The following is a 115,343-nucleotide window of genomic DNA, read 5'->3' as shown; positions in this document are numbered from 1 at the left end:
GCACACTATTCAGCTCCGTTTTGAGCTCGGTACCGATTGCCGCGGTGGCCTGGACGGCTGGTATGTCGATAACGTCCGCGTTTATACCTGCGCCGTCACACCCGCAGTACACTTTGCAATGGAGAATTCAGTCCTTAACGAAGGGGAAGGAACCACACCGGCAGGCTGCCTAGACTACGTCGATAAAATCGTGACCATTCAGATAGATAAAGCTCCCTCCCAGCCCGTAACGGTGACATTTAACGAACCAGGCGGCACAGCCAAGAACGGTGCTACGGGAGACTATACGATCTTCCCGACTTTTGTGAACCTGTCATCCGGCTCATTGACCCAAGATGTCACATTGCGGATTTACAATGATGCTTATGTCGAAGGCCCGGAAACCATTGATCTTTCCTATAACATCAACGCGAACGGCGGGAATGGATATGCGGCTTCCAGTTTCCAGAATTATCAACTGACCATTATCGACGACGATCTGACGCCCGGCAATTATACCGAAGAATTGTTGAGCTCGACATTCAGTAACGGCCAGGAAGGCTGGAAAGTGATCAATGGCGGTAACAGCTTCCACGGCTGGGCTGTTTCGCAGTTCAGCAATGCTGGACTAGACGCATCGAAATCACCTTTCTTTTTTGTTCAGAGCAATATCACCAATGGTAATTTCTATTTCTTCGATGACATCGTTGAGTCGCCTCCGATCAATACGGAAGGGAAAAAGAATTTAAAGTTAATCTTCTCCCAGGCGTGGTGGCCGCAAATTGGTAGCAACCCCGAGGTAGGATATGTCGATGTATGGACCGGCACTTCATGGCAAAACCTGCTGACACAAAACGAAGCGACCGGAAAGCTCGGAGACCTGCTTACATTTACTCCCGACATCCAGGAATTGACTATCCCTGACGCATACGCAAATGTCAATATGAAAGTGCGCTTCCGTTATGTGGCCAATTCGGAGATCTGGTGGGGGATAGATGCCATCAAAGTGACTGCGACCAACTCTACTCAAATCGAGAGCGTGGTCAACACGGGGAATGCTGCCCAGGAATATCTCGGCCCCAATGAAACCGCCGTATTCTATGACCCGGCCAGCGGAAACCTGATGGCCAAAATCAAGAACTTGACACCGCACGATTACGGATGCACTACTGTGGAAGTAGACCGGGCCGGTACCAATGGGACGCCATGGATGGGTGGTTATCAAATAACCAACAAAACCTTCAAGGTAACCCCAACAAACAATAATCCAACTGGTCAGTTCGAGATTACAATTTATTATAAAGCCACAGAGCTCAATACTTTCACGCCAGAGATCATCAATTCGATGGGTAAAAGCCTTGGAAGCATCCCTACCGGTAACGCGGCTACTACTTCCCTGGTGACTGTCGACGTGAGCCCCGCATTCAATGGGGACTACGCGTTTACGTCAACATTCAGCACAGGTTTTTCTGGATTCGGGTTATCCGATGCCCCCGCAGGAAGCGCTTTGCCTGTGACGCTGGTGAAATTTGACGGAAAACATACTGCCGAAGGTAATCAGTTGACATGGACGACGACCACTGAGGACAATAATGCTTACTACGCCGTGGAGGAAAGTCTAAATGGCAGGAATTTTACAGAAACCGGGCGCGTACAGGGAATGGGCACCTCATCTGTCACCAACGAGTACAGCTTTACAGATAGTGATTTCAACAAAGGCATCACTTATTATCGCCTCAAACAAGTTGATACCGATGGCAAGTTTGCTTATAGCCGGATCGTCTCGATTGACGCAGTGCCAGCCGGCAGTGCCAAATTCTACCCCAATCCTACCCAGTCTACCCTCAACATAGAGCTGCCCGAGGTGGCAGCCCCTTGGGTCAGTGCCAGGATTATCAATGTAACGGGACAGGAAGTGATGAGCAGGGAAAAGCTTTCTATTCGCAACGGCAAACTGAATATGTCCATTGGAAAGCTGCCATCCGGGGTGTACCAGGTACTCATATCGGACGACAAAACCACCTACCGTCTCTCTGTGGTAAAATTATAGATTACTAAACAAAGAGCAAGCGGCCGCACCCAACGAGCGCACAACAACACCTATAACTACCTAATAATTAAGTAAGTTACATTCGAAAATTTTCACAACTCTCGATTTACTCACCTGGAAATTTTAGAACTGCAAATCCTTACACAAAAATAGCTTTAGGGACGCATTTCCGCAAGTTGACAACTAAAAACTTTATGTTATTGAAGCATCACTCTACACCCCATGGGTGGAAACCCTTGGGTATCCGAATATCATTTCATCATCTCAAAAATTCAATTCAATATAAGTTGAGACATTGATTTTTGAGACAACATTTTAAGACTGATGTACATAAAAGTTCATGCATTGGCATTGATCTCATTATGTCTCGCTGAAATCCGACGTTATGTGAGATGGAAAATTGATGATATCGTTAGAAGTACATCATTATCCTTTATTTATCTTTCTCACACGCGCCCACAGTGAAGATATTGATACCGTATGCGCGCGCTTCGCAGTCGTTACTATATGTTTTCCCATTACACCCACAAACGGGGTCATAGTTCGTATAGCAGCCAGAAGTATCTCTGGCACCCTCAATGCATTGCAAATCGGGGGTCTTTTCACGACATCCAAGCATGAATAAGAGTGGAAAAAATCGTGATATAAGTCTCATAAGTTGACAGGCATTTTAGTTTATGACACTAAAAATAAGGTTTTGGTTGTCTCACAAAATCCTCAAACGTGAGACGGCCTACTCCACGTCATAGGAGACGCCTCAAGGTAAAGAAAATGGACGTTTTGTGTGACTTGTTTGCCAACTTCTTCTCGCTGCTTAAATGTAGCTACCACGTGTCATTCTTTAAAGATTATATAAGTTACACCCACATAAAGGGTTATTATAATATTAGGATTGCAAAGCTGGATGAAAGCGCTACCTTTGCGCCCCGCTTCCAAAAGACATCCGCCATGACCGCCACGAATCAGTTAGGAGAAGCTCCTATTAGGACGCTGTTTTTTCAAAATTACGGCCCTGCTATAATAAGTCTGCTGTCTTCTATCGTTCACCAGGTTATTAATGGAATTATACTCGGACAACAAATTGGCAGGGACGGCCTGGCTGCGGTGGGACTATATGGTCCTGTCGTAATTATCCTGGTAGCATTGAGCTTACCTGTTATGATAGGTGGCGGAGTGCTGATCGGCAAGAGTATTGGAGCCGGAGACTTTAAGCAGGTTCAACAGGTCTTTCAATTTGCTACCACCCTTGTTATGGTGTTTGGAAGTTGCATAGCAATTACTGCACCCTTTTCAGCAGTCCCTCTTGCCCGAGTCCTGGCGGGGGCAGCCAATGTTACACTGGTGCACAATACGGCAGACTATGCATTTTGGCAGTTGTTAAGTCTGCCCTTTTTCTTCCTTGGAATGATCTGGGGAAACTTTGTCCGTGCTAACAACGCGCCAACGGTGTCGCGAAATGCTTCGATTTTGGCTGCAGGCGTCAATATCATTTTAGATCTAATACTGATTGTGGGTTTTGGTCTAGGGGTAAAAGGTGCATCGATTGCCACATCAGTGGCATTAGCTACTGGTGCAACCTACCTTTTCGTATTCATATTAAAGGGTAATACACACCTTAGTTTTTCTTCATTTCGCTTTACATTGAAACTTCCACAGTGGAAGCAGTTTATTAAAATTGGACTTCCCTCGTTTGCATCCGAAATCGCATTTTCGTGTGGTTTGCTATTGATTAACCAGTCGTTGATCCATTTCGGAGCCACAGCAGTGGCCGCGTTTGGTTTGGTCAACTACCTTAGTTTTCTGCTCATCCGACCTTTTACAGCTGCTATGATCGCCGCACTCCCAATTATTTCATTCAACATAGGGGCAAAGCAACCCCAGCGTGTTTTAGAGACTTTACGTTTCTCGCTTGGCTTTACACTGTTGTTGGGGATTGTGGTGACCGCAATCGGATTGCTTTTATCCGACCAGCTGATTGTGTTGTTTTCCGGAGACAAAAACATGGCTTATCGGAAAATTGCAAACCAGGCAATGGGCTTATACTTTTTACTTTTTATTGCGGCCGGGCCAAACTATTTGCTCGCAGCCTTTTTTCAGAGTACGGGCAAGACAATCATAGCACTATTTATCAACTTGCTAAAAGGATTTTTGCTGGTTGCACCGGCCCTTTTGATTCTTCCAGAACATCTTGGTCTGCCAGGAATTTGGCTATCTCGATCTTTGGCCGAAATACTGACGTTGATCATCGTCGCAGCATATACGATGTACCACAAAGATAGATACTACGCGGCTAGTGCAATCGTACCAAATACTTAACCGGTTATTAAAAACTCGTTGCAGCTGCCTATTATTCTCACAAAACGCTCCAATGTGAGACGGTAACCACTGGCCTGCCTGTCAAAAATCTAACTGCAAACTTCGGAGGTTTTTTGCGACCAATCGTTGCTGTTCAGCTAGATGCTTATTTAAATGCTTTCAATGAGTATAATCTAAGTACTTGTACTTTTATATAAAGTATAATTATATATATCTATTTTGTTATGCTTTTAATTCGATTTTCCGTCACTCTCTTAGTCATAATTCTCTTAGCTGATCGTGAAGTATGCGGCCAAAATAATCGCTTTTCAGAGCACATCAAGAATGCGCCCATCATTCTTGACCCATCAGCTTTATCAAATGATTCGCTCTTCAACCTGGAAGGTGAAATGAATTCAAATTTCAAAGTGCTAGGGATTGGGGAACAGTCTCACGGCACTTCCGAGTTTTTCAAGGCAAGAATGTCTTTGATTAAGTCACTTGTCAAATCCACTGGATTGACTAAAATAGGACTCGAGGCCCCGTTTGCAGAAGTCGAAAATCTAAATACGTATATTTCAGAAGGGAAAGGGGACCTTCGACAGATATTAAAATCATTCAGATTGTTCAACTATGAATGTAAGGAGTTTGTGGACTTGGTAGAAAACGTAAAGCTCTTAAATGGATCGGCGAAAAGCCCGCTAACCTTCTTTGGCATTGATATGCAGACCCCGTTTCAAGCATTGCAAAACTTATCAGAATCTTGTAGTGCAAATGACCGTGCCACGGCCGATTCAATCAAGAAGCTGACTGAATATTATCGGCTCTTGGATAATGAGATGTACAACCACTCATTCAACAAGGGAGATTTTGCAGATCTCTTAGAACTAAGCGATCAAATATTTAACAAGTTGTCAAGGGACAGAGCGGCCTGCTTGAAAAAGAGTCTTGTTCGCAAAAGCAGAGACAATTACAAGCAATTCCTGTTGCTGAACAATCCAATAAACTCCTCAGAAGCACAAGCAACTCTGAGGGATTCGCTAATGGCGGAAAACATCATAAATGAATTAAAACCCGGCGATAAGATTGTTATTCTAGCTCATAACGGTCATGTACAAAGAACCCCAAATGCATATTCAAAAAGTATGGGATTCTTCTTGTCCCAGAGATTGGGGGCTCAATACCAGTGCATAGCACTTACTACGTCCACTGGATTTTACACAGCTTTTACGCCCGCAGCAGGTAAAATTACTGACAAAAATCCGATACCTGTCGGGAGCGCTGGAACTTTCGAATATGAATTTTCTAAAATCCAAAAACCAATGTTTTTCTTCAAAACATCGACTGTCAAAAAACAGAATGGTGATGGGGCTCTGCCAAATAAATACAAATTGCTTCCATTTGGTTTAACAGACAAACCCTTTGTAAGTGGAAACCTGCTGGACGACTTCAATTATATTCTTCACATTGAGGAAACTTTTGGAAACCAAAGCTTCTATCTTAAGTAAAACTTCTGAAATTGTCGTTAAGTCATGTCATTGCCTAGCACAAATTTATTTGTACAAAGCTAAATAAGTGCGACCTGTATGATTGGAAAATTTAAACTATTGCCTTTCTTGCTGAGATTCACAATTTTATCAGTCTCATAAAACCCTCGTGGCCGTTGCACAACTCATGCTTGCGTCATGTCGGAACAGTAATGTCGAAATTTTTACAGTACCAGCATAGCTAAGGCCATCAATGTTATTTTGTTGGGTCTCGTTCGTTTGTTAACTCTGCTAACATCATTATAATCTCATTTCTTGAATACCTGACCTTGTTTACGTAATCCAGGTAATCAATGATTTCTTCAATTGTCGCATCCTTTCGAGTTTCAAGCAATTTTTGTAATGCTTGTTGTACGGTCAATGAATTCATAGTTAGAAAGGCACTTTTTAGATCATTTACAGACTCATCTGCTTCCAAATTGCTATAATTTTTTGTAACTTCAGGAATGCAAGGAAAGAAAAATTACTCGGAAAAGCTCTTCGTCAGCTTCCAACTTTCAGACCGCGTTCCTAAGGAAAATTTCTATCGCAGACTTAGCGAAACGCTCGATTTACAGTTTCTATACAATGAAACTCGCGGGCTGTATGGTAAAACAGGCAACCCATCAATCGATCCCGTCGTGTTCTTTAAGCTGATGCTGACCGGCTACTTAGAAAACATCACATCCGACCGCAGGCTGATTGATCATTGCGCCATGCGAATGGATATACTATTCTTTATCGGCTATGATATTGACGAATCGCTACCCTGGCACTCTACGGTTAGCAGGACCAGACAATTATATCCGGCTGCACTCTTCGAAGCTCTATTCAACAAAGTATTTTCAATGTGTGTGGACAAAGGAATGGTTGCAGGTCACACGCAGGCCATAGATTCCGCACCCGTTAAAGCAAACGCTTCGATGGAAAGTCTCGAATTGAAAGTACCAGCAAATTCAATTAGAGCACACCTTGCACTAGTTGTAGAAGGTGACCCTAATGTAAAAAGTGGTCAATCGTCGGCTACCCCAGCTATCACTGCTGAACCTTATCAGCTCAGACAACTGAAAAGGTATCAGGACAAATTAAAAGATAAAAGAAGCTTCGGGATCGCCTCTAACCACGAGAAAGCTGAGTTGTTAAGTAATAAAACCCATTACAGTCCGCATGATCCGGATGCGCGTATTTCCATTAAGCCAGGGAAGTTAAGGAAACTAAACTACCATTGCAGTATGGCAGTGGACACAGCCGAAGGTGTTATAAGTCATATACAGGCTAGTTATGCGGACAAACGTGATAGCCAATGCCTACCAGGAGTGGTAAGTGCTTTGCAGGATAGGTTTACTGAAAATGAGCTGAAGGTAACCGACATAGTCGCTGATGCAGGTTATTCCAACGGTTACAATTATCATTTCCTTGAACAGCGCGACCTGATAGGCTGGATACCCGTTTTCGGCATGTATAAACCGGAGATAGCTGGTTTTAACTATGATAGGAAAGCGGACTCCTTTACTTGTTCAGCAGGAAAGCTGCTTCCTGTTAGGGCGACCGAATACAATTCTGAAGGCAAGCGACTGAAAGCATATTGGGCTTCACGAAAAGACTGTAAGCCGTGTCCTCTAAAATCTACTTGCTGTCCAAATACTGGTTCGAGAAGGATTGTCAGGACAGCATATGACAACGAGTATCATAGGGCATACAACCGACAGCATTCGTATACCGGCAAGCGGATGAAAAAATTACGACAGGGGACGGTCGAGCCAGTGTTTGGAAGTCTGACACAATATTACGGACTCAGTAAGATAGCAGTCCTCGGAATAGATGGTGCCCATAAGAACATGGTCATGGCTGCGATCGCATTCAACATTAGAAAGTACATGAAGTTCTCCATTACTAAAACAGCCCAAAAGACGCTTCAAAGAGCTAGGATCGGCTTCTCAGGCGCAATATGTGGTGATGCAAGAGTCGCTATTCCGAATTTTTAAAAAGGACCTGATTATCACTTTAAAAAATTAAAGCTTCCGGTATCAATCAGTTGTGCAACGGCCACCCTCGAACGTGAGACATCGGATCTCCCGATCGCCATGGTTTAAATCAGTCCACCGTTCGGACATTATTCATACATTGAGGAGCTGAAATGATATGCTTCAAGGATTTACAGGAAGCACCCCTTGTCCACCAAGTGCCCATTCCGCTAGATGGTCAACTGAAATTTCCTTAGTTTTCAATTTTCCAAAAATATACCTTAGCAACAAAAAGGGGTTGAAGCCCTCTCCACCAAAGTTGATTAAGTCTCTGCACAATGAATGTTCGGTAAGACGGTGAACGATTGGACTTAAGTAGTGCCCCATGCATACCAATTCTCACCGATTTTGACCCAGCGCATAATATCTCCACAATCGTTGCTGGCGGGCTGAGTTCCTGTTACTGAATATGCTATTCCACTACAATTATCGATGAATCCGCCAATCGTAAAAGATATTGTGCCATCTGATAGTGTTGTTAAACTGATGAAATTAAGCTGAATTAAAGCAGATTTGACTGAATCGTAGTGGGCTTTATCAATCTTATCACGTCGAAGGATATCAGCCAAAAAATATCTCTTATTTGGACCAGAAGATTTAGCGACAACGGAGCTGTCCTCCGCCACCGCCGTTCCGTTGAGTGTACTCCAATAACTTAAACCGTCATTCAGTTTAGGGATACTTACAAATCCTTGATGAGCATTTTTATCCGGTACCACTTAATACTTATGGCATAGCCTTGCTAATGCAAGCTTCGCCGCAATTTCATAAGAGGAATAAATTGAGAAGGTAAGTGCCGGTTGAGCAAATGATCAATGCGCTCACTTAATGCAGTTGTAGAATTCGGAAACAAAGAGGAAGTGAAAGCTCTCCTCATACAAACCAGGTAGCTACATTGAAAAAACAATGTTCTCGGAGAGTAACACAGAATTGGTTATCCGAACAAAATTTGTCAATCTCACAAAACGCTCTTTTCCCAATACTAAAGAGTGTGTCCCTGTTGTGCAACAGACTCACTCCATTCTTGAGACTACGGCGTATAAACCTGCGTTATCCAAGATTTGCATCAGGAATCAGGGTTGCGTGAGAAAACAGTTGATCAAATTTATACTTGCAGTTAGACCGTTATTTATTGCGAGCTTAACTCTCTCAGATACGTAGCACATGGTATTGCATACTTTTTTGATTTGCAGTGATCTCTGTGGACATTGGGATCGTGTAGGCAGGCGAGTTCAGCGGGGTAATATTTGAAGAATTGCAAAAAAATAAATAGACAAACTTGTCTATTTGAAAACAACCGTTTATATTTGGGGCATGATCAGTAAAACAGGACCCAGAGAGCGGATTTTGGAAACAGCTTCCAGATTGTTTTATAGCCAGGGCTATAACAATACGGGGATCAATCAGATCCTGGCCGAAGCAAATGTGGCGAAGGCCAGTTTGTACCAGCATTTTGGTTCCAAAGACGAACTGGGTGTTTTTTACCTGAAAACGGGCAGGCAGGAGTGGTTTTCGGGCATGGATCAGTGGACTAATGCAAAGAAAACTCCTGTACAAAAGCTCCTGGCATGTTTCGACTTTTTGGAATATGCCTTGCAAAAGGACGATTATTTAGGTTGTAAGTTCATAAATATGCTTTCCGAGATTGGGAGCACAAGTCCGCTGATGCTGCGGGAAATCGTGGAGCATAAGGGTAAGTTAAGGCAGTACATGAAGAATTTTGTTGAAAAAGCATTGGACGGTACGCCAGAGGAGGAAACCGAAATGATGGGCGATGCCATATACCTGATGTTTGAAGGAGCGATTGTAGAATCGAAAATTTACAGAAATACCTGGCCGGTGAAAAAGGCGAGGAGGATGACCGAGATCTTAGTAAAAGGTAACGAATAATTTTTTTGCAACAATATAGACAGACTGTTCTGTATATAAATTTAAATTTCAGACCAAAAGATGGAAAAGAGACCACCATTGCCACCATTCACGAAAGAAAGCGCCCGTGTGAAAGTACAGGCCGCGGAAAATGCATGGAATACCAGGGACCCGTTCACGGTCAGCCTGGCCTACACCGTCGATACGGAGTGGCGAAACCGTTCGGAATTTGTCAACGGCCGCGAACAGGTTGTGGAACTACTGACGCGCAAGTGGGAAAAGGAACTTGACTACAAGCTGAAAAAGGAGCTCTGGGCATTTACCGACAACAGAATTTCCGTGCGCTTTGAATATGAATGGCACGATCATTCGGGACAATGGCACCGGTCGTATGGTAACGAAATGTGGGAGTTTGATGAAAACGGCCTCATGCAAAGGAGGTTTGCCAGCATCAACGATACTGACATTAAGGAGGAAGAAAGAAGAATCAAATAAGTACATATTTTAGCTCCAATCAGAAGATGAAAACAGCAGTATTAGTATTTTCAGATCCCAAATCAGGCTCGGAAGAGTCGTTAGGCCGCGTATTCAATGCATTGGCAACCGTTTATGAATTCAAGAATGCTGGTCAGGAAGTGTTGCTGTTTTTCCAGGGAGCGGGAACCAGGTGGCCGGAACAATTGCTGAAAACCGATCACCCGGCGCATCAGCTTTTCAAAGCTATCGAAGATAAAGTGGAAGGCGTTTCATGTGGCTGCGCTGACGTGTTTGGAGCAAATCCTTCGGGTTTTGACCTCATTAAAGACAACCAGGTTCCCGGCACAACAGGTTTGCCCAGTCTGATCCGGATGCAGCAGGAAGGATATTCCATCATCACTTTTTGACAAAACCAAATCCGACCGGAGAATGCCATGTACCACACAGGAGAAGAGCAAGCGCAACTGATCACCGGCGAGAAGGCCGTCGGTGATCGCAATGGAAGGATTGTTACCAACAAGATTATCCCCGGTGCAATCCATTTTATCCAGAACCAACCCTTTTTCATAGCAAGCAGCATGAACGAGAATGGTGAGATCTGGGCATCTGTCATTGCCGGCACAGAGGGATATGTAATTGTAATGGACGAAAGTACGATCCAAATAGATAGTAACCTGGTCATATCCAATCCTCAGGACTCGTTTTGGGGTAATATCATAGCTCATTCCAAAATTGGCTTGTTATTTATCGAGCCCTTGTCACGAAGAAGGTTCAGAGTAAATGGCAGTGTCAGTATGGAGGAGAACTTGGTAACCATTGCCATCGAACAGGCTTATCCGAATTGCCCGAAATACATTCAGAAACGGTTTTTGTCCAGAAATGAAACTTCACCTTATTCCGGTGAAATCGAATCAGGATCGGTATTGACGTCCTACATCAAAGGTATCGTCGCCAATGCGGATACTTTTTATGTCGGGAGTGCGAGCGATGGCGGGGATCTCGATGCCTCTCACCGGGGCGGTTCTCCCGGCTTTATTTCGATCGGGGTGGACGGGTCGTTTTTGATCCCGGATTACCAGGGAAACAGCATGTACAATACGCTGGGCAATTTTCTCGTCAATTCCCAGGCTGCATTGGTGTTCATCGATTTTGAACAAATGAAAACCATTCAGTTAACGGGAACTACGGAAGTAATGTGGGACCTTGATATCGCTGATCCGGACGGTGCAGGCACGCGCAGGTTCTGGAAGTTCTACACCACTAGCTGGGTTTTACTTGATAATCTGAAAGGTTATGAATGGGATTTTATTGACCCCTCTCCATTCAATCCTGCCCGGTAGTAAACATTAGAAAAAGGGGAAATTGTCGCTGTCACTCGATCATTTTTTATTCACTTTTACATTGTCCAGCGTGAAATCCCTAACGACGGACTTGTAATAAGTGGCATTTTTGGCCATAATATTCAAGTTTTCAAACTTAAACTTCAACAGTTTATCGTATTCGCCCGGACTGTCATCAAAGAAACACTTCGCATTTCAGTTGATGTTTTTGAGGCTGATATTGTCACAATAGGATAGCGGAGCAGGCTGGATAGTAGCCAGCATATGAAGCCTTACCCGAAATAACAGGTCATATGTCTAAAAAGTCTCAGTTCATTTGGAGATATCATCTTTGCTTAGGCCTTTTCCCCCTTTCCTTCGGGCTTATGGCGGGCAAGATTTATCCCGGCTTCTAGAAATAGGTCGCGTCGAAAAGGGGTAGACAGATGATCCGGAAGAGCAAACCTTGAAAAGAAAGTCTTCACTATTATATTGATCCGGTTGTCGTCTACTTCCGGCAGCATCATATTTAGGAAATCCTTTAATTCCCTGGGGTTACTATTGGGTTGCACATCATACAGCATAGCACGTGTTATCGGGTAAAATCAAAGATAACACCTCCTGGAGCTACTACATCAATGATTTGAGTTAAATGTTCTTGCGTAATGGTATAGGCCGATTTGATAGTTAAGGTGTTGCCGGGACAAGTCATGGCTGCGAGAGCAATAATTTGAGAAGTAGAGATTGAACTGGTTTCAATAATGGCACTTTGATTGTTTTTCAGCACGTGTTCGACCTTTACGGGAATCGTTTGTATTGACATAATGATTTAAAATGGCTCTTTAACATTTACTCAACATTAAAATTAGCAATAACATACATATACGATGCCACTTCCACCCCCTCCTTCATAGCCGGTCTGAACTTCATCTTGTCCACAACTGCCATGAATTCTTGCCCATTGGTCATATATGCCGATTTGAAATCGACTTTTCGGACACGACCTGTTTTGTCAACTGATAACCAAAGACAGGTCGAGCCTTCGAGGTGGTGATTATCAGGTTCAGCAAATGCTTTGGGCATTTTGATATTAAGGGCTATTTCTTGCTCATTAAGGCAGACAGGATAAGTATCCGCTGTTGGCAAATCCTGATCTAACAGCCACTGATCGTTCATTAAATACTGAAAGGTGACCTTTCCAACCGGATTTTCGGATTTTGGAAACACTTGGCTTGATGCACTTTCACCGTTTCGATAGATTGTTTCACGCTGCACATTGCCATTGTTATAATAACTTCTGGTAATACCGTCCTCTTTGCCATCTTTCATCTCCTGATACAAAGTAAGCTGACCATTTCGGTATGAATGCTGCTTTCCGTCTCGTTTATAATTCTTGTATTCCTGTTCTTCTCTACCAATTACGCCCTCAGAGTAGGAATATTCATTTATGTAGAGCCCCGTTCCAGCTATCAGCAGATGCTCACTATGCTCATTCCAAAAGTCATGGATCAAGAAAGTCCCGTCCTTAAATTCTGCTTTCAATTTCTGACTTCCGTCTTGGTAATATTCGAGCCAGTCTTTATCTCTTTTGAAAGCTGATATATAGGTTCCCGATTTCGATAGTTGGCCATTGTCATACCATTCCTTATACACTCCAATTCTCTCGTTGTCGGGGATAGACTTGTATTCAAGGCTTTTCGGCGACCCGTTTTCGAAATAGGTCCAGCATTCAAATTGGTTAGAGCTATCATTGCGTTTGGTTGCATACTGAATGTTGCCATTTTCAAAATACCCTGCCTTCTCGCCCGTTTGCACCCCACCGTCAAAATGAATGGTTTCCTGCAACATTCCACTTTCAAAATAACTATTGAAAGCACCATCCGCCAATCCGTTGTTGATGTTAAAAACTTCCTTTACCTGTTTGTCAGTATAATATGTTTTGTATTCGCCGGAAAAATGAATATCGAACACATCGCCATTTTCATCGACACAAATCTCAGCTGGGTTTGCTTTGATATATTTTTCAATATGCGCCATGGTTTTCCCATGAAGCTGATAATAATGATTATCTAATTCTGAGAGCGCTTCCAGCCGCTCAGATAGGTCACTACCAAACAAATCCTTTTTCCTGGCCTTTGCAATCACCTTTTCATTTTCTTTATAAATCGCATCGGCCCTTCTTATAAGATCGGCCATCTTGAAATCACCTATGTGTTCAAGCCCTTTCAAAACAGTTTGCACATATTTCCCATAACCATTGTAATAAAACTGTACAAAACCGCCATTCGTAACTTGTCCGTCTACATACCACCAATAATTAAGCGCCTTTTGGCCATAAGACAACGACTTTGCTTTTTCCTCCTCTTTACCATTTATAAAAGCCGTGATTGGTTCAAGTATCAGCCATCCAAAGTCAAAGTCCGAGAGCTTGAAATAGTCAGCTCTATTAATTCTCGGCCTGAAATGATTAGCCGGATCAAATTCCCAATATTTGTCTTCATTGGAACCGCTCTTTTTCAAAAAATCAAATAAGCCCATATTTTCAAGTCAGATTCCCAATTACTATTTAGCAAGAAAATCAAGGTAACCTGTTATCTACTTTTTCAGGCCTTATTTTTTTTCCAAAGCATTTATCATCATTCTTATATTCCCAATCACCATCGCCGGATCGTCCCGATGCACAAAATGTCCGTTGTTGCTTAATAAATCAGTGCTCGATACCTTACTAGAAGAGTGAATAGAGCGCCGCCACCTTGAGGCAGCAAAGCTGTGGGCTATCTGTCGAAAGCAAAGGTGAATACATTTTCTTACTAAGATTTTATTTAAACAATTATTTCTTTGAAAAATATCATTCACTGTTAAGTAAGACAGTTTCGTCTGCCATAATTCTTAGTGGCCTTCAAAATATTTTATAAAATTTATTTATTTTATGCAAGATGAGATCCATCCACTACCTCCTTTTCCGTACCCGGCATGGCTGTTTATGGAGGAAGCAAAACCACCCCAAGATACGTGGTTGAAATCCTTTCCAAAGAGAGCTGTCTTGTCCATTTACTAAAAGAACCGCAAATAGGTGTGTATAGTTGTTATTTTCTAACAAGCTTCCTGAATTCGTTTACTAAGCCATTGTCAAACTGAACCAAATTTAACCCAGGAACGAATTTCTCTAATGTAATTTTATTCATCCCCTTTTGCAGATTTTGAGTCTGAGAATATATTACCGTTCCACTTTTGTCGGCAACTTTTAGCGTCCATTCTCCATTTTCTACTGCATATATATCCACCAACACTTTTCCGGTGGAAGGATTGGGATAGAAGCTACCAACTACTGATTTCTCTTCTGTATTTTTAATGGATAGAATTTTTGAGAATGCAAACGTTCCGTCCTTATCTACCATTTTGAGTCGGTAGTAATTGGCTTGCCCGGCACTCGCATCCAAAAAGGCATATGTATTAAGGGCACTTTCTCCAAAATTTGACTGAGATCCGTTTACGACTCCAACGCTGGTAAATGATCGGGTATCCGCTGACCGTTGCACTTCAAAATGTGCAAAATCCGTTTCAACGTCGGTTATCCAGTTGAGTATGTTTTGACCTTCAGCTGCTGCTTTACCCGAAAAAGATAGCAATCTAACCGGAAGTGGGCTGGCAGTATAGGTAAAGGGCACAAGAAAGGTGCAGCCACCACTTTGGGTGATTTTAGCAACCAATATGTTCAGGCCGCTGGATACCAAACCATTCGGATTAAATGAATTTGTCTCAGGAAAATAAATACCGGCGGAAGTGTTGCCAGCATTATCGATAAATATACCGTCAATGGTACCATCATAATCACCCTCAACTCCAAAGGTAAAGATTGGGGTAGGTGTATTATTTACGATTATTGCCTGATTACCTAAATTGAGGATGGCAGCCTCTCCAGGGCCTGTATTTAGGCCACCATATTTTAAAATACCTATATTGGTAAAGTTGTGTGTATTGCTCAATAAGTTTCCAACCTGAATGAGCCCAGCATTTAAGGTATTTCCAGTAGTCCAGTTATACAGGCCGCCATTGGTGATTATACTTGCACAAGCATTATTGTTCAAAATTTGATGTGTTATTAATCCAGGGAGGTTTGAATTGTTCATTTGTATCAGGATTTTGGCATTATTAGTTATCGTTGCACCTGACACTGTATTGAATATTCCCCCAGCTGTCGCATTATAAATCTTGATATCTCCCCCGGTATTATTCGTGAAAATAGCGCCAAAATTATATAAGCCATAACCCGCTGTACTCGTATTCTCGCCGATGGTGATTTTAGCGACATTGGTGAAATTACCGGGTGAATAATTGGTCAGTCCCTGGGATGCATTATCAATTTTAATATCTCCCCCTCTGTTGTTGTTAACAGTTGAAATATTAATTAGACCATTATTTCCGACATTATGGGTCGCACCAATCGTGATTGTTGCTGAATTGTTAAGAGTGCCTGCGAATTGAAACCAACCACTTTCGGAGGAATTGTCAATTTTGATATCGCCGCCAACGTTATTATTGAAGATGTCATCATTCCTGATGCCATTGGTACCAACCGCGTTGGTGGACCCAATTGTGATTTTGCCACTATTTGTGAAAGCGCCTTCTATATTGTACAAACCAATATTTGTGGTATTATTAATAGAAATATCCCCAGTAGGGTTATTTATAAAGGTGCCTCCATTGAAATTTCTTATACCATTTTCCCCAACACTTAAATTAGCCCCGATTATTAGAAATGAACTATTGCTGAAACTGCCTCCTGTGGAATTAAACAAGCCAGATGTGGTGGCATCGTTAATGGAGATCTCTCCACCTGTTGTATTTGAAATGATTGCCTTGTTATGAATGCCATAGTTGCCTACCGTGCTTCCAGCGCCAATTGTACTATTGGATCCGATTGTTAACTTGGCCTTATTGGTAAATTTCCCGTCCGTATTGTTGTAAAAACCACCCGAAGTCGCATTGTCAATTTTGATTTCGCCATTGTTGTTGCTAAATAAGGCCACATTCACGATTCCGTACTGTCCCACAATTGCTGTGTTTCCTATCGTAAGAACACCATCATTATTCACCTTGCCTGCATTGTAAAAAGCCGTCGTATTACCCGATATTGCTTTTGATCCATTTACAGTAAGGCTTATCGCGGCTAGTATTGTAAGTGATGCTCCGGGCTGTACTTCTATCGTTTTAGCAACGGCATTGCCATTAATAGTAGGGTCGTTGGGCATACCAGATGGGATGATCACATCCTCCGTAGCAAGTGGTACCACGGCCGGTGTCCAATTCGAGGCAACAGACCACTTAATGTCAAAACTTCCGTTCCAAGTTTTTTGTGCAAGTAGTGTCGTAGTACTACAGCAGTAAATCGCAATAGGTAGAATCAAGTGCTTCATTTTAAACGAGAATTGTATTCCTGTTTCCATTTTCATTAGGTTTAGTTGAGTTCGTTTATACAGTGGTGTAGTGGTTTGACATTGCGGTCTGGTTTTAGTGAATTGGCGGCAGGGAAAATTCATTCAACTTATTATAGATAGATACTCCTACTTGGCCTGACCAGATTGAGAATCCAGGCTGCCCTCGTATGAATCCGTATCTACCTCATTGGTAGCCGTTGCCTTGTATCACTTTTAATGTTTACAAAGCTCCCGAAGACGGTGGAAGTATTTTTACCCGTTTTGGGGAAATTTAGTCATTCGCCGATGTTTGTAACCCCTCACATAAGCCGTCTCACGGGCAAGCCAACAAGGTTGGAAGCAGTCTGGATTTATATATCTTTTGTACCTTTATAGGTAAGTTCATCGCCGTCATCAAATCTAAAAATCAGATTGATGTTCTGACCGGAAAATTGTACCTCATCGTTCAGATAAGTGCCCGTAATCTGGCCGTTATTTTTTGAAACGGTTATTGGTTCTAACACATCAGTATCGCCTTTTTTGCTGGTGGCATCTTCTACTGTACTTATAAAAACAATCTTCACCTCATTATCGGTAATTTTGGTAACCACAGCTCTTACGGAAAGTGTGACATTTCTATTTACAAATGGTAGTGGCAGTATGGTGCCGTTTTTAGCCGTTACGGAATTCATGGTGTATTTACCAGATACCTGATCAGCCAATAGTGGTTCAGGTTCTTTTTGTGGTTCAGGGTCTTTTTTTGCACAAGAAATAAGCAGTAAGCAAAAAAAGCTTAGATAGAGGAAATTAATGTTTTTCATACATTTGAATTAATAAGTGATTTATGGAAAAATTAATTTTGATAATGAATGACTTAGCAATTAGGGTAACTGTGTTTTTGGCGTTCTTTTAATATTTACAAAGCTCCTGAAGAAGGTGGAAGTATTTTTCACCCGTTCGGGTGAAATTTTGTCCGGTTTGTAATTATTAACTTAGCGGCATGAAACCAGAGTATCTGAAGATCGTCGCGTTATCACTTTGGCTGTTTGCTGTGCCGTGGGCTGTATGTCAGGCGCAGGACGCAAAAAGAAATAGCTATCAGGACAGCCTTCAGGCTATGATAGATGCGCCATCGACTGATCCGGAAATAAAAGAAGCTCTATTTTTGCTGGGAGAACACCTTGTTCAACGTGATCCAGACTACGCCGACAGCATTGGAACCAGACTGAAAAGTGATTTCATTGACATTCGTGATTCAGCAGAAGTGCGAAGGGTCGATTATATGCTAGCTGCTGCCAACAGGTGGCAGGGAGACTACGCCACCGCCATCTCAATTTATAAGAAGATTTACGAGTATTCAAAAAGTAGAAAGGACTCCGTTGACATTGCTCAGAGCGGACAATTCATTGGCACTCTTTCCATGTTCATTGGTCAGAATGTTTCAGCACAACAGCATTTGATAGAAGCGGCATCGATATATGCGAGGATAGGTACACCCGCGCAGAAAGCGTCTGTACAAAGTAGTCTTGCCAGTTTTTATATGAGTCTGGATCAAAAGAAAAAAGCTGAGGAACGTTATTTGGCTGCGCTTCAGCAATTCACAACAATGAAGGACAGTGCTGGAATGGCCAGTGTGAACGCTAATCTTGGCATGCTATATACAGATTTGGGTGATTTTAAAAAAGCAGAAGATCACCTGTTTCGGCAAAAAGCGCTGAACGCAATTTTTCCAACACTTCGGGAAATGGGATTTCACTACGATTTTTTGGGGAAACTCAGGCAAAAACAAGGTAGGCTCGGGGAAGCCTACCAGAGTTTAATTCAAGCATTACGAATAAGAGAAAAGCTGAGTAGTACCTATAACTTATGCGAGTCGAAGCTTAACATCGGTGAGATTCTGATACTTTTGAAGCGATATCCTGAAGCTATTGTTCACCTAAATCAAGTATTTGATTATCAGGAGCATAAATCACTTAACCAGCAGCAACAAGCCTATCAGCTATTGTCTGAGGCGTACGAGAAAACGAATAACAGCGAGGCAGCCCTTGCGAGTTTTAAAGCTTTCAAGCAGATATCGGATTCCATTTATTCGGAAAAATCAATCAGAATAATTGCCGAAAAGGACGCTGAATATAATATGAACCGGCAGCGCGATGAAATAAAGCTTTTGAACAAAGAGAAGGAGGTCTCACAGTCACAGTTGTTTCGTTCAAGAATAATCATATATATAACCATATTTGGACTGGTGCTCATAATGGTCGCGGCAATCTTGGTTCTCTTACTGTACAAAAAGATTAAATACAAGAACGAGCTTATCTCCAGAACCCTACGCGATAAGGAACTCCTAATGCATGAAATACACCATCGGGTAAAAAATAATCTCCAGTTGATTTCCAGTCTCCTTAACCTGCAGTCAAAATACGTTTACGATGAAATTGCATTCGAAGCACTTCAGAAAGGGCGTCATCGTGTTAAATCCATGGCTATCTTACATCAACAGCTTTATACAGGAAAGGAAATAACCGACGTAAATATGGAGGATTATCTCAGAGAATTGGCTAACAATATAGTGGGACAGTATGCCAAGGCTGAAAAAAGCCCCACCCTTGATATAAGCGTACATGAGGTTTTAATGAATGTGGATCAAGCAATTTCTGTCGGATTGATAGTAAACGAATTACTTACAAACGCGCTAAAGCATGCTTTCCCAACAGAGAGGTCGGAGTCGGGATTGATCGAGGTCATTATGAGTAATGCAGAGAAAGGCGGTTGGATGTTAACGGTCAGGGATAATGGAATAGGCGGGCGGTCTGAAATACCGGCGGGGGAACAGAAAGGAAATGACGCTTTCGGCAGGAGATTGGTGAGTTTATTGGCTCAGAAGTTAGGAGCAATGGTACAGACAAAGGATGACAACGGAACCGAAATCACAATCCGGATACCTCAATTGGCTGCTAATGAAGCATCTCAGTGAGCTTTGATATTGTTTCTGAGCGCGTATGGGTTTCTAGTTTTTCATAAATATTCTTCAGGTGCGTCTTGACTGTATTCACTGAAACAAAATTCCGGTTTGCCAGTTGCTGATTGGTCACTCCTTCGTATAAGCCTGTCAGGATCTCAAATTCGCGGTCCGTGAGGGGAGTAAAAAGAATGGAGTTGATTTGATCTTTGTTAAGGCTTGCCGGAAGTAAAAACCTGGAAAAATTGTAAAGCGCTACCTCTATGCTGGAATACAACTCCGCTTCGTTAAAGGGTTTGATAATGTAACCCATAGGCGAGGTGATTTTTGCCTGGTTCACAAATTCTTTACCGGAGTAAGAAGTTAGGTAAAGGAACGGAATTTTACGTGTGTTGTTGATGTGTGTAGCGATATCAAATCCTTCATAAGAGCCGTTTAGATTAATATCCAGTAGTGCCAGATCCGGAGCGTAGAGATCAATCAGTCGAATCGCCTCCATCTTTGAGTACGCAATGCCGAGCACGGTGTAATCCACATTCGTGAGCATCTCCTTGATATCCTCGGCAATGATTGGGTCATCTTCTACAATGAGTACGCGTATTTCGGACATTTTCTCTTTTTCTATAAATAACTGAGCCTATTATCCAGCGATTTTAAAGTTAAAATATTCTGATGGGTTTTTATACTCAGATGTGAATGGATAGCAGAATTATTAAAATTATCTACGTAGCCAGTCCTTAGAGCGTGTTTCTATGTTAAAAATGCAAGCGGAAGTGTGTTTTTTACTGTAAATTGTTCATAGTTAGGCAAAACGGAAGCGTGCTCTGCTGAGGGATAGCCCGTTCAACGGAAATAAATTTTAGGGTTTGCAATTAGACGTTTTCATTACAAATAGACGGAAAGTAGGGTTTGCCAGGTTTTTTGAATGATAGGCAGGAAACTCTCCAAACCAAACTGGTTTGATTAAAAACACAAACTTAGATAAATCCTATGCCCTCCACAAGTTTTTGATTTGATCCAAAAAAACTACTTTTTTTACATCCCCCAACTTTTCGGACTGATCGACAAACACAGGATCTAGATTTGGGAATTGAAAACTTTTCGGACTGATCCACTTTCAGTATTCCTAAAATAAGCATTGTAGGCGAGTTAAGAAAAAAGCACCTAGCAAATTAATGCTAAGTGCTTCATTTTCAAGCCCACAAAGTTGGGCTCGAACCAACGACCCTCTGATTAACAGTCATATAAAATACGCCTTTTTTTGTTTTCACTCATTTTTTGATATTTGTATAATTGCTTTATTATCAGTATATTAAAAAATTAATTTCTACTTTTATTTGGTGATGTCTTTCAATGTTTTTTAATTTACTATTGCAAGTTTATTGCAACTAGAACGAAATGACCATCAATCATGAGCGCTACAACGGTAAATTTATTCCTCGACAAAAGAGCTTCAAAAGGTGATGAAGGTGTGATAAAATGGTTGGTTTCTCATGAGGGAAAACAGCGACTTTTCACCACAGGTTTGAAAATCTCAGAACAGGACTGGGACTTTCTCAAAAAGCACAAATCCGGTATGCCCGGACAAGTGAAAAATGATTACAGAAGAAAGTTATGGAACAAGCTTTTCGGAAGTACGTACGAGGAAGAGTATACCGGCAAGGAAGTAGAAAGTTATCTGGGTAGAGCCAGGACAATTGTGGGCAAACTAGAGGACGACTTCAGCTTTCAGCGATTCGCTTATGAGATAAGTATGTTTGGTCAGGAGTTGAAGCCTAGCAAGGAGACAAGGGATAAAAACAATGTCATTCAGGCTCTCACTTTGAAAGCAAACGAAATGAACAAGGAAGGCCGGATTGGAAATGCACTGAGCTACACCTCGACGTCCACCTCATTACTACGTTTTCTCGAGTCTCTCACCGAAAAGCAACGTCAGGAATTGCTGAACCTACCGCCCCTACCAATCAAGGAGGCGAAGAAAAAGGAGATTGTACTCCGCTTTGAATATCTGACCCCAGCATTTTTGACAACTTATGAGAAATGGATGCTCAAGCACGGTCGAAAACGTAGGGGACCGAAAGGAAGCTCATCCCCCGCTACCCTGACAACCGTTGGCATATATTGCCGGCACATCAGATCTGTTTGTAATGACGCCATTGACGCGGGCATTATGAATAGGGAGTTATACCCTTTTGGCAAGAGAAGGTATATGATACCGGCTGGCAGCAATACCAAAAAAGCACTCAGCAAAGATGACGTACTAAAAATCATAACGCATAAATGCAATCCAGGATTTGAACAGCGAAGCCGTGATCTATGGGTTTTTTCCTATTTATGTAATGGGATGAACATGAATGACATTTGTCGTATTCGCTGGCAGGACATTGAGGGCGACCGATTAACCTTTATCCGCCAAAAGACTGCTCGCTCAACCAGGGGTAACCAAAACACGATCAAAGTCACCTTATTCAAAGAAACTTTTGATATTATTGAACGCTGGGCGGTAAAGAGCAAAAACCCTAAGGATTATGTCTTCCCATTTTTGGAGCACGATATGACACCAGAAAGACAAAAGACTGTGATCAATCAGGTGGTAAAAATCACAAATCAATACATGAAGGACATTGCGGCGGCAAATGAAATCACCGGAGACGTTAATACGTACAGCGCCAGGCACTCTTTCGCAACAATCCTTCTGCAGTCAGAAGCGCCACTCGCTTTCATTAGCCAGTCACTTGGTCACACCTCGATTTCGACCACAGAAAGCTATTTAGGCAGTTTTGACGATGAAAAAACTAAGAAATATCTCAGCGCGTTGTTATAGTTTTTGACCCTAAACATCGTATAGATAGTAAGTACTGAAATTTCAAAGCATGGAGCACTTCAAGGAATATTTCACATTCTTACAAAAATTTGACCTTCGACTATCTGAAATCAGGGACAAGCGCGAACCTGCCGAACTCGGCCCAGTCTTCAAATCAGGATATGATATCACCCATCAGACCCCACATTTCTCATTGCAGTTTGCAAAGCATCTGCAGATCTTAAAGGACTTGGCTGTCATCGACATTATTGGCGCAGATCCTGGGAGACGAAAAGCATATTTGGATCAGGCAAAGAAGCTTTTATCCCTATTCAACAGGTTTTGGGAAAATTACTTCCGTCATTACCCTGCGAATGGAGAAAACTTGCAAGACAACTTTCTGCTTGTTATCGAATTTGCAGAAATCTTCTATAATGATTTCCTGGAACCTGATAAGACAGATGCAATCGTCACACCGGAATTTATTGAAGACCTTTGCGATTCAATTAGGGAAAGAGAAGAAAGCCTGGCCGCCTTTATCGCAGAAATCACTGCGCTTGTAAAAACGGAAGGTCAAGATTCGGAGGTGGAAAAGATCAGTGATGGTGAACCGACGCCAATACGAATCCGCCGCTATCCTGTATTTGTCGAAGGTATGGCCGATCAGTTTTTCAAGATCTTCAAGGAGTATTTCGAAGAGAAAGACCAGCAACCGTTGTTCTCGCTGCTAACTAACAACGTTTCTCCGAAGGGAAAACTGCTTTTCAACAGCAATGGCAACCAGCTTGCGGATGCATTCAAGCAGTTGATCGAGGCTAATTTGATCGTTTCTTGTAACAAGGCTGAGCTGGAGAGCTGGATCACAGCGCATTTCCAATATGTTTCAAATGCACAGGCGAAATCCTTCACTGCTGGTTACCTTAATGGAATTATCTCGTCAGACGTTAAAATTTGCAAGTCTCCAATTTTGGCTGTGAACAAAAATGTATCCAAAGAGCTGGCTTTGGCCGCGATTGGCAGAAACAAGAAGGGAAGTGACAGTTTAATTTAAAGTATTGCGAAAAGTCATACTGTGATCCTGGTGTAAGTGTCCCATAATCGCAGACGTTTTAGAATTAGAGAATATCACTTAATCAACAGGCCTAAGCTGTCTCCAAGTCAGCCGATTTTACATAGCAATATTGGGATTGTGAACTCTCAACCTACTCGCCTTGGAAATTATCATTTTTCTCAATTCATCCCATCTACCCCTATCTTGAAAATTGTCGTTATTAGAACTTAGTGCTATTACAAATGGATAGATTGTTCGCAACAACTCAATGGCATCCTTGTCTGGTGCCTTCTCATCGTCCTGTACTAATTGGATGGATTTATCCCAATCTTTTAAAGAAAGTGCGTCTAATAATTTAGATTGCAAGTCTTCATGTGTAACAAATCTAATTAGCTTTTGAACTGCTAGTTGGAGATCTTCTAGTGAACTCGCTTGCACCTCTCCCTTGAAATAATAGCCAACTGACCTGCAAACTAAAGCACAGATCTTATCAATCGGAATGATGTCAGACGATTCAATAATAGTTGTCATATCTTGAATGACCTTGTCAAACATTCCAAGTAAAAAGTGTGATTCGCCGCAACCAAACAGGGCTACAAAACGACGATCTGATGAAGTATTGGAAAGGGTAAGCACATGTTCTCGGTCCTTAATAGCTGCGAAGTAATCTTCTCTTCCTTGATAGATATACGCTCTATTATTGAGAGCACAAGCTCTGGTTTCATCATCGGAAAAATTTGATTCAATGACTTCGGTATATATATCGATAGCCTCATTGTTGTCAAGTAAAGTCCCTAAGTTAAGAAGAGCCATAAATCTGATCGACGAATTTTCTTCTACTCTTGATACCACTGCTCTAAGTCTCCTTTCGGCCTCACTAGCTCTATGTTCGCCATCCATACCTGAAATGGCTAAAATGATGGATGGTACTTTTGGAAACATTAGAGAACAAGCGTAATTATATTCTGATAGTGCGACCCACTTATTGAGCTCAGATTCTTGGATATTTGAGTCACCAATCACTGTGATTCCATCAATTTCAGCTTGTAAGAATTTGTCAAATAATACGTTTTGAAAACAGGCGAATTGTGCGACAAGCTTGGCTTTTGTAACTCTGTTTTCAGTTGTGTCCAAAGAAGGATTGACTAGCATTTTAAAACTAGGGTGATCATGAAAATCGAAATAGCACCTAACGATAAATGCTATCACATCATCAGGTTGTATTTTATAGGCCAGCTCTAAGAGCTGCCTAAAAGGAGCACCGCGGAAGTCTTTTAGGCTAAGGCAATCTAAGACATGTAATTCACCAAGTAAATCCGGTGTTATTCCTGGTATTGCGGTACTTTCATTATAAACCTCTAGCAAAGAAAAATAGTTGTCAAAGTCTATTTCACTAAGTTGAGGTAATAAGCCAGAATTGATAGCTTTATCGAGTTTTTCAAAACCTGTCTCTTCGCCGAGAATACCACCGACAATTGTTGCTAGGAACAAAAGATTCTCATGTTTTTTCAATAAGCTTTCCTGTATTCGTTCTCTTCTCTTGCCAGCTTCTCTTTTTAATACAGTCCTTAACAGTTCGTTTGGCTCATCTACATTGGGAAATTTGGAGAATAACATAACATATAGCGGACGCCCACCAATATTAGGTCGATTCATCCATTCAAGAAATTTATCATCACTTCTTTTACTCTCGTCAGGTTGATTAATAACATTCAACTCCTTTAACATTTCCAACATATCTGCTTTAGCTAAGCTATTTAAAGCTAAGTCAGGATAGGGATATTTTGAATTCATCATCTCTGCGTTTTCACTCCAGCTGTCCTCTCTAATGAAATTGCTCCACCAACTTTGACTATCTCTTTCTAAAAGCAAAATACGGATAGCAGTACTCGTATTGTTTGCATACGATAATTCAAGGATCAAATCACTAACTTCTCGAGCTCTGCCTACCACATAGTCCACAATTACTAATGTGTTTTTCGTTGGTTTGAATCTTGACCAGTCGAAGACCGTAGTACTCCGCTGCAAAAAGCCGACATTCCAACCTTGTTTTTCGTATAAATTGCACAATTCCAGTGCTAGTCGGCTTTTTCCCGTCCCCGCACGGCCCGTTACCAGCCACCAAGAGAATTGCTTCTCTGACTCTAAGAAGTTTTCTAAAGCTTTTAATTCATTATCTCGTCCTACCAGTTTTGTGGATCTGGATGAAAATGATAACCATGAAGGATTGGCTTCTTGTCTGGGCAGATAAAGCGTGGGTATTCTAGTCGAATAGTTTGTAAATATTGTGGTAAAACTAACGATGTAGCTATGTAATTGAGTAAGCTTTTCATCATTCCCTAAATGGACTACCGATTCCATAATATCATTGAAGTCGATAATGTCTTCTAGCCAATCAAACTTTATCCCGGGACAAGACTTACTTATTGAGTACTTATTCTGCTTGGGTTTAAGAGTGAATATTTTTAAAACGTCTATGGCACTGGTCAACTTATTTTGATTAACGCAGTCAATTGTACTTGAAATTTTTGACGACCCCTTTTCAGAGGTAACTTGAACCCCAATTCGTCGACTAGTATCAATTAGATCGATACAAGGAAAGTTTCCACTTGAAATATTCGTATTGACGAGTTTAAAATCATAGAGAATATTAAGTATACCTCCGACAAAATCTTCTGCATGAATATTAAGATCTGTCAAATTTGTCGAACGACCTATGGAGATATGAGATTCTACGTATGCTAGTCCTTGACGTATTTCGTCAATCTGTTTTCCAAAATTCAAAGCTGTTTGTTGGGGATTGTCTTTCGTCATAGAAAACTTACAGGCCTGTCAAGATCAGTCATCGTAATAGTTAGCGAATATGGTAGTGTAGAGATTAGGAAAGAAATCTCTTTGCCCGGAACCGCTGCTCGTTGGTAACATGGAGCTAAAGTTATGATTTAAGTTTGGTAATACACGAATTGCATCACTTCTCTATTTTAACCTCGATCTTGCTGCGCCACTTGAGTACTTCACCCAGGGTACTGGGAATATGCTGCATCCCCGAAGCCGGCTCAGGTATATTCTTCGAGTGGTGAGCCCTTTCTTTCCAATTTGTTCGACAAGCGGGTTTTTTTGTTTGACTCGTTTTCCCTGGTAGCACTTATCGGCTACAATCATATTCCTCCCCAACACAAAAGTAACTTTCAGCAAAAAATCAATAAATATCGGTAGGTAAAAGTAAGGTAATACAGCTCCCTACTTGTAACCCCCCAAAACAAGCACCTAACATTGCGGTATCAAACAAAAAACGCAATTGTTATGGAACAATACTCATTTGACCAGCTGCCCCGCGCAGTTTCAGAACTTCACCAAAAGATTGACAGCATCCAGGATCTTCTTTTAGAATCCCGCCAGCAAATCTTGCCAACCATAGAACTAATGACGATTTCCCAGGCTGCTGAGTTTCTTAACCTTTCCGTGCAGACGCTCTATGGCAAAGTCTGCCACCGCGAGATCCCGGTCAGCAAGAAGGGTAAAAGGCTTTACTTCTACAAATCGGAATTGGAGGAATGGATTAAGTCCGGAAAGAAGAAAACAATGTCTGAACTTCGGGAGCAGCTTCCCTCATTTACAGGATCACGCAAAGGAAGACTTCGTTAGGCCAAATTCCTGCATGATGTCAGCCAACAATTATCCGTTGAACCTGCCAGGCAGCTATATACGGGTGCAGACCGGCTACTACAAAAAGTGTATGCAGCCGACTGTCAGCAAGGAATTTATGGAGATGTGGATCCCATGGTCGGCCGAGATGCTCAGGCAGGACCTTGAACCAAGCCAGATTAAAAAGATCAGAAAGTTTGACGGTTTCTGCTGCGTGCCCGATCATCTGGACTATAAAGAGATTGTCGGAAACTTTTACAACCTATACCACCGGTTGGAAGCGAACCCTGAGCCAGGAGACCCGTCTGTTACGCTCGGGTTTATACGCCACATTTTCGGCGAACAATTTGAGCTTGGTCTGGACTATCTAAGCCTTCTTTACCAAAGACCGACTCAAAAGCTTCCGGTGCTGTGCCTGGTCTCCAAAGAGCGCAAAACCGGAAAGACCACTTTTCTAAACTTTCTGAAAATGATCTTTGGAAAGAACATGACCTTTAATGGCAACAGCGATTTCCGCTCGCAGTTCAATTCCGACTGGATGAACACTTTGATCATTGCCGTCGATGAAGTGCTGCTGGACCGAAGGGAAGATTCAGAAAAGATAAAAAACCTGAGCACGGCCCGCAATTCCAAGGTAGAAGCCAAAGGCAAAGACCGGAAGGAAACCGAGTTCTTTGGCAAGTTTGTCTTATGCTCCAACAATGAAGAAAACTTCATTGTCATTGATCCGGCCGAAACCCGGTACTGGGTGCGCAAGGTGTCAGTGCTTCAATCCGAAAACATCCATCTTCTGGATTTAATGGCCAGTGAGCTTCCAGCATTTCTGCATTTCCTGCTCTCACGAAACCTGTCAGTCCCAATAGCACAAACCAGGATGTGGTTTGCTGAAAGGCAGATCCGTACCGAGGCATTGATGCGAGTCATTCGCAATAATCGTAACCGGCTTGAAACGGAAATGCTCTTTATCCTGAGGGAGATCTTTGAGAATACAGGTATCACTAAGCTCGAATTCACTAACAAGGATATGCTCGAACTGTTGAAGCGGAATATGCCCAGGCTAACGCGGCATCAGGTTTCTAGTGTGCTGCAAAACGATTGGGGCTTAAAGCCCGTAGCTAACAGTTTGAACTATCAAACCTATTTGTACAACAGCTGCAATGATCTTACAGCCGTGCATTCAACCGGCAGGTATTACAGTGTTTCTATGGACTGGATTAGCCAAAAGTTTGATGAGGGGTCATAAAATGTTACTTAACCAACTAAATATCAGCATGTAACACGCTCATCAAAGTATCTTATTTTATGATGAGGTATGATGAGCATGATGAGAAAACTCATCAATGTGAATATGCTTGATGAGGCTTTGATGAGCCCGTAACTTATATCATTATCAATTATTTATATCCATTTCTCATCGTCTCATCATAAAAACGGCTTCTACCATCCTGCTTAAAACAGGTGTTTGCTAATTCAAAAAATAAAATCGTGAATATCAGTCAATTAAACCAGCTACCCATCACTGATTTTCTTTGTAAAATTGGTATTGAGCCCAGCTACAAAAGGGGTGAAAGTCAATGGTACGTCTCGCCTATCCGCGAGCCAGAGCAGTCCCCGTCGTTTAAAGTGAACACAGCCATAAACAGATGGTACGACTACGCGCTCATGCAGGGCGGGAAGTTATTTGACCTGGCCGAAAGGCTTTATCCCAACCAGCATGCAAGTAGTCTTGTGGAAAAGTTGAACAGCCTTTTTCTCTTTGAACAGCAAAACCAAGATTTTTCCTTGGCAGCTAAACCTATATGGCCGAGCGTTACTGATAACCGGGTTAATGCTCCTGCTATTACTATCAACGAGATTAAGCCCTTGGGAAACAATCCGGCAATAACCAGCTATCTGGAAAGCCGGGGTATTCCGCTCAACATCGCCAGGTCTTACTGCAAGGAAGTATATTATCAGCTGGAAGAGAGACAATACTTCGCCGCAGGATTTGAAAACCGGTCCGGTGGGTATGAGCTGAGAAATGCTTACTTCAAAGGCGCATCCTCACCCAAGGATATTACGCACATTGGAAACGAAGGCAAGTCCATTTGCGTCGTTGAAGGGTTCATGGATTTTCTTTCACTACTCACTTTGCAAAAAAATGTTCACCCAATGCGCAGTGATTTTCTGGTGCTGAACTCTGTGAGTCTGGCAGATAGAAGCTTGGCTATTTTGGAAGGTTACCAGAATGTTTTCCTGTATCTGGATCATGACAATGCTGGTAGAAAAACGCAGGAAAAATACCAGTCGGCAGGGCTCAAAACGGTTGATGCCTCCGTGATCTACAAGCAGTACAAAGACCTAAATGATTATTTAGTAAGCCAGAAATCAGGTCAAAAAGAAGTGAAACAGCGGCAGGAATATAAGAAGTCGCAGGGACTGGGCCTGTAAGTGTCTTCAGAGAGCAAGTTTGTGTTTTCGCTTCGCAAAAACCCGTCCCGCTAACCGCGTGACTAAAACTTGCCTTTTTCTCCCGCTGGTCGCAAAAGGTTTAAACAGATAATGGAATGTGAGATGGAAAAGACAGAAACCAAAGACCGAAAGCCCTATAATCCCAAAGGCGGCAGGCCACCAAAAAAAGTAAAACGGCAAAGCCAACTCATGGTCAGGCTGACAGAAACCGAGCGCTTTTTGATCGAAGAAAAAGCCAAGGATGCCGGGATGAAACCAAGCGCCTGGTTCAGGTTGGCTGCCAAGAAAGCAAAAGTTTTGGCAAGGTTAAAACCTGATGATCTCAGGCATCTGAGGACACTGACCGGCATGGCCAACAACCTGAATCAGCTGACGCACCTTGCCCATAAGGAAGGACTGACATTCATCCGGCAATCCTGCAAAGAGCTGCTTTTGCAAATCGATGCAATCCTGAAAAAGCTCGGCCGCGATGATCGGTAAGGTAATGATTGGAAGCAGCTTCGGCGGTGTCCTGCGGTATACCATGGAAAAACAGGAAGCAAGTCTGCTGCTATCCGAAGGTATGAGAACGGATCAAGTCCACTCTATGATCGATGATTTCAATATGCAAAGAAAACTAAATCCTAACCTGACAAAGGCAGTCGGGCATATTTCGCTGAGTTGGAGCAAGGAAGATGCAGCCCTGCTAACACCTGAGATTATGAAGCAACGTGCTTTGGAGTACATGGGAAAGATGAAGATCTCCGGTACACAGTTTATCCTGGTCGAGCACCGGGATAAAAACCATCCGCATTTGCATGTGCGCCCATAAGGGCATGTAGTAAATAGAACATTAGCAAGTTCTTTGACAAGCGTTTAGACGTCAATTATCAGCCGACTTATCTGAAAGGGAAACCCGACAGGGAGTGTAGCATGTCGGAAAACTCATAAGTCAGCCAACTGTCAGGCTGCGACTGAATGGGGAGATAAAATGATAGATATGAGGATAAAATCCATACTGATTGAACGATAGCCTGAGCGGTTACATGTGGGGCTCTGACGGAAGACAGTTACCTACGTCAGACTGTACTACTCGAATCTGAGATGCATAGATTACGAGCATAAACGGAGTACAGCGCAATTACAATAAGTAATAAAGGGCGGAGATCGTATCCGACAATCTATCGAGCTAAGTTACTATATGTCTAAATGGGGATTACCTAAACCGGAACGCCACTGCGGTGGCTATAGGACTTCGGGTCTTTGAATATCCGGCATGGTAACGGAGCTTCCGTAGTAGTCCGAGCAGGGGAAAGCCCTGTACATGGCGAAGGGAAGCAGTTAATATTTTTGATACAATCAACGGAAAATGTGAGAGACATTATGAGAAATCCGCAGAGCGTATTAAACAGTCTGACAGAGCAAAGTACCAGACCAAACTACAAGTTTGAGAGGCTCTACAGGATTATGTTTAATGAGGAAATGTACTACCAGGCCTATCAAAAGCTGTATGCCAATCCTGGCAACATGACCAAGGGCTCCGATGGCAGTACCATCGACGGCACGAGCATTTCCACCATTAAACAGCTGGTTGAAGCCATCAGAGATGAAAGCTACAAACCAGCGCCTTCAAGGAGGGTGTATATCCTAAAGAAAAACGGGAAAAAGCGCCCTCTGGGGATACCTTCATTTGGGGACAAATTAGTGCAGGAAGTGATCAGGATGATCCTGCAGTCTGTTTATGAAAGCTATTTTGAAGATAGCTCGCATGGGTTCAGGCCAAAGAGAAGCTGCCACACTGCATTAACGAGTATCCAAAGGACTTTCACAGGCACAAAGTGGTTTGTCGAAGGCGACATCAAAGGGTTCTTTGACAACATCGACCATGGTGTTCTCATCGCAATCCTTTCAGAGCGCATTGCTGATGACCGCTTCCTTCGCCTGATCAGGAAGTTTTTGAATGCGGGTTACATGGAAGATTGGGTATTTAACAAGACCTACAGTGGCACGCCACAAGGAGGGATTATCAGCCCGGTCCTGGCCAATATTTATCTGGATAAACTCGATAAATACGCCTCAGAGTACGTCGCCAAATTCAATAAGGGGAAGGCCAAAAAGGTAAATCCTGAGTATGCCAAATTCACTTGGATGGCAAGCAATCTTGTAGTAAGAAAGCTCAAAGTTGAACAAGATAGGTCGATAAGAAGCCAGTTGTTGGCAAAGATCAAGGAGTTAAAGAAGCAACGCATCCTGGTACCGTTCAACGATGCGATGGACGAAAATTACAGGAGACTAAAGTACATCAGGTACGCTGACGACTTTCTCATTGGGATTATCGGGAGCAAAACGGATGCCCAAAAGATAAAAGAAGACTTCAAGATGTACCTATCTGAAAAGTTGAAATTGGAGCTGTCCGAGCAGAAAACGTTAATCACCAATGCCAAGTCACCAGCACAATTCCTGGGTTATGAAGTGTCGGTAAGAAAGTCCAGCGCAGCAAAAAGGAACAAGAATGGTGTACTGAGCCGGATATTCGGGGAAAGGGTGGTATTGGAAATAGGCAACGCCACAATGAGAAAGAAACTTCTCGACTACGATGCCATGACCATATCGGTCCGTAGTGGCAAAGAAGTATGGAAGCCTAAATCCAGGCCATGCATGAAAAACAACGATGACCTGGAAATCCTCTCGCAGTACAACGCCGAAATACGGGGCTTCTACAACTACTACTCGATAGCAAACAACAGCCACACGATCGATTCATTTTACAACATTATGGAGTACAGCATGTATAAAACCTATGCTTGTAAGTACCAAACCACAACCCGAAAGGTCATACGCAAGTACAGCGAAGGCAAGGAGTTCGTGGTCAAATACGAAAACAAGGGCGGGAAAATACTAAGCAGCAAATTCTATAATGATGGGTTCGCCCGCAAGGCCAATGTCGGATCCCAGCCAGACCTGGTTGGCAACTCATTGCAGTTTGCTGCCAGGGGAAGCCTGGTTGACCGATTGAAAGCCCGGAAATGCGAATTCTGTGCAGCCACTGAAGACCTGGAAATGCATCATGTAAGGAAGCTCAAAGACCTGAAAGGAAAACAGGATTGGGAAAAACACATGATTGCAAGACGCAGGAAAACGCTGGCCGTATGTTTCAACTGCCATAGAAAGATACACTATGGAAAAATGGACTGATAATATTAACGGAGAGCCGTATACATCGAGAGGTGTACGTACGGTTCGGAGGCGAGTACTTGGAAATACTACCATAGTAATATGGCAAGGCGCCGGGTACTTAGCCTACCTAATCTACAACCGGGTCAACAACGAAGGCAAAACTATCTCAGACCGGTTTCAGAAAGACAGGAACCACAAGGTCTGCAAAGAGATCACGCTTAAATATGGCTATCATTTGGGAAAAGGAAAAGAACAGGTCAACCGGCAGCAGCTTAAAGGTGCAGACAAAGTCAGATATGAATTATATGATGAAATTAAAGCAGCAAGTGCAGGCGCACAAAGCTGGAATGAGTTGAGCACGAAGCTGGAAAGGCAAGGCATCGAAATCATCTTCAAATACAAATCAGGCACTAGTGAGATTCAAGGTGTCAGCTTCACCAAAGGCGGTCTGCAATTCAGAGGATCGAAGATCGATCGGAGTTTGAGCTTTGGAAAGCTCGATGAGTTGATCCGGCAGAATCAGAAACTGGCGATTGTGCAGCAGTTTCGAACGCAACCAGAATATCAGCCCGCCCGCCCACAAGAAAGATCCCGGCCCGCTACTCTCTCCCAGCAAACCATTGATGACAAAATACTTGATGACTTGCTCCGCCCCGTCCAGCAATATGACCAGCAGAGTACGAATCCAATAAAAAAGAAGAAACGTAAAAAATACCTAGGACAAAGCTTATGAAAAAGATAGAAGAACAACTCGAATCGATTGAAGAAGTGCTTGCGCTTGTGATCAGAAAAAACGCGTCGATTGAAAATCTGATCCAAACTGCGGCTGAATCGCAAAACAAAACGCTTGCGGATACCATGATTGACATAAAAAAAGATTTAAAACAGCCTTCGCCGAGTCAAAATTTAGAGACTTACGTTTCGGAAATAAAGCAAGCAGTTGCAAGTGTGCCAAAAACTCCGGAAGTCCAGCACCACCATCATTTCGACCTTCAATCGAAGGGCTTTATTATCTCCGCAGCATTGCTGTTGCTCTCAACGGCCATAAGCATCGCAGTGGCCATCAGCAACTACAACGAAAGCAGCCGACTGCAAGAAAGCGATATTAAATTCCGCATTGCCAGGCAGCTCAATCCAGGTTTGATCGCAGAGGTCGATAGTATTTACTATGAAGATCCTGACCGGGCGGAACTTGAAACACAGAAGCGTGAGGCACATGAGATAACAGTCAGAGAAGCCGAAAAACTTTTGAAACAGAGGCAAAATGAGGCGAAGCAAGCGAGTGAGTTGCTTAACAATCTTAAAAGGGATTGATTTTGACTTCTGTTGTCGGATAATCTTCTTTGTTGATTTAAATGGATGAATTCGGCAGTAAAAGTTTATGAAAGGTAGTGTAGGGGCAGTTAGTTAAGTATCTTACCTGACTGGCCGCACCAGGAAGAGCAAGATGAGCAATGGTGAATCATTTTACATACTTATAGAGATCAGCTCCATTCGCAACGGCTTGTTAACATTTATGAATTTATTGTAAACTTGAATTCTAAATCTAGAAATGCAAAATCAAATAGAAATCTACCAAGGCCAAGACGGGCAGACGCAGATAGAAGTAAAATTCGGAGAAGAAACCGTTTGGCTGGACGCTCATTCCTTAGCTGAAATATTTTCAGTTCAGCGTCCCGCTATCGTGAAACATATTAATAACATATATAAATCCAATGAGCTAGATCCAGCTGCAACCTGTTCCATTTTGGAACAGGTTGCAGCAGACGGAAAGAAAAGAAAGATGCACTTGTATAACCTGGATGTTATAATATCTGTTGGCTACAGGGTGAATTCAACAAAAGCCACTCAGTTCCGACAATGGGCAACTCAGCGCCTAAGAGATTATCTGATCAAGGGTTATGCGATTAACGAGAAACGACTGAATCAAAAGCAGCAAGAGGTACAAACCTTAAGGGACGGAATCCGGATACTCAGCCGGGCAATTGAAATAAAGACCGACGATGCAGATCTGACATTGCTCGACCAATTTGCTAAAGGTCTTGAATTACTAGACGACTACGATCATGAACAATTGGATCCGAAAGGTATCACAACCCGCCAGGCGAAGTATCCGGAAGTATCAGATTACCGAAACATCATTGAGAGTATGAGAAGGGATTTCGACTCAGATATTTTTGGTAAGGAAAAGGATGATAGCTTCCAAAGCTCCGTAGCACAGATAAGCAAAGGATTTGGAGAGATAGACTTTTACCCCTCAATTGAAGAGAAAGCCGCCACATTACTCTACCTGATCATTAAAAACCATTCATTTGTCGATGGGAATAAGCGAATTGCTGCTGCTTGTTTCCTGTTGTTCCTAGAAAGTAACGGCCTTTTAAAATCGGCAGGCGGGACGGCGCTTATTAGCAATGAAGCTCTTGCAAGTCTGACGCTTTTTGCTGCGTCCAGCAAACCAGAAGAGATGGATACTGTTAAGAAGTTGGTTATTAGTGTGCTTAATAGGAATCAGTGAAGTTCTTGTTTATTTAAAAGGTCTGTGCGCGAGATGATTTATTCGAACGAAGCCAGAACTTTGGAATTGCGCTTTTTTTCGGATTGCCATCAATTCTAGTATCCAAAAGGCGTTAGAGGTCTATCAATTAAAAATTGAACAGGAATTGTTTACAGACTTCATTGTATTTGACCTTGAAACAAGACGGCCTTCATTATACTGTAATGTCAAATCCATGGACTAAGAAATAATCTGATAAGACCTATGAGTGAAAATTATGATGTAAAATTTTATGAGGAGGGTTTCATAGCCTGCTTAGAAAATTCTGTATCTCTCTTAAAAATTGCGAAAATTTCCGCTGAAAATAAAGAATTTGGAATTGCGATGTCGCTAGCGATTCTTTCCGCAGAAGAAGGGATCAAGGGTTTTATTTGTATGGCCCGAAAGATGAATCCTGATTATCCAGTAGAAGATTTTGAAGCCTTGTTTGAAAGTCACAAAGTCAAGCATAGGCATATCAAAGAGATTATTTCGAATTTAGAATTCTCAGTTTCCATCCTGACAAACATATTTCGGGTGATAAGCTCTGGTTTTGAAAAATTAAGTGTTCCAGATTCAGATGGAAGTAACGCCCCTAACCCGCCTAGTTTGATCAAACTGAATGAGCCAAACGAGTTTGTTAAAAAGTTAATTAAGTGGTCTGATACTGCTGATCAAGAGAAACAACGTGGATTCTACGTTCATAAGAACAACAATAGATGGTACAGCCCTCAGCAAATCAAAAAGCAAAAATATTTGGAAGCTCATGATTATGCTTGCTACTTGATTGATGTGATGAAAGCTTTTAAAAAAGGAAATCTAGAGGGCTTTTTCCATTTGGTTTATCAGATCAAGCCAGATTATTAATGCAGAGGTGAAAAAAGATCAAGGATCTTACAGTCGATTTATAATTGACCTTCCGTTATGAGCTTTCATGATACAATTATGTTCGTTGTTTGCAAATCGCGAACAGCGAACATGCGTATGAATGTTTCTGTAAATACCTGATAGTCTGCTAGCAGTACAAGCGAACTGCTTTCTCAAGTCTCGTCCTAATTATACTCTGAAAACTTTCAGGCTCCAATACTCTAACCCGATCCCCATACGACAGAATCAAGGTTTCCAGTTCGTAATTAGGAATTACTTCTATTGAAATAATTAGTTCTGAATCACCAAGCGACACCTTTTTCTGCGTTCCATGCAGCGGTTTAGACAGCACATATGGCGCTATCTGAAGATCAAATGCCAGCTTTATCTGTTCCGGTTCCGCATTTTCTTGACGAGTAACGCCGACAATATCCTCGAAATATTCATCAAAGTCATACTCTTCATTCTGTAAATACGGAATATCTGAATCTGATATGTCAGTGATCCTGTCCAAAGCAAAAGTCGTAAGCTTTTCTAATTCAACATAATACCCTAGCACAAACCAACGGTTATTGTATTGCTTTAAGTAGTATGGATGGAAAACATATTCTTTGGCCCTGTCACTTTTAAAAGACTGATAACTGATGCACAATACCCGCTTGTATAGAATAGATTGAAATAATTTGCCCAGGTGCTCAATTCCTTTTAAATCCTGATTATTATCAAAGCTGATAATAGTCTGGTTTCCTTTTTCGAGCAGAAAGCTTTGTTCCATTTTTGGTGCCAGTTCATTTACCCATTCGAACTGGGGCATACCCTTGAAACGTGACAGTATTTGCATTGCGGATTTAATCTGTTCCAGCTCTACCTGGTTCAGGGGTTGGTTATCAATTGAAAAATTGAGGTCGCTGTACCGGTAATACACCTTTTTACCGTCACGACAATGATCTATAGGCGCACTCCATCCCTCAGTACTTTCCATGTACTTGATATCCTCCAATACCTGCCGCCGCTTTATTCCATTGCTGTTTGGGTCTATTTCCAGCAGCACTTGATCGCAAGCTTCTATAAGGTCGCCGATAAAGTATTTTTTCATCGGATTGGCGAAGCACTTGTCCAAAACATGAAATCGGGTCAGGGCGTTTTTATTAGAAGCCATAGAGGAAGGTTTTAAGTGATTGAAATTAAAAAGTTTCTGTGCAGATACACTGCACAGGTCTAAATAATATTTGTCACGTAGTAAATCTCAAACTCATCTATCATGGCAAACTTAAATTACGAGAGAAGGTTAACGAACCTTAGTGCCCGTCGCTTCGACGAGGAAATTTGGAAGGCAGATTTGTCAGAATCTTATGGCAAATCGATTCTCCCAAAGAATCTGGAATATCTGATTGAGTCGATGAGGCCAATCGGGAAAAAGTACAACGACGTCACATTGAAGGCGGCAACCAATGTTGAAAATCATCTGGAACAGACACTAAACCTCAAATTCAGCCGGGTTTATCGAACGCAAGGTTCCGTGATGACGGAAACAAATATTATGCTTCACAGCGATATTGACCTTTTAACCATTGTAAATGGGTATTACTACCAAGCACCCGCTTTACATCCCATACTAAGCCCTTATGCCGGTGAGCCTGACGATGACATCATCGACTTAAGAGCGCAGGCTACCGAGATTATGGAGCGCAGATACGATGAAGTGGATAAGTCCGGAAAAAAATGCATATCCATTTACAATAAGAATCTTCGGAGGAAGGTAGACATTGTCTTCAGTTTCTGGTACGATACCAAACCGTATGTTGATTCCAACGACGAGTATTACAGAGGCGTCTACCTATATGATTTTCCTGCAAGGCGGAAAGAACTGGACTATCCCTTCGCTCACATAAGAAGTGTTACAAATAAGGGCGTCGCTACGAACGACGGTAGTCGGAAAGGCATTAGGTTGATAAAAACCTTAAAGGCAGATTCAGAGGACCGTATTAAGCTGTCTAGTTTTGAACTGACCTGTGTGGTTCATGCCATTGAAAATGGTAATCTTTTCTATCAGAATCGTGATGAGCTAAAAATAGCGATTAACATCTCCGCACAGATTGACAAGATGCTTTCGGACTCTGCCTACCGAAAAAGTCTAAAAAGCCCCAATGGTACCGAGTACCCTTTTACCAGCGATGACTGCCTCACTGGTCTTCGGAACCTTAAAGAAGATCTTGATCAACTGATCAAAGACTGTGGAGGAGAATTAAATAATTTTTTAACCAAACGCTCACTCTTACTTTACTAGTCATGGAATTAAAACCACGTGTTTTTATCGGTTCGTCCTCCGAGGGACTGGAAGTTGCCAAATATGTTAAGTCATACTTGGGTCACGAATTCGAATGCTACCTATGGACGGATGATATTTTCAAAAACAATGAAAGTGTCTTTGAGACACTCTTGAAAAGTGCTAGCCTTTTTGATTTTGGAATCATGGTTGCGACAAAAGATGACTTTTTGACTAGCCGCGGAGCGGAATTTGACACTGCGCGAGATAACGTTGTTTTCGAATATGGTCTATTTTTGGGCAGAGTGGGCCCAGGTCGTGCATTTGTGATTCAAGAAGAAGGAACGAAGCTGCCCTCGGATCTGTACGGAATAACTACCCCAAGATTCGAAAAAACCGCAAATCTAGTTCACGCTGATAAGCTTAATAATGAGCTACGGAAAATCAGCAAAGTCATGAAAGAAAAGATAAGCATCGGCGAACTGGGATTGCTTCCTTCCACCGCTTTGGCGATTGGCTATTTCGATAATTTCGTGGCGCTTACTTGTGAAAGCCTCTGTACAAAAGGCGAATTGGTTGTTGAAGGCAAAATTTTCAGGGAATTTCAATTTAATATTGTTATCCCGGATGATCTTGACAGCGATATCAAAAAGCGGTCTAAACTATTTTCTTCGAAACACAATCTCCGTCAGGTGCAGGTAGAGGCGGCCGGTAGAAGTTACCCGATTTCGGTTTCTTATCAAGAAGGAGACCATATACTGAAAATCTACGACATGCCAACGACCCTTAATGGTATAGATCGTGCCATAGAAATGTATATGCGCAAGGGACATATTGGTAAGACAGAAGATCAGCAATTACTCGAAGACCGGGAATTGAGAAATTTCAGCCGAGTTCTACAACTAATGATAGCAAATGACGCATATTGTAAGCAGGTCGTGCGGATCGTGAATGAAATTACATTGGTATGATACAACGCCGCAGCCGGGCACGGCTTACGGGCTGGCGGCGCCGCAGCAAAATGCAGGCAAAACTGAGGTCGATATTTCGCGCCTTATTACCGATCAATAATTCACAAACGAAGGGCTCAAAATGTAGCGAGAACCGCCGAATGTGTAGTCGGTAATTGCGATTAAATCTCAACGTTTACCGGGAATGAAAAAATCAGTCAGGCCGTAGTTTTGGGATCTTCTACCGAATGATATTATGGACTATCAAATACTGCTTCGCCAGCTTTACCAGGATTTCAATGCTCGTCAGATCGATTCAGTACTGGCACATATGCATACAGACGTAAGCTGGCCCAATGGCTGGGAGGGCGGCTATGTATCCGGGCAAGAGGAAGTGCGTGCCTACTGGCTGCGGCAATGGGAGCAGATCGATCCTCTGGTAGAGCCAGTTTCATTTGATGCAAAGCCGGACGGGCAGATTGCGATCAAAGTCCGTCAGATCATAAGAAATATGGAAGGGGAAGTTTTAAGCGACACGCTATTATTTCACATTTATACTTTTGAAAATGGAAAGGTGAGGACAATGACGATTGAGCATTAATGTATCCCGTGAATCGTTTTTGAAATTTGTATCTTGCCAAAATTTCAAAAACCCCCACACACGAATGAAATCCACCCTCTCCCACCTCCCACAAACCAAACAAGACCAGCTAAAAGCCCTCACCCAACTAATCCTCGACAAAGTCCCGGCCGAAATGATCATCCTCTTCGGCAGCTATGCGCGGGGCGATTGGGTCGAAGATTTCCAGGAGAAATACGAATATGTGAGCGATTTCGACATTCTGATCGTCACCAAAGACAAGAATGCCGCCAAGCAAGTCAAGAAATCGCGGGAGCTGGATAAGGAATTGATGGCCAATGAGGGCATCACCAGAACCAGCATCATCTACCACAGCATTGGTTTTGTGAACGATAAGATCGAGCGGAACTACTATTTTTTTGTAGATATTTTGAAGGAAGGAATTTTGCTTTATGATTCCGGGAAATTCACTTTGTCCGAGCCTAAAAATCTCAATGCGATGCAGCGGGTGGAAAAATCGACTGAAGAATTTGAACATTGGTTTGAGAGTGCTTGCCGATTTTTGGAAGGGTTTGACTTCTACTTTCAAAAGGGAGAGAATGACACCGCATATTACAGTAATGCTGCATTCGAACTTCATCAGGCTACCGAAAGATTCTACGCTGCGATACTTCTCGTTTTCACCGATTACAAACCAAGAATCCACGACATTGAAATTCTAGGAAATCAGGTTGAAAAACTGAATGCCAACTTTGCGACAGTTTTTCCAAAAACGACAGCCGAAGAAGAGCGACTATTTATCCTTCTCAAAAAAGCGTACATCGATGCGCGTTACAACAGGAATTACAAGATTGAAAAAGAGGAATTGGAATATCTTGGCAGTCGGGTTACATTACTGAAAGATTTGACGGAACGGATTTGCAGAGAGCGGATTGCGCAGTTTACCGACAGCTGATCCAATGAATGAACTTTCTTCGATTTGCCTACTACTTGAAGAGCCCGGCTTCTCTACTCTTTGTGACACAGAAATCAGTACATGCTTACAGCCGCTTTCAACCTTTTCGCGATTAACTTCTTAAAACTCTCGGGCTCCAATACCTTTACCTTCTCACCAAAAGCCAACAAAGCGCTTTCCAATTCATAATTAGGACTCACCTCTATGGAGATCACCAACCCCAGATCTGTCCTGGACTTGACCTTTTGTGAGCCATGTTACATGAAATTATCTTGAATCATCGCTGAAAATTGTTTTTTATGACTTTTAAATTTTTTCATTAGATCGGCAGCTTTGTCAATCTCATTTTGCGGGCATGAGGGAGATGCCATCATTTTAGATAATTTATCAATCGTCTTGACAATCTCCAAATGATCAAATCTCAGTTCGAGTAAATCACTATATCCAGACCCAGACCTGTTTAATCCAATTGCCTCAATAGTTCTTGCGCCTCTATTCTTCTTGTCAATTCCAACAGCAAATTCTTGTCTAAACTGAATTAGAAATTTTGGATTTTCAGTCGCAGGATTGATAAAATACGGTTTTTCATTTTTTAGATCGTCATGATGATTTCTGGCTCTTTTAGTCGAATCCAATAAAGGGAACAAATTTTCCTTGTATCTCTGGTTACATATTGCACAAGCAAATAGCATATTATCCCAATTGTATGCCAACCAATAGTAACCTGGATATTTTAAGTGCTCCCGCTTGTTTTGTCTAAATCCTCCCTTCGGACGAAAATGTTCAATATCGCCATGTGATACTGCACTAACATTTTGTTCACAGAATGCACATTTTCCATTTTGACAAGTTCGAAGTATTGTTTTAATGTTGTCATGTCCGTAAATCTTCGAGTCAAAAGTAAATTTGGCAGTCCCTAAAAAATAATCATCCTTATTTGCATCAAATTTTGAATTATTTTCGGCAGTTTCCTCTATCAATTTACAATGGCCTAGGGCATTCGGAACAATTGGACTGGCGGAAGGTTTACGCAGTTTTATCATTATAACGTTTGACGATATTATTTATGAGTAACATTGCTTCAATTTCGTCACGAGTTTCACCAGTAGGTAAAACTCCATACTCGTTTTCAAGGTTTTTAAGCTCCTTTTCAATATCAGCCGATATATTTCCTTGTGTAAGAATTTTCTCTCTTAAAGACATGTAATAGTCTAAATGTGCTGGTCTTGCGCTATGAAGATCGAAATATTCACTCGTTAACACTTGATCAATTCTCCAATTTTGGACAGTAAAGTCCTCATTTTTGACTACAATTTGACCGTCATCGTCAAGTTTGTAAAGGAATATGTCTGCCTTTTCAGCGGCTTGAACTATTAACGGACTATGGGTGGCTACAATGATATGACTATTCATATTGTCCAGCGTAAAACGATCAATAAGATCTACATATTCTCTTTGCCACTGAGGATTTAAATGGGTATCAGGCTCGTCTAAGAGAAATAAACATTCTTCGTTTCCAGTAATAAGAATTAATCCTAAAACGGTTATCAACTGCGCCTCACCTTCACTTAGTTGAGTAAAATCAAATACAGATCCACTCCTTAACGATTTTACTTTCAGGATTACGTTAAAGATTACATCGATTTGTTTTAATGTCTCAAAAGCACCAAAGAAATGCATTGCTGAATCAAACTGAAAGGGAATTTCACTTGATACTTTTTTTAAATCAATATTATTAAGTTCTATTTTCTCTTGAAATATCTCTTCCTCCAAATAATAGATTGGGTCAGAGATAGTATTATTATATAAAAATGAAATGATTTTATCTGCTCGCCTTTTGATATCCCAGAAGGGAAACTCAACGCCCCTCAATAAGTTCTCTTCAAGCAAATTAATACCTTTATTTGAATGTTTCCTTTCGCCAGGATTGTACCACAGAGGGCTTTTTAATTCCAGACTGACTTCGGCTAAACTATTAAAACTCGTAAAATTTTCAATCAAATAGGCTACTCTTTCCTGAAATATAGGGTTTTCATTTTGATCCTTATAAAGAAGTAGAGTAAGAAGAATCATTTGAGAATGATAATTTTCTGAGAAAAATAACCTTCTGAGGTCATTTTCTAGGCCCTTGTTATTCTTCAAGTCTTTCCAAACTTGTTCCTCATATGGTCTTATTACGTCACGAATCCTTTTGTTTTCACCTGAATAATAACCAATAATGTATTTGGGGAGATAAACCTCATGTTTGAGATTATTGAATTTTCGAAAACTTACTTCACTTGGAAGCTCGGCGGCCCCATTTAATTTTCTCCAAACCTGAAAAGAACCCTTTCTACATAGAACTCTAATTTCTGAATTATAGCATACATATAATAAATCATATTCAAAATTCTCATAAGACCAGTTTTCGAAATCTTCTTTGGACTTTAACAAATCCAAATCTCGGAATATAATGGCTAGAGCTTCTATTAGATTAGATTTCCCCAGTCCATTTTTACCTACTAGTAGAGAAATTAGATTCGATTTGAAATCGAGATGCAAATTCTTTATGTTTTTATATTCAGAAATCCAAAGACTTTTGATTTTCACGACTCTTATTTTTTAGGGTAGTGGATTTTATCCTTTTTAACAGCATAGCAGCAGGCTCATCATTAAAGTCTTGCGTTACCAACTCTCCGCGAAACGCCTTGGCTAGCATTGTCTGAGGCAATTTCTTAATTTTCTCTTTTAGTGCGAGATACTGGACTTCAATGATGTCAACTTTAGCAAAAAGGGCTTCGATCCGGTTTACAATTTCCTTTTGTTCATCTGTTGACGGAATTGGTATTTTGAATTCTCTGCATTGGGAAAGGGAAATATTCACCTGACCAACAACACCTTTTGTTTCATTATAAAGTGACTTAACAGAAGTTCCTTCGCAAAAAAAGTGATATAAAAATGTATTAAGCAGGTAAGGCTTAGTCCTGAATAAGGTAATTGCTTGATTGTGATTCCATTCGGCAAAAGTGTTAGGCACCAAAGCAATTTTATTTAACGGTGGGCCTACAATATTCATGACAACATCACCCGGTATCAAAATCGATTTCTTCATCGAGTTATTGTGCGCCTCCTCACTAATGTACTGAGAGCGATAATCAAAATCTATTTTTTGATTTACTATGTTGTATACTTTAAGAAATGGAATTCCTTCATTTGTAAACCCAGATTTTGGCGTTCCTCCACTTTGAACCTTTACACAACAGTCTTTTGCTAGTTCTTCTTTCCATTTATCTGACAGCTTGTTTTCTTTTCGCCAATCCTCCGTCAACTTCCCCGTCACCGCCTGCGTCAATACCGATTGTCGGAAAGTTTTAAGCAACTCCGGAATACGCGCCAGGCTGGCTTTCAGTGTTTCCAAATACCCAAAAGCCATATCCAATTTAGCCACAATCCGCTTTTGCTCGGCCAGGGGTGGAAGGGGTAAACCAATTGAAGCTAGATTTTTTCTTGATATCCGAAGTCGCGTTGATCCCGACGAGAGTTCGGAAATCTTGCCCCTTATCTGAGAAGAGTTTAAAATGTACATCAGCCACTTATTGAACACGCCATTTTGGCCACATCTTATTATCGCGATATCGACAACAGTGACATATAGACCATTAAGTGGAAAAATACAGGTTCTACCCAATGGATCGGGCATTCGTGCAATCAACAGATCATCCGGTTGCAAAAAAGTACAGTTAAGTTGATACGCTTTAGTTAGAGTCAGAAATCTTGCTGATTTGTCTTTAAATTCTCCGTCGCCAATATCGGCTAGTTGAATCAATCTAACTTCTCCATTTTGATCTTGATCCTTAGATTCAATCCAATCCCCATCGTTAAATAGGCCATCGTTGGGGATTAGATTTTCAACTGAGGCAATACTCCAACCCTCCGGTAATTCCTTTTCCATCATGCCAGCAGTTCAATCATTTTTTGTAATTCGGCCTGTATAGCTTTCAGATCTTCCGCTGCTTCACGAGCCAGATCTAATGGTTCTTCCGTGTGTGCGCCATCGGCAAAGCTAGCATCAGCCATCAGTCCTATGTCCAGCGAGTCACTTTTAGCGGCTACCTCCTCACGCGTGAGGCTGGTCCAGCGTTCGTCGGTTACGGAGGCGCGTTTTTCATCGATCACGGCTCCGTCATAAGCGTCTTTTACGTTATCCAACGCTATACCACCAGTGTAGGCATTGGCAAAATCGGCAAAAGCATTGCGGGTAAATGGCGTCCGTTTCCCGTAGCTCGGGGCGTTGGTGCGCATATCGTAAAACCAAACTCTTTTCGTATTTCCGGTTTCACCCGTTCCGCGTTCAAAGAACAGCACGTTGGTTTTCACCCCTGCTGCATAGAAAATGCCGGTGGGCAATCTGAGGATGGTATGCAGGTTGCATTTGTCCATTAAATCTTTCCGGATCTTGCGCCCGTCACCGTCTTCAAACAGTACATTGTCCGGAAGTACTACCGCTGCCCTTGCCCCACCTTTCTTATGTAGGGATCGATAAATATGCTGCAAAAAGTTGAGCTGCTTGTTGCCTGACAAATAGGTAAGATCATCCCTTGAAGGGCGTTCCCCTCCCTGTTTGGTTCCAAAAGGTGGATTGGCAAGCACACCATCAAAACCTTTGAAGGATTTACCCAATTCAGATAACGTATCGCCCAGTTCAATGCGGCTTTCGAGTCCGTGTAGTTTGGCATTCATTAATGCAAGGCGGTGCGCGTCCTGTACGAGTTCGCAGCCACTAAAAGCCTGGAATTTTTGAAATTCGCGATCGGCAGCCGGGTCAAAGTAATCGTCGTGTTTGTTTCTCAGGTATTGGTCAGCGGCAATCATGAAGCCGAAAGTGCCCGCAGCCGGATCGTTCCAGCGTTCGCCAAGTCTTGGTGCCATCAATTCTACCATCACGTTGATCAACGGGCGCGGTGTAAAATACTGACCCGCCCCGCTCTTTTTCTCTCCGGCGTTTTTTTCCAGGAGCTCTTCATAAATCGTGGCGATTTTGTCCTGTTCGTGCTCGTCATACCAGTTAATGGCATTGATTGTAGTAATGAGCATTCTGAGGTTCACCGGCTTACGCAGCGTGGTGGAGGCATTGGTATAAATTTCCTGCACCGCCGCATTGGTCGATTTCGCGCTAATTGTAGCAAGCAACTCGCGGTAGGTTTCAAACAAGGTTACATTGTCGGTAATCCCGGTCAGGCGAGCCCAACGGTATTCTTCGGGAATGTCTTCTTCAAACTCTTTCGTTTCGGATAATCGAAGGAAAAGGATGTAGGTTAGTTCATTGAGGTATTGGTGATAGGTCACACCATCATCCCGCAATACATTACATAGCCCCCAAAGCTTATTCGCAATTTCGTCTGCACTCATTATTTTAATTGTTATTTATTCGACAGGTTTCTACGATTTTACGCAGTTATCTGATACATATTTTGGTTAATGGTATTGATCACCTGTTCCAGCTGCTCGTCAAAAATCTTATTCAGTTGCTGGAATCCGCCATCTTCGATGAAGGGCGATTGATTCAAGTCTTCCACTTGCAGCACAGATTCCTTGATCAGCTGTTTTTCAAAACGGTCGATCCACTTTTGCTGAATCCGGTTCCAGTTCTGCATCTGGCGCACCCGGCCCACTGCCCTTTTAATTCGGTCTTCGCGGCTCTCCAGGGCACTTCCGATGGCAAGTGTGCGAATGAAAGAAATGATATCAGCGCCCAAATCTTCATTTTTTGCCTGTTTCCAAGCTGCTTTTACCATACGAGGCTCGAAGCCCTGGTCGGCCAAAGCTATCAACAATTCCTTTAAGGAACGTCGATCAAGTTGCTCCGGTCGGGTACAGACAATTTGTAACGCGCTGATCTTGTTCTGGTTTTCCTTTATAAATCGAGTAAAACTTTCGAGGTAATCTTCCGGCCTCTCTGTGTTTCCATAGCCAGTTTCGGTCCGAAGGTATTCATCCTGGTGCTCCGAAAAGTAAAGTGGTCGGTCCGACGAAATTTTCTCATCCAGGAAATTCCACAGGCTGCTTAGTTGCTGAATTTTCTCAAGACTTTCAGGTAACGGGTTTTTCCGTAGGTTCTGGGCGAACTCGTCTATGTTTACTCCGCCTAGCCGATATGTAAATTCATTCAAATTGTATTCGCTCATTTGCTTCTTCTTGCGTTGCAGTTTAGCAATAATTTGTTCGATCTGCCGCCAGGCGCGGGCATCGCTGTCTATATGTTCCAATTCATAGGCCAGCTTCACAAAGGTTTCAGTGGGGTTGACCACCACAGGTTTCATCTGCGAATACTTTTCCAGGGTATCATAAATTTTGACTGCGTCGTAGATTCTGAAAACCTTTTTCCCGATTTCATCACAACGCCGTGTAGCCCGTCCCAGCATTTGTTCGAAAAGTATGCGGGATTTTACCCTGCGTAAAAAGACAATGTTACAGATCGCCGGTACATCTATACCGGTGGTTAACAGATCGACGGTTACGACAATTGTTGGGTATTTTTCATTTTTGAACTTGGTAACTTCTGTCTGCGGATCGTACAAGCTTCCGGTGATTTTCATAATCGCATCATCAGGAAACTGGGCGCCCAGGTTTAAGAACTCTTCTTTGAACAGCGACACGACCATATCTGCATGAGCATTGGTCGCTGCAAACACTAGTGTTTTTTCATCACCATCCGGATCAAGTTCTTTCACCAGTTGCTGTATCACTGTCCGGTTGAAGCTTTCGGTAATTACCTTTTTGTTGAAGCCGGATACATCAATCTGCAATTCATCTTCGAGTTCATCCAGCTCAATAACGGTGTTATTTTCCTTATCGAAAGATTTTGGTCTTTCGCCGGCTTTCCACTCAATACCTTCCTCACTTAGTTTTGTTTTAATGAGTGTCGGCGGATCGTGATCGATCAGAAAACCATCAATGACTGCCTCCCTGTAAGAGTAGGTGTAGACTGGCTTTCCGAATATTTCGGTAGTATGTAAAGCTGGTGTGGCAGTCAAGCCAATTACGTAAGCATCGAAATAGTCCAGCACCATCCGGTATTTGCTTACATAATCCATCTGCGATTTAAAGTGAAGATCATCTTCATCAATCTCCCTATCGAGCAAGTACCCCCTGTGAGCTTCGTCGATGATGATGCAATCGTATTGATCGACCGGCGGCAAGTCGGATTCGCTATCATTATTGTACAATCGTTTGACCATACTTTGTACGGTGGCAAAATGCAGTCGCGTATCCGTATCGGGAATGGCGTCTTTCAAGCTGCTGATCTTATATACTTCCGTGAAGGTATTCAGGCTGTAAACCTTATTGTCTTTGAACGCATCCAAGGCTTGCGTACCGAGCAAAGTACGGTCAACGAGGAACAGAATTCTGTTGAAGCGGTTGGTCTGAATCAGGTGGTAACACAATCCGATGATGGTTCGGGTTTTTCCGGTACCGGTCGCCATTGCAAGCAGCGCTTTTCGCTCAATGGGATTGCTGATAATTTTTTGTTCAACCGCCTGAATCGCCTTCAATTGATACTCACGTAGGCCTAATCCACTTTTTTGAGAAAGGAAATCTAGCGGTATTTCTTGTAATTTTTTGTTTGACTCCTCGATATCCTGGATTCGCAGTTTCTTTAAACCGTCTGGTGAGTACCAGCCATGCAAAGCTTTTGCGTGATTATTCTTGTTTCGTACGTCCAAAAACCAAACCCCGCTTTTGGTTTTAATCTGTTCCAGATATTCCCGGCCATTTGTAGAAAACAGGAACGGAACCTTGTTGCCATCCCACGTTCCTAAGAAGGCAGTCTCTGGTAAAAGTTGAACTTCTTTTGCGTACGCCTTGGATTGGCCTAAGTCAGTGGAAATGTCCTGAGCATATTTTTTTGCTTCGATTATACCGTAGAGCTCCGTACCAATGAAAAGTGCATAATCCGCCCAAAGACTTCCGGCAGGCCATTCTGCAATAGCCATTGCCTTACCTCTTTGTGGTAAAGTTTTGTTTTTCTTGTAATTCAATAGGTCAGTATCGACTTCCCACCCCGCTCTCCTGAGTTGCTGATCGATGAGTTGACGCGTTGCAGCCTCAGACCACTCGATTTTTCGTGCAGCTTTCTCAGACCGTTGCTGAATGATCTGTTGTTTTTCTGTGGAGAGACCATTTGTATTTCGCTCTGAAAGTAGCTTATTATATTTCTCTTCCAGATCGCCATAGTCAGTTTCAAGAAGATGCAATGCGTGGCGGGCATCCAGATTTTGAGGCTCAACAAACGAAAGCCTGAAAACATCATCGTTTTCTGTGGAGTAAGTTTCGTAAAACCACTTGGAAATTTGGAAAGCAGCAAGTAAGGCTTCCTTAGCTTCCTGATAAGTGCCTACATGGTCATGTGATGCTTTATTCCCTCGCGTTCTAACATAGTAAAACAGATCCTTTAATGCTTGTGGAAGAATATTTTCAAAACCCAGCAGCCTCAACCGATTTGCGAAAGTATTGTCGACAGGAAATTGCAGTGCGTGTTCTTTAAATAATATTTCCGTGATTCTTTCGCCAAACACCCGAATTTTCCATAACGAAGCCGCAGGATCTTGGTGTAAATTATACTCTGCTGATATTCCAATGTTATATAGAATGGGGAATTCAGATTCCAGGAAAGTAAAGTTTGAAGAATTCGTCATGGAGTAGGTTTCGTTGAATCATAAAGATCAAACACTAAAACATTTACCTGAATTTGGCTATTGAGCCAATTGATTGATCATTTTGATAATTGAGCTTGCATTTACCGTGAAACCTCCCTTTTTGAAACGAAGGCTGTTGGGATGGCAAATTTGGAAAGTGTCAAATGGGAGCTTTTCCGAAGACCACTTGTATAATAACCTTGGAATTATCGTCTCTATGGCTGCATCTCCTGTATGAACGCCAAAGTATTCTCTCACGTGATAACCGTAATTAGGACTTGTCGTCATAATAATGAGGATATCCGGTTTTACAATACTAATTTCTTTAGAGAGAAGGCTGATAAATGCGTTCATCGAGTTATCATACAACTTCCCAGTAGGTCGATTTTTTTCAATATCAATTTTCGACAAGTTTGTCCAAAGAACCGTTTTGTTAAGGTCTCCCTGCCCATAGCTTTGGTTTAAATCCCTTATGAACCACCAAAACGGAGAATTAGGCTGTTCACGATTTGTCATGAAAGATTCATATCCCGATGTAAGTCGCCGATGCGTGTCTAGAAGATCTTCATTTGGTTTGAAATCCTCCCATCCATGAGTTTCCATTCCCACAAACATTAGTTTCTTTCTGGACTCAGTGTATTCAGGATAGACATGCATCATGAACGGTCCATGCATTCTCTCAACCTGTAAAGGCGTCGCATGCGTATTGATTGTATTGTAAATTTCAGGGAGCTCTTCAAGGTAGAGGTTTCGAAGCTGCTCGTTCAAATTGGCTGAGTTCATAACTTTTTTTAAGAGGGAAGTAAAACACAATGTAGTTCATATTGGCGACCTGAACGAGGATCAAGCTGAAAATCTGGGGGGAGTTAAGCATAGAGTTTCGTAAGCCTGAATAGGAAGAATGGGATATCCCGAACGCCTCTGGATGACGACCTAAAAGCCTTGATCTTCGCATTGAAGGACTCAGCCGAAGCATTCGTGCTTCTGTTATTGAAGAAGTTCAGAATGTCCAGATAGTGGGTTTGAATAGATTTGGCAACGGTTTTGAAAGAATCAAGGCCGCAATCTTCCACTTGATTGTACCAGAGCGCAAGCTTTTTGAAGGCATGTTCTTTTGATTTACAAGTCCTAAAAATTGTCCCTAATCCTGTCGCCAGCTTGTAGGCTTGGTTTATGAGCGGATAACGCTCAAAGAGCAATCTGGAACGCTGGATTTGCGAAGCAGTCCATTTGTCGCAGTGCTTAAATAACAAATAACGGCTTCTGACCAATAGCTGCTTGATTGTATCACCGTTTGCAAGAATTTCAGGTTCGTATGGCACACCTGCCTGCTTTGCAGCTTCAATAGCCTGATTCTCTTGATCCAGAGCTTGCCAACGATGTTTGATCCTGATTTCCTGGACAGCATCATAAGCAAGTTTTTGAACGTGAAACCGGTCTATAACCTTTGCTGCTTTGGAGAAACACCGACTGACTATCATTCCCATATTGGCAGCCATATCCTGTGTTACTTCCCGCACTTTGCTGCGAATACGCTTGGGAATTTTTCGCAAAACCTCAATCACTGATGCTGCTTGCGTACCCTTTATCATTGCCAGCAAAGAGCCTTTTCTACCTTTTGCAGCCTTATTAGTTACAATCGTGTAAAGTTCGCCATTGGATAGTGAAGTTTCGTCAATACTTAAATATGGACCGGTGTTTTCTGGATACAAAAGCCATTCAGCAGCATGCTCGCGCTGGTCCCAGTCTTTGTAATCACTGATGTGGTCCTTGTATTGCTGTTGAAGCTGTTTGCCGTCGAGATGAAAGTATTTGCCTAGCTGTGAACAACTGACGGGATTATTATCAATACATTGTTTTTAAAAAATCAGCGAACTCCTTGGTCATCCGAGTTCCCTGTTGCACTACATTCCAATCCCTGCTAACAATGTCGCCGGTGTCCTTGACTTCCCACCGGCGGCGCTTGATACAGAGTGTGACACGTTGGTTACGAATCGGAAAATCCTGAATGTATATCTCGGGTAAAAAGCCTTTGGACTCTAATTTTTGATCCTTGTATTCGGCAGGAGGAAGGTTCTTTTCTTCCAGGTAAATATTCAGGCCAGTGAGGCCTTCAACTATTTTGGAAAGCTCGAAATAATCGAGGATGCCCTCGGGCAACAGGAAGCGGACTAGGGCTAAATAGGACTCTTGCAATGCATTCAATATTGATTCATCGCAAAACAACTACTTTTTTTATCGCCCCCCAACTTTTCTGACTGATCCCTGAACGATGCCATGAGCAGGAGAATTACGAAAATGTTAGCCAAGGTGGTGCGCGAGACCAGCGTTGAAAAGATAAATCGAAATGAGGTATTGCAACTCAGACAGAAATGCTACTTCAACCTTTTCAATCTTTTGGCCAAAATGCCTCTTTGGATCAAGCAGAAAATCTGGGGGAATATTAAGCATAGAGTTTGGTAAGCCTGAATAGGAAAAATGGAATATCTCTCACTCCTCTGGATGACGACCTAAAAGCCTTGATCTTCGCATTGAAGGACTCAGCCGAAGCATTCGTGCTTCTGTTATTGAAGAAGTTCAGAATGTCCAGATAGTGGGTTTGAATAGATTTGGCAACGGTTTTGAAAGAATCAAGGCCGCAATCTTCCACTTGATTGTACCAGAGCGCAAGCTTTTTGAAGGCATGTTCTTTTGATTTACAAGTCCTAAAAATTGTCCCTAATCCTGTCGCCAGCTTGTAGGCTTGGTTTATGAGCGGATAACGCTCAAAGAGCAATCTGGAACGCTGGATTTGCGAAGCAGTCCATTTGTCGCAGTGCTTAAATAACAAATAACGGCTTCTGACCAATAGCTGCTTGATTGTATCACCGTTTGCAAGAATTTCAGGTTCGTATGGCACACCTGCCTGCTTTGCAGCTTCAATAGCCTGATTCTCTTGATCCAGAGCTTGCCAACGATGTTTGATCCTGATTTCCTGGACAGCATCATAAGCAAGTTTTTGAACGTGAAACCGGTCTATAACCTTTGCTGCTTTGGAGAAACACCGACTGACTATCATTCCCATATTGGCAGCCATATCCAGCGTTACTTCCCGCACTTTGCTGCGAATACGCTTGGGAATTTTTCGCAAAACCTCAATCACTGATGCTGCTTGCGTACCCTTTATCATTGCCAGCAAAGAGCCTTTTCTACCTTTTGCAGCCTTATTAGTTACAATCGTGTAAAGTTCGCCATTGGATAGTGAAGTTTCGTCAATACTTAAATATGGACCGGTGTTTTCTGGATACAAAAGCCATTCAGCAGCATGCTCGCGCTGGTCCCAGTCTTTGTAATCACTGATGTGGTCCTTGTATTGCTGTTGAAGCTGTTTGCCGTCGAGATGAAAGTATTTGCCTAGCTGTGAACAACTGACGGGATTATTATCAATACATTGTTTTTAAAAAATCAGCGAACTCCTTGGTCATCCGAGTCCCCTGTTGAACAACATTCCAATCTCTGCTCACTATCTCGCCAGTGTCCTTGACCTCCCAGCGGCGACGCTTAATGCAGAGCGTAACACGCTGGTTACGAATCGGAAAGTCCTGAATGTATATCTCTGGCAGAAAGCCTTTGGACTCTAATTTTTGGTCTTTGTATTCGGTAGGAGGAAGGTTCTTTTCTTCCAGGTAAATATTCAGGCCAGTGAGGCCTTCAACTATTTTGGAAAGCTCGAAATAATCGAGGATGCCCTCGGGCAACAGGAAGCGGACTAGGGCTAAATAGGACTCTTGCAATGCATTCAATATTGATTCATCGCAAAACAACTACTTTTTTTATCGCCCCCCAACTTTTCTGACTGATCCGCCTCTTTCTTATCTATTGCAACTTTTATTGCAACTAAAGAAAAAAGCACCTAGCAAATTAATGCTAAGTGCTTCATTTTCAGGCTCCCGAAGTTGGGCTCGAACCAACGACCCTCTGATTAACAGTCAAAGGCATCCAGATTCCCAATTCTCTACCGTACAAAGAATTTCTTCTATATTGTCTCAAGCCTCTTCCGTAACGCTTCCATGTCATTACTTACTTTCTTATCAACAATTTTGGCGTAGTGTTGGGTTGTCCTTAAATCCTTATGCCCTAACATTTTCGAAACGCTCTCGATTGGAACATTATTTGACAATGTAACCGTCGTCGCAAAGGTGTGACGAGCTAGATGGAAAGTTATATTTCGCTCAATTCCACAGACGTCCGCAATTTCTTTCAAATAGGAATTCATTCTTTGATTGGTTAAAACCGGCAACAACCTATCTTGATTGATACATTGAATATGCTCAGAATAGCATTCTAAGATTTTTAAAGGAATCGGCAACAAAGGAATTTTTGACGGTGTATCCGTCTTTTGTCTCTTTATTGACAGCCACTTACGCCCGTCGATGCCATCAATCAGTTCTGATCGTTTTAACTTCTGAACATCAACATATGATAGTCCAGTATAACAACAGAAGACAAAAATATCGCGGACCTTCCTTAGTCTTTCATTCGGAAATTTCTTTTCAACTATTGCCCCAAGTTCAGTATCATCCAGTGGTCTCCTATCCACTTCTTGCTTTGCCATGCTAAAAGCAAAAAAAGGATCACGAACAATCCATCCACTCTTTACGCAAATCAGGACAATCTTTTTAAAATACACCAGGTATTTCATCGTCGTGTTATGGGAGATATTCCTCTTCCCTTTCAAATAGAAGGCATAAGCAGAGATCAAACTGTAATCCAATTTATCTAGGCTTACATCTGAAACCTTGTACTTAAAAAATAAAAACTCCTTCACATTGCGGAATGCAGCTTCATAACGATTATAAGTGCTTCTTGCAAAATCCTTTCCGATAAGTGCCTGCATTTCGTCATTGTGCTCTTTAAAAATTTCAAGGATCATTCGCGGTCGGTCTTCAATGCCCAACAAAATATTTCGAATGCTATCTGCCGTGATTGGCTTCCCTCAATTAAGCAGGACTTGTTGAACTTCATAGACTTTACTTTGCAAAGAGTCAAGATAAGAGTTGAGTCGCTTAGCCTCTTCCTTTGAACCGATCATTCCTCCCATCTTCAAGCTCCATTTTTCGGGTTCGCATTCCCGTTTTACGGTCAATTCGAAACGTTTTCCGTTTGCTGTGATCCGCAGATAAACTGGCATTTTGCCAGAACCGAAGTTTTTCGGCCTCTTTAAATAAAAGAGTAAATAGAATGTTTTGGTTAACATAACAAACCTGTTTTATGTGAATAAAAGTAGGTCCGCAGTTATAAAAAATCAAGATGTTTACTGATCAAACAAGCTGATATACAATTAATTACACCCCTCCAAGGGAGTCGATGTCTCATTTATAGCAGACTCTCGATTGACTCTCCTTTAAATATGCGAGCAAATGCATATTTTGACAGTTTCCTCAACAATCAAAACCCTGCAAATCAATGATTTACAGGGTTTTGATTGTTTTTAGTAAGTTATCTAGTGCACCCAACGAGTGCAGCCGCTTTCTCTTTGTTTAAATGTCAATATATCTCCCCGGCCAGCGTCGTTAGCCAATCGGCAATAGTCTTTGCATCGGTATCTTTGTTGAAGATCTCTACATCACCGATTTGTTTCAATAAAATTGCTTTGTAATCCTTGGATGAAGGGTTATAGCGGTAAATATAAAAACTGGTGGCACCCCCATCCGCACCGACCTGGGTTGGTTTGGTAAAATCTGAATCATTTACCAGTGCTGCCTGGGCGATGTATTTGCTGAGATCTGCCGCAGGTACCAAGTAGCTTGAAAGCGTTGTCTTGGACAGGTTGGCTTGCAGGTCTTCGGCGGTAAACGAGGCCTCATTGAGTCCATTGATCCATTTATCTGGTTTGTCATAGGTTCTGACGCGCCCGTCTTTGTCTATCAAAAAGCCCTTGAACTGATAACCCCAAGCCTGATTTGAATAATTTACCTCAAAAAAGACTTCCTGACCGTCAGACACTGTAATATCATCCGAACAACCTAAAAAGGACGTCAATAGTAACAGGGCGCAAACAACACGGGAAAATGAAAGTGCTTTCATGGTATGATCAGCTTGCCACAATAAAGTTACGAATTTTCCATTGAACTAACCGGATCGATTGTTATCCAAATGAGGGCGATTTATATAGATTATCCCTATCAGGTTAAAAAGGACAAAAGCTGCACAATGCTAGTCGGCATCGTGCAGCTCAAAGATGTTTTTATAACTATAAATCTGTGACCAAAGGTCTCTTTGGGTAGGACGTAGCGGGTTCGAACCGCTGACCTCCGCCCTGTCAAGGCGGCGCTCTGAACCAGCTGAGCTAACATCCTGTAAGAGCCGCTATGATACGCTAATTTTTATTTGTTTCCAACTGGAAATGGTAAACTTTACGTGACGGGATCCGGTAAAGCAGTACGAGCCCAACGATGAAAATCAGCAGTAGCGCAAGAATACTGTTGCGCATGCTTCCCGTCAGCTGCTCGACTGCCCCATAGATAAATGTACCAATCACAATGGCCAGCTTCTCGGTCACATCATAAAAACTGAAATAAGACGCCGTGTCGGGCACATTCTCGGGGATCAGCTTAGAGTAGGTAGACCTGGAAAGAGACTGTATCCCGCCCATGACCATACCGACCATGCAGGCAATCACATAAAACTCGGAGGCCTGTGTCGTGTAGTAGGCGCCCATGCAGATGCCCACCCAAATGGCCACCCCGATCATTAAAGCATAGATATTTCCGATCCTGCCCGAAAGCCAGGCGAAAGCATAAGAACCTGCAATGCCCACCAACTGGATCAAAAGGACAGTAATGATCAGGCTCTGCGAAGGAAGTTTCAGCTCGGTCGCGCCAAAAATCGTTGCCACGTACATGACCGTTCTCAAACCCATAGTATATATAAAGAAAGCGCTCAGGAATTTGGCCAGGTAAGGTTGCCCGCGGAGCTGCAAATACACTTTTCTTAGTTCAGCAAAACCGTTGAAAACCCAGTTGCCTGCTTTTTTCTTGGCCGATTTTCCAGCGGGCAAATAATGAAAAGGGATCTGTGCAAAGAGGATCCACCAAAGCCCGACGGTAAAAAAAGAGATCCTGGCCGGAAGCGCCTTGTGGGTGATGCCGTAAAATTGGGGCGCAAGGATCATGCTCAGATTAAAAAGAAGCAGCAGAACGCTGCCCAGGTAGCCCATCGAAAAGCCTCGCGCACTGTACCGGTCATAATTTTCCTCGGTGGCAATTTCAGGCAGGTAGGAATCATAAAATACAATGCTGCCGCTCCACCCCACCAAACTAAGCCCGAAAAGAAATACCCCGGCCGTCAGTGTGTCTTTGGTAAAAAAATAAAGCAGCATACAGCTCACTGCGCCGGTATAGCAGAAGAATTTCATAAAATTTTTCTTCTTGCCTGTATAATCAGCGACCGCTGTGCATAACGGGATCAGCAGTGCCGTAATCAAAAAAGAAGCGGAAACGGTATAGGAAAAAAGTACGGAACTTTTGATGTGTATCCCCAGGAAATTGGTCTCAGCAGTGCCCGACGCACTGAGTGCTGTGGCGCTGAAATAAACGGGAAATATACTGGAAACGATAACAAGCGCGTGAACGGAATTGGCCCAGTCGTACATACACCAGGCATTGATCATGGAGGGGTTGTTCTTTTTCATTCATTCAAATTTGGCTACAAAATAAGAAAAGCGGCAGATTTAATCCGCCGCCTCTTTAAACAAATGCTTGCATCAGCCCATCAATTACTTGATGACGGGCTGGAAAACCATGATCGTTTCCTGCTCGACGCCATCGACAGGCATCTTGCTTTTCAACCTGAGTTTGCTATTGGTGAGCTCTTCGACGCCAAATTCGCCAGAGAAGCCCGAAATCTTGATATCGAGCACCTTATTATCGTTCATTAGATACCACGTACCACCGTTGATGACCTGCTTGGAATCCTGATCAATGGCCTTGGTCACATTGTTTTGAAGAAACTGTATATCCATCTCTTCCTTAATAGCCTTCGTCTGGGCATTGAGCTGGTTGACAGGGATATCCTTGTTTGCCAAATCTGTGACTGTTGACATCCGCCAGGGATAATTGATCAGTATTTTATCCTTTTCTGTCAGCGTCGGGTTTTCGTTCTTATCTTTGTCCTTATCGCAACCCAGCAATAAAAGGGTCAAAAGGAGCGGGACAAAAAGCAGTAATCGTCTCATATCTGTTGGATTTTATGTTTCAAGGCAATTTTAAAATGAAAATTTCTTAGCAAATAACGCATTGTTGCTTTCGCGGAAAAATCAAATTACTCTAAGCGCAAAAGTAACGAATTTGTCTGGTCAATTCTTATGGTCCCATATACAAAGATCTATTTAACGGCGGCTTATACTGGCTTTATCTCCCTGCTTCTGCTCTGTTTTCAATCCTTGGGCCAGGACTGTCAGCCCGCTTATGTGCTAAACCCGGTTACGACCAATAATACCATCGAATGGAGCAAATTCCCTGAATTTACGCTACCGTTTCAAATCATTTACAGCGGCCCCCGGTTTGGCGATACCCAGTCGCAGCCGCTCAGACACGGTTTCAGTCATATTGCCGCATACAGCGGCCCGGAGCCTGGCTCGCTGAAAGCCGAGAACCGCGCCATACTTTGGTACGGTGTGGCTACCTCTTCGGGTAATCAGCCCTGGGCCGATAATACATTGCGCAGTCCATGGGGAAACGACACGGCCGCCTACCGCAGCTTTTGGGACAATTATGCTTCCAGCACCTCCGACTCGCAGATCATTTGCCTGGACATTGAAAGAATGCAGCGCGAAGACCGCGATATACTTGCCCTTAAAACCAACACCCAGATCCCACAGAACTACCGAAACCTTTCGGACGCGGATTTTCTATTTGCCTATAAACGTGATATCAGGTGGTGGTATACCGAGGCCGTCAACCGTTTGCGGGCCAAAGGGGTGAAGGCAGCCATCACCAGTTATAGTGACGTTCCGGTGCGCAATACGTGGCTGAACATCACTTCCAACAGCTGGCAGGACTGGACAACCAATCCGGCCCGGACCCATTACCTGACCCAGGACAATAGTGGCAAAGTGGGCGGCAGCTTCCACAATGCATTGGATTTCCTGTCCCCTTCGCCATACTACTATTATGGATATGATCATCCCATTGGCAAGGATTACCTCTCCTACCTTTTATTCAACATTGAATCCAATACGGCTTGGAGCAGTAAGCCGGTTGTACCCTTTGTGTGGATGCGGATTCATGATAGCTATGACCCCACTACCCCACTGATTACTTCCTTTATGGCCCAGGCCACAGCTATATTTCCGTTTTTCTCGGGCGCCAAGGGCCTATGGCTTTGGGAAAACCCTGCATTCCCGGGTAATCGCCAGGAAAATTATGCCCCTTATGAGCATTTTATCTACGGCCTGTACCGCCTGTCGGCCTTCAAAGATATGTTTGAAGGGGCTTATCAATTGGTCATACCACAGTCTGCCAGAGATTTAATGGAATCGCAAACGCCCGTCTGGCGCGGAGTAGTGAAAGGAAATAACATTTTGATCGCCGCCCAAAACCCTTACGCGGCTGATAACGCCCAAACTGATGTTTTTGTCTCCTATCAAAAATGGTCAAGGACTATTTCCTTGAAAGGAAAAGAGGTTTTTCTCTGCAAATTTGACCTGACCGACATTATTAATTCAACGCAGCCCTTCCTCTCAGATGCCTATGTGTACCCGCATGTGGTCAGCCGGGAGCTGAATGTGGCATTGACCGGTGTCAATGGCGCCAGTGAGGTCGAATTCTCGCTGGTCAACACCAAAGGCCAGCCTGTTTTTCAAAAGAAAATAAAATCCGTTGCCGGTCAAACCAAAGAGCTGCTCACATTGCCCGTCATTTCCTCTGGTATATATTTTGCTCGCTTTACTACCAGTTTAAAAACGATCACCAAAAAAGTGGTTGTTGTTCAGTAGCTTACCATCCATTCCCATGAACCGTCTTAGCCAACAAACCAGCCCATACCTGCTTCAACACGCCCATAACCCCGTTGACTGGTACCCCTGGGGCGAGCAGGCCCTTACCAAAGCCAAAACCGAAAACAAGCCTATTCTGGTCAGCATTGGCTATTCTGCCTGCCACTGGTGCCATGTGATGGAGCGGGAAAGTTTTGAAAAAGAGGCCATTGCTGCGGTGATGAACCAGTTTTTTGTCTGCATTAAAGTGGACAGGGAAGAGCGGCCCGACGTGGATGCGGTCTACATGGATGCCGTGCAGGCCATGGGCGTACGCGGAGGCTGGCCGCTGAATGTTTTTTTACTACCAGACAGTAAACCTTTTTACGGAGTGACCTATTTGCCTGCCCAGAACTGGGTCCAGCTTTTAAACAGCATTCACAAGGCATTTACCGATCACTATCAGGAGCTGGCCAGCTCGGCGGAAGGTTTTGTCCAGAACATGATCGTCTCGGAAACTCAAAAATATGGCCTGACTGACTCGACAGCCGAATATAGCACCGCCAACCTGGATCTGATGTTTGAGCAGTTGCAAAGAAATTTTGACACACAAAAAGGCGGAATGGACCGGGCGCCGAAATTTCCAATGCCTTCCATTTACAAATTCCTGCTTCGCTATTATGATATCAGCCAGAATCCCGAGGCTCTCGCCCACCTGGAATTATCGCTCAACCGCATCGCGCTGGGTGGAATTTATGATCATGTTGGTGGAGGCTGGGCGCGGTATTCGGTCGACGATGAATGGTTTATTCCGCATTTTGAAAAAATGCTCTATGACAATGCCCAGCTGCTGAGCATTTACGCGGAAGCGTTTTCATTGACCCAGAATCCGATCTATTCCGACCGGATCAGAAAAACGGTCCAATGGCTGCAATCTGAAATGCGCAGCAAGGACGGCGGTTTTTATTCGGCGCTCGATGCGGATAGTGAAGGAATTGAAGGGAAGTTTTACATCTGGACCGAGCAGGAGCTGCGCCAGACGCTGGGCGATGATTTTGAATGGTTTTCCAAATTATATAAAATATCCAAACGCGGCAACTGGGAGCACGGTTACAATCATTTACACCTGACGCACTCTGTTGAGCAAACAGCCAAGGCGGCAGGTATCTTATTGGAGGACCTACCAGTCAGATACGAGGAAGCACTTAGTAAGCTGGCACAAAAAAGGGCCGAAAGGATCCGGCCCGGGCTGGATGACAAAATCCTGGCCTCCTGGAACGGCCTTATGCTGAAAGGATTGTGTGATTGCTACCGTGCATTGGGCGATGACGCTATCCGTGAACTTGCCATTGCTACCGGCCGGTTCATTGCCGATAAAATGACCGAAAAAGATCAATTATGGCATAGCTACAAAAACGGGTTGGCTTCCATCACCGCCTTTCTGGAAGACTATGCTGCCGTCATGGAAGGATACCTAGGACTCTATCAGATCACATTCGAGGAGCAGTGGATCCAAAACGCGCAGCACCTGGCCGATTACAGCATCCATCATTTTTATGATCAGTCCGAGGGCTTTTTTCACTTCACGGATGCTTACGGTGAGCCGCTCATTGCCCGCAAAAAAGAGATTTTTGACAATGTAATCCCTGCTTCCAATTCCATTATGGCACATAATCTTTATGTGCTGGGCAAAATGCTTGACCGGGAGGATTACAGTAAAATATCCGACAAAATGCTTGCTAAAATCAGCAAATTGCTGCTCGCTGATGTGCAATGGGTTACCAATTGGGCTGCATTATATTGCCTGCGTGCCCTGCCTACCGCAGAAATAGTCATCGTGGGTGAAGATGCTGACGCGATGCGCAAGGACTTTGACCGCTTCTTTATCCCCAATAAAATCGTCATGGGAACGACGGGCTCCTCGGAGCTGCCACTGCTGGAAAACCGCAGCGATATGAATGCCAAAACGGCCATTTACGTTTGCTATGATAAAACCTGTCAGCTGCCTGTTACGCGGGTTGAAGATGCGCTGGCGCAGCTGTCAGGTGTGCGTTAACCCCATATATTTCTAGGTATCAAATTATTCTTTGTCACTTTGGCGCTTTATCTGCTAGCAGCATTCCAGCTGGTGTATACTGGATTGGCAAAAATTTCAGTTTGACCGGAGCTCAGCGTCTCCGGTCAATACGCACTACTTTGGTAACCTTATCTTTTGATTCGCTTCGGCTTTCAATAGGCAACACTCGTAAGAAGCATCATATTTTCATCCTGCTGGTCAACTTTCAATCCCGAAATATCCAGATCGGGATAATGAAGCAAGGCGGTCCTGGCTAACCCTGCAAAACCTGCAAAATGAATCGGCTTAATTTGTTTATAGGTCCAGGCCTTTTTCTGCTCGGCAAAGGGCAGCAGCCAGGTGAAGGCGGATTTAATGCTCTTTCCATCGGGCGTGGTATAATTCCATAGATCTACGCCCACGCTTTCCCCTAATGCGGCCAGCTGGAAAAAACCCTGAAGGTTCATCACCGAGTAGTTCCACGACACCGTTCTGGCCAGCTCGTGCGGCTGTGAACCATCTTTTGCCAACTGACTGGCAATCCTTTTTTTGGTTTGTTCTTCCAAAATCTGCTTTGCCAGATCATCCTGTCCGGTGAAAAGTGCTATCGACACAGTTTGGACATCGTACCAGGTCCCGTGATTGTTAAATTCGTCGGCCTCATCCACCCCGATCGGGCTGGTGCGCATCCAGTGCAGGAATGCTTTGTACCAATCCTGAATGCCGTTATAGTCGGCCTGCGAAAGGCTTTTCGAGTCTTTCAAAAGTTGCAGGCCATCAATGAGCCGGGCAAGCACGTGCGTATCGATAATGCCGATCCCCCGGCCGGCCGTCACGCCTGGTATGGCCTGGCCGTAGTTCAGGTTAGGGTTCATGCGTGTCTCTTTATCCAGAAACCATACTTTTAAAAGCTTGGCCGCATGGTCCGAATATCGGGTATCACCTGTAAAATACCAGGCAAGCCCCAGCAGATTGACATCACGGCACAGACTGCCGTGGTAATCTGCATCTTTAATTGTGTAGCGTTCGGGATTTACCTGACCATCCTTGCGGATATAGGGCAGCCCGTCGGCTTTGGTGGAATCGGGCCACCAGTACGGGCCTACACTCATATAATCATGTTTATCACCACTGGGCGGCACTTTGCTTTTATAGGTAACCGAATAAGGACCCGATTTCAATGCTTTGTCTGCCCGGATTTTCAGGTCTTCCAATGCCTTCAATAGCGTTTTGTCACCCTTTTGTACCTTATCCTTTGCGTTTTGAAGGTATTGGGGTTTGATCAGAAATGTTTGGGCCGGAGACTTGAAGCTTTGAAGTAAAAGTGAGCCCATCACCAAAGCGATACAGGACAAGACTTGCAAGCGGTTTTTAGCTGTTTTCATAAATATTGTTGAGCGGGAATGTGAGCCAAAAAGAAGAACGGTAACAAATTCCCCGCAGGCATGCAGAGTGCAAAACCTGCGGGAAACATTCAAATTCAAAAGGCATGCACTATTTCATCGTATAGCGCTTGATACTGATCTTGGCACTCTTAGAGCCATTGTTGACCGAATTCACATACACATAGGCGCGATACTTTCCGTCCTGCGTTTCGACCCACACCCCCGCTTCCGCTTTCAGGTTGATCGCATAGTCCGGGGCGCTGGTAAGGTCGAGCTGCTGAAAATCCAGGTCATCGATAAAGATACCGTATTGCAAACGGGCGAGATGAAAATCACGCAAATTCCACACTTTCCGAACCTTGGCGCTACGGTTTACACCGGTCGGCAGCGTTAGCCCGGGCAGATAAGTTTTGGCCGAAGGCGCTACCAATGCGTGGGCAAAGGTAATGTTGGGAATCGACCGGTAAAGATACACCAGGTCGATCTTGGCCGCATTGGCTGCTGCGTTGGCTGCGCTGTAGACGGCCATATCTTCAATGGAAATGTAGGCGTTGGTGCTGTCCTTCACGTCCAGGTCCAGCACCATGTCCATCTGGGCAATTTTGTAGGGTCCCATCGCGTAAGAGACCGATTGTCCGTTGCTGGCTTTCGCCGAGAACTTAAATGTAACCTCCTTCCCTTTTGCATTCGAGGGAATGTGGTAGTAGTACCTGAGCGTTGCTGCCGTGGTGTCCTTGGTAAAGGTTACAGTCGTTTTCGCGCCGTTGTTCTCGGACTCTTTCCCAATCTCGATACCAATATCGTTACCGCTTCCATTGGTGTAGTAGGATTTATTATCAAGATAGGTAGCTTCGGCCCCCGCAATGCTGGCCTCCACCTCGGCCGATACCAGTTTACCAAGGGAGGCCGGAATAGCCATCGCATAGGCGAATTCAATGTTGAGCCCGGCCACATTCGGCCCCAGCGTCCTTTTGATGACATCGTTTTGAAGTTGCTCTTTGAGCACAGGTACCGCATATTCCTCTTCCTGGCAGGAAGAAAGGCCTGCCAACCCGATCAATACCATCAGGTAGCGCATATATTTATATTTCATGATCTTCATTTTTGAATGTGAATGGCTTACGGTTGTTGTACTGCAATGTTGACCGTATAGGTTTTCCTTACTTTCCTGTTGCCGGATACCACCGTAAACTTTTTGGGATTGGCCAGATCGGAGAAATCCATGGCACCGGTGATTTTCGGATCGAGTTTTGCGTCCGTTACCAATGAAAACTGCGGGAACAGGTTTTTCAAATCCGTACCATAAAAAACCTTCACATTGATCGTCTGCGCGGTCGTGTCAATGTCGGCATTCTCTGTCCTTACCGTCTGAAAATCAACGCCAAGAAGTTCAAAATTACTTACGTAGCACTGGCTGCGGGTGGTGATCAGCAACCCGTCCTCGTCCACAGGAAAATCCTCTTTGCAGCAGATCAGTATCCCCGCCGTGAGCATGAGTGCTGCAATTGCCTTGATATATTTTAACATGAGTATGAATGTTTAAATGTTTGTGTTTGGGCCAAAATCGCTACAGCCAGGGCGTATTCTGTGTCAGGCTAGGGTTCCGGTCACGCTCTCCCGGTGGGATCCGGAAGATATAGTTCTGCTGATAAGTGCGCTCAGGGGCATTCTGGAAGTACCGGCTCTGGTTGGCACCATGAGAATCTATCCGCCACAAACCTTCCCCATAAGGCGCGCCCCAAACGCGTTCGAGAGCCCGCCAGCGACGTAGATCAAATCCGCGCTGGCCTTCACCTAAAAGCTCAATGATCCTTTCCTGCTCAATGGCAGCAAAAAATGCGTCGGCACTGGCTGTCTTGGCAGTAGTCAACTCAGGCAAATTACCGCGGTGACGCACCTTATTGACCAATGCAATGGCGTCCGCAGTCGGACCGTTCACGGCGTTGGTTGCTTCCGCGTACATCAGGTAGACGTCCGCCAGGCGCATGACCGGGAAGTTATAGTCACCATCGCTGCGTCCCTGGCCTGCATAGTTGCGCAGGAATTTGCGGAACACATATCCTGAGTTGCTACCGTCGGTATTATAGGTCGTATACTTTACGCCATCGATCGTAACGGGCTGGTTCCAGGTTTTGTAAATGAAAGGGCACCAGCCAGTCGATTTCAACGAGTTCATTCCCACGCTCACTTCATAGTCCCACATAATGGACGCTTTCATCCGGAAATCCCTGTTCTTATAGCTCGCAGGATTTACCGCCGAGTTGGGGGCCGTCCTGGCGCCGTCCGCAGTGGGGTTCATAGGGACCAGTTTGGGCGCAAAATCACCGGTGACCGTTGATTGATAGCGGTCTGCGATTTCGTAACGCGGGGATACCCAGCATTGCGACCCTTCGTGCGAGCGCCCGGCCACGTCACGCATCAGCTCTTCGCCCTGCGCCGTACCGGTGCCCCCGTGCGTGAAGCCCATAATGATTTCAGGATCGTTATTGGCGACCGGCGTGAACAAATAATAGTAGTTAGGCAGATTGTCCGCTTTCCCCAGTGAATCGATGCTGCCGGGCTCGCCATTACGGAAAAGCACCAAGCCGTAATCATTGATCACCGAATTAAAGTCGGCTGCTGCGGCAGTGTAAGCTGCGGTTGCTGCATTGGCGTCCGCCTTGAAGGTGTCCAGCTCCGGCCACCCGAAACGGTTCCAGCAGGCCCAGTACAATTGCAATTTCCCCCGGAAAGCAAGTGCGGCAGGCTTGCCTGCTCGGCCAACACCGGCTGGCTTGGCGGGAAGTTTTTCGTAGGCATAGGTAAAGTCGGCCATGATCGAATCCTTTACCTGGGCTATAGGGAGCCTGGTCAGGTTGGCCACTTCGGAGTTATCGCCGATAACCTTGGAAATATATGGCACATCGCCCCACATCGAGATCAGACGGAAATACACCATCCCGCGCAGCAGCCTGGCTTCACCGACGATGGCTTGCAGCTTCTCGATAGATTCCGGCTTTGCCGTAGCGATCATGTTATTGACATTTTCGATCACATAATTGGTACGGTTAACCCCTCCGTAGAGATACCGGTACATTTTATCAAAATTATCTCCATAGCCGGTTGGGTTGTAATCCCCGCTATGGTAGGCGTCGCCCAGGCGCAGGTTGCCGTTTGTGGCGCTGGTACCGCGGGTACGGACGTATTCCCCGTGGCCGTCCAGGTAATAATCGCGGTCAAATACGGGGCGGATTGATGAATATGCACCATTCAATGCGAAGGTCGCGTCGTCCTCGGTTTTCCAGAAAGCACCGGCGCTCAGCTCGGTGGTAGGCTCCTGTTCGAGCAGGTCATGCATACAGGAACTGGCTGTCAAAAGAAGCCCTGTGAGCATGGTCATTGATAATATCGATTTTATACTTTTCATTATGAAGCTGTTTTAAATGCCGATGTTGATGCCAAGTGAATAGGATTTGTTCAAAGGATAAGCATCGCTTTTGTTGCCCGCCTTTTCCGGATCAAGCCCGCGGAATTTGGTAAAAGTCGCCAGGTTCTCAGTCGATGCGAAAATGCGGAAGTTGCTGATACCGATCCTTTTGGTCAGCATCGCAGGAAGGTTGTAGCCCAACTGAACGTTTTTTATGCGGATGTACGACAGGTCGTCGAGCCAGAAAGTGGTTTCCTCCCGGTTGGCATTGCCACCCAGCCTTGGCCATGCGCCATCACGGTTTTCCACCGACCAGGGATTATCCCAGTGCGCCTGCGTGGATGCATAACGCTGTGCGCCAATATTGACATTGTTATAGATATTGATCCAGTAATCTTTACGGCCCGTTGCACCCTGCATTAAGAACGAAAGATCCAGACCGCGCCACGAGACATTGCCATTCAGGGCAAAGTTGGTCGTCGGCCGGTCGCGCTGCGTTTTGGGGAATGCTACCTTATCCTCGTCGGTAATGCGTCCGTCGCCGTTGATATCCTTGCGCAGTATGTCCCCCGGTGAAGCGCCTTGTGGGGTTGCATTGTAGACGTCCTGCCAGGTTTGCGCAATACCCTGGTCCTGATAGGTATAAAGATAATGGTAAGGCATGTTCAGGAACGTGTAGCCACGGCCCAGGAACTCATTCCAGGATTCCAGGTTGGTCCGGTTGTAAGACGCATTCAATGCCAGCATATAATTGATCCCCCCCTTCCGGTCGCGCCAGGTGAGGTTCCCCTCGATACCACGGTTACGCAGGTTCCCGATATTCTTGCGTGGCGCATCGTAAGCACCCGTCAGCAGGATCGACATTTCCGATGGACGGTTCATACCAGTCGTGAGGCGATCGTAATAATCAATCTCGGCAGACAATCGGTTGTTGAGAAAGCCCAGGTCGAGGCCAAGGTTGAAAACTTTCGTGTTCTCCCATGAGAGGTTTTTATTAACCAGTTTTTTATTGATAAATCCCTTTACGATGCCTGCATTGACCATATAATTACCAGCGGCCAGCGTCGACTGCTGCTCGTAGCGGTCCACCCCGCTGTTGTTGCCAAGGCTTCCATAAGATGCCCTGATTTTACCATTGGAAAGAAAGTTGGCGGTGTATTGGTTGATAAAACCTTCTTCGGTAAAACGCCATCCCAATGCGGCTGACGGGAAAAGACCGAACTGGCTACCGGGCAGGAATTTGGAAGAGCCATCGGAGCGGAAGTTCACTTCGAGCAGATATTTGTCAAATGCGGCGTAGTTGACGCGGCCAATGTAGGAACGCAAGCCTTCTGTCGATGAATTTCCGGCTGTGGATTGAATATCGGTAAGGGCCGCGTCCACTTCGTGTAGGGATGGATGCAGCCTGTCGTTACGGGAAGTGGCCTGATAGCGATCATACCAGTACTCTTCGCTATATACGAACATCGCCCCGATCTCATGATGCTTGGCGATGGTGGTATTGTAGTTCAACCGGCCGTTCAGCAAAGTTTTGTAGCCTGTGTTGGTAAAGTTGCCTACGCCTGCGTTGGGCCCAACATACACGCGGCTACCGAATGACTTTGTCTGAAAGTTGTATGACTGATTCGGTGTATTTGCATTCCAGCGGAACTGATTATAATAGTTGAGTGCGTAATCCACCCGGGCAGTCAATCCTTTGATCGGTGTCCAGTCAAGGTACAGGCTCGTGTTGGCTTCCTGGCGGTTTTGCCTATTGAGCTGGTTGATGTACAGCGTATAGGGGTTATAGGCCTGGGGGTCCTCATTGTAAGCCATTACACCGCCAAAATATCCGGTGACAGGATCATAGGGAAGGATGCCCGGGATTGCGTATTGCATGTCAAAACCGGCCGTATTGGTTGAAGCGTCATCGGTAAAGCCGTCTTCCAGGGCGTAGGTCAGATTCGACCAGTTACCGTTGAATTTGATACCGGTATTGATGTTCTTTCTGATCTTGTAGTCATAATTGAAACGGGCATTATAACGCTTATAATCATTGTTGATCTGCAAACCCTTTTCATTCATCATGCCAACAGAAATAAAGAAATTGGATTTATCACCACCACCCGAGGCCGACAGGTTGTAGTTCTGCACAGAGCCTGTACGCATGATCACGTCCCACCAGTCGGTGTTGGGATAAGCGACCGGATCGAGCATGCCCAATGCCAGCCATTGGTCTATTGTCCCATCTTTGAAGTTGAAGTTGGACCGCAGCGTGTTGACTGCCGCCGCCCGCTGATGAATGGTGAGTGTCCGCGCGTAATCGGCCAGGAAATCGTAGGATTTGGTTGGCGTTTGCACTGCGTAATTTCCCGAGAAATTAATGGTTGCCTTCTCCTGTCCCTTACCGGATTTGGTGGTAATCAGAATAACACCATTGGCGGCCCTGGAACCATAAACCGATGAGGACGTGGCGTCCTTCAAGACAGAGACCGACTCAATATCATTCATATTGAGCCTGTTGATATCCACATCCGGCATGCCGTCCACCACAATCAGCGGGCTCGCATTGTTGACCGTTCCCAATCCGCGAATGACCAGCGATGCATTGTTGCGGCCTGCCATACCTGAGTTCTGGTTAACGGCAAGCCCTGGCACCAGCCCCTGCAAACCGGACGATACATTGCTCAGCGACCGGTTAGTGATCTTATCATCGATCTTGATGGCCGAAACCGCCCCGGTCACATTCACTTTCTTCTGGCTTCCGTAACCTACCACCACCACTTCTTGAAGTGATTTATTCTCAGGAACCAACTGAATACTGATCGTCGAACGGTTGTCTACCGTAGCCTCCTGCGAGAGATAACCGATGAAACTAAATGTAAGCACCGATCTGGCCCCTGCTACCGAAATCATGTAGTTTCCTTCCGGATCGGTAGTCGTCCCATTGGAGGTACCTTTTTCGATCACATTCACACCGGGCAGACCGGCACCCTTCTCGTCGGTAATCTTTCCGGTAACCGTAATGGCCACCACAGATTCGTGCCTGACTTTTGCCAGACTACTACTTCGTGCTTCAACGGAAAAGCCCGGACACAGCCATATCCCGGACAGGACTGCCAGACTTCGCCATGGAAAAAGCTTGTAGGATTTTTTCATAGAACTCGTTTTTATTTATGGTAGATTGATTTTAAATGGGTTTTATAACAGGAAGGAAAGAATAAGAAGAAATACAATGATCAGGGAGGTCACCAGAAGGGTCTCCACCAGGGCTCGGGTTAAGGCGCGTCGACTGTCTTTAATTTTAAACATTTTTCACGGTAAAAATCCAATACAATTTTACCCCCTTCATCACCTTTTCGAGGTGGATAAAAAGCTCAAATAGGTGTCAAAAATGCTCTGAGCGAAGATTTCTACAAGAAATTAAAAACAAAATGCACTGTTTCGCCTTAACGGGCGGCGAAACAGTGCATTAGAATGAAAGAGCTCGATCCAGGGTAATTCTGGGATCAGGAGTCGGCTGAGCCGATGTACTCGCTGGGCGACTTACCGAATTCGTTACGGAAAGTTTTACTGAAATGTTTGGGGTCACTGAACCCTACCGTAAAGGCCACTTCGGAAATGGTCATCGCTTGCTGGCGCAGCAGGATTTTAGCTTTTTTAAGACGGACCGAGCGCACCAGGTCCATAGTGCTGCAGCCGGTGAGCATTTTTATTTTCCGCAACAGTACCGGTCTGCTCATCCCGATCTCGCTGACCATTTCAGCCAGGTTGAAATCCGGATTTCCCAGGTTCTGTTCGATGATGGTCATCAGGCGGTTTAGAAACAGCTCGTCGGGATGCCCGGTTTGGTTGACGACCGGCTCCATACTGATCCTGTGCTTGAATTTCTCCTTCAAGTCCTCCCGCAACCGCAACAGGTTCTGCACGCGGGTAAGCAGTAATTTCGGATAAAAGGGTTTAGTCACGTAATCGTCAGCGCCGTTTTCAAATCCGGTAAGCTGGTGGGCCACAGTATCCCGGGCTGTGAGCAGAATAACGGGTATGTGGTTTGTGCGGTGGTCTGTTTTGATCAGTCTGGTAAACTCGACGCCATCCATCACCGGCATGGCCACGTCGCTGATGATCAGATCCGGCAAAACGCTGGTAGCCTCCGCCCATGCTGCCGAGCCGTGGGGGGCTTCAATAACCTGATAATTTTGACATAAAAGGCCCTTTAAGTAAGCACGCAGGTCTTCCTGGTCTTCGACGATCATGACCAAAGGCTTGCGGGGCCCCACTTTCTTACTTTGTGCCTCTTCTGTTTGAAGTATATTTCCCAGATCGGCCATGGCGGGCAGTGCATGTTCCGGCGTGCTGTCATAATCCTGCTCCCGGCTTACGCAAGAGAGCTGCTCACTGGAATAGGCCTGGTTTCCAAGCGGCAATGAGATAATGAAGCGGGTATAGCCCCTTTCTCCACGGACGGATTCCATGCTTTCGGCCAAAATAGTGCCATGATGCAGCTCCACGATATTTTTACTCAATGCCAGCCCGATCCCAAAGCCCGACTCGTGCCTGCTGGGATTGTCGGCCTGGTAGAACCTGTGAAAGATTTTGTTGAGATCATCCGCCCCTATTCCAATGCCATTATCCTCCACAATGACGTCTACCGTGCCATCCAGGTCCTGAGGAGTTTTTACACTAATTGCAATCCTGCCTCCCGTGGGGGTGAATTTCACGGCATTCGCTATCAGGTTATGGAATACTTTTTCCATTTCGCCGCCGTCGAACCAAAGTTCCGGTGCCGTCGGGTCCGGCTCGAAATGCAATTTTACGCCGCGCAGCGCCGCGAAACTATGAAAGGAGTCGCAGGTCATTTGCAGCCAGTCGTTGAGATCGTGCTTTTGTACTTTCAGGCATACGTTCCCTATCTCATGTTTCTGAAAATCCAGCAGCTGCTCCACGAGCCTGCGCAGCCGGTTGGTACTTTCCTTCATCACGCGCAGCTGCTTGCGGACTGCCGGATTTTGCCCGAATTCCTCATTCAGCTCGCCCACCGGGCCCATAATGAGGGTAAGCGGTGTCCTGATCTCATGGATAATATTGGTAAAGAAATTGATCTTGGTCTGGTGCAGTTCATTGCGTCGCCGTTTTTCCAGATGTTCCAGTTCCAGTTCGTGGCCCAGCTGCACCTTCACCTTGTTGAACCGCGCCCAGGTATAGAGCAGGCCGAGAAAAATACAGATGTAGATCAGGTAGGCCCAGGCGGTTTTCCATGGCGGCGGCAGGACCGTGACCTTCATCTGCAGTGGGGTGGAGTTCCATAACCCGTTGTTGTTAGCTCCTTTTACAAGCAATGTATATTCGCCCGGTTCGAGGTTCATATAGGTAGCCACCGGGTCCTTCACTGTGTTCCATTCCGTGTCGAACCCTACCAGCTGGTACGCATACCTGTTTTTGGGGCCTTCAATGTAGTTCAGCGCGGCAAATTCGATGGAAAAAACATTCTGAAGATAATTGAGGGTGATATGGTTTGTATAGAGAATGCTTTTGGCAAGCACCGGGCTTTCAGGACCCGGAAGTACGTTTTTATTAAACAGTTTCAATCCCGTGAATACCAACACCGGCACGTGCGGGTTCGAACGGATACTGTCGGGGTTGAACTGGACGATCCCGTTGAAGCCGCCAAAGTACAGCCCTCCCAGGCTATCCCTGAAAATGGAATTGGCGATGTATTCCTTGCAGATCAGCCCGTCGTTTTTGTCATAGTTGGTAAAAGTCCGTCGCGTATCGAATTTAGACAGTCCATTCTCGCTGCTGATCCACAAATTACCTTTTGCATCCTCCTGAATGCCTAATATGTTCTTCCCGGGCAGCCCTGATCTTTCATCGAAATGCCGGGTTGTTCCCACACCCGGAACGAAAAGGTGCAGTCCGGAACCTCTTGTGCCTATCCATATTTGCTTTTTGCTGTCTTCAAACAGCGTGTTTACATAGTTTTCATCCGTTGGTGCTGTGACTTTCGCAAGATCCCTGTAATGTGCAAAGCCTTTGTTGTCTCCCAGCTTTTGCGATAGCCCCTTCGTGGTGCCTACCCAGAGCCGTTTTTCTGAGTCCAGCAGCAAAGAGGTTACGTTAGTGGAAAGTAATCCGGCCGCAGAGCCGCCCGCAGTGCGGAAGCGTGTAAATGTTTTGCTTTCAGCATCAAACCGGCAAAGTCCGCCCTGGTAGGTCGCTACCCACAAACGGCCTTGCGCATCCCTGGAAAGCGCATAAATACGATCATCGGCAATGGAGGTGGTATCGCCGGGCCTGCTCAGATATTGGGTTATCTCATTCTTTTTAAAATCCAGGTAATTCAGGCCCCGTATCGTCCCAATCCATAAGCCGTGCTCACGATCTTTCAGCAAACTTTTGATCTTTCCGCTGGAAAGCAAAGGACCGGTTGCACCCTTATCCCGGTAGTGGCTGATGACCTGCTGATTTTTATTCACCAGATAAAGGCCATTGTCTTCGGTGCCGACCCAAAAGTTCCCATCGGCCGCAGCTGTCATAGGGCCTCCTATTTTGAATGCAACCCGATCGGACTGACTGTTAAGTTTTAAAAACCCGAACTGGCGCGAAAGCGCATTATGATAATTAACACCGCCGTAATGCGTGCCAATCCAGAATGTGCCTTCCCGGGTCATAAACATAGATCTTATCTCATGATCGCTTAGTGATCGGGGGTTATCGGGGACATTGGTATAATGCCTGAAGTGTTTGGCGTCCGGGGATACTACAAACAACCCCGACATGCCCCCTATCCAAAAGTTACCCTGGGCGTCTGTTCTGATCGTCCTGATAGGCAGCGAACTGGTGTTCATCGACGGTATCGGCTGCCAGGTGACAACCTTTTCCCTTTGCTTGTCAAAAACTGCTATCCCTTTCTTTTCCGTACCAAGCCAAAGTCTCCCATCCTGATCTTCGGCAATCGCATTGATCCAGTTTGACTGCTGATAGCCAGGCGAGTTATATTTTTCCAAAGAATAGTGCTTTTCAGCAAACCCTCCGCCGGCGAGCCGTGTCACTTTTGTGATACCGGTCGTGGTCCCGATCCACAGCGTTTTGTCCCTGTCTTCGAATATCGCCCTGATGTTGTAATAGCGCTTTGTATCGCCATCGGGTTTTCTTTTCAACAACCGGTCGAACTCCAACTTGCCTGCATTACGCAGCCGGTTGAGCCCCTGGCTGGTTCCTACCCACAGATCACCATACGAATCCATCATCAGCGCGCCTATAGCGTTATGCCACAGGGAATGCGGATTGGCAGTATCCCTCAAAATCCGGGCAAACTGATCTTTGATTGGATCGTACAGGTTTAGCCCGCTGCTGGTCCCGACCCATGTCCGGCCTTTTCTGTCAGTGAGCAGTGCTGTAATTGAACTGGATGAAAGTGAGTTTGGATTACCCTGCTGCTTTCGGTATACCACTATATTGCGCGAATCATACCTATTCAGACCATCCCGCGTGCCGAACCACATGAAACCGTTGGCGTCCTGCGTGATGGCGTATACGCTGCTTTGTGAAAGGTTTTCTTCCACTGAAAGGTGACTGAAATCCAAGGGTTGCCCCCGCAAAAAAAAGCCAGAACCCAGGAGGATAAAGGAAAAGGTAATGACTATTTGTATGAGATAGCGGAGCGTCATATGACTACGTAAACATGTAGGATAATTACCATATTAAATAAGACGATAATGAGCCCCCGATCCATGTACCGAATATACAAATATCAGCTTCGCTTCCAGCTTTCAGGTGAGCGGTAATAAAATCTCACATAATTAAAAATTACACAAAAAGAAAAATTTCATTTTCGTAAGCGAAAAAATTCATATATTTATATTGGAACTCATGTTTAAAATATCGCGATGAAATCAGTAATAAACCAGCCAGAGCGTACGCTGAAGGCAAAATTTACTTATCTGGACATAGCAACTAACTTTGCCATTGTAGTTTCCGCCCGCAAAGGTCTGCAACCAAAGGTTTTTTATGATTTTGCCGAAGCCATTAAAATGCCTGAAAGAAATTTGGCTGCATTAATCAATCTTTCTTCCCGGACGATCAGCAACTACAAAGAATCGCAAAAAAAACTTGATCCTCTGTACGGAGAGCATTTACTGAAGCTTATTGCCTTGTTCAAAAAAGGCGAACAGATTTTTGGCAATGTGGACGAGTTCAATTATTGGCTTCAAAAACCGTTCTGGAATTCAAGTGAAAAACCTTCGGATTGGCTTGGCACGGGCGGAGGTGTTGACGTTTTGTCTGAAGAACTTGACAAACTTGCACAAGGATATCCGGTATAAATATGCTCATTTACAGAATTGTCCACAAATTGTATGGTGGATCTTTGTTTGCATCCGGAATGCAGGGAAGATGGAACAGTGCTGGGAATAAAGTACTATATGCCGCCGAATCAATCCCATTGGCATTTCTTGAAAACATGGTCAGAAGACAGGGAGTTGGGTTTAACAACGATTTTCAGATCATGTTCATCTTTGTTCCTGATACTGCATCCATAGAAGAAGTTAGTGCAGCGAACCTAAGTCTGACATGGAGGGGTCCCAATGACTACTCAGCATGCTTGCCACCAGGAGATAAATGGTACCACGAGGCAAAGTCTATTGCGCTAAAAGTACCCTCAGCAGTTATGCCGGAAGCATTTAATTATGTGATTAACACCATGCACCCGGATTATAAGCAGGTTGCACTAGTAGGTACTACAAGTCTGATTCCTGATCCTGGGATTGAGGATATTCTAAAAAAGTATCGATGATCATCCATGATTATCGATACTTTTTTGCTGTAAAACAGTTTCCAGCGCGCCCTGCCCCAACTTTCAGGAAAGCTCCAACAATGGAAAATATTTGTCCCGGATCACATTCATGTGGTGGACCGGGTGCCCGATGATCACAAATCCCAATGCCAGAGGAGTAATGCGGGTTTGATTGGCCGTCCCTGCGCATTGGATCATACCTTCGCTCATGTATTTGAACATCAGCTTGGTAGAGGCCCGCACCTGCTCAAATTCTTCCATCAAATCCTGGATCGTGCGCTGACCGGCCATGGTATTGGCGCCCAGAACGGCTTCATCATAACCGGGAAGCTCGGTTCGATCATTTCTTGAAAAACGCAAAGCACGGTAGGACATGATCCGTTCATTGTCAATGACATGCTGCAAAATATCACGAACGGTCCATTTGTTTTCCGCGTAAACCTGGTCGCCCAGCGCGCTTAACTTTGAGATTTCACAGTAGACCTGCCCGGGGGTGTATTTTTCAAAGGCCTCAAAAATATCGATGTCCTCGACCAGATTAATGTAACGGTCAAAGAAGGGTGGCATCGGGTTAATGTCTGATCTTTTCATGGTATTAATCTATCGTTTTTAATGTATTCTACTATAAGGATAATCAATTCGTTTGTTTTTTGCCTGGACCTGCCCTTCAATATAGGCATGTAGCGAGTCGCGCGATATGAGCCGGTAGACGATCCGCTGTGGAAAGTCGTGCTGTAAATTCTCGAAGACAAACTCGTTTCCGGCAATGGATCTCAGCTTGAAAAGCACCTCTTTTTCATTGTTCTGCCGTGCAGCCACGGGCGCGAACACAATCTCACCTCCCCTGTGGTACAGCTTCATGCTTTCCAGCAGCATTGTATCGGTTTTCATCATTTTATAGCTCCTACCGGTCAGCTCCGAGTCCGAAGACCTGGCCCACTGTTCATAGATATCACCGTTAGCCCGCTTGCTGACCCAAAGGCCCGACAATGGTTTCAGCTTTTCAAAATCCTGCTTTGTAAAATCAGTTACCTGTGAAAAAGCCATCAGCAGCAAAATAGCTGATAGCGCAGTCCACCGCCGTAAGCCGATGATGAATGTACCGGTCCGCTTCATGTTATACCAGGTTTTAGAATTGCAATCGTAAATTAATGAAAATCGGTGGCTGGACCAGTCTGAGATCAAAAATACTTATGCAGCAGCCAGTCAAGTTACCTCCATGGCAGCCTGCCGGTAATCACCGGTGGTGACTATATTTTACAGACTGACAAGCGGTTATCAATTAGGATGCCTTTCTTGCTTAATTGCAGGGAATATTGTTACATTTGGATATAAATCCTCTTGGAATTGAAAAGATTGTTGCCCATAGCGCTATTAGCTTTGCTGCTCTGCCATACGTTTGGGCTCAGTTTTGCTATCCTTTTCTTCGAGAAAAATTATCAGGTTGCCTCCGTTTCCGAGGAGCAAAACCAGACCAGGATGCTGAAAATGCATCTTCCTTCGCTGCCTTATTCAGACCATATCCAGATCAACGATGATATCAAGGGACTCGTCAGACGGGACGGAAATTTCTATAACCCTACCCATGTTGAGCTGGAAAACGACACGCTTTACATTACATTGAAATCCAATCAGGCCGCCAGGGACCATTTTTTTGAGCTGGCCAATGCCATGCAGGTCCTCACCGACCCGCAGACAGATTTGCCCGGGCAGCCCTATGGAAAGATGATCAAGTTACTGGGCAGCGCCCTCAAAAATTACCTGCCCAATGCGCAGGATTTGACGATCTGTCCCAACCAATTTTCCCCTGAAAAACAGCTGATACTTCCTTCCACTTTTGAGAGGAGTTATGCCTCATTCGAAAGCCTGCTGTCGACACCTCCCCCTGAGCTTTCCTAAGCCAATCCAGGGCACCGCCCATTTTTTCCCATGTCATTTCGGTCCGAGAAGGCCGGCTGGCATGACCTATATGGTGACCGTACTGTCATCAATCCAGAATTGAACCATCAGCTGCCGGACTCTCTTTGCAGATACTACCGGCCGTATGCATTACCTTAAATAAAATATCAACATGTTGTATTCTTTACGAATCAAAAAGCGATTGCTTGCCCTGCTTCTTTTCGCAACGATTGGCCCTGTTGCTTCCGCTTTCGCCCAGATGCCCCATGACGCGGTCTATATGGCTAAAAATACGGCATGCCTGGCCGTGTCTTATAACCATAGTTCCTGGGATAAATACTGGGAAAACACCCTGCTGCGCGAAAACCTCAACATTGGCACCCATACCACACAGGCAGGGATGGCCATGCTGGCCGTTGGCCTTACCAAAAACCTGAACATCATTGCCGGACTTCCATATGTGCGCACCAAAACCAGCGCAGGTAACCTGAGATGGCAGCGCGGGTTTCAGGACGCGTCGCTGTGGGCCAAATACCGTTTTGTGAACGTTTCGGGCTTCTCGCTACATGCCATTGGCGGAGCCTCTATTCCGGTAGGTGACTACATTCCGGATTTTCTGCCCATGTCCATTGGGTTGCAATGCAGAACTGCTACTGCAAGGCTTTTGGCCAGTTACCGTCACAAAAGCGGGATTTACATGACTGCTTCGGCGAGCTATATTTTCAGAAGCAAGATCAAAATCGACCGCGATTCCTACCAGGCTGACGAGCAGTTGTACAATTCCAATGAAGTGAGTGTCCCCAACGCTTACGATGGCGCGATCAGATTGGGTTACCTCAAAAAAGGGATCCAGGCGGAAGGATTTCTGGAACATGGCGCCTGTGATGGAGGGGATAATATCCGCAGGAACGATATGCCATTTCCTACCAACAACATGAAATCTACGCAGGTAGGTGTGTATGCCAAATTTCAACCCAAACACATCGGTGTGAATGCGAGATTCTCCAAAGTCATTGAAGGATCCAACGTGGGCAAAAGCACCTCGTACTCCATTGGTGTGCTTTACCAGTTCCGTTACGCGAAAGCAGATAAAAAATAAAATATCACTTGATTCTAATGAAAAATACAAACCTATTCGGCGGCTTTGATTTCAGCTACGCCAAAGCATTGCTACTGCTTGTAACGGTCGTTTCTTCGTGTACCAAAACCGTAGACGAACCCGTTGCGGGCGTTAATACACCTTCAAGTCTGGATCAGGATGCCGGCAACTGGAAACCTTATGTGCTGACATCGACAAGCGAGGTGGCTGTGGCAACGCCCACGGCCGTTACTTCTGAATACTACAAAACCGAGCTCAAAAAACTCAAAGACATTGCCGCCGCTGTTACACCGCAGCAAAAGGAACAGGTTAATTATTGGGGAGCGGGCGCGGTATTTCGCTGGAACGAAATTGGCCGAGAGCTGGCCGCGCGTTACAATACGCCGCCAGCGTCTGACAAAGACGGTAAGTATCCCTTGCCCGATGCTGCCAACCCACTGGCTGACCCCAAGTTTCCTTTTGCCAACCCGCCTTATACGGCGCGTGCACTGGCCTACCTGAGCGTGGCCCAGTACGACGCATTGATCAGCGCATGGAATTACAAATTGAAGTATAACCGCAAAGCGCCTTCGAAAACGGATGAGTCCATCAAGACGCTCCTTCCCGTTACCGACCTGCCCTCCTATCCATCCGAAGATGCGGTCGTAGCAGAGGCCTCATTCCTTGTTTTGAAAGCCATGTTCCCGGGCGAGGTACCGTTTTTGGAAGAAAAACTCGCCCAGCATAAAAACAGCCGTCTTTGGGCGGGTATGAATGTGGAAAGTGATATTCTCGCAGGAGCGGAACTGGGTAAAGCAGTAGGCGCCAAAGTAATGGCCAGGGCCAAGACGGACGGTATGAGCGCGGCCAACAACCAGGCTAAAACAGCTGAAATGATTGCCAATGCCAAAACCATTGGTACCACTGAGGTTTGGCTCAGCCAGGAATTCCCTAAGCGCCCTCCTATGCTTCCGACCTATGGCTTTGTTACGCCATGGAACTTTGATAAAGCAACCCTTCCAACTTTGCGCCCCACTCCTCCTCCGGCTATAGGAAGCGCCGAGTTCACAAAGAACATGGACGAGCTGCGTGATATTGCCAAAAATCAGACCCGCGAGCAGGCTAAAATTGCAAGTTTCTGGTCAGACGGGGTAGGAAGCTATACGCCTCCGGGCCACTGGCACCGCAGGGGCGCCGATCTGTGTCACAAAAACAATTTCAGTGAAGTACGTACGGCCCGCACGCTTGCGCTGCTGGGTACTGCATTGCAGGATGCGGGGATTGCCTGCTGGGATGCCAAATTCTATTTTTACTACCCGCGTCCTAACCAGATGGATAGCAAAGTAAAAACTTCGGTAGGCTTGCCCAACTTCCCTTCTTACACGTCGGGACATTCGACTTTCTCGGGCGCTGCGGCTGAACTGCTGGCCTATATTTTCCCTGCTGAAAAACAAAAACTCGACGCGATGGCCCTTGAAGCTTCGGTTTCCCGCATTTACGGATTAATCCATTACCGCTTCGACTGTGACGCCGGCTTATCATCGGGTCACAAAGTCGGTGAATATGCCGTGCAGCGCGCCAAAGCTGACGGAGCGCAATAATACTGACCTGAATCCCAACAAAAAGGCCTTACTGGTTGACCAGTAAGGCTTTTTTGTTTCTAAAATAACTTCACAGATATTTACTACCTGTCAATCGGAGCCCTTTCAGCAGCATATCGATCATTTTGGCGATCCGGTCTACTTTTGTCTGCTCCCTTTTGGCAGCATACACCCAGTCCCGGTATTCTTTCTGAGCGCCTTCGGGTAATGCCATAAAGTTTTCATAAGCCCGCGGCTCGTCTTGCAGGCAGTCCAGCAGCTCCTGGGGAACGTCCAGCGGCGTTTGGTCTTCATATAAAGTAACATGCACCCAGTCGCCTTCTTTTTTCTTGATCTTTTTTCTGATCTCAGCCCGTACCGGAAGGAAAAGCATGCCGTTGCCCATCGGCATTAAACGGTAGCTAAACAGTTCAAAATCGTCTATTTTTCCCTTGACCTTTACCCAACCGAAACGGGCCCTCTTACTTGGAGGTACTTCTGCAATGAGCACATAGGTCCAGCCGCCTTTTCCCTGAATTTTTTCCAGCTTATATTTTTGATCGACCAGTGGCCTTTGCATTACTTTTTCTTTTTGGATGATTTAGCCACTTTATTGAAAATCAGGCACTGTCGGACCCACTCATCAAAAGCATCCTTTTGCAGGTAACCTTCCGGGCTTACAAAAACATAGCCTTTCATCATTTTACCGTTGTGTATCATAGGAGCCACCCCATTCATCTCCAGGGCAGCCTCATAGGCATCCGGCCCGATGCGGCAAAGCAGAACATCGTTGCGCACGCAGATGCAGAGCTTATCCTCCACCATAAATCCAAGTCCCTGGAACATGGTTTTTTCCGCCACATCTGCCTGATCGATCAATGCTTCCCGGATCCGGTTAGCCAGCTTTTCATCATAAGCCATACACGCAGCAATGATTTGATTTAGGCCAGATTAGTAATGTTAAAGGGTAGTTTGCGCAGCCTTTTTCCGGTAGCAGCAAAAACCGCGTTGCCCAGTGCAGGTGCCACCGGTGGTAATCCCGGCTCCCCTACTCCTCCCGGAACAGCCCCGCTATCGACGATATACACCTCCATGGCCGGCGTTTCATTGAGTCTGAGCACATTGTACTGATGGTAGTTACTCTGGTCGCAAACGCCATTGGTAAAGGTAATACCGTCCTTAATGGCGGCCGTGATCCCCATGACGATATTGCCTTCCGTCTGCGCTTTGACATTATCGGGATTCACATAATGACCGCAGTCAATAACGGAGATCACCTTATCGATCTTAACGCCCTGCCCGCTTTTGGAAACCGTGATACAGCAAGCTGATATACTGCCAAATGACTTAAAGACAGCGATGCCTTTACCAGTGCCCTCAGGAAGTTTTTCATCCCAATTCGCTTTTTCAGCCAGGGTTTCGAGCACTTTTTTGAAACGGTCGTCCGGCAGTATTTCCAACCGGGCCTTCAATGGGTCCTTTTTGGCAAGATGCGCCAGCTCGTCAATGAAACATTCCTGACCCCAGCCGAAATTGGAAGCATATACCGAGCGCCACCAGACCACGGGAATATCCGTCTTCACATGCGTCCAGCTCACTTTTGAGGCCGAACTGAAATGATATTTATTGTTACCGGTACTGATCTCTTCGCTCAGCCAGGGATCTGCTTCATCGTCTTTTAATCCCTTGAAGACCTGGCTCACAATCGACTCCCCGATCGCATGATGGTGATAGCCCGTGATTTTACCGTCTTCCACAAAACCCTGCAAGTGACTCAGCATTCCTGGGCGATAAGGCCCCTGTGTAATGTCATCCTCCCGCGTCCAGATCACCTTAACGGGCTTTTTAAGCTCCCTTGAAATGTGGCACGCTTCCAGAAGAAAATCGTGGTAAGCCTTCCGGCCGAAGGCTCCTCCGAGCAGCGTCACATTGATTTTCACCTGCTCAGGCTTAATCTTTAAATAGCCGCAGACGTCACGAAGCGCCCAGTCAGGCCCCTGCACAGGCGCCCAAATTTCCACCGAGCCATCCTCTTTCACATGCACTACGGCATTTTCCGGCTCAATCGGGGCGTGCGCCAGAAAAGGCGTTTCGTACTGCGCTTGCAGCTTATCCTTAGCTGCTGCGTATTTGGCGGTAAAGTCACCTTTTTCCTCGAAATTGATGCCTTCTTTTTGGGCGGCCTCATAAGTTTGGGCAAAATAGCTGGCGGTAGTCAATGATTTTTCATAACCTGCATTGTCCCATTGTACACGCAGGGCTTTTTTCCCTTTCAAAGCAGCCCACCAGTTGGTAGCCACCACCGCTACCGCCTCTGAGCTGCGGTGGGGCATCGTACGCTCGGTTTTGATGATTTGCAAAACCCCTTTTATTTTTTTGGCCTCCGAGTCATCAATGGAAACCACTTTACCGTGTATAGCAGGTGAATGCAGAATGCTGGCATAAACCATCCCTTCAATGTCCACGTCAATTCCGTAAACGGCCTTGCCATTGACGCGCTCGGGGACGTCAAGTCTTTTATTGTATTTGCCAATGATCTTGAAATCCTTTGCCTCCTTTAACTTGGGGTCTTTGGGGATTTCCAGTTTGGAAGCATCGTCGGCCAGCTCACCATATGTCAGGCTTTTGCCGGTTGCCTTGTGGAGTATCTTTCCATCTTCGGCGGTGCATTCGCTCACCTGAACATTCCATTTTTTTGCGGCGGCGCTCGTCAGCATTTCCCGGGCCGCTGCCCCGGCTTTCCGGATCGGCATCCAAAGCTCCCTGACCGAGCTGCTTCCCCCGGAAGTCTGGCTGCCGTACTTACCCATACCGTCACTCTGAACGATCAGGACTTTTTCAAGGCTTACTTCCAGCTCTTCGGCCAGAAGTGACGGAACAGCCTGGGTAGAACCCTGTCCCATGTCCGGGCGCGGATTGACCAATGTAATGTTGCCGGCGGTATCAATGATGATAAAGGGATTGATTTCCAGCCTCAAAATAGCGGGCGTGATTTTTTTCAGAGCCGCATCCCTGGTAAATCCTGAAATGCCCAGTGCCAGCCCAAATGTGGCCAGGCCCGAGGCTTTGATAAAATCGCGGCGTGAGGTTTGTATATTTTCCAATGTCTTCTGGGGCTAAGGTTTGATGATCACTTCGTAAACTACCTTTTTCCAATTCCGCTTTCCGAAACCTTCATTTCTCCCGCAGCACGGTGAATGGCCTTCCGGATCCGGTCGTAAGTACCGCAGCGGCAAAGGTTTCCGCTCATCGCAGCGTCAATATCCGCGTCGGTCGGATCGGGATTCGCTTTCAGTAAAGCCACGGCAGACATAATCTGTCCGGACTGGCAGTAGCCACATTGAGGAACCTGCTCTTCGATCCAGGCATTCTGGATGATATGCATTTTGCCGTCCCCGATTCCTTCGATGGTCGTGATCTTATCATTTTTTCCGATGCTGGACACAGGCGTCTGGCAGGCGCGGGTGGGCTGCCCGTTCAAGTGCACCGTGCAGGCACCGCACAAGGCCATTCCGCAACCAAATTTCGTCCCTTTCAACCCCACAAAATCCCGTACTACCCAAAGCAAAGGCATATCAGGCTCGACATCGACCTTTACCCTTTTGCCATTTACCAATAAGTTATAATTCGCCATAGTATGAAGGTGATCAAATATTGAAGTGAGCTTGATGATCAATCATGAAAAATATCGTAAAAATCCCACAATTACAATCCTTTTGGGATCATAGTCAGGGTTTCAAAAAAATCAGTTGTCCAAGGTGATATGCCTCGTGGTTGGTCCTGTTGATCAAAATGTTAAGCTTGTTGCGATGCGGCTCTTTGGCGAAATTCTCCTCGGAAATCGCGCTGTGTTTGGTAAACCACTCATCGGCCGACATTTCATTGAAATAAGCCGTAAGTGTTTTGTTTAATTCTACCCAGTTGCCTCTTAATTCTGCTACCGATGGGATTTGCGCGGTTATATCATCGGGATTTTTGACAAAAGGTGTTTCCAGGTCAGGAAATAGCCTTTCTCCCAGTCCCAGCAGCGGAATTATTCCGTCATTGACTGCAATCATGTGGCCCAGCAGGTAGACGGCCCTGTTTTTTCCCGCAGCCACAGGCAATAACATTTGCTCATCCGACAAGTTGTCGATCAGGCCATTGAATCTTTGATTTTGCAGCTCCCAGTTGGAAACTACCATTTTGATAAATAATTGCCTGTCGGCCGTAGCTGATTTTGTTTCTTCTGAGATGATCATGGTTCTAGGTTTTTTCAAGGATAACAACTTAGCAGCCCACATGGATCGCCAGTCTCGAGAAATTTTTTAAAAGATAAGAAATGATCACATTGGCGGCTGATGGCTATTTTAACCAAAAACAAAGCTATTTTTACCCATTAACCACTTGCTGACCCTGAATCTGAGATAATGATTACAAACGACGCGGTCGTACTGGGCCTTTTGATGCTCATTCTTGCAGCTATCTTCTATACTGCGTCCCTTTCGCGGTGGAAAAAATTCTACAGAGTCATTCCTCCGCTGCTGCTTTGCTACTTTATTCCCGGCCTGCTTAATTCCTTTGGCATTGTCAATGGGGCTACTTCTCAGCTTTATCCGGTGGTATCCAAATATTTTCTGCCGGCATGTCTGGTGCTTTTCACCATTGGAATGGACTGGAAATCCCTGGCCAGTCTTGGCCCGAAAGCACTCCTGGCGATGCTCGCAGGTACGGCAGGTGTCATGATTGGCGGCCCGGTTGCACTATGGATCGTGGGACTGGTAAGCCCCCAAACCGTGGCGGGCCAGGGAGCGGACGCCGTCTGGCGGGGGCTGGCGACCATTGCAGGAAGCTGGATCGGGGGTGGCGCCAATCAAACCGCATTACGGGAAGTGTTTCATCCCAGCGACGCATTGTTCTCACAAATGGTCGCTGTGGACGTACTGGTCGCCGAGCTTTGGATGGCCGCGCTGATCTACGGAGCAGGGATGGCTTCCAAAATCGACCAGCTACTTGGCGCCGACAGCAGCCAGGTGCAGCAGCTAAAGGAGCATCTGGACTCAGATCAAATGGCCAATGAAAAGACACCTGCCATGCGCGATTACATTTTTCTGGCTGCTGCCGGCTTCGGAGCGACAGGTGCGGCGCATGGGCTGGCCGAAATCATTACGCCATACCTATCCGAAAACTATCCTGCTCTTGCCAAATATAGCCTTACTTCTAACTTTTTCTGGGTCATTACCATCGCTACATTGATCGGTATCGCACTCTCTGTCACCCCGGTGCGCAAACTGGAATACTTGGGGGCTTCCAAACTGGGATCGGTGTTTTTATATGTGCTCATTGCTACCATCGGCATGCAGATGGATTTGGGAGCAGTTGCCGGCAACCCCGGCCTTTTTGCCATTGGGCTGATCTGGATCAGCATTCACGGCATCATTTTGATTTTGGTGTGTAAATGGCTTAAAATACCATTCTTTTTTCTGGCCGTGGGAAGTCAGGCCAATGTGGGCGGCTCGGCCTCGGCATCTGTGGTAGCAGCGGCTTTTCACCCTTCATTGGCACCAGTTGGCGTTTTACTCGCTATATTAGGGTATGCAATCGGTACCTATGGCGGTTACCTGACGGCTTTAATGATGCAATGGGTCAGCGCAGGTTAATTTTTTGAAACATGGAAGAAAAAAGCAAATTAGACAAAATCGTGGAGGCGCGCATGAAGCTGAAAGCCCGCTTTGAAGATCAAATGGCAGGTACGCCCTCCGTTTCGGATCCAAAACCGATGGGTAGTGGTCAAATTAACCGCCATGGCATGCCCAAACTGCCCGTCGGGCAAATCCAAACCAATAAATGGCCGGTACTGGATTTGGGTTTCAAGCCTGATATTTCGCATCAGAAATGGAAGTTGGTCATCGATGGCCAGGTAGAATCCCCCGTTACATTAACCTGGGATGATTTCATGGCGCTGCCGCAAACCGAGGATACCAGCGACTTTCACTGTGTTACCACCTGGTCGCGAATGGATGTTCCCTGGAAAGGGGTCCGCCTGGCTGATCTTGCCGCGTTGGTGCTACCCAAGTCTTCGGCGACACATATATTATGTTACGGCTATGATAAATACACGACCAATCTCTCGTTGGAGGAAGCATTAAAAGAAGATGTAATGCTGGTTCACACGGCAGACAACAAACCCCTGGAACGTGATCATGGCGGGCCGGTCAGGATGATCACCCCCCAGCTTTATGCATGGAAAGGCAGCAAATGGATCAGCCGGATCGAGTTTTTGTCTTCCAATGAACTGGGATTCTGGGAATTGAGAGGCTATTCCAATACAGCCTATCCCTGGCGCAATGACCGGTATAGCTAGGAAGGAAGACTTGGTAAGTCTTGGAGACGGGGTCGCACAGACTTGCCAAGTCTCGCGTTTCTAAAAATCAAGCATCAGCCCGTCGTAGGCCAGCTTGACGTGCGGCGGCAATTCGCTTTCAACGGCTGCATGCAGGCCGAGCTTGTGGCTGATATGGGTCAGATAAGCCTGGGGCACATTCAATTTGTCGATCAGCTCCAGCGCCTGCGAAAGCGTAAAATGAGACAAATGCGGCTCTTTTTGCAGGGTATCTAAGACCAGTACCTGCGAGCCTATTATTTTCTGCTGCTCTTCTTCGGAGATAAAATTAGCATCGGTAATGTAGGTGAAGTCCCCGATCCGGTAGCCGTAAACAGCCAGCTTGTGATGCATGACTTCGATAGGAATGAACCGGACTCCTTCGATCTCAAAGGGACGGTTTTCAATCGGGTGCAGCTCGAAATGCGGGACGCCCGGATAGCGTTTTTCAGAAAAAGCGTAGGCAAATTCGCTCCGGATCTGGTTGAGCACTTCCAGTCTGCCATACAAGGGCATATCCTTTTGCTGACGATGGTTAAATGCGCGGATGTCGTCCAGGCCGGCGGTGTGGTCTTTGTGCTGGTGTGTAAAAATCGCAGCATCAAGCTCTTTCACATTGGCCCTCAACATTTGCTGACGAAAATCGGGGCCGGTATCTATGACAAAGGATTTGCCGTTGGCCTGTATCCAAACGGAAGTCCGTAAACGCTTATCATGCTGATCATTAGAACGGCAAACGGCACACTCGCAGGCAATAACGGGTATTCCCTGCGAGGTGCCGGTTCCTAAAAATGTAATCCTCATCAGGTTTTTATTCTGTCAAATGCGCAACCACTTCAACCAAGCGGTCAAAATTTAACGGTTTCATCAACGCATCATCAAATCCTGCTTCTTTGAAATCTTCCTCAGAGTAATTCTTGGCATTACCTGTTATGGCCACAATCGGTGTTTTGGCTTTCTTCTCGTTTGGCAACTTACGAATGCTTCTTGCGCACTCCATTCCATCCATCACAGGCATATTGATATCCAGCAAAATGATATCGAAATCTTCTTTTTCAAGGAGTTGCAATACTTGTTCTCCATTTTTCACCGAAGTGATCTCGTAATGTTGAAATTCCAGAATCTTCCTTGCCAGATTTTGAATCACTGAACTGTCTTCGGCAATGAGTACTCGTTTTGTGTATGACATATGATGGGTCAGGTATTGTGTTTAATAATTTGCCAGGTCAATTTAGGTATATTTCAACCAACATCGCAAACAGCCCGGGTGTGAAGTTTCAAAATTATCATAAAAAAGTAAATAAACATCCTATACTTTTTCAAAGCTGCCTTTCGGGTGTAAGTTTGTAATCCGTTTACAATCATAGACCCGGTATGTTCAAAAATAAAGTAATCCGATACAGCACGATCGCGATGGTCATCGCAATCCTGGCATATTTTGTAGCAGAAAATTTCACTGGCCTCAGCGCGGGCTCTTCCGCCGAAGATTTGATCGCGGCCAGCCCTGAAAAGTATAAAACCAAGATCCAGCAGGAGCGCGCCGCCAAAGATGAACAGTTCAAAACCACCGAGGACTCCCCCATTGCCGACAAAGCCAGCTTTCACGGGTTGCATTACTTTGAGCCGGATCTGACATTTCGCATTAAAGCCAATATCTCCCCTTACATGAAGGAGGATAAGGAGGTGATAGTCAAATATACGGACGGTACTTCTGAAAAATACGAAAAATACGGCTATGCCAATTTTACCGTCGGTGGTAAGCCTCAAAAGCTGCTGCTGCTAAAAAATGAAAGCGTGATCTCGGTTCTGTTCAGGGACGCAACCAGCGGTAAAGAAACCTATGGCGGCGGGCGTTACCTGGATTATCCGCTTTCAGAAATCAAGAATAATGTCATCGTTCTGGACTTTAACAAGGCCTATAATCCTTACTGCGTATACCAGTCCAGCTATGCATGTCCTGTCCCACCGGCCGAGAACACGCTCACAGTACCCATCCAGGCCGGCGAGCTGACCGAATCTGCTGTGCATGAGTGAGATTTAACAAAATATTTATGTTAAACCTGAAACTTGTGGCTTGGAAATATCTAAATTTCCATTCAAATAAAACAACACGTCATGACAACGACTGAAATTGCAGAACGCCTGGTAGCCCTATGCCGCGAGAACCAATATGAGCAGGCGCAAAAGGAATTATATTCAGATGATGCCCTCAGCATCGAACCGGAAGGATCTCCCGGAGAAACCATTGTGCAGGGACTCGATAAGATTGTCCAGAAAGGAAATCACTTTCAGGACATGATTGAGCAGTTTCATGGCCAGGAGCTTTCCGACCCCGTTGTAGCGGGTAACTATTTCTCCATTAGCCTGACGATGGATATCACCTTCAAAGGAATGGGTAGAATTCCGATGGAAGAAATTGCATTGTATAAAGTCGCTGACGGGAAGATTGTTAGTGAGCAATTCTTCTATGAGGTAGCGCCTGCACAATAATTTATTCTGCAATCAAAGAGGGCAATAGCCGGGTCTTTTGACCTGGCTATTTTCTTTTGCAGCACATACATCTCAAACTTAAATCGTTAATTTTGCGGTAAAGGCGCTCTGTTTGGATACAGCACCCTTCAAATTTTATTTAAAGCATTCGCATGAAGATCTCTTATAAGTGGCTTAAGGAATTAATTGAAATCACAGAAACGCCGGAAGAAATCGGCAGGCTCTTAACAGCAACCGGACTTGAAGTAGAAAGCATTGAAGAGATCGAATCCATAAAAGGTGGTTTGCAGGGGGTGGTGATCGGCCAGGTGCTGACTTGTGAAAAACATCCCGAAGCCGACCGCTTAAGTCTAACCACCGTTGATGCAGGAGGTGAAAACCCACTTTCCATTGTCTGCGGGGCGCCTAATGTGGCAGCCGGCCAGAAGGTAATCGTGGCCACTGTGGGAGCGATGCTCCACCCTACCGGCAGTGATCAGCCATTGGTTTTGAAAAAGTCAAAAATAAGGGGCGCACTTTCCGAAGGAATGATCTGCGCGGAAGATGAACTGGGCTTGGGCAGCTCACACGACGGCATCCTGGTACTGGACACCACATTACCCAACGGAACACCTGCCAGCGAATATTTTGGAATTTCATCTGACTACTTGATTGAAATAGGGCTCACCCCCAACCGCGCCGACGCTGCTTCCCATTATGGTGTGGCGCGCGATCTGAAAGCGGTACTGGGCCGCCCGGTCACATTGCCTTCCGTTGAGGAGTTTGCTGTCGCTAGCCAACAGCTTCCGATCACGGTTGAAGTAAAAAATCAGGATGCATGCCCGCGCTATACCGGACTGACGATTTCAGGGATCAAAGTGGGAGAATCTCCCCAGTGGCTGAAAGATCGTCTGCAGACAATCGGTATCCGCGCCATTAACAACATTGTAGACATCACCAATTATGTATGTCACGAGCTGGGCCAGCCCATGCATGCGTTTGACGCTGAAAAAGTCATTGGCAACAAAGTGGTCGTTACCACGGTCGCTGACGGGACACCATTCATTACACTAGACGGGGTGGAGCGAAAAATCTCGGGCTCTGATCTGATGATCTGCAATGCAGGAAGCAATGGCGTTCCTGAGCCTATGTGTATTGCCGGCGTTTTTGGCGGGCTCACTTCGGGGGTTACTAGTGATACGACTTCGATATTTCTTGAATCCGCTTATTTTTCTCCGGCCTGGGTACGCAAGACTGCGCAGCGCTTCACATTGAAAACTGATTCGTCGTTCCGTTTTGAGCGCGGTACGGATCCCAATATGCCCCTTTTTGCATTGAAAAGAGCCGCATTACTGATTCAGGAAATCGCGGGAGGAACTGTTTCTTCTGAAATCACCGACATTTATCCGCAGCCGGTAGAGGACTTCCGGGTTGCGATGAGCTACAAGCATATTAACCGGCTGATTGGAAAAACGCTGGATAAAACACTGATCAAAAGCATTCTGGAAAGCCTGGACATTCAGGTTGCTGACGAAAACGAATCCTCGTTTACGGCCATCGTAGCTCCTTACCGCGTCGATGTGCAGAGAGAGGCTGATGTCATTGAGGAAATCCTGCGCATTTACGGATTTGGTCAGGTAGAGCTTTCAGAAACGCTCAGCTCGGATTTTCTTTCTGATTTCCCGGTCAATGATCCGGAAAAATTAAAACTGCGCGTGGCCGAATTGCTGGTAGCAAATGGTTTCAATGAAATGATCAACAATTCATTGACCAAACCCGAATATCAGGTCTTGATGAGCGAAAGTCTGGCTGGCAATCCTGTCAAAATCCTCAATTACCTCAGCGAAGATCTGTCTGTGATGCGCCAGACGCTGCTTTTCTCGGGGCTTGAAGTGATTGCCTACAACAGCAACCGCCGCCAGAAGGACCTGAAAGTTTTTGAATTTGGCAATACCTACCACCAGATCAACGAAAAATATGTCGAAAAGGAAAGGTTGGCTGTTTTCGTAACCGGTAACATTGCGCAGGAAAGCTGGTTTGAAAAATCCCGCGAAACGGTATTCCATGACCTGGCTGCCTTTGTCAATAAGGTCTTAACCGCAGTCAAAATCAGGGAAGTTGAAAAACAACAGGCTGATCCTGCTATTTTCAAACAAGGGCTTACTTTGTTATCTAACCGCAAACCGGTGGTTTCATTTGGTTTGCTCAATGCTGCATTATCTAAAAAACTCGACGTGAAAGCGCCCGTTTATTTTGCCGACTTTGATTGGGAGTACATGCTTCGCCAGTACAATGCGGCCGTTGAATACAAAGAGGTTTCCAAATTCCCCGAAGTGCGTCGTGACCTGTCGGTGGTAGTCAACAAGAAGGTCACTTTTGAAGAGCTTCGCCAGATTGCTTACAAAACAGAGCGGCAACTGCTGCGTTCGGTCAATGTGTTTGACGTGTATGAAGGTGCTAACCTGGAAGGTAAAAAGTCCTATTCGATCAGCTTCATTTTGCAGGATGACCAGCAGACATTGACCGACAAAGTGATCGACAAATCCATGCAGCGGCTGATGGCGGCTTATGAGCGGGAGTTTGAGGCACTCATCAGGAAATGATTAGATTTTGAATTTTTGCTTGGATGGATATTTTTAAGGTTAGCAAATGGAAAGGAGCATTGAACGTATCATTGAACACAAGTTATCCGACCTTGAAAAAAAGCTCGAGATACTGATCAATACAAAAGAGAAACTAACCTGGTCAATATCAGAGCTCCAACGTGAAAATGCGGAGCTCCGGGTGTCCAATATCCAACTCAAGGAAGAAGCGAAAGAAATAAAGAAAAAATACACTACTTTGGAAAAAGACTTTAATAAGTCTAAAAGTTTCGCTAAAATTGTCACTAGTAAACTGACACCAACGAGCGGAATCGCCGAACTGAAAGACTCAGTTGAAAGATATATACAAGAGATCGATAAGTGCATTGAATTGCTTGAAGATACCTTATGAAAAAAAATAGCATACCCACTCCGGACGTTTCTGTCTTTATAAAACTGCTGGACAGAGGTTTCAAACTGAGTGTTCCGGCAGATCAGGAGAAATTCTACAGGGACGGGTATGAGGTGTTCATGCAACGCGTGCAGCAGCATAAATTAAAAGGAAAAGTATACGGTGACATCGAAGCAATTGCACTGACCTCCATCGAATGCCTGGTAGCATTGCAGAGGAATCAGCAGCAAATGGACAATCTGGTGATGGCTTTTAAAGGCAGAGTGGAAAAGCTGGACGAAACAATTACCAGCGCTCTGGAGAGCTAAGCGATTTACACCCCTAACCTTTGATTTATACTGAAATCTTCTAAATAACTTTCAATTCTTCATTTTCGGCATTTTAACGCGGGGTAGTCGGTCAAACCAACTATATATAACCATCATTGAAATGTCAAATTATTTAGTTTTCATCGTCGTCCTGTCCGATATCATCGCCGTTGGGGTGGGTATTTTTGCAGGCAAATACATTTTTCAGAGGTCATTCGACCTAAAGGAAAAGGAAGCCCAGGAACGTGCCGCTGAAATTCTCCGAAATGCCGAAAGTGCCGCTGAAAACATCAAAAAGGACCGTATACTAGAAGCGAAAGAAAAATATCTCCGTCTTAAATCTGAATTTGAAGAGGATGCCAATAAAAAACGTGTCATTCTTCAGACCAATGAACAAAAGCTTAAACAACGCGAGCAGAGCCTGAATCAAACCATCGAGCAAAATAAGCGTCGTGAAAATGAGCTTGAAACGCTAAAAAATAACCTGAACCAACAGGTAGAGCTGGCTACCAAACGCCGCGAAGAAGCTGAAAAGTCATTGCAGCAGCAGGTTACCCAGCTCGAAAAAATTGCCAATCTTACCGCAGACCAGGCGCGCGAGCAGCTCGTAGACGCGCTGAAAGCCGAGGCAGATACCAGGGCAGGATCCTATGTAAAGAGCGCCATGGAAGAAGCCCGTCTTACTGCTACCAAAGAAGCCAAAAAGATCGTTATCGAGACTATCCAGCGTACTGCCGCAGAACACGCCATTGAAAACTGCGTATCGGTATTCAACATTGAAAACGACGACATCAAAGGTAAAATCATTGGTCGGGAAGGACGCAATATTCGCGCATTGGAAGCTGCTACTGGTGTTGAGATCATTGTCGATGATACCCCCGAAGCGATCGTAATATCTGGTTTTGATCCTGTTCGCAGGGAGATCGCCAGACTTTCGCTGCACCGCCTGGTGCAGGACGGAAGGATCCACCCGGCAAGAATTGAAGAAGTGGTAGCCAAAACCCGCAAGAACATTGATGATGAAATCGTCGAAATCGGCGAAAGGACTGTCATTGATATGGGCATTCACGGATTACACCCTGAGCTTGTTAAAATGATCGGCCGCATGCGTTTCCGTTCATCATACGGGCAGAACCTGCTGCAACACTCACGCGAGGTCGCCAAGCTTTGCGCCACGATGGCATCCGAGCTTGGACTGAACACCAAACTGGCCAAAAGAGCCGGGCTGCTGCACGATATTGGTAAGGTTTGGCCGGAAGAATCCGATTTGCCACACGCTATCCTGGGTATGGAGCTTGCCAAGAAATACAAGGAAAATCCGGAAGTATGCAATGCCATCGGTGCTCACCATGACGAGATCGAAATGACCAGCATTCTTTCGCCTATCATCCAGGTTTGTGATGCGATTTCGGGCTCACGTCCGGGCGCGCGCCGTGAGATGATGGAATCCTATATTCAGCGTTTGCGTGATCTTGAAAACATGGCACTCTCCTTTGACGGCGTTGAAAAATGCTATGCAATTCAGGCAGGCCGTGAGCTTCGGGTGATTATCGACGCTGACAATGTTTCAGACGAAAAAGCAGGAATGCTCTCCTTTGATATTTCGCAGAAGATTGAAAAAGAAATGCAATATCCCGGACAAATTAAAATTACAGTGATCCGTGAAATGCGCTCAGTGGCGTATGCGCGTTAACCTAGCTACAAATACATGACTTACTCACAGCTTAGCAGTTCACAACGATTGGGTATCCATACGCTCGGTGAACTGAAAAAAGCAGGTTATCAGCCACGTTCCATTAAACAGGAGTTAAGAGATAATCTGATTACCAAAATCAGGAATAAAGAAAATATTTTTCCAGGAATATGGGGTTACGAGGAAACGGTCATACCCGATGTTGAGCGGGCGATCCTTTCGATGCACAACATCAATTTTCTGGGACTACGCGGTCAGGCCAAAACACGCATTGCGCGGATGATGGTAAGCCTGCTGGACGAGTACATTCCCTACATCAAGAATTCGGAGCTGCACGATGATCCCTTGCAGCCATTATCCCGGTTTGCCAAAGACCAGGTAGCTGACCATGGCGAGCAGACTGAAATCGAATGGCTGCACCGCGACGAGCGTTACACCGAGAAGCTGGCGACGCCCGACGTTTCCGTAGCAGATTTGATCGGGGATGTAGACCCGATTAAAGCCGCGACATTGAAATTGCCTTATTCGGATGAGCGTGTGATCCATTTCGGGCTCATACCCCGTTCTCACCGTGGTATTTTCGTCATCAATGAGCTGCCCGATTTGCAGGCACGTATCCAGGTGGCGCTGTTCAATATCTTACAGGAAGGCGATATACAGATCCGTGGTTTCAAGCTGCGCTTGCCGCTGGACATCCAGTTTGTATTTACGGCCAATCCGGAGGATTATACCAATCGCGGCAGCATTGTGACGCCTTTGAAGGACCGTATCGAAAGCCAGATTGTTACCCACTATCCCAAGACCATTGAAACGGGCAAGAAAATTACCGAGCAGGAAGCAGTCGTTAAAGCCGAACAAAAGGAAATTGTATCGGTCTTTGAGCTAGCCAAAACACTCATCGAGCAGATTGCTTTTGAGGCCCGGGAGAGTGAATATGTAGACAGTAAAAGCGGTGTTTCGGCCCGTTTGACTATTTCTGCCTATGAGTCCCTTTTAAGTACTGCCGAACGACGCGCGCTCATCAATGCAGAAACGACTACCCACGTGCGCATTTCCGATCTTTATGGCGTAGTTTCGGCGATCTGCGGAAAAGTGGAGCTGGTCTATGAAGGGGAAGTCGAGGGACCGGTAATCGTGGCTCAAAACCTGATAGGAAAAGCGATACGTACCCAATTCCTGAGCTTTTTCCCGGATCCTGAAAAAAGCAAAAAAAGCAAGATCAATCCCTATGCCAAAGTAATCGAATGGTTTGGCGCTGGCAATGAAATGGAAATGCCAGCTGATATGACAGACCGCGAATACATCGCGCGGCTGAAAACCATTGATGGCCTGGATGATTTTGTAGATATGCTCAGCGCCTATTCCAGCACAGAGGAGAAGCTTTTCATGATGGAATTCGCATTGCACGGCATGGCCGAGTTTTCATTGATTGGAAAACAATCCCTGGATCAGGGGATGAAATTTCAGGACCTTGTCAGCAGTATGTTCTCCGGGCCGGGAGAGGACGATTATGATTTCGACGAGGACGACGATGACCGGAAGCCTTTCTAAAATAATATACCCATAAAAAATGCCCTGTTTTCAGCAGGGCATTTTCATTATACATCAATACGAGCTCCAATTATAACGGAGCGCCTTCGTCGACCACATTCGGCTCGCTGGTATCAATCAATGAATCAGGATCATTGTTGACTTTGCCACGAACTTTGGCTTCCAGCTCTTCCATCAACTCAGGATTATCTTTAAGCAAGGCTTTAACCGCATCACGGCCTTGACCCAAACGGTTGCCATCATAGCTAAACCAGGAACCGGCTTTTTTAATGATTTCCAGCTCAACACCCAGGTCGATGATCTCTCCCACTTTGGAAATTCCCTCGCCGTACATGATATCAAATTCAACTACTTTGAAAGGTGGCGCTACTTTGTTTTTCACCACTTTCACGCGCGTGCGGTTACCCAGGATCTGATCGGCGCTTTCCTTGATCTGCCCCACACGGCGAATATCCAGACGAACAGATGCGTAATATTTAAGGGCGTTACCGCCGGTAGTCGTTTCAGGGTTACCGAACATCACACCGATCTTCTCACGAAGCTGGTTGATGAAGATACAGCAGCATCCTGTTTTGTTGATCACACCGGTAAGCTTACGGAGTGCTTGTGACATCAAACGCGCCTGCAGACCCATTTTGCTATCACCCATTTCGCCTTCGAGCTCAGCACGGGGAACCAATGCTGCCACGGAGTCAATCACGATAATGTCCACCGCACCGCTGCTGATCAGGTGTTCGGCAATTTCAAGTGCCTGCTCACCGCTATCGGGTTGTGAAATCAGAAGGTTACTGGTATCAATACCCAGTTTCTCCGCATAGGAGCGGTCGAATGCATGCTCTGCATCGATGAATGCAGCCAGGCCACCCTTTTTCTGGGCTTCGGCAATGCAATGCATGGATAATGTAGTTTTACCGGAAGATTCCGGTCCGTAAATTTCGACAACCCGGCCGCGTGGCACGCCGCCTACGCCCAATGCGAGGTCAAGTCCCAGTGAGCCTGTTGAAATGACGGGAATATCTAAAACCTTGCTGTCGCTCAGACGCATTACTGTGCCTTTTCCGTAAGCTTTGTCAAGCTTTTCCAGCGTGGTCTGTAACGCTTTCAGTTTGTTGTCTTTATCAGTGGTTGGTTGTGCCATAAAAAAGGTGACAAAAATTTAGTTTGTACATAAAAAAGCGGTTTTTGCGTCACAAAAACCGCTCGATGACTGGTCTTTTCTGAGCTGTAAAAATATCGAATTTTGCTCAAAAATACAACCTGTTTTTCTCAATAAAATGTAATTCCTGATAAGAAAAAACCGCTAATACCCTGTCATTATTTCGAAGGTTTACATAAATAATTACCGACCGAAAGACGCTAATTATCAAGCGGAATTTACGCTGGTTGGCCAGTGAGTAAATACGGGTCTTTTTATATAATTTTGTCCCGGAAATGATTGTTATACAATCTGATCCGGATTCGTTTTCTTAATTGAGGTATTTCAGTGCTAAAAAAAATATTGCTTGCCCTTTTGGCCATTCTCGTTTTGCTTGGAATCTATTACAGGGACTTGCTCAGCTACGCCTGGATGCAGGCATCAGGCCAGATTGGAATATTAATGGATGTCCAGGATGTGCAGGATGTGTTGGAAGACCCTACCTTCCCTGATTCGCTCAAAGCACAGATCAGGCTAATCCAGGAGATCAAAAAATTCGGGGTGGATTCACTGGGGCTGGAACCTTCTAAAAACTACACCACATTTTACAACCAGCACGGCAAACCGCTGATCTGGCTCATCACCGCGTCGGACCGCTACAAGATCAATGCTTACAAATGGCATTTCCCGATCGTGGGCAGCTTCCCTTACAAAGGTTTTTTTGACTCTACCCGAGCCGTCTTGGAAGAAAAAGCCATGATCAGCAAGGGCTTTGATACAGACATTGGCGAAGTCTCTGCCTGGTCTACACTGGGCTACCTGAAAGACCCGATCCTGTCGAGTATGCTCAAAAGGAAAGTCGGCAGTCTGGCCAACCTGATCCTGCATGAACTGACGCATGGTACGCTTTTTGTGAAAAGTAACCTGGAACTCAACGAAAACCTGGCCAGTTTTGTCGGTGATCAGGGCGCCATCCGTTTTTTGAAGTATAAGTATGGTCTTCACTCACCTGAATTGCGTACATACGAATATTCAAAGAAATTCAATGACGCTTATTCAGGGCATATGCTTAGGGGTATAGGCCGGCTCGACAGTCTTTACAGGACATTCGGCGCGGATCTTTCGCCTGACGCCAGAAAAGACGCATTGAAAAACAGGCTGATCATGCATATACTTAGCGACGCAGATACACTTCTGGCCGGCAATTCAGCGTTAACAAACAAAAATCGCCGGGCGGCGATCCGCGGGCATGACGGTAAGCTGCCCAACAATGCATACTTTATCAGCTATCAGACCTATAAGTCAAAGCAAAATACATTTCGGGAGGAATTTGAGAATAAATTTCAAGGGAATTTTAAGGACTATTTAGCCTATTTAAAACAGCAATACCCCTCTCTTTAATCACACGAGCATGAAGATATCGTACACATTATTAGCCATTTGTGCATTATTAATATTTTCTTTCAGACAATACGAAGAAAAAACGGAACAGAACAGGGTCATTCCGAATAAAAGTTTCTGCACCGGCGAGCGGGTCGAGTACAGGGTGCATTATGGCTTTATCAATGCAGCCGAGGCTAAGGTAGAGGTGGGCAAAAATGTCTCCATGATCAACAACAGGCCCTGTTTTCGGGTCAATGTTACGGGTCGCACCGTCGGCGCATTCGATCTGATCTCCCGGGTGCGTGACACCTGGCGTTCTTACATTGACACCACCGCTATACTGCCACATATGTTTGAGCGGCAGATTCAGGAAAATAAATACCGGAAAGAGGAAAAGGTATTCTTCAATCACAACAAAGATCAGGCGGTTTCCAGCATCAAGGATGAAACCAAGACTTTTAATGTGCCCAACAATATTCATGACATCATCAGTGGCTACTTTTTTCTACGCACCATCAATTTTGAAAAGGTGACAGAGGGCGAAATTATAGAGGTACCCACGTTTTTCGACGGTGAAGTCTACAAGCTGCGGGTGAGATATGTCGGTAAAGACGTAATCAAAACCAAATTTGGAAGGACCAAAGTACTCAGACTGAATCCATTGATCCCGGATAACAAATTCTTCAAGGACGAGGGTGCGATGCGGCTCTGGGTTTCGGACGATTCCAATAAAATACCGCTCAAAGCAGAGGTGGACCTCAGAATCGGCTCCCTTGAAATGGACCTTAAATCCTACAAAGGCCTGCGCAAAGATTTAACCTGGTTTTGAAAATACCGGACCCTCCAATTTTGTATTTGCCTGAATGGAAACCACAATTGATTTTTACTGATTTTAAAGTATGGAATGCTGTGCGCTCCAAAACTTTTGTAAAAACCAGCGATCGCAGGCACTTCCGGGCTTTCAAAATCAAAAACCAGGTGTTCTTCCGCGTGCCCGGAAAAGTACATGTCCAGTAAACAGCTTCTCGCATTGTTCTTCCTTCCTACTGCATCAGAAGCATTGAACAAATAAATGGCCCTTCCCGCATACCTGACCACCAATGTCCCCGCATGGACCTGATTGTCCTTTTTAGCGTAGCAGACCTGGCCAATGCCTCTCATTTGGGTTTCAGCAAAAATGTTTTTTAGCAAATCGTAAGCGCCAGGGCGAACACCTCCCGCAATCCGCCGGGACTGATTGGCGACAAACAGCTCGATCAACGGGGTTATCTGTCCATTCTTTTCGATTGTCCAACCACTGCTTCTGCCCCGTCTTACATTGACTTTGCGATCCGGGCTATAATCCCCGTAGATTTCCCCGTAAGCCCTACAGAGATTTAACCAGAAGGTATGCTGGGGCGTAAATGTAAATTCGGCCAATTGGTCTTTGATCCTGAAAAGTGTATTGAAATTTTCCGGATTGAAATGATAGGAGCTCACGTAGGAAAAGTGACTGGACAATGCCTGCATAAAAGCCAGAAAGTCTGTCTGCCCCAGGCAACCCATTGAAAAAACACCCAGGTACTGACAAAAAAGAGGCTGAAAAACGATCGTCTTGCCCCACTTTTTGACAACAGGCAAAGGCATAACAATCTGATAATTGGAGCGGTCCGGCCACACCAGGGCTTTCCAGCCGCAGCAGACGATGTCCAGATAAAAGGTGTGGGCGTAAACGACACCTTGCCGGCAGGCGCCGATGAGCTGATCCCAGCGGGCATCATTTATTTCTGTGCGGTTTAATAGAACAGGCGTCAATGGGAAACGAAATAAGGCGATGAAACTATCTGGCTTATTTCTTAGACGCGGATTCTATTTAAAGTAACTGCGAAGTTTCTGAAGAGTCTCTTCCACGTCAGGGGTTTCATCCATGAGCAGGTTAATACTCTGAATCGAGTGGATTACCGTACTATGGTCGCGGCCGCCGAAATGATAGCCGATTGACTTCAATGGAAGGTCGGTGTACTCCTTGGCAAGGAACATTGCGAGCTGACGCGGATAGACAACTTCCTTTTTACGGCTTTTGCTTTTCAGATCGGCAATCGTCACCTGGAAATAATCGGCAATCGTTTCCTGGATCGTATCGATTGTGACTTCCTTATCCTCGTTCATGACGATGTTGCGCAAGGTATTCTTTGCTAGCTCCACATCGATTTCACGCCTGGTAAGGGAGGCCTGCGCCATCAGTGACACGATCACACCTTCCAGCTCACGAACGTTGGAATTCACACTATGCGCAATGTATTCGATCACATCATAGTCAATCGAAATTCCTTCTGCCTGGATTTTCTTTTGAAGAATGGCAATACGCGTTTCAAAATCCGGTGTCTGCAGATCGGCGGTAAGCCCCCATTTAAAACGTGACAGCAACCTGTCCTGCAAGCCCTGAAGTTCTCGTGGCGGCCGGTCACTGGTCATAATGATCTGCTTGCCGAGCTGGTGCAGGTGGTTAAAAATATGGAAGAATGTATCCTGCGTTTTTTCCTTTCCTGACAAAAACTGAACGTCATCTATTGCGAGCACGTCCACCTTCATGTAAAAATCAGTAAAGTCCTGAAGGGTATTGTTTTTAATGGAGTTGATAAACTGGTTGGTGAATTTTTCGGAAGACACATACAGCACCAGCTTATTATCAAAGTGGTTCATGATGTAATTGCCGATCGCCTGCACCAGGTGAGTTTTCCCCAACCCTACCCCTCCGTACATCATCAGCGGGTTAAAAGAAGTAAGCCCGGGACGCTGCGCTACTGCAAACCCGGCAGAGCGGGCCAGGCGGTTGCAATCTCCTTCAATAAAATTGTCAAAAGAATAATTCGGGTTCAGGTAGGTGTCCAGGTTCATTGAATCCTGGTCCTTGTCTTTGTGATTGGAACCCATTCGCGGGTCTGTCGCAAAATTGTCAGGCCGTGAATAATTGGGAGATTTCTGGGTGGAGACATTCATCGTAAGCGGCTGATGCTTATCATTACCGGTGTCTACAATAATGGAATATTCCAATAAGCCGTCCCGTCCTATGGCATAATCCAGCGCCTTCCTGAGCAGGTTTACATAATTATCTTCAAGCCATTCGTAGAAAAACTGACTTGGAACCTGGATCGTAAGCACTTTTCCATAGATCTTTAAAGGCCGTATAGGTTCAAACCATGTCTTAAAGCTCTCATCAGGAATGTGCTGCTGAATAACTCTCAGGCAGGCATCCCAGATCTGGTCGACTTCTCTATATGTGCTTACTCGTTCCAATGTATAATCTACCGTATTCAGAATGTCAAATTTTAAAAGGACGGCAAAGATATAAAAATACCTGATCTCTCCAGATTAAACTAAGGTTCAATTTAATACCAATGCCTTCCATCTGCAAGCCTGTAAATAAAACAATTTCATAAACGCGTCGTAACGGCGGCAGGGCTGCATTAGCCTGCATGAATAAAAAAATGATCCGTAATTTGTAACTTTGTTAACCCACATTTATTAGTACTCACGACGATTTATCCTAAAAATGCCCGGCCACTTATTTTCAGAATTTAGCCCTTCCAGTAAAGACGCCTGGGAAAAGCTGGCACAAAAAGAATTGAAGGGAAAGTGGCGCGAGCTGCCCTCATGGACCATTTCGCCTGGCCTGACCTTCGAACCATACCTGACCCGACAAGAAACGGATTCTGAAAGAATTGCAGAAATGCAGCAAAGTCAGAAAAAGAATCCGGGGTGGCTCAACATGCCCGACATTACTTTTACAGATCCGCGCAAAACCAATGCAGCCATCAAAAACGCATTGGCAAACGGGGCGGATGCCATCTTTCTAAATCTGAGAGATACCGAGCTAAACCGCTGTGAATTCCCCAAACTGCTGCATAGCCTGCGACTCAGCGACACACCTGTTTTTTTTCAAACAGATAAAAATAGCGGTCAGCTGTTTTCAGAAATCTCAAAACATGCCGGGTATTATCTCAAAGGCGGCGTGGCTTTTGATCCGCTGGCGCATTGGATGCGGACAGGCACCCGATACGAAAGTTCGATCAACGCTATTTCGGAACTAGTGCACCATACAAAAAGTATGCGCGAGTTCCGGCCTTACATGATCGAAACCCATTTGTATCATAACAATGGGGCCGATCCAGTACAGGAACTTGCCTTTGCCATCGCAGCCACTGCTACGTACATGGATCTGCTGACCGAAAACGGCGTCGCCCCGCTGCTGGCATTCAACCGGGCACTCTTTTCCGTTTCGGTAGGGACCCGGTACCTGACCGAAATTGCAAAGTTGCGCGCATTCCGGTACCTGTTACAACGAATTTCGCGCGCCTATGAGCTGCCCGATGAGCTGTGCGTGCCGTTTTTACAGGCTCGTACCTCTTCTTTTTACCATACCCGCACTTCTACCTACACCAACATGATCAGAGCTTCCTCAGAGGCTATGAGCGCCGTTATAGGCGGATGCAATGCGCTGACTGTGCAGGCATATGACCTTGACTCGGCAAATCGGGGTGACTTTTCGGATCGAATCGCAAGAAATGTTTCCTCAGTCCTGTCTTTCGAAAGCTCGCTGGGCATTGTAGCCGATCCCGCCGCAGGCTCGTACCTGCTGGAAGATATGTCATGCAAATTAGCAGACGCTGCATGGAAATCGTTTTTAGATATTGAGGAAAAAGGAGGACTGATCCAATGCTTTGAAAGTGGTTTTATTCAAAATGAACTGCAAAAGTCATTGGCACAAAAAGTCAGTGCATTGCATCAGGGTCAGGTCATGGTAGGTGTTAACCGCTTTCATCAGCCAACAGAGCGAAATGACGCGGGCGCTAAAACGCTGGCTGATGTTGCTACACATCAATTTACATTATTGAATGACAGGCGCTTGTCTGACTATTTCCACCAACAAAGCCTGTCCAAGAAATGAAACCTAATTTCAAAAATATCAACATACCGGCCCGACCGGAGCAGGCTGCTGCCCCTGACAAGTTCGCTGTAACTTCGGAAGGAATCAGGCTAAAACCCGCTTACTCGGCAAAGGACATTGCCGATTTTGAGCATCTATCTTTCGGTGCCGGCGCTGCTCCTTTCCTGCGAGGCCCTTATGCGAGCATGTATCTCGACCGCCCGTGGACCATCCGGCAATATGCGGGATTTTCAACGGCTGCGGATTCCAATGCATTTTACAAAAGAAACCTGGCCGCCGGACAAAAGGGGCTCTCTGTCGCGTTTGATCTGGCCACCCACCGCGGCTACGACTCCGACCATCCCAGGGTAACCGGCGATGTGGGAAAAGCCGGAGTCGCCATAGACTCGGTCGAAGACATGAAAATGCTTTTTGATTCAATTCCTTTGGATCAAATGTCTGTTTCAATGACCATGAATGGGGCGGTATTGCCGGTTATGGCGTTTTTTATCGTCGCCGCCGAAGAACAAGGCATTGGCCCTGAACTGCTGTCGGGTACCATCCAGAATGATATCCTCAAAGAGTTCATGGTGCGCAATACCTACATTTATCCGCCTGCGCCTTCGATGCGGATTGTGGGGGATATTTTTGCCTATGCATCCAGGTATATGCCCAAGTTCAACTCCATCAGCATCAGCGGCTACCACATGCATGAGGCAGGCGCTCCCGCTCACATCGAGCTCGCCTACACCCTGGCAGACGGGCTGGAATACATTCGTACCGGCTTGAATGCAGGTATTGCGATCGATGATTTTGCTCCGAGGCTATCTTTTTTCTGGGGAATAGGCATGAACCATTTTATGGAAATTGCCAAAATGCGTGCTGGCAGGCTGCTATGGTCCAAAATTGTTCACCAGTTTGGACCAAAAAATGAAAAGTCACTCGCGCTACGGACCCACTGCCAAACCAGTGGTTACAGCCTCACCGAGCAGGACCCATACAATAATGTAGCGCGTACGACCATTGAAGCCATGGCGGCTGTGATGGGACATACCCAGTCACTACACACCAATTCGCTAGATGAAGCGATCGCATTGCCCACCGATTTTTCGGCACGCATCGCGCGCAATACCCAGCTTTTTATCCAGTATGAAACAGACCTTTGCCAGGCGGTAGATCCCTGGGGAGGCTCGTATTATGTTGAATATCTGACCAATCAGCTCGTTGAAAAGGCCTGGCAGCTGATTGAAGAAGTGGAACGGTTGGGAGGAATGACCAAAGCCATTGAAACAGGTTTACCCAAAATGCGCATTGAGGAGGCTGCGGCACGAAAACAGGCCAGGATAGATTCGGGCAAAGACGTGATCGTGGGGGTGAATCGCTTTAAAACAGAGAATAAAGAAGACCTGGATATTCGTCAGATCGACAACCATGCCGTCCGACAGGCGCAGGTTTCTCAGTTAGAAAACATCAAAAACACCCGCGATACGGAGAAAGTAAACAAGTCATTGCAGGCCATTACCGAGGCGTGCAAACAGCCGGGCGGAAAAGACATGGACAGTAATTTATTGGCGCTCGCAGTTGACGCAGCACGTAAAAGGGCTACTTTAGGGGAAATTTCTGACGCTATGGAAAAACAGTTCGGCCGGTATAAATCAACCATACGGTCTGTTTCCGGGGTTTACCAGTCCGAAGCTTCGGATGACGAAAACTTCCGTCTGGCATTACAGATCTCAGATCAGTTTGCCCAGGCCGAAGGTCGCCGCCCGCGAATACTGGTTGCCAAAATGGGCCAGGACGGTCACGATCGCGGGGCCAAGGTAATTGCTACCAGTTTCGCAGACCTTGGTTTTGATGTTGACATAGGCCCGCTGTTTCAGACGCCGCAAGAGGTCGCCAGGCAGGCGGCCGAAAACGATGTACATGTGATTGGCGCGTCCAGCCTCGCTGCTGGTCATAAAACGCTCATTCCCGAGCTCATTGCGGAGCTTAAAAGCATTGGCCGGGAAGACATTATGGTCATAGCGGGCGGTGTTATCCCCGCTCAGGATTACCAGTTTCTCTACGATGCAGGCGTAAAAGGCATTTTTGGGCCTGGAACCATCATTTCCGTCGCCGCCCAGAAGATACTGACAGAATTAATGGCAGTTAATTAACACCTGCAAAAACCAGCGAGGTACAGTTGCCTCCAAAGCCAAATGAATTGGAAAGTACATAATTGACTTTCTCCGTTTTTGTGTATGCCGCTATCGGGCTATTGGGATAATTCGCGATGGGCGTTTTGACATGCAGGCTGGGAAACAATTCCGCGTGATTAATGCTTAAAATACTAAAAATTGCCTCCACCGCGCCGGCTGCTCCCAAGGTGTGGCCCGTATAGGATTTGGTGGAGCCAAATGGCGGAATCTGCTCAAACAACGCGCTCAGGCCATATAATTCCACCTGGTCATTGTTTTGCGTTCCGGTACCATGTGCATTGACGTAGTCGATCTGATCGCAGGTCACGCCGGCTACTTCCATCGCCTCTTTCATACTTCGGATAGCCCCAATTGCCTCATCCGACATCGCCGAAGGGTGATGGGCATCATTGGCATTGCCGTATCCAGCAACCCGGGCATATACCTTTTTGCCTGAGGCCGCTTCCTGGGATTCCAGTACAAGGTAGGCCGCAGCTTCGCCCAGATTGAGCCCGTCGCGGTTGACGTCGAAGGGTTTGCAGGGGTTTTCGGAAAGGATTTTAAGTGCATTAAAGCCATTGACCGTGTATTTGGCAAGGCTGTCAACCCCTCCTACAATCACTCTCTGGGCCCTGCCCGACCTGATCAGGCGCGCACCGAGCATAATCGCGTTAGCAGAAGAAGAGCAGGCTGTGTTGATGGTATCGGTAAATCCCTTGATTTTATATCTTCTGATCAGTTTCATCGTATGGGCCGAGCAGCCGTAAGCACTCAGATATTCAGAGCCCGCGGATTTCAGGTTGGCGTCTTCATAGAGCTGGTCGGTCAGGCACATGCCTCCTACCGTGCTGGCCGATATCAATGCAGTGTCAAAAGATGAAATGTCAGCCTGTGAAAGTCCGGCGTCTGCCACGGCTTCGTTAAAAGCCTTATCTGCCAACAAGCAAGTCCGAGTGTAACCTTTACTATCTTCTAAACCCAGCGATTGCTTCAAATGATCATTGCTGACATTGATTTCACCAAAAGGCAGCAATGAAGCATAGTGAGACTTGAAATGGACCGCCCTGGAAATGCCCGTCCGGGCATGGCGCAAACTTTCGTGGTTCTCCGAAAGATTTTCACCAATCGCAGAAATAATGCCCATTCCAGTTACCAGCACCGGTTTCATCATCAGGCAGGTTTGGTATTGGCCAAAATGTATTCGGCCATATGATTCACATCGACCAGGATTTTCCTCCCTTCGGCGGGATTGGTGATTTTGATGCCGTACTCCCTTTCGAGCAGCACGACCAGTTCAAGCGAATCGATCGAATCAAGGCCCAGATCGCCGCCAAATAAAGGCTCGTCGTCTTTGATATCGGCAGGGTTTATATCCAGTAAATTCAGGTATTGCACAATCTGCCCTTTCAAAATGGGCTTCAAACTTTCTATGTCCATATGATTTTGTTAATCTCTTCCGAGCGGATTATGATCTCTGACGGGGTTCTGTGATTCAAACTTAAATAATTCTTTCTAACCGCAACTTAAAATAGGTGCTAACTTGGCAAATCAGGATAAAAATCCCCAGGAAAGCAAATACGTACCTTAGCTCCTGCCAGCTACCGCCTTTGAGAAAAAGTACATAAAACCCTTCCAGACACCAATGCAACGGGGAAAAATTGGCAGCAAACTGCATGAAGCCCGGCATCACAAATGTGGGCACCAGTATCCCGCCTATCGCGCCAAAAATGATGATCGAAATAGCGCCGAAACCATTGGCCTGCTGCTCGGTTTTGGCAAAAGCGCCTATCATTAAAGCATAGCTCACCGCCGCCATGCTACTGATCAGCACCACCGCCGCCAGGGCCACAAAATTGTCAGGCACAGTCAGTAATGGCAGGCCGAGCCTGGGCAGTATCCATATACCCATTGAAAAAGTGAGTGCAACCTGTAACACGGCCACAACCACATAAATAGCCATTTTACTAAACATGACCAGCATGAAAGTGGTCGGCATGGTTTTGAGCCGTAAAAAACTACCATTGACCCGCTCTTTTACAATGTTGCTTCCCAATGATACCACCATGAAAAACATGGCAAAAATCGTCCAGGCGGGTACGTTATGCTGGGTAGAATTGGGGATGGCCGTCGAGTTGCTATTACTGGCTACGATCTGGTCAATGGCTACCCTGTTGGAAATCATTTTCTCTTTCAGCTTCTGTGATTTATCTCCCAGGTCCATATTGCTGTACATCCGGTCGATCATCAGCGAATTTTCGATCACGCTCATGTAGGATTGAATGATGCCCATGACCGAATAGCTGTAATTTTCCTGCAAAACCGGATCGTTATAAAAAGAGAGCCTTGGCATATCCACCTTTTCAGGATCGGCTACATGGTGTTCCAGTCCGAGATCGTCCATCAGGATTTTGCTTACATCTGCCGCATTACTTTCCAGGCCTGCCGAAAAACGTGGCGGAATGTATAAGGCGATCAGTTTGCCGCGCGAAAGCAGCTCCGATTTCAACGATTGCTGCGCAATACCATTCTGAGAATCAATTTTAAAAAGCCCTGATTTTTTCAATGCAGCAACCAGCTTTCCGCCCTCTTTGCCGGTATCATGATTTACGACCAAGAGGGGGATCTGATTCTCATTCACCACCTTATAGGCGCTGTCCTGAATGATAGTAATGATAAATACCAAAATCAAAGGCATCAAAAACATCAATGCAAGCCCCACCTTATCGTTGATGAGCAGCAAAAATTCTTTGCGTAATGATGAAATGATTTTGAACATATTAGTCGCGGTACTGCTCTCCTGTCAGTTTGATGAATAAGGATTGCAGGCTGGCTACTGCATTTTCAGTTTTGAGCTGCAACAACTCTCCCTTTGCAATCACCTTTCCATTGTCGATCAGGGCAATGTTTTTGCAGAATTCCTCCGCCTCCGACATATGATGTGAGGTATAAATAATGGTCGTACCGTCCTGATTGATCTGCTGCAGATAGCGAATGATCGCATTACGGCTCTGGACATCCACGCCAACCGTGGGCTCGTCCAGAAACAGGATTGCAGGCTGGTGGATAATGCCAATGGCCAGGTTGATCCTCCGCTTCATGCCACCTGAAAACGAACCTACCTTTTTATCAGCTGATTTCGTTAGTCCCAGCACTTCCAGTAAATGGTCTCTTCTGCGTCCCAGATCGCTTTTGGAGAGATTATACATCGCGCCAAAATAGTCCAGGTTTTGTCTGGCCGTCAGTTCCTGATAGAATGCATACTCCTGCGGAACAAAACCAATGCGGTTTTTCCGCTGCGTTTCGCTTGCCGGCGCGCCATCAATAAAGTAATGAATTTGCCCTGAGGAAGGTGGTATAATACCACACAATATGGAAATCAATGTAGTTTTTCCCGCTCCGTTTGGCCCCAGCAGGCCAAACACATCACCGGCTTGAATGTCCAGGGAAACATGGGTGAGGCTGTCTTGCTGCGAAGATTTGTATCTTTTGTAAATATCCTGAATTTCGATGCATACTTGTCCGGCCATAATCTGTCGCTATTCTCACTTACCCAGATTTAGCCCCGAAAGCTTCTGAAACGCCTCTTTTTCCACCAGGCGAATGTCGAGTAACATATCGGCGATTTCTTCAAAATCTTTTTGCTCGGTCAACCTTCCCTTGTAGACCCCGGCCATTTTGATCGCGCTCGCACGCCACATATCCCCTGCTTTTGTAAAATCCTCTGAAATATTGGAAAGTCTGTCGTCCTGCATATAGGCCGCAGCTTCTTCCAGGAAAGCGCCATATAAAAAGCGAAATCCGCCGCCACCTGTGCCTATTTCTTCCTGCATACGCACGATTTGCCCCAGATACAGGCTGGCTTTTTTAAGCCCGAGCTTATCGCGCCATTTGCGGATATGTCCCGAAGTATGCCTGATGCCATCCACACCCGCAAAATTTCCGGGTATTCTGAGCATATCGCGCACGTTTCTACGGATACCTTTCACAATGCCCTGACGGATCACATCTTCGGTAACTGGTTTTACTCTTTCCGGAAAATAAATATGGCCTTTCGGAGCAAGCGGTCCCTGTGCAAAGCGAACGCGCGTGAGGTCCGCTTTCGAAAGCGTTGTCACATCCTCCATCACCGGGTCGCTGATCATATACTGATCGTCTTCCTGCCCAAAAACAATTAGGTTGTGAGCGTTGAAATGAAAGCGGTATTCCTTTGGAAAGTAAGTCAGATGAAAAACCCCAACCTGGCATCCTACCGGCACGCCTTCCTTTACTTTTTGATCCAAAAAAGCTTCGGCAGCAGTAACATTGGAAAACTTCTTGCGGGTAACTTCAACGCCTAATGACTTGCAGGTTCTTTTGAAAATAGCCCCCGGCATAGTCCTGAACGAGATCGCAGGTCCATTGTTGACAGTCAAAAACGGGATCTGGATATAAAACAGCCCTGAACCCATCCCAAATGCCAGCGGCTCGGTCATAAATTCCAAACCATGATAGCGTAGAAGAGCGGTGGTCACACCGTTTTCACAATGTGCAGTCTGGACATGGCGGAACGCATCCGTTTGGCTATCAATATTCACTGGCTTAACCTTTAAAATTTTTCAACTCACTCACGCTAATATCGAAAGCCCTGGCATATTTTTCCAGTTTGCGATCGCTTAAATCTTTAAAAACTGATGGTTTTAAATGTCTTTTTATAAAAAAAGGAAAAAAACCAGTGTAGCCCGACAGTACCGGCAGATCCATGAGCCTGAGTTCCATAAAATAATGCACCGGGCTCTTTTCACCTCTTGCCACGGCCTGTCTGGCATCTTCAATGCGCTCGTTGACATCGTCCCACGCACTGTCGAGCGCCTGTTTTTTGACTTCCCATCCCCTGCTCAGCGCAGTTTCATATTTCCCGTCCTGATTTTTGACGTAGCAAACTTCTCTGGTAAACTTGTCCAATGCGCCCGGATCCTGGGGAAGGTCTTCCTTTTTCATTTGATCAGCAGTGATTTGTCAGATACATTTATTCAAACTGAGCCTGCACTGCGGCCAGATCAGCACACAGTCAGCAGGCAAAACATATAGGAGAAGCGGGAGCTTTCGGGTACTGCCAAAAGTATCTTTTCGCCCTTTTTTAATGCGCCGCTGTTGAAAACTTCTTCCAGCATCATATATATCGACGCTGCCCCGACATTACCCTTGGTTACCAGGTTGGTATACCATTTTTCCTTCGGGATCGGAATGCCGTTTTCGTTAAAGAAATCATCAATCTTGCTTTCAAAAAAGTAGCTGGACAAATGCGGCAGAAAATAGCTCACATCTTCCATACTGATGCCTTTTTTGGTCAATATGTCTTTCAGTTTTGCAAAACCCAATTTAACGATTTTTTCGCCCAGCAGCTTCACATCCTGCTTGATGCTAAAAACGGATTGATCCTGAATTTCGCTGGCTGAATATTCCTTATAGCTTTTTAGGGAGCCATCCGGCAGTTTGTCTGAGCCCATGTACATACAGGCTTCCTGCTCGTTGGCGTAAGAACAGCCCTCTATCCATTCTATTTTCAATGAAATCCCCTCGGCATTGGGTTTTGGTTCAACCAAAAACGCGCCCGCGCCGTCAGAGAGCATCCATCTGAGAAAATCCTTTTCAAATGACAGGTACGGATTCTGTTCCAGCCTTAGCAGCTGTTGTACTTCGTCCTCAAACTGGTCTGCCCGCAGCACCGGCGACAATCTTTCAGAAGCACAGGAAACCGCTTTTTGCTTTTCTCCCAACTTCACAGACATATACGCGTACTTGAAAGCGTGCATTCCCGCGCAGCAAACCCCCGATGGTGAAACCACTTCAATCGGACCCGTTGCGGGCAGGTACCCGTGCACCATGGAGCCGTGTGAAGGCATCAGCTGGTCGGGGCTGGACGTAGCGCAGCTCAACAAATCGACCTGTGCTATTTCATCCGCGTCATTTTTAAATAAGTCCGTTACTGCCAATGCAGCCATTTCGGCATTGGTGTGTGTGGGGGTGCCGTCTTTCAGAAGCGCGTAATATCTTCTTTTGATACCGTTATTTCTTAAAACGATTGCTTTTGATTTCGACGGTTTTCCATTAATGTATCCTAAGTATTCTTCCATTTCCTCATTTGAAACGGACTCATTCGGTAAGAACTTGGCAATTCTGGTAATATATGCTTCTGACATTATGATTTGGTTTCTACCCCACAAAAGTATTCTTTTTTCTTCTTAATCGTATTTCCGGTAAACGGTGCGATCAGCAAATTATAGACAAAAAGCAGCACGGGAGCTATCATAAACAAAGCGATCAGCAGATAATATTTAAAGAGACTGACAAACCGCTTTCTTTTTTGGGGAGTCGTCCCTTTTTTCTTGATCAACCCTGCCCAGATACGGAAAAGCTTCTTGGCCCGCTGTTCAATAAACAAAATATCCGTAGGTATTGCTATCAGTCCCGTTGCCAGCACTTCCTTCTGCAGGTTATTATATTGCTCTTTTTCAAAGGCATTTTTCACAATGTGTCCAAATCTTTCCCCGCTCTTGATATCCTGCTCGCTAACGCCAGGATAGGGAAAAATATTCCATTTCTTGTCTTTCCGGCCGGTCAGCATCCAATGCAGGATTGTCACCGCGCTGATCAGGTTGGAGGTCCTGTCCATAAAAGGGATATTGCCCACCAGCTTTCCTCCCGCATCCTTGATCAACTTCTTGACACTTTCCTGTGAATTGAGCCACATATTCCTGCCGCCAATGATAGTCACAACAGGCGTATCGACGAGCAAACGCTGGAATGAAGGAGTTTTGAGCAAGGATGTAAAAGGCAGGGATGGGGACAGAAACCAGGGCTGGTATCCCATCACAACCAGATCATAATGCTCCGAGGCAAAATTCAATGGTTTTAGCTCAATGGGCTCTTCCAGCACACATTCGGGCATCTTATCAAAAAATTCGTCGGTGGTCCACGGAAAAACGAATGGTTTGGCAGGAAAAACCTGCACCCTTTCTATGGTATCGGAATCAAAAGGCAGTAAAAACTGATCGATAATTTCATTGAGTTGTCCGCTCTGCGTGTAATTGACAACTAGTATTTTTTTCATTTAATATCAAATGCTTTTTAGGCCTACTTTAAGTCTGATTCTTTTAAAACCTTGGAATCTTTGGCGTAATCTGATATCACTTCCCTCAAGTCAGCATCGAGCCTACTATATCCTGAAACAATGGCCTGCTTGTCTTCGTGGAGCTCATTGTTATATTTCAGGATACCTGGCGCATGCTCCTGAATGGTCAGCCTCAGAAACCTGAATTCAGTATTAGCGGGATTACCCTTTATTTGCTCTTCCAGTAAATGCACTCCCTTCTTGAAAGTTTTCAGCTTGCCTCCAACCCCTTTCACAAATCCCGCCTTTTTCATAGTCAATACGCCTTTGTAGGCATTCACACGAGGAGTCGCTTTTTCTGCTTCCAGACTGGCAAGCACTTTATCGATGGTTTTCTCCTCGTCGCTGGCTAATGCCTTGTAGTATGCGCCCTTGTCGGTCTGGGCCGCTGTGGATGTGGCCAGAGCGGCTATCAGCAAAAAACAAATGACTACGGATCCTCTCATATCTTTTTCACTTACGTATTCTATTTTAAAAAGGATTATGACCAGCTCGATTTATGCCTTTCTTCGGCATTCCAGAATCGTATGATAACTATCTCCAATTAAAGGATAGGTTTCCACCACCTCAAATCCTGCCTGGTTTACCAAATCCTTCATGACTTCGATCCGGTACATTTTACTGTTGCCATTGGCCATGATCGTAAAGTACAAAGACGTTGCGACCAGACTGTAATGGGCGGCAGGATAATTCTGGTTATCAAAAAATGGTTCCAGGATATACAAGGTCGTGTTTTCAGAAGCAGCCTGACATGCATTTTTGAGGATCTGCAAAATTTGCTCCTTCGAAAAGCAGTCCAGAAACTGGCTCATCCAGATCACATCCGCACCCTGTGGAATTTGCTGGGTCTCGTCCAGCAGATTGATCGCATGAAAATCAATGCGGCCGAGTAATCCGCGTTCGGTCGCATTGGCTCTGGCCACCTTCAACTGTACCGGCAAATCCAGTATCTTGATCTTGACATCCATGTCATGGTCACAGCATGCAAACGACCATTTCCCGGTATTGCCCCCAACATCAAAAATGAGTTTCGGGTTTTTCCTGAAAACAATTTTCAAAGCATCCGGGAACGCATTGTCTGAATAATAATGATCAAAATCGAACCAGGAAGTTTTTGCCGGTTCCGGCAGGATCGACAATCCTTCATATATCGTCGGCCAGTCGCCCAGCACTTTCAGTCCCTCAGGTTTTCCGTTTTTAAAACTGTCGGTCATACTTTTGGCGCCCAGATAGCAAACGTCATTCATGAAATTCACATTGACGCGCGTCATTTCGTCCTTCAACAGGAAAAAACCTACCTTACTGATCTTCACAACACCATTCTCGGTCTCCACCACGCCCAGAATTTCAGCAGCTTCCAGCAAAAGGGTAATGCCGTATTCGGAGACATCCATCTCATCAATGATCGTATCCACAGAGACACCTTTGCGGTGATTGCTGATAAATTGAAGAATCCCAAGGTCCCGTAAGGCTATCACCGATTGGAAATACATCGGCCCGAATGCTATCTTCTGTGCTTCATACTTGGCTTCAATAGCCGACAATTCTTTTTTCATTGTACACTTTTATGGTTCTTGCTTTCTGACGAGGTGGGTATCATTCTGTCCTTGAACTTCCGTCTATGTTTTTTCTTTTTTAAATCTTCTTCATGCCAGACAATATACTTGCCCATCGTTCCCCTGAAACGCTGGAAAAAACCTTCTCTGTCCGACAGCTTCACAAAACCTTCTTTCATGGTCGGCTTCGGATCAATTTTCGGTTCATAGAGATTTAAAACCTTCAACGTATCGATAACAGTTGGCATTAACCCGATCGGAAGCTCAAAGCGTTTGATAAACTTGCGCATATAACTGGTCTGAACTGGGTCGGTGGCCAGTGCAATTTTTGAAAAGCCGAGGTCTTTTGCAAGTCGGTAGGAATAATATACGTTTTCAGTGCTGTGCTCGGCCTTTTCTTCTGTGAAAAGGTGCTCCCGAGGAATGCCCAGCGCCTGGGCATAGCTCGCCATAACCTTACTTTCTACATAAGGCGTAGCGACCGCGGAGCCGGAAAAGATGATATTTTTGGTATATCCCCTGGTGTAAAGATAGTTGGCCCAATGTATCCGCATTTGCAGGACCATATCCCATTTTTGACCATTGTACGGGAAACCGGGAACGATGACAGCGTCGTACGGCTGGTTTTCGAGGCCTTTCTGAAATGCTTTGTCCGCTGAACGATAAAGCATTTTACCGCAGCCAGCGAAAAGTATGCAGATCAGGACGGAAAAGGTCAAAGATATAATTCGCACGATAATGGGTTATCAGTTTAAACAGTAAGCTGTGAAGCGTTCACCAAACCGGCAAACAAATCACAGCTTACAAAACATTGCTTTGGTATCGGTAAATAAAATCTGATCTCTAAAAATAGGAAATTCTATTCACTTTTTAAGCCTTGAAAGATTTACTCCACTTTTTGTATAATTTCGAATCGATCTCCTGGTTGATTTTGTATACTGCTCCCGCCCAGAAATTACGGAATCCGAAGCCACCTGCCTTACCTTCTACTCTTTCGATATAAAGTACTTTTTTGGTCGCCAGGTCAATGAAAGTAACGTATGCCGTTAATTTTTCGGAAGTCTTGTTCAGGCTTTCAACGATGTAGACAATACCAATACCATCTTTTTCACTCAGCGCGTATTTTCCGACCGCTTTTTTGGCCTGCTCCTCAGTCAGGGTAACTTCCGAGTCGGTAATGTTGTCAGCCACATTAGCATTCTTATTGAACTTCACCATATCCTCCACTTTGGAAAGGTACTGGTCATCTTTCAGGTGGAATGCTTTCTGAAGGGAAAATTTCTTAGGCTCCATTTCAATGAGGTTGTTCCAGCTCACCATGTGCTGGTTCTGGATAGCGGCAGGGTCCGTAAAACCAATTTTTCCCACATATTTAGCTTGCGTAAAATCCAGGCCTAAAAATACCAGCTTGGTCTTGCCTGCAAATAAATCAGCCATGGTGTTGTCGGCTGAAACGCTGCCGGCGCTAAAAAGGACGAATGCAAGAAGTAATAACTTTTTCATGATTTGAGTAATTTGAAACAGTAGATTATTTAAGCTTTTTGTCTAAAAATGCAGCCAGCGATTTACCTGCTTTTGCATAAGATTCTGCAATGCGGACACCGGTATCGAAGTCAAAACCGCCAAACTGGCCACCAGGTACATTTCTCATTGCAATTTCAGCCACCTTAGCCGATTTGTT

At 45.2% G+C, this 115,343-nt stretch carries 101 protein-coding genes, 1 tRNA gene and 1 pseudogene (2 of these 103 only partly in view); 45 read left to right on the top strand and 58 right to left on the bottom strand.

Going from position 1 to position 115,343, the window contains the following annotated elements:
- Positions 1–2,029 carry the 3' portion of a M4 family metallopeptidase gene (locus ON006_RS03305; RefSeq protein WP_244823885.1) on the top strand. It extends 2,195 nt beyond the left edge of the window, so only the last 2,029 of its 4,224 coding nucleotides appear in the window; its start codon lies beyond the left edge, outside the window; the stop codon is at positions 2,027–2,029.
- 433 nt (positions 2,030–2,462) lie between these two features.
- On the opposite strand, the gene ON006_RS03300 is transcribed toward ON006_RS03305, so the two are convergent.
- Positions 2,463–2,648: a Kazal-type serine protease inhibitor domain-containing protein gene (locus ON006_RS03300; RefSeq protein ID WP_244824037.1), complete on the bottom strand. Its 186-nt coding sequence runs from the start codon at positions 2,646–2,648 to the stop codon at positions 2,463–2,465.
- Between the two features lie 329 nt (positions 2,649–2,977).
- Here ON006_RS03300 and ON006_RS03295 point away from each other — a divergent pair, with 329 nt between their 5' ends.
- Both ON006_RS03295 and ON006_RS03290 read left to right on the top strand, forming a co-directional pair.
- Positions 2,978–4,345, top strand: a complete 1,368-nt coding sequence (locus ON006_RS03295; protein WP_244823884.1) for an MATE family efflux transporter — start codon at positions 2,978–2,980, stop codon at positions 4,343–4,345.
- A 224-nt stretch (positions 4,346–4,569) separates the two neighbouring features.
- Complete coding sequence (locus tag ON006_RS03290) at positions 4,570–5,832, top strand: erythromycin esterase family protein (protein WP_244823883.1); 1,263 nt, start codon at positions 4,570–4,572, stop codon at positions 5,830–5,832.
- Between the two features lie 235 nt (positions 5,833–6,067).
- Here the strand turns inward: ON006_RS03290 and ON006_RS03285 are convergent, their stop codons facing one another.
- Entirely contained in the window at positions 6,068–6,289 is a 222-nt protein-coding gene (locus ON006_RS03285; protein ID WP_244825187.1) for a hypothetical protein, read from the bottom strand.
- Between the two features lie 28 nt (positions 6,290–6,317).
- Here ON006_RS03285 and ON006_RS03280 point away from each other — a divergent pair, with 28 nt between their 5' ends.
- The gene (locus ON006_RS03280) at positions 6,318–7,835 is read left to right on the top strand and encodes an IS1182 family transposase (protein WP_244825186.1); all 1,518 of its coding nucleotides are present in this window, start codon (positions 6,318–6,320) and stop codon (positions 7,833–7,835) included.
- A gap of 350 nt (positions 7,836–8,185) precedes the next feature.
- Here the strand turns inward: ON006_RS03280 and ON006_RS03275 are convergent, their stop codons facing one another.
- Entirely contained in the window at positions 8,186–8,593 is a 408-nt protein-coding gene (locus tag ON006_RS03275) for a hypothetical protein (protein ID WP_244825050.1), read from the bottom strand.
- Between the two features lie 595 nt (positions 8,594–9,188).
- Here ON006_RS03275 and ON006_RS03270 point away from each other — a divergent pair.
- From ON006_RS03270 to ON006_RS03255, 4 genes are read left to right on the top strand one after another with little or no spacing between them, the layout of a single operon-like run.
- The gene (locus tag ON006_RS03270) at positions 9,189–9,764 is read left to right on the top strand and encodes a TetR/AcrR family transcriptional regulator (protein WP_244825052.1); all 576 of its coding nucleotides are present in this window, start codon (positions 9,189–9,191) and stop codon (positions 9,762–9,764) included.
- A 60-nt stretch (positions 9,765–9,824) separates the two neighbouring features.
- Complete coding sequence (locus tag ON006_RS03265) at positions 9,825–10,238, top strand: nuclear transport factor 2 family protein (protein ID WP_244825054.1); 414 nt, start codon at positions 9,825–9,827, stop codon at positions 10,236–10,238.
- Positions 10,239–10,264: 26 nt separating this feature from the next.
- Positions 10,265–10,627 carry a DsrE family protein gene (locus tag ON006_RS03260; RefSeq protein ID WP_244825056.1) on the top strand — a complete coding sequence of 121 codons (363 nt, stop codon included), beginning with the start codon at positions 10,265–10,267 and terminating at the stop codon, positions 10,625–10,627.
- A gap of 27 nt (positions 10,628–10,654) precedes the next feature.
- Positions 10,655–11,560, top strand: coding sequence for a pyridoxamine 5'-phosphate oxidase family protein (locus ON006_RS03255; protein ID WP_244825058.1), 906 nt, complete (start codon positions 10,655–10,657; stop codon positions 11,558–11,560).
- Positions 11,561–12,131: 571 nt separating this feature from the next.
- On the opposite strand, the gene ON006_RS03250 is transcribed toward ON006_RS03255, so the two are convergent.
- The 4 genes from ON006_RS03250 to ON006_RS03235 form a co-directional block, all read right to left on the bottom strand.
- Positions 12,132–12,362 carry a hypothetical protein gene (locus ON006_RS03250; RefSeq protein ID WP_244825059.1) on the bottom strand — a complete coding sequence of 77 codons (231 nt, stop codon included), beginning with the start codon at positions 12,360–12,362 and terminating at the stop codon, positions 12,132–12,134.
- Between the two features lie 26 nt (positions 12,363–12,388).
- A complete protein-coding gene (locus tag ON006_RS03245; protein ID WP_244825060.1) occupies positions 12,389–14,077 on the bottom strand; it encodes a DMP19 family protein in 1,689 nt (562 codons plus the stop codon).
- A gap of 548 nt (positions 14,078–14,625) precedes the next feature.
- Positions 14,626–16,986 carry a DUF8693 domain-containing protein gene (locus tag ON006_RS03240; RefSeq protein WP_244825062.1) on the bottom strand — a complete coding sequence of 787 codons (2,361 nt, stop codon included), beginning with the start codon at positions 16,984–16,986 and terminating at the stop codon, positions 14,626–14,628.
- 341 nt (positions 16,987–17,327) lie between these two features.
- Positions 17,328–17,777 (bottom strand): hypothetical protein, encoded by a 450-nt coding sequence (locus ON006_RS03235; protein WP_244825064.1) that lies wholly within the window; start codon positions 17,775–17,777, stop codon positions 17,328–17,330.
- A gap of 179 nt (positions 17,778–17,956) precedes the next feature.
- On the opposite strand from ON006_RS03235, the gene ON006_RS03230 reads away from it, so the two are divergent.
- Positions 17,957–19,930 (top strand): histidine kinase dimerization/phosphoacceptor domain -containing protein, encoded by a 1,974-nt coding sequence (locus ON006_RS03230; RefSeq protein WP_244825065.1) that lies wholly within the window; start codon positions 17,957–17,959, stop codon positions 19,928–19,930.
- On the opposite strand, the gene ON006_RS03225 is transcribed toward ON006_RS03230, so the two are convergent.
- A complete protein-coding gene (locus ON006_RS03225; protein WP_244825067.1) occupies positions 19,911–20,525 on the bottom strand; it encodes a response regulator transcription factor in 615 nt (204 codons plus the stop codon). The two genes, ON006_RS03230 and ON006_RS03225, sit on opposite strands and share 20 nt — an antisense overlap.
- Positions 20,526–21,326: 801 nt before the next feature.
- Here ON006_RS03225 and ON006_RS03220 point away from each other — a divergent pair.
- Positions 21,327–22,739 carry a tyrosine-type recombinase/integrase gene (locus ON006_RS03220; protein WP_244825069.1) on the top strand — a complete coding sequence of 471 codons (1,413 nt, stop codon included), beginning with the start codon at positions 21,327–21,329 and terminating at the stop codon, positions 22,737–22,739.
- Between the two features lie 49 nt (positions 22,740–22,788).
- Positions 22,789–23,769, top strand: coding sequence for a hypothetical protein (locus ON006_RS03215; protein WP_244825070.1), 981 nt, complete (start codon positions 22,789–22,791; stop codon positions 23,767–23,769).
- A gap of 117 nt (positions 23,770–23,886) precedes the next feature.
- Here the strand turns inward: ON006_RS03215 and ON006_RS03210 are convergent, their stop codons facing one another.
- A complete protein-coding gene (locus ON006_RS03210; RefSeq protein ID WP_244825072.1) occupies positions 23,887–26,583 on the bottom strand; it encodes an SMEK domain-containing protein in 2,697 nt (898 codons plus the stop codon).
- A gap of 489 nt (positions 26,584–27,072) precedes the next feature.
- Between ON006_RS03210 and ON006_RS03205 the strand changes: the two genes are divergently transcribed.
- The 10 genes from ON006_RS03205 to ON006_RS03160 all read left to right on the top strand — a co-directional run bounded on the left by ON006_RS03205 (position 27,073) and on the right by ON006_RS03160 (position 36,421).
- The gene (locus ON006_RS03205) at positions 27,073–27,414 is read left to right on the top strand and encodes a helix-turn-helix domain-containing protein (protein WP_244825073.1); all 342 of its coding nucleotides are present in this window, start codon (positions 27,073–27,075) and stop codon (positions 27,412–27,414) included.
- Between the two features lie 13 nt (positions 27,415–27,427).
- A complete protein-coding gene (locus ON006_RS03200; protein ID WP_244825075.1) occupies positions 27,428–28,657 on the top strand; it encodes a primase-helicase family protein in 1,230 nt (409 codons plus the stop codon).
- Positions 28,658–28,899: 242 nt separating this feature from the next.
- A complete protein-coding gene (locus ON006_RS03195) occupies positions 28,900–29,844 on the top strand; it encodes a toprim domain-containing protein (protein WP_244825077.1) in 945 nt (314 codons plus the stop codon).
- A gap of 123 nt (positions 29,845–29,967) precedes the next feature.
- On the top strand, positions 29,968–30,345 hold the full coding sequence (locus tag ON006_RS03190; RefSeq protein WP_244825078.1) for a MobC family plasmid mobilization relaxosome protein: 378 nt from the start codon (positions 29,968–29,970) through the stop codon (positions 30,343–30,345).
- On the top strand, positions 30,335–30,676 hold the full coding sequence (locus tag ON006_RS03185; protein WP_244825079.1) for a relaxase/mobilization nuclease domain-containing protein: 342 nt from the start codon (positions 30,335–30,337) through the stop codon (positions 30,674–30,676). Before ON006_RS03190 ends, ON006_RS03185 begins: the two co-directional genes overlap by 11 nt.
- Positions 30,677–31,227: 551 nt before the next feature.
- Positions 31,228–33,039, top strand: a complete 1,812-nt coding sequence (locus tag ON006_RS03180) for a reverse transcriptase domain-containing protein (RefSeq protein WP_244825081.1) — start codon at positions 31,228–31,230, stop codon at positions 33,037–33,039.
- Positions 33,023–33,754 (top strand): relaxase family protein, encoded by a 732-nt coding sequence (locus ON006_RS03175; RefSeq protein WP_244825083.1) that lies wholly within the window; start codon positions 33,023–33,025, stop codon positions 33,752–33,754. Before ON006_RS03180 ends, ON006_RS03175 begins: the two co-directional genes overlap by 17 nt.
- A complete protein-coding gene (locus ON006_RS03170) occupies positions 33,751–34,335 on the top strand; it encodes a hypothetical protein (protein WP_244825084.1) in 585 nt (194 codons plus the stop codon). The genes ON006_RS03175 and ON006_RS03170 overlap by 4 nt, the downstream gene beginning before the upstream one ends.
- 238 nt (positions 34,336–34,573) lie before the next feature.
- Positions 34,574–35,536: a virulence RhuM family protein/type II toxin-antitoxin system death-on-curing family toxin gene (locus tag ON006_RS03165; RefSeq protein WP_244825086.1), complete on the top strand. Its 963-nt coding sequence runs from the start codon at positions 34,574–34,576 to the stop codon at positions 35,534–35,536.
- A gap of 243 nt (positions 35,537–35,779) precedes the next feature.
- Entirely contained in the window at positions 35,780–36,421 is a 642-nt protein-coding gene (locus tag ON006_RS03160; protein WP_244825092.1) for an AbiV family abortive infection protein, read from the top strand.
- 148 nt (positions 36,422–36,569) lie between these two features.
- On the opposite strand, the gene ON006_RS03155 is transcribed toward ON006_RS03160, so the two are convergent.
- Entirely contained in the window at positions 36,570–37,580 is a 1,011-nt protein-coding gene (locus tag ON006_RS03155) for a helix-turn-helix transcriptional regulator (protein ID WP_244825094.1), read from the bottom strand.
- A gap of 102 nt (positions 37,581–37,682) precedes the next feature.
- Between ON006_RS03155 and ON006_RS03150 the strand changes: the two genes are divergently transcribed.
- The 4 genes from ON006_RS03150 (at position 37,683) to ON006_RS03135 (ending at position 41,172) form a co-directional block, all read left to right on the top strand.
- Positions 37,683–38,708, top strand: coding sequence for a nucleotidyltransferase-like protein (locus tag ON006_RS03150; protein WP_244825095.1), 1,026 nt, complete (start codon positions 37,683–37,685; stop codon positions 38,706–38,708).
- A 2-nt stretch (positions 38,709–38,710) separates the two neighbouring features.
- Entirely contained in the window at positions 38,711–39,658 is a 948-nt protein-coding gene (gene cap12, locus ON006_RS03145) for a CBASS system CD-NTase-associated NAD(+) hydrolase Cap12 (RefSeq protein ID WP_138480065.1), read from the top strand.
- 235 nt (positions 39,659–39,893) lie between these two features.
- Entirely contained in the window at positions 39,894–40,238 is a 345-nt protein-coding gene (locus ON006_RS03140; protein ID WP_138480063.1) for a nuclear transport factor 2 family protein, read from the top strand.
- 64 nt (positions 40,239–40,302) lie between these two features.
- On the top strand, positions 40,303–41,172 hold the full coding sequence (locus tag ON006_RS03135) for a HEPN domain-containing protein (protein WP_244825102.1): 870 nt from the start codon (positions 40,303–40,305) through the stop codon (positions 41,170–41,172).
- 74 nt (positions 41,173–41,246) lie between these two features.
- Here ON006_RS03135 and ON006_RS32190 read toward each other — a convergent pair.
- From ON006_RS32190 to ON006_RS03055, 17 genes and pseudogenes are all read right to left on the bottom strand, one after another.
- Positions 41,247–41,408, bottom strand: a pseudogene (locus ON006_RS32190) (WCX domain-containing protein); the annotation flags it as partial.
- A 21-nt stretch (positions 41,409–41,429) separates the two neighbouring features.
- A complete protein-coding gene (locus tag ON006_RS03130) occupies positions 41,430–42,215 on the bottom strand; it encodes an HNH endonuclease family protein (RefSeq protein WP_138480058.1) in 786 nt (261 codons plus the stop codon).
- On the bottom strand, positions 42,199–43,761 hold the full coding sequence (locus ON006_RS03125; RefSeq protein WP_244825103.1) for an AAA family ATPase: 1,563 nt from the start codon (positions 43,759–43,761) through the stop codon (positions 42,199–42,201). The genes ON006_RS03130 and ON006_RS03125 overlap by 17 nt, the downstream gene beginning before the upstream one ends.
- Positions 43,733–45,106: a restriction endonuclease subunit S gene (locus ON006_RS03120; RefSeq protein ID WP_138480054.1), complete on the bottom strand. Its 1,374-nt coding sequence runs from the start codon at positions 45,104–45,106 to the stop codon at positions 43,733–43,735. Before ON006_RS03120 ends, ON006_RS03125 begins: the two co-directional genes overlap by 29 nt.
- Positions 45,103–46,560 carry a class I SAM-dependent DNA methyltransferase gene (locus tag ON006_RS03115; RefSeq protein ID WP_244825105.1) on the bottom strand — a complete coding sequence of 486 codons (1,458 nt, stop codon included), beginning with the start codon at positions 46,558–46,560 and terminating at the stop codon, positions 45,103–45,105. The genes ON006_RS03120 and ON006_RS03115 overlap by 4 nt, the downstream gene beginning before the upstream one ends.
- A 38-nt stretch (positions 46,561–46,598) precedes the next feature.
- Positions 46,599–49,847: a type I restriction-modification system endonuclease gene (gene hsdR / locus ON006_RS03110; RefSeq protein WP_244825107.1), complete on the bottom strand. Its 3,249-nt coding sequence runs from the start codon at positions 49,845–49,847 to the stop codon at positions 46,599–46,601.
- Positions 49,848–49,904: 57 nt separating this feature from the next.
- Complete coding sequence (locus ON006_RS03105) at positions 49,905–50,630, bottom strand: hypothetical protein (RefSeq protein WP_244825109.1); 726 nt, start codon at positions 50,628–50,630, stop codon at positions 49,905–49,907.
- A gap of 83 nt (positions 50,631–50,713) precedes the next feature.
- Positions 50,714–51,697 (bottom strand): ISAon1 family transposase, encoded by a 984-nt coding sequence (locus ON006_RS03100; protein WP_445440915.1) that lies wholly within the window; start codon positions 51,695–51,697, stop codon positions 50,714–50,716.
- Positions 51,693–52,043 (bottom strand): ISAon1 family transposase N-terminal region protein, encoded by a 351-nt coding sequence (locus tag ON006_RS03095; RefSeq protein WP_374761296.1) that lies wholly within the window; start codon positions 52,041–52,043, stop codon positions 51,693–51,695. Before ON006_RS03095 ends, ON006_RS03100 begins: the two co-directional genes overlap by 5 nt.
- A gap of 247 nt (positions 52,044–52,290) precedes the next feature.
- Positions 52,291–53,274, bottom strand: a complete 984-nt coding sequence (locus ON006_RS03090) for an ISAon1 family transposase (protein WP_445440914.1) — start codon at positions 53,272–53,274, stop codon at positions 52,291–52,293.
- Positions 53,270–53,620, bottom strand: coding sequence for an ISAon1 family transposase N-terminal region protein (locus ON006_RS03085; protein WP_374761297.1), 351 nt, complete (start codon positions 53,618–53,620; stop codon positions 53,270–53,272). The genes ON006_RS03090 and ON006_RS03085 overlap by 5 nt, the downstream gene beginning before the upstream one ends.
- Before the next feature lie 242 nt (positions 53,621–53,862).
- On the bottom strand, positions 53,863–54,759 hold the full coding sequence (locus ON006_RS03080; protein ID WP_244823647.1) for a site-specific integrase: 897 nt from the start codon (positions 54,757–54,759) through the stop codon (positions 53,863–53,865).
- Between the two features lie 63 nt (positions 54,760–54,822).
- Complete coding sequence (locus ON006_RS03075) at positions 54,823–55,083, bottom strand: Arm DNA-binding domain-containing protein (protein WP_244823646.1); 261 nt, start codon at positions 55,081–55,083, stop codon at positions 54,823–54,825.
- Positions 55,084–55,373: 290 nt separating this feature from the next.
- Positions 55,374–55,913 (bottom strand): hypothetical protein, encoded by a 540-nt coding sequence (locus tag ON006_RS03070; protein ID WP_244823645.1) that lies wholly within the window; start codon positions 55,911–55,913, stop codon positions 55,374–55,376.
- Positions 55,914–56,110: 197 nt separating this feature from the next.
- A tRNA-Val gene (locus tag ON006_RS03065) sits at positions 56,111–56,185 on the bottom strand.
- Positions 56,186–56,205: 20 nt separating this feature from the next.
- Entirely contained in the window at positions 56,206–57,519 is a 1,314-nt protein-coding gene (locus ON006_RS03060; protein WP_244823644.1) for an MFS transporter, read from the bottom strand.
- An 84-nt stretch (positions 57,520–57,603) separates the two neighbouring features.
- Positions 57,604–58,062 (bottom strand): hypothetical protein, encoded by a 459-nt coding sequence (locus ON006_RS03055; protein WP_244823643.1) that lies wholly within the window; start codon positions 58,060–58,062, stop codon positions 57,604–57,606.
- Between the two features lie 129 nt (positions 58,063–58,191).
- Between ON006_RS03055 and ON006_RS03050 the strand changes: the two genes are divergently transcribed.
- Together ON006_RS03050 and ON006_RS03045 are read left to right on the top strand one after the other, a co-directional pair.
- Positions 58,192–59,823, top strand: coding sequence for a T9SS type A sorting domain-containing protein (locus ON006_RS03050; RefSeq protein ID WP_244823642.1), 1,632 nt, complete (start codon positions 58,192–58,194; stop codon positions 59,821–59,823).
- 16 nt (positions 59,824–59,839) lie between these two features.
- Entirely contained in the window at positions 59,840–61,858 is a 2,019-nt protein-coding gene (locus ON006_RS03045) for a thioredoxin domain-containing protein (protein WP_244823641.1), read from the top strand.
- Positions 61,859–62,031: 173 nt separating this feature from the next.
- Here ON006_RS03045 and ON006_RS03040 read toward each other — a convergent pair whose 3' ends face one another.
- The 6 genes from ON006_RS03040 to ON006_RS03015 form a co-directional block, all read right to left on the bottom strand.
- Positions 62,032–63,243 carry an alginate lyase family protein gene (locus ON006_RS03040; protein ID WP_244823640.1) on the bottom strand — a complete coding sequence of 404 codons (1,212 nt, stop codon included), beginning with the start codon at positions 63,241–63,243 and terminating at the stop codon, positions 62,032–62,034.
- Positions 63,244–63,352: 109 nt separating this feature from the next.
- On the bottom strand, positions 63,353–64,336 hold the full coding sequence (locus ON006_RS03035; protein ID WP_244823639.1) for a DUF4466 family protein: 984 nt from the start codon (positions 64,334–64,336) through the stop codon (positions 63,353–63,355).
- 26 nt (positions 64,337–64,362) lie between these two features.
- Complete coding sequence (locus ON006_RS03030; protein WP_244823638.1) at positions 64,363–64,770, bottom strand: SGBP N-terminal domain-containing protein; 408 nt, start codon at positions 64,768–64,770, stop codon at positions 64,363–64,365.
- A gap of 40 nt (positions 64,771–64,810) precedes the next feature.
- Positions 64,811–66,649 carry a RagB/SusD family nutrient uptake outer membrane protein gene (locus ON006_RS03025; protein WP_244823637.1) on the bottom strand — a complete coding sequence of 613 codons (1,839 nt, stop codon included), beginning with the start codon at positions 66,647–66,649 and terminating at the stop codon, positions 64,811–64,813.
- Positions 66,650–66,661: 12 nt separating this feature from the next.
- Positions 66,662–69,787 carry a SusC/RagA family TonB-linked outer membrane protein gene (locus tag ON006_RS03020; protein ID WP_244823636.1) on the bottom strand — a complete coding sequence of 1,042 codons (3,126 nt, stop codon included), beginning with the start codon at positions 69,785–69,787 and terminating at the stop codon, positions 66,662–66,664.
- Positions 69,788–70,137: 350 nt separating this feature from the next.
- Complete coding sequence (locus tag ON006_RS03015) at positions 70,138–74,193, bottom strand: hybrid sensor histidine kinase/response regulator transcription factor (protein ID WP_244823635.1); 4,056 nt, start codon at positions 74,191–74,193, stop codon at positions 70,138–70,140.
- A gap of 324 nt (positions 74,194–74,517) precedes the next feature.
- Between ON006_RS03015 and ON006_RS03010 the strand changes: the two genes are divergently transcribed.
- Positions 74,518–74,952 carry an Xre family toxin-antitoxin system antitoxin gene (locus ON006_RS03010; RefSeq protein ID WP_244823634.1) on the top strand — a complete coding sequence of 145 codons (435 nt, stop codon included), beginning with the start codon at positions 74,518–74,520 and terminating at the stop codon, positions 74,950–74,952.
- Positions 74,953–74,954: 2 nt separating this feature from the next.
- Positions 74,955–75,422 carry an RES family NAD+ phosphorylase gene (locus ON006_RS03005; protein ID WP_244823633.1) on the top strand — a complete coding sequence of 156 codons (468 nt, stop codon included), beginning with the start codon at positions 74,955–74,957 and terminating at the stop codon, positions 75,420–75,422.
- Between the two features lie 63 nt (positions 75,423–75,485).
- On the opposite strand, the gene ON006_RS03000 is transcribed toward ON006_RS03005, so the two are convergent.
- A complete protein-coding gene (locus tag ON006_RS03000) occupies positions 75,486–76,013 on the bottom strand; it encodes a DinB family protein (protein ID WP_244823632.1) in 528 nt (175 codons plus the stop codon).
- Positions 76,014–76,031: 18 nt separating this feature from the next.
- On the bottom strand, positions 76,032–76,538 hold the full coding sequence (locus ON006_RS02995; protein ID WP_244823631.1) for a DUF6265 family protein: 507 nt from the start codon (positions 76,536–76,538) through the stop codon (positions 76,032–76,034).
- Positions 76,539–76,769: 231 nt separating this feature from the next.
- On the opposite strand from ON006_RS02995, the gene ON006_RS02990 reads away from it, so the two are divergent.
- The 3 genes from ON006_RS02990 (at position 76,770) to ON006_RS02980 (ending at position 80,000) form a co-directional block, all read left to right on the top strand.
- Complete coding sequence (locus ON006_RS02990) at positions 76,770–77,321, top strand: hypothetical protein (RefSeq protein WP_244823630.1); 552 nt, start codon at positions 76,770–76,772, stop codon at positions 77,319–77,321.
- A 172-nt stretch (positions 77,322–77,493) separates the two neighbouring features.
- Positions 77,494–78,420: a hypothetical protein gene (locus ON006_RS02985; protein ID WP_244823629.1), complete on the top strand. Its 927-nt coding sequence runs from the start codon at positions 77,494–77,496 to the stop codon at positions 78,418–78,420.
- Between the two features lie 17 nt (positions 78,421–78,437).
- On the top strand, positions 78,438–80,000 hold the full coding sequence (locus ON006_RS02980) for a phosphatase PAP2 family protein (RefSeq protein WP_244823628.1): 1,563 nt from the start codon (positions 78,438–78,440) through the stop codon (positions 79,998–80,000).
- A gap of 70 nt (positions 80,001–80,070) precedes the next feature.
- On the opposite strand, the gene ON006_RS02975 is transcribed toward ON006_RS02980, so the two are convergent.
- From ON006_RS02975 to ON006_RS02955, 5 genes are all read right to left on the bottom strand, one after another.
- Complete coding sequence (locus tag ON006_RS02975) at positions 80,071–80,559, bottom strand: YdeI/OmpD-associated family protein (protein WP_244823627.1); 489 nt, start codon at positions 80,557–80,559, stop codon at positions 80,071–80,073.
- A complete protein-coding gene (locus ON006_RS02970; RefSeq protein ID WP_244823626.1) occupies positions 80,559–80,900 on the bottom strand; it encodes a TfoX/Sxy family protein in 342 nt (113 codons plus the stop codon). The genes ON006_RS02975 and ON006_RS02970 overlap by 1 nt, the downstream gene beginning before the upstream one ends.
- Positions 80,901–80,920: 20 nt before the next feature.
- Complete coding sequence (locus ON006_RS02965; RefSeq protein ID WP_244823625.1) at positions 80,921–83,083, bottom strand: xanthine dehydrogenase family protein molybdopterin-binding subunit; 2,163 nt, start codon at positions 83,081–83,083, stop codon at positions 80,921–80,923.
- 38 nt (positions 83,084–83,121) lie between these two features.
- A complete protein-coding gene (locus ON006_RS02960) occupies positions 83,122–83,613 on the bottom strand; it encodes a (2Fe-2S)-binding protein (protein ID WP_244823624.1) in 492 nt (163 codons plus the stop codon).
- Between the two features lie 94 nt (positions 83,614–83,707).
- The gene (locus ON006_RS02955; protein ID WP_244823623.1) at positions 83,708–84,220 is read right to left on the bottom strand and encodes a DinB family protein; all 513 of its coding nucleotides are present in this window, start codon (positions 84,218–84,220) and stop codon (positions 83,708–83,710) included.
- Between the two features lie 168 nt (positions 84,221–84,388).
- On the opposite strand from ON006_RS02955, the gene ON006_RS02950 reads away from it, so the two are divergent.
- Together ON006_RS02950 and ON006_RS02945 are read left to right on the top strand one after the other, a co-directional pair.
- Positions 84,389–85,618, top strand: a complete 1,230-nt coding sequence (locus ON006_RS02950) for a DUF819 family protein (protein WP_244823622.1) — start codon at positions 84,389–84,391, stop codon at positions 85,616–85,618.
- Between the two features lie 11 nt (positions 85,619–85,629).
- On the top strand, positions 85,630–86,322 hold the full coding sequence (locus ON006_RS02945; RefSeq protein WP_244823621.1) for a molybdopterin-dependent oxidoreductase: 693 nt from the start codon (positions 85,630–85,632) through the stop codon (positions 86,320–86,322).
- A 60-nt stretch (positions 86,323–86,382) separates the two neighbouring features.
- Here ON006_RS02945 and ON006_RS02940 read toward each other — a convergent pair whose 3' ends face one another.
- Together ON006_RS02940 and ON006_RS02935 are read right to left on the bottom strand one after the other, a co-directional pair.
- Complete coding sequence (locus ON006_RS02940) at positions 86,383–87,144, bottom strand: MBL fold metallo-hydrolase (RefSeq protein ID WP_244823620.1); 762 nt, start codon at positions 87,142–87,144, stop codon at positions 86,383–86,385.
- A 7-nt stretch (positions 87,145–87,151) separates the two neighbouring features.
- A complete protein-coding gene (locus ON006_RS02935) occupies positions 87,152–87,529 on the bottom strand; it encodes a response regulator (protein WP_149638454.1) in 378 nt (125 codons plus the stop codon).
- Positions 87,530–87,714: 185 nt separating this feature from the next.
- On the opposite strand from ON006_RS02935, the gene ON006_RS02930 reads away from it, so the two are divergent.
- The 7 genes from ON006_RS02930 (at position 87,715) to ON006_RS02900 (ending at position 95,355) form a co-directional block, all read left to right on the top strand.
- Positions 87,715–88,374 carry a DUF1684 domain-containing protein gene (locus ON006_RS02930; protein WP_244823619.1) on the top strand — a complete coding sequence of 220 codons (660 nt, stop codon included), beginning with the start codon at positions 87,715–87,717 and terminating at the stop codon, positions 88,372–88,374.
- Between the two features lie 81 nt (positions 88,375–88,455).
- Positions 88,456–88,830, top strand: a complete 375-nt coding sequence (locus ON006_RS02925) for a nuclear transport factor 2 family protein (RefSeq protein ID WP_244823618.1) — start codon at positions 88,456–88,458, stop codon at positions 88,828–88,830.
- A 152-nt stretch (positions 88,831–88,982) separates the two neighbouring features.
- A complete protein-coding gene (gene pheT, locus ON006_RS02920) occupies positions 88,983–91,412 on the top strand; it encodes a phenylalanine--tRNA ligase subunit beta (protein WP_244823617.1) in 2,430 nt (809 codons plus the stop codon).
- Between the two features lie 46 nt (positions 91,413–91,458).
- Positions 91,459–91,803, top strand: coding sequence for a hypothetical protein (locus ON006_RS02915; RefSeq protein ID WP_244823616.1), 345 nt, complete (start codon positions 91,459–91,461; stop codon positions 91,801–91,803).
- A complete protein-coding gene (zapA, locus tag ON006_RS02910) occupies positions 91,800–92,111 on the top strand; it encodes a cell division protein ZapA (RefSeq protein WP_244823615.1) in 312 nt (103 codons plus the stop codon). Before ON006_RS02915 ends, zapA begins: the two co-directional genes overlap by 4 nt.
- Positions 92,112–92,232: 121 nt before the next feature.
- A complete protein-coding gene (gene rny, locus ON006_RS02905; protein ID WP_244823614.1) occupies positions 92,233–93,804 on the top strand; it encodes a ribonuclease Y in 1,572 nt (523 codons plus the stop codon).
- A 15-nt stretch (positions 93,805–93,819) separates the two neighbouring features.
- Positions 93,820–95,355 (top strand): P-loop NTPase family protein, encoded by a 1,536-nt coding sequence (locus ON006_RS02900; RefSeq protein ID WP_244823613.1) that lies wholly within the window; start codon positions 93,820–93,822, stop codon positions 95,353–95,355.
- 70 nt (positions 95,356–95,425) lie between these two features.
- On the opposite strand, the gene recA is transcribed toward ON006_RS02900, so the two are convergent.
- Positions 95,426–96,493: a recombinase RecA gene (gene recA / locus ON006_RS02895; RefSeq protein WP_244823612.1), complete on the bottom strand. Its 1,068-nt coding sequence runs from the start codon at positions 96,491–96,493 to the stop codon at positions 95,426–95,428.
- Between the two features lie 345 nt (positions 96,494–96,838).
- Between recA and ON006_RS02890 the strand changes: the two genes are divergently transcribed.
- Both ON006_RS02890 and ON006_RS02885 read left to right on the top strand, forming a co-directional pair.
- Positions 96,839–97,891 (top strand): aminopeptidase, encoded by a 1,053-nt coding sequence (locus tag ON006_RS02890; protein WP_244823611.1) that lies wholly within the window; start codon positions 96,839–96,841, stop codon positions 97,889–97,891.
- A gap of 10 nt (positions 97,892–97,901) precedes the next feature.
- Positions 97,902–98,702 carry a DUF3108 domain-containing protein gene (locus ON006_RS02885; RefSeq protein WP_244823610.1) on the top strand — a complete coding sequence of 267 codons (801 nt, stop codon included), beginning with the start codon at positions 97,902–97,904 and terminating at the stop codon, positions 98,700–98,702.
- On the opposite strand, the gene ON006_RS02880 is transcribed toward ON006_RS02885, so the two are convergent.
- Positions 98,666–99,667, bottom strand: a complete 1,002-nt coding sequence (locus ON006_RS02880; RefSeq protein WP_244823609.1) for a GNAT family N-acetyltransferase — start codon at positions 99,665–99,667, stop codon at positions 98,666–98,668. The genes ON006_RS02885 and ON006_RS02880 overlap by 37 nt on opposite strands.
- Before the next feature lie 54 nt (positions 99,668–99,721).
- Positions 99,722–101,149 carry a chromosomal replication initiator protein DnaA gene (gene dnaA / locus ON006_RS02875; protein WP_244823608.1) on the bottom strand — a complete coding sequence of 476 codons (1,428 nt, stop codon included), beginning with the start codon at positions 101,147–101,149 and terminating at the stop codon, positions 99,722–99,724.
- A 256-nt stretch (positions 101,150–101,405) separates the two neighbouring features.
- Here dnaA and ON006_RS02870 point away from each other — a divergent pair, with 256 nt between their 5' ends.
- Both ON006_RS02870 and scpA read left to right on the top strand, forming a co-directional pair.
- The gene (locus ON006_RS02870; protein WP_244823607.1) at positions 101,406–102,800 is read left to right on the top strand and encodes a methylmalonyl-CoA mutase family protein; all 1,395 of its coding nucleotides are present in this window, start codon (positions 101,406–101,408) and stop codon (positions 102,798–102,800) included.
- Complete coding sequence (gene scpA / locus ON006_RS02865; protein ID WP_244823606.1) at positions 102,797–104,935, top strand: methylmalonyl-CoA mutase; 2,139 nt, start codon at positions 102,797–102,799, stop codon at positions 104,933–104,935. Before ON006_RS02870 ends, scpA begins: the two co-directional genes overlap by 4 nt.
- Here the strand turns inward: scpA and ON006_RS02860 are convergent.
- The 13 genes from ON006_RS02860 to ON006_RS02800 form a co-directional block, all read right to left on the bottom strand.
- Positions 104,928–106,127, bottom strand: coding sequence for a beta-ketoacyl-[acyl-carrier-protein] synthase family protein (locus tag ON006_RS02860; RefSeq protein WP_244823605.1), 1,200 nt, complete (start codon positions 106,125–106,127; stop codon positions 104,928–104,930). The genes scpA and ON006_RS02860 overlap by 8 nt on opposite strands.
- A complete protein-coding gene (locus ON006_RS02855; protein WP_244823604.1) occupies positions 106,127–106,393 on the bottom strand; it encodes a phosphopantetheine-binding protein in 267 nt (88 codons plus the stop codon). The genes ON006_RS02860 and ON006_RS02855 overlap by 1 nt, the downstream gene beginning before the upstream one ends.
- A gap of 61 nt (positions 106,394–106,454) precedes the next feature.
- The gene (locus ON006_RS02850) at positions 106,455–107,732 is read right to left on the bottom strand and encodes an ABC transporter permease (protein ID WP_244823603.1); all 1,278 of its coding nucleotides are present in this window, start codon (positions 107,730–107,732) and stop codon (positions 106,455–106,457) included.
- Position 107,733: 1 nt separating this feature from the next.
- Positions 107,734–108,483, bottom strand: a complete 750-nt coding sequence (locus tag ON006_RS02845; RefSeq protein WP_244823602.1) for an ABC transporter ATP-binding protein — start codon at positions 108,481–108,483, stop codon at positions 107,734–107,736.
- A gap of 15 nt (positions 108,484–108,498) precedes the next feature.
- On the bottom strand, positions 108,499–109,530 hold the full coding sequence (gene darH / locus ON006_RS02840; RefSeq protein ID WP_244823601.1) for a BtrH-related acyltransferase DarH: 1,032 nt from the start codon (positions 109,528–109,530) through the stop codon (positions 108,499–108,501).
- 4 nt (positions 109,531–109,534) lie between these two features.
- A complete protein-coding gene (DarG, locus tag ON006_RS02835) occupies positions 109,535–109,933 on the bottom strand; it encodes a flexirubin biosynthesis protein DarG (protein ID WP_244823600.1) in 399 nt (132 codons plus the stop codon).
- Positions 109,934–109,992: 59 nt separating this feature from the next.
- Complete coding sequence (gene darB, locus ON006_RS02830; RefSeq protein ID WP_244823599.1) at positions 109,993–111,135, bottom strand: dialkylresorcinol biosynthesis protein DarB; 1,143 nt, start codon at positions 111,133–111,135, stop codon at positions 109,993–109,995.
- Positions 111,135–112,046: a hypothetical protein gene (locus ON006_RS02825; protein WP_244823598.1), complete on the bottom strand. Its 912-nt coding sequence runs from the start codon at positions 112,044–112,046 to the stop codon at positions 111,135–111,137. The genes darB and ON006_RS02825 overlap by 1 nt, the downstream gene beginning before the upstream one ends.
- Positions 112,047–112,069: 23 nt before the next feature.
- Positions 112,070–112,552: a hypothetical protein gene (locus tag ON006_RS02820; protein WP_244823597.1), complete on the bottom strand. Its 483-nt coding sequence runs from the start codon at positions 112,550–112,552 to the stop codon at positions 112,070–112,072.
- A gap of 51 nt (positions 112,553–112,603) precedes the next feature.
- The gene (locus tag ON006_RS02815) at positions 112,604–113,662 is read right to left on the bottom strand and encodes a methyltransferase (protein ID WP_244823596.1); all 1,059 of its coding nucleotides are present in this window, start codon (positions 113,660–113,662) and stop codon (positions 112,604–112,606) included.
- Positions 113,659–114,333 carry a YdcF family protein gene (locus ON006_RS02810; protein WP_244823595.1) on the bottom strand — a complete coding sequence of 225 codons (675 nt, stop codon included), beginning with the start codon at positions 114,331–114,333 and terminating at the stop codon, positions 113,659–113,661. The genes ON006_RS02815 and ON006_RS02810 overlap by 4 nt, the downstream gene beginning before the upstream one ends.
- 199 nt (positions 114,334–114,532) lie before the next feature.
- The gene (locus tag ON006_RS02805; RefSeq protein ID WP_244823594.1) at positions 114,533–115,165 is read right to left on the bottom strand and encodes a hypothetical protein; all 633 of its coding nucleotides are present in this window, start codon (positions 115,163–115,165) and stop codon (positions 114,533–114,535) included.
- Positions 115,166–115,190: 25 nt separating this feature from the next.
- On the bottom strand, positions 115,191–115,343 hold the end of the coding sequence (locus ON006_RS02800) for a hypothetical protein (RefSeq protein WP_244823593.1). 465 nt of this gene lie beyond the right edge of the window; the window shows 153 of its 618 coding nt (coding positions 466–618); the start codon falls outside the window, past its right edge; the stop codon is at positions 115,191–115,193.

Source organism: Dyadobacter pollutisoli (assembly GCF_026625565.1).
GTDB classification, from domain to species: Bacteria; Bacteroidota; Bacteroidia; order Cytophagales; family Spirosomataceae; genus Dyadobacter; species Dyadobacter pollutisoli.
The sequence above is the reverse complement of the archived record's forward strand: the minus strand, read 5'-3'. Positions and strand labels throughout refer to the sequence as shown.

What these genes read in the sequence shown, in the direction of transcription:
- ON006_RS03240 (WP_244825062.1), bottom strand. Translation starts at nt 16,986, where the DNA reads ATGGAAACAGGAATACAATTCTCGTTTAAAATGAAGCACTTGATTCTA.
- ON006_RS03050 (WP_244823642.1), top strand. Translation starts at nt 58,192, where the DNA reads ATGGTCCCATATACAAAGATCTATTTAACGGCGGCTTATACTGGCTTT.
- ON006_RS02935 (WP_149638454.1), bottom strand. Translation starts at nt 87,529, where the DNA reads ATGTCATACACAAAACGAGTACTCATTGCCGAAGACAGTTCAGTGATT.
- ON006_RS03205 (WP_244825073.1), top strand. Translation starts at nt 27,073, where the DNA reads ATGGAACAATACTCATTTGACCAGCTGCCCCGCGCAGTTTCAGAACTT.
- ON006_RS02845 (WP_244823602.1), bottom strand. Translation starts at nt 108,483, where the DNA reads ATGGCCGGACAAGTATGCATCGAAATTCAGGATATTTACAAAAGATAC.
- ON006_RS03020 (WP_244823636.1), bottom strand. Translation starts at nt 69,787, where the DNA reads ATGAAAAAATCCTACAAGCTTTTTCCATGGCGAAGTCTGGCAGTCCTG.
- ON006_RS02985 (WP_244823629.1), top strand. Translation starts at nt 77,494, where the DNA reads ATGTTGTATTCTTTACGAATCAAAAAGCGATTGCTTGCCCTGCTTCTT.
- ON006_RS02915 (WP_244823616.1), top strand. Translation starts at nt 91,459, where the DNA reads ATGGAAAGGAGCATTGAACGTATCATTGAACACAAGTTATCCGACCTT.
- ON006_RS03030 (WP_244823638.1), bottom strand. Translation starts at nt 64,770, where the DNA reads ATGTTAAAATATATCAAGGCAATTGCAGCACTCATGCTCACGGCGGGG.
- ON006_RS03025 (WP_244823637.1), bottom strand. Translation starts at nt 66,649, where the DNA reads ATGAAAAGTATAAAATCGATATTATCAATGACCATGCTCACAGGGCTT.
- ON006_RS03210 (WP_244825072.1), bottom strand. Translation starts at nt 26,583, where the DNA reads ATGACGAAAGACAATCCCCAACAAACAGCTTTGAATTTTGGAAAACAG.
- ON006_RS03105 (WP_244825109.1), bottom strand. Translation starts at nt 50,630, where the DNA reads ATGAACTCAGCCAATTTGAACGAGCAGCTTCGAAACCTCTACCTTGAA.
- pheT (WP_244823617.1), top strand. Translation starts at nt 88,983, where the DNA reads ATGAAGATCTCTTATAAGTGGCTTAAGGAATTAATTGAAATCACAGAA.
- ON006_RS02945 (WP_244823621.1), top strand. Translation starts at nt 85,630, where the DNA reads ATGGAAGAAAAAAGCAAATTAGACAAAATCGTGGAGGCGCGCATGAAG.
- ON006_RS03055 (WP_244823643.1), bottom strand. Translation starts at nt 58,062, where the DNA reads ATGAGACGATTACTGCTTTTTGTCCCGCTCCTTTTGACCCTTTTATTG.
- ON006_RS03140 (WP_138480063.1), top strand. Translation starts at nt 39,894, where the DNA reads ATGGACTATCAAATACTGCTTCGCCAGCTTTACCAGGATTTCAATGCT.
- ON006_RS02820 (WP_244823597.1), bottom strand. Translation starts at nt 112,552, where the DNA reads ATGAGAGGATCCGTAGTCATTTGTTTTTTGCTGATAGCCGCTCTGGCC.
- ON006_RS02885 (WP_244823610.1), top strand. Translation starts at nt 97,902, where the DNA reads ATGAAGATATCGTACACATTATTAGCCATTTGTGCATTATTAATATTT.
- rny (WP_244823614.1), top strand. Translation starts at nt 92,233, where the DNA reads ATGTCAAATTATTTAGTTTTCATCGTCGTCCTGTCCGATATCATCGCC.
- ON006_RS02975 (WP_244823627.1), bottom strand. Translation starts at nt 80,559, where the DNA reads ATGCAAAGGCCACTGGTCGATCAAAAATATAAGCTGGAAAAAATTCAG.
- ON006_RS02855 (WP_244823604.1), bottom strand. Translation starts at nt 106,393, where the DNA reads ATGGACATAGAAAGTTTGAAGCCCATTTTGAAAGGGCAGATTGTGCAA.
- ON006_RS03190 (WP_244825078.1), top strand. Translation starts at nt 29,968, where the DNA reads ATGGAAAAGACAGAAACCAAAGACCGAAAGCCCTATAATCCCAAAGGC.
- ON006_RS03255 (WP_244825058.1), top strand. Translation starts at nt 10,655, where the DNA reads ATGTACCACACAGGAGAAGAGCAAGCGCAACTGATCACCGGCGAGAAG.
- cap12 (WP_138480065.1), top strand. Translation starts at nt 38,711, where the DNA reads ATGGAATTAAAACCACGTGTTTTTATCGGTTCGTCCTCCGAGGGACTG.
- ON006_RS03260 (WP_244825056.1), top strand. Translation starts at nt 10,265, where the DNA reads ATGAAAACAGCAGTATTAGTATTTTCAGATCCCAAATCAGGCTCGGAA.
- ON006_RS03045 (WP_244823641.1), top strand. Translation starts at nt 59,840, where the DNA reads ATGAACCGTCTTAGCCAACAAACCAGCCCATACCTGCTTCAACACGCC.
- ON006_RS02950 (WP_244823622.1), top strand. Translation starts at nt 84,389, where the DNA reads ATGATTACAAACGACGCGGTCGTACTGGGCCTTTTGATGCTCATTCTT.
- ON006_RS03040 (WP_244823640.1), bottom strand. Translation starts at nt 63,243, where the DNA reads ATGAAAACAGCTAAAAACCGCTTGCAAGTCTTGTCCTGTATCGCTTTG.
- ON006_RS03150 (WP_244825095.1), top strand. Translation starts at nt 37,683, where the DNA reads ATGGCAAACTTAAATTACGAGAGAAGGTTAACGAACCTTAGTGCCCGT.
- ON006_RS03135 (WP_244825102.1), top strand. Translation starts at nt 40,303, where the DNA reads ATGAAATCCACCCTCTCCCACCTCCCACAAACCAAACAAGACCAGCTA.
- ON006_RS03170 (WP_244825084.1), top strand. Translation starts at nt 33,751, where the DNA reads ATGAAAAAGATAGAAGAACAACTCGAATCGATTGAAGAAGTGCTTGCG.
- ON006_RS03175 (WP_244825083.1), top strand. Translation starts at nt 33,023, where the DNA reads ATGGAAAAATGGACTGATAATATTAACGGAGAGCCGTATACATCGAGA.
- ON006_RS02900 (WP_244823613.1), top strand. Translation starts at nt 93,820, where the DNA reads ATGACTTACTCACAGCTTAGCAGTTCACAACGATTGGGTATCCATACG.
- ON006_RS02995 (WP_244823631.1), bottom strand. Translation starts at nt 76,538, where the DNA reads ATGAAGCGGACCGGTACATTCATCATCGGCTTACGGCGGTGGACTGCG.
- ON006_RS03300 (WP_244824037.1), bottom strand. Translation starts at nt 2,648, where the DNA reads ATGCTTGGATGTCGTGAAAAGACCCCCGATTTGCAATGCATTGAGGGT.
- ON006_RS03165 (WP_244825086.1), top strand. Translation starts at nt 34,574, where the DNA reads ATGCAAAATCAAATAGAAATCTACCAAGGCCAAGACGGGCAGACGCAG.
- ON006_RS02940 (WP_244823620.1), bottom strand. Translation starts at nt 87,144, where the DNA reads ATGAGGATTACATTTTTAGGAACCGGCACCTCGCAGGGAATACCCGTT.
- ON006_RS02850 (WP_244823603.1), bottom strand. Translation starts at nt 107,732, where the DNA reads ATGTTCAAAATCATTTCATCATTACGCAAAGAATTTTTGCTGCTCATC.
- ON006_RS03220 (WP_244825069.1), top strand. Translation starts at nt 21,327, where the DNA reads ATGAGCGCTACAACGGTAAATTTATTCCTCGACAAAAGAGCTTCAAAA.
- ON006_RS02825 (WP_244823598.1), bottom strand. Translation starts at nt 112,046, where the DNA reads ATGAAAAAAATACTAGTTGTCAATTACACGCAGAGCGGACAACTCAAT.
- ON006_RS02860 (WP_244823605.1), bottom strand. Translation starts at nt 106,127, where the DNA reads ATGATGAAACCGGTGCTGGTAACTGGAATGGGCATTATTTCTGCGATT.
- recA (WP_244823612.1), bottom strand. Translation starts at nt 96,493, where the DNA reads ATGGCACAACCAACCACTGATAAAGACAACAAACTGAAAGCGTTACAG.
- zapA (WP_244823615.1), top strand. Translation starts at nt 91,800, where the DNA reads ATGAAAAAAAATAGCATACCCACTCCGGACGTTTCTGTCTTTATAAAA.
- ON006_RS03155 (WP_244825094.1), bottom strand. Translation starts at nt 37,580, where the DNA reads ATGGCTTCTAATAAAAACGCCCTGACCCGATTTCATGTTTTGGACAAG.
- ON006_RS03265 (WP_244825054.1), top strand. Translation starts at nt 9,825, where the DNA reads ATGGAAAAGAGACCACCATTGCCACCATTCACGAAAGAAAGCGCCCGT.
- ON006_RS02970 (WP_244823626.1), bottom strand. Translation starts at nt 80,900, where the DNA reads ATGGCTTATGATGAAAAGCTGGCTAACCGGATCCGGGAAGCATTGATC.
- ON006_RS03120 (WP_138480054.1), bottom strand. Translation starts at nt 45,106, where the DNA reads ATGATGGAAAAGGAATTACCGGAGGGTTGGAGTATTGCCTCAGTTGAA.
- ON006_RS02810 (WP_244823595.1), bottom strand. Translation starts at nt 114,333, where the DNA reads ATGCTTTATCGTTCAGCGGACAAAGCATTTCAGAAAGGCCTCGAAAAC.
- hsdR (WP_244825107.1), bottom strand. Translation starts at nt 49,847, where the DNA reads ATGACGAATTCTTCAAACTTTACTTTCCTGGAATCTGAATTCCCCATT.
- ON006_RS03115 (WP_244825105.1), bottom strand. Translation starts at nt 46,560, where the DNA reads ATGAGTGCAGACGAAATTGCGAATAAGCTTTGGGGGCTATGTAATGTA.
- ON006_RS03290 (WP_244823883.1), top strand. Translation starts at nt 4,570, where the DNA reads ATGCTTTTAATTCGATTTTCCGTCACTCTCTTAGTCATAATTCTCTTA.
- ON006_RS03010 (WP_244823634.1), top strand. Translation starts at nt 74,518, where the DNA reads ATGAAATCAGTAATAAACCAGCCAGAGCGTACGCTGAAGGCAAAATTT.
- ON006_RS02980 (WP_244823628.1), top strand. Translation starts at nt 78,438, where the DNA reads ATGAAAAATACAAACCTATTCGGCGGCTTTGATTTCAGCTACGCCAAA.
- ON006_RS03005 (WP_244823633.1), top strand. Translation starts at nt 74,955, where the DNA reads ATGCTCATTTACAGAATTGTCCACAAATTGTATGGTGGATCTTTGTTT.
- ON006_RS03160 (WP_244825092.1), top strand. Translation starts at nt 35,780, where the DNA reads ATGAGTGAAAATTATGATGTAAAATTTTATGAGGAGGGTTTCATAGCC.
- ON006_RS03230 (WP_244825065.1), top strand. Translation starts at nt 17,957, where the DNA reads ATGAAACCAGAGTATCTGAAGATCGTCGCGTTATCACTTTGGCTGTTT.
- ON006_RS03185 (WP_244825079.1), top strand. Translation starts at nt 30,335, where the DNA reads ATGATCGGTAAGGTAATGATTGGAAGCAGCTTCGGCGGTGTCCTGCGG.
- ON006_RS03180 (WP_244825081.1), top strand. Translation starts at nt 31,228, where the DNA reads ATGAGAAATCCGCAGAGCGTATTAAACAGTCTGACAGAGCAAAGTACC.
- ON006_RS03215 (WP_244825070.1), top strand. Translation starts at nt 22,789, where the DNA reads ATGGAGCACTTCAAGGAATATTTCACATTCTTACAAAAATTTGACCTT.
- ON006_RS03075 (WP_244823646.1), bottom strand. Translation starts at nt 55,083, where the DNA reads ATGTTAACCAAAACATTCTATTTACTCTTTTATTTAAAGAGGCCGAAA.
- ON006_RS03270 (WP_244825052.1), top strand. Translation starts at nt 9,189, where the DNA reads ATGATCAGTAAAACAGGACCCAGAGAGCGGATTTTGGAAACAGCTTCC.
- ON006_RS03295 (WP_244823884.1), top strand. Translation starts at nt 2,978, where the DNA reads ATGACCGCCACGAATCAGTTAGGAGAAGCTCCTATTAGGACGCTGTTT.
- ON006_RS02960 (WP_244823624.1), bottom strand. Translation starts at nt 83,613, where the DNA reads ATGGCGAATTATAACTTATTGGTAAATGGCAAAAGGGTAAAGGTCGAT.
- ON006_RS02930 (WP_244823619.1), top strand. Translation starts at nt 87,715, where the DNA reads ATGTTCAAAAATAAAGTAATCCGATACAGCACGATCGCGATGGTCATC.
- scpA (WP_244823606.1), top strand. Translation starts at nt 102,797, where the DNA reads ATGAAACCTAATTTCAAAAATATCAACATACCGGCCCGACCGGAGCAG.
- ON006_RS03235 (WP_244825064.1), bottom strand. Translation starts at nt 17,777, where the DNA reads ATGAAAAACATTAATTTCCTCTATCTAAGCTTTTTTTGCTTACTGCTT.
- ON006_RS02925 (WP_244823618.1), top strand. Translation starts at nt 88,456, where the DNA reads ATGACAACGACTGAAATTGCAGAACGCCTGGTAGCCCTATGCCGCGAG.
- ON006_RS03035 (WP_244823639.1), bottom strand. Translation starts at nt 64,336, where the DNA reads ATGAAATATAAATATATGCGCTACCTGATGGTATTGATCGGGTTGGCA.
- ON006_RS03080 (WP_244823647.1), bottom strand. Translation starts at nt 54,759, where the DNA reads ATGATCCTTGAAATTTTTAAAGAGCACAATGACGAAATGCAGGCACTT.
- ON006_RS02815 (WP_244823596.1), bottom strand. Translation starts at nt 113,662, where the DNA reads ATGAAAAAAGAATTGTCGGCTATTGAAGCCAAGTATGAAGCACAGAAG.
- ON006_RS02955 (WP_244823623.1), bottom strand. Translation starts at nt 84,220, where the DNA reads ATGATCATCTCAGAAGAAACAAAATCAGCTACGGCCGACAGGCAATTA.
- ON006_RS03280 (WP_244825186.1), top strand. Translation starts at nt 6,318, where the DNA reads ATGCAAGGAAAGAAAAATTACTCGGAAAAGCTCTTCGTCAGCTTCCAA.
- ON006_RS03200 (WP_244825075.1), top strand. Translation starts at nt 27,428, where the DNA reads ATGATGTCAGCCAACAATTATCCGTTGAACCTGCCAGGCAGCTATATA.
- ON006_RS03070 (WP_244823645.1), bottom strand. Translation starts at nt 55,913, where the DNA reads ATGAAAGCACTTTCATTTTCCCGTGTTGTTTGCGCCCTGTTACTATTG.
- ON006_RS03245 (WP_244825060.1), bottom strand. Translation starts at nt 14,077, where the DNA reads ATGGGCTTATTTGATTTTTTGAAAAAGAGCGGTTCCAATGAAGACAAA.
- ON006_RS03250 (WP_244825059.1), bottom strand. Translation starts at nt 12,362, where the DNA reads ATGTCAATACAAACGATTCCCGTAAAGGTCGAACACGTGCTGAAAAAC.
- ON006_RS03000 (WP_244823632.1), bottom strand. Translation starts at nt 76,013, where the DNA reads ATGAAAAGATCAGACATTAACCCGATGCCACCCTTCTTTGACCGTTAC.
- ON006_RS03060 (WP_244823644.1), bottom strand. Translation starts at nt 57,519, where the DNA reads ATGAAAAAGAACAACCCCTCCATGATCAATGCCTGGTGTATGTACGAC.
- ON006_RS02870 (WP_244823607.1), top strand. Translation starts at nt 101,406, where the DNA reads ATGCCCGGCCACTTATTTTCAGAATTTAGCCCTTCCAGTAAAGACGCC.
- darB (WP_244823599.1), bottom strand. Translation starts at nt 111,135, where the DNA reads ATGTCAGAAGCATATATTACCAGAATTGCCAAGTTCTTACCGAATGAG.
- DarG (WP_244823600.1), bottom strand. Translation starts at nt 109,933, where the DNA reads ATGAAAAAGGAAGACCTTCCCCAGGATCCGGGCGCATTGGACAAGTTT.
- ON006_RS03130 (WP_138480058.1), bottom strand. Translation starts at nt 42,215, where the DNA reads ATGATAAAACTGCGTAAACCTTCCGCCAGTCCAATTGTTCCGAATGCC.
- ON006_RS03225 (WP_244825067.1), bottom strand. Translation starts at nt 20,525, where the DNA reads ATGTCCGAAATACGCGTACTCATTGTAGAAGATGACCCAATCATTGCC.
- ON006_RS02805 (WP_244823594.1), bottom strand. Translation starts at nt 115,165, where the DNA reads ATGAAAAAGTTATTACTTCTTGCATTCGTCCTTTTTAGCGCCGGCAGC.